General features: G+C 66.1%; 86 protein-coding genes, 2 tRNA genes and 1 pseudogene (1 of these 89 cut by a window edge). 41 read left to right on the plus strand and 48 right to left on the minus strand.

Annotated features, from left to right (window positions below; genetic code table 11):
• The 6 genes in view from flhB to flgB are tightly spaced (at most 55 nt apart) and all read right to left on the minus strand, a layout consistent with a single transcriptional unit that may run on beyond the window.
• Positions 1–696 carry the 5' portion of a flagellar biosynthesis protein FlhB gene (gene flhB, locus EJ903_RS00275; protein WP_126611039.1) on the minus strand. 384 nt of this gene lie to the left of the window's left edge, so only the first 696 of its 1,080 coding nucleotides appear in the window; its start codon is at positions 694–696; its stop codon lies beyond the left edge, outside the window.
• 29 nt (positions 697–725) lie between these two features.
• Positions 726–1,451 (minus strand): flagellar biosynthetic protein FliR, encoded by a 726-nt coding sequence (locus EJ903_RS00280; protein ID WP_246015018.1) that lies wholly within the window; start codon positions 1,449–1,451, stop codon positions 726–728.
• Positions 1,452–1,492: 41 nt separating this feature from the next.
• Positions 1,493–1,840: a flagellar biosynthetic protein FliQ gene (locus EJ903_RS00285; protein ID WP_126611043.1), complete on the minus strand. Its 348-nt coding sequence runs from the start codon at positions 1,838–1,840 to the stop codon at positions 1,493–1,495.
• Positions 1,841–1,881: 41 nt separating this feature from the next.
• The gene (fliE, locus tag EJ903_RS00290) at positions 1,882–2,181 is read right to left on the minus strand and encodes a flagellar hook-basal body complex protein FliE (protein ID WP_126611045.1); all 300 of its coding nucleotides are present in this window, start codon (positions 2,179–2,181) and stop codon (positions 1,882–1,884) included.
• Positions 2,182–2,234: 53 nt separating this feature from the next.
• Positions 2,235–2,645: a flagellar basal body rod protein FlgC gene (gene flgC, locus EJ903_RS00295; RefSeq protein WP_126611047.1), complete on the minus strand. Its 411-nt coding sequence runs from the start codon at positions 2,643–2,645 to the stop codon at positions 2,235–2,237.
• 55 nt (positions 2,646–2,700) lie between these two features.
• On the minus strand, positions 2,701–3,105 hold the full coding sequence (flgB, locus tag EJ903_RS00300) for a flagellar basal body rod protein FlgB (RefSeq protein ID WP_126611049.1): 405 nt from the start codon (positions 3,103–3,105) through the stop codon (positions 2,701–2,703).
• Positions 3,106–3,374: 269 nt separating this feature from the next.
• On the opposite strand from flgB, the gene EJ903_RS00305 reads away from it, so the two are divergent.
• The 5 genes from EJ903_RS00305 (at position 3,375) to EJ903_RS00325 (ending at position 7,443) form a co-directional block, all read left to right on the plus strand.
• Positions 3,375–3,743, plus strand: coding sequence for an EscU/YscU/HrcU family type III secretion system export apparatus switch protein (locus EJ903_RS00305; RefSeq protein ID WP_246015020.1), 369 nt, complete (start codon positions 3,375–3,377; stop codon positions 3,741–3,743).
• Positions 3,740–4,195: a hypothetical protein gene (locus tag EJ903_RS00310; protein ID WP_126611053.1), complete on the plus strand. Its 456-nt coding sequence runs from the start codon at positions 3,740–3,742 to the stop codon at positions 4,193–4,195. The genes EJ903_RS00305 and EJ903_RS00310 overlap by 4 nt, the downstream gene beginning before the upstream one ends.
• Before the next feature lie 3 nt (positions 4,196–4,198).
• The gene (locus EJ903_RS00315; protein WP_126611055.1) at positions 4,199–4,567 is read left to right on the plus strand and encodes a FliO/MopB family protein; all 369 of its coding nucleotides are present in this window, start codon (positions 4,199–4,201) and stop codon (positions 4,565–4,567) included.
• Entirely contained in the window at positions 4,564–5,340 is a 777-nt protein-coding gene (gene fliP / locus EJ903_RS00320) for a flagellar type III secretion system pore protein FliP (protein WP_126611057.1), read from the plus strand. The genes EJ903_RS00315 and fliP overlap by 4 nt, the downstream gene beginning before the upstream one ends.
• Positions 5,341–5,517: 177 nt before the next feature.
• Complete coding sequence (locus tag EJ903_RS00325; RefSeq protein ID WP_126611059.1) at positions 5,518–7,443, plus strand: potassium transporter Kup; 1,926 nt, start codon at positions 5,518–5,520, stop codon at positions 7,441–7,443.
• Between the two features lie 66 nt (positions 7,444–7,509).
• Here the strand turns inward: EJ903_RS00325 and EJ903_RS00330 are convergent, their stop codons facing one another.
• The 4 genes from EJ903_RS00330 to EJ903_RS00345 are packed head-to-tail and all read right to left on the minus strand — an operon-like array spanning position 7,510 to position 13,165.
• Complete coding sequence (locus EJ903_RS00330) at positions 7,510–10,947, minus strand: tetratricopeptide repeat protein (protein WP_246015022.1); 3,438 nt, start codon at positions 10,945–10,947, stop codon at positions 7,510–7,512.
• Position 10,948: 1 nt separating this feature from the next.
• Positions 10,949–11,722, minus strand: a complete 774-nt coding sequence (locus EJ903_RS00335; protein WP_126611061.1) for an OmpA/MotB family protein — start codon at positions 11,720–11,722, stop codon at positions 10,949–10,951.
• Positions 11,719–12,450, minus strand: coding sequence for a hypothetical protein (locus EJ903_RS00340; RefSeq protein ID WP_246015024.1), 732 nt, complete (start codon positions 12,448–12,450; stop codon positions 11,719–11,721). Before EJ903_RS00340 ends, EJ903_RS00335 begins: the two co-directional genes overlap by 4 nt.
• A 4-nt stretch (positions 12,451–12,454) precedes the next feature.
• Positions 12,455–13,165, minus strand: coding sequence for a protein phosphatase CheZ (locus EJ903_RS00345; protein ID WP_126611063.1), 711 nt, complete (start codon positions 13,163–13,165; stop codon positions 12,455–12,457).
• A gap of 605 nt (positions 13,166–13,770) precedes the next feature.
• Between EJ903_RS00345 and EJ903_RS00350 the strand changes: the two genes are divergently transcribed.
• Complete coding sequence (locus EJ903_RS00350) at positions 13,771–14,712, plus strand: patatin-like phospholipase family protein (protein WP_126611065.1); 942 nt, start codon at positions 13,771–13,773, stop codon at positions 14,710–14,712.
• 12 nt (positions 14,713–14,724) lie between these two features.
• Here the strand turns inward: EJ903_RS00350 and EJ903_RS00355 are convergent, their stop codons facing one another.
• Positions 14,725–15,672, minus strand: a complete 948-nt coding sequence (locus EJ903_RS00355) for an SAM-dependent methyltransferase (protein ID WP_126611067.1) — start codon at positions 15,670–15,672, stop codon at positions 14,725–14,727.
• 259 nt (positions 15,673–15,931) lie between these two features.
• Between EJ903_RS00355 and EJ903_RS00360 the strand changes: the two genes are divergently transcribed.
• Entirely contained in the window at positions 15,932–16,162 is a 231-nt protein-coding gene (locus tag EJ903_RS00360; protein ID WP_126611069.1) for a (2Fe-2S)-binding protein, read from the plus strand.
• 459 nt (positions 16,163–16,621) lie between these two features.
• Positions 16,622–16,942 (plus strand): hypothetical protein, encoded by a 321-nt coding sequence (locus EJ903_RS00365; protein WP_126611071.1) that lies wholly within the window; start codon positions 16,622–16,624, stop codon positions 16,940–16,942.
• Positions 16,943–17,064: 122 nt separating this feature from the next.
• On the opposite strand, the gene EJ903_RS00370 is transcribed toward EJ903_RS00365, so the two are convergent.
• The 4 genes from EJ903_RS00370 to EJ903_RS00385 are packed head-to-tail and all read right to left on the minus strand — an operon-like array spanning position 17,065 to position 20,405.
• A complete protein-coding gene (locus tag EJ903_RS00370) occupies positions 17,065–18,165 on the minus strand; it encodes a MotE family protein (RefSeq protein ID WP_246015026.1) in 1,101 nt (366 codons plus the stop codon).
• Positions 18,162–18,770 (minus strand): DUF6468 domain-containing protein, encoded by a 609-nt coding sequence (locus EJ903_RS00375; RefSeq protein WP_126611073.1) that lies wholly within the window; start codon positions 18,768–18,770, stop codon positions 18,162–18,164. The genes EJ903_RS00370 and EJ903_RS00375 overlap by 4 nt, the downstream gene beginning before the upstream one ends.
• Positions 18,767–19,846 carry a flagellar motor switch protein FliM gene (fliM, locus tag EJ903_RS00380; protein WP_126611075.1) on the minus strand — a complete coding sequence of 360 codons (1,080 nt, stop codon included), beginning with the start codon at positions 19,844–19,846 and terminating at the stop codon, positions 18,767–18,769. Before fliM ends, EJ903_RS00375 begins: the two co-directional genes overlap by 4 nt.
• Positions 19,847–19,877: 31 nt before the next feature.
• The gene (locus tag EJ903_RS00385; RefSeq protein WP_126611077.1) at positions 19,878–20,405 is read right to left on the minus strand and encodes a flagellar basal body-associated FliL family protein; all 528 of its coding nucleotides are present in this window, start codon (positions 20,403–20,405) and stop codon (positions 19,878–19,880) included.
• Positions 20,406–20,940: 535 nt separating this feature from the next.
• On the opposite strand from EJ903_RS00385, the gene flgF reads away from it, so the two are divergent.
• The 4 genes from flgF to flgH are packed head-to-tail and all read left to right on the plus strand — an operon-like array spanning position 20,941 to position 24,034.
• Positions 20,941–21,663 carry a flagellar basal-body rod protein FlgF gene (gene flgF, locus EJ903_RS00390; RefSeq protein WP_126611079.1) on the plus strand — a complete coding sequence of 241 codons (723 nt, stop codon included), beginning with the start codon at positions 20,941–20,943 and terminating at the stop codon, positions 21,661–21,663.
• A gap of 31 nt (positions 21,664–21,694) precedes the next feature.
• Positions 21,695–22,480: a flagellar basal-body rod protein FlgG gene (gene flgG, locus EJ903_RS00395; protein WP_126611081.1), complete on the plus strand. Its 786-nt coding sequence runs from the start codon at positions 21,695–21,697 to the stop codon at positions 22,478–22,480.
• A gap of 39 nt (positions 22,481–22,519) precedes the next feature.
• Positions 22,520–23,260, plus strand: coding sequence for a flagellar basal body P-ring formation chaperone FlgA (gene flgA, locus EJ903_RS00400; protein ID WP_126611083.1), 741 nt, complete (start codon positions 22,520–22,522; stop codon positions 23,258–23,260).
• Between the two features lie 15 nt (positions 23,261–23,275).
• The gene (gene flgH, locus EJ903_RS00405; RefSeq protein WP_126611085.1) at positions 23,276–24,034 is read left to right on the plus strand and encodes a flagellar basal body L-ring protein FlgH; all 759 of its coding nucleotides are present in this window, start codon (positions 23,276–23,278) and stop codon (positions 24,032–24,034) included.
• 133 nt (positions 24,035–24,167) lie between these two features.
• Here the strand turns inward: flgH and EJ903_RS00410 are convergent, their stop codons facing one another.
• Positions 24,168–25,022 (minus strand): NgoMIV family type II restriction endonuclease, encoded by an 855-nt coding sequence (locus EJ903_RS00410; protein ID WP_126611087.1) that lies wholly within the window; start codon positions 25,020–25,022, stop codon positions 24,168–24,170.
• Positions 25,019–25,978 (minus strand): DNA cytosine methyltransferase, encoded by a 960-nt coding sequence (locus EJ903_RS00415; protein WP_126611089.1) that lies wholly within the window; start codon positions 25,976–25,978, stop codon positions 25,019–25,021. Before EJ903_RS00415 ends, EJ903_RS00410 begins: the two co-directional genes overlap by 4 nt.
• A gap of 169 nt (positions 25,979–26,147) precedes the next feature.
• Between EJ903_RS00415 and EJ903_RS00420 the strand changes: the two genes are divergently transcribed.
• Positions 26,148–26,936 (plus strand): C1 family peptidase, encoded by a 789-nt coding sequence (locus EJ903_RS00420; protein ID WP_126611091.1) that lies wholly within the window; start codon positions 26,148–26,150, stop codon positions 26,934–26,936.
• A gap of 153 nt (positions 26,937–27,089) precedes the next feature.
• On the opposite strand, the gene dksA is transcribed toward EJ903_RS00420, so the two are convergent.
• Entirely contained in the window at positions 27,090–27,509 is a 420-nt protein-coding gene (gene dksA, locus EJ903_RS00425; protein WP_126611093.1) for an RNA polymerase-binding protein DksA, read from the minus strand.
• Between the two features lie 243 nt (positions 27,510–27,752).
• Positions 27,753–28,181 (minus strand): flagellar assembly protein FliX, encoded by a 429-nt coding sequence (locus EJ903_RS00430; RefSeq protein WP_126611095.1) that lies wholly within the window; start codon positions 28,179–28,181, stop codon positions 27,753–27,755.
• Between the two features lie 233 nt (positions 28,182–28,414).
• On the opposite strand from EJ903_RS00430, the gene EJ903_RS00435 reads away from it, so the two are divergent.
• The 8 genes from EJ903_RS00435 (at position 28,415) to sciP (ending at position 37,708) form a co-directional block, all read left to right on the plus strand.
• A complete protein-coding gene (locus tag EJ903_RS00435) occupies positions 28,415–29,557 on the plus strand; it encodes a flagellar basal body P-ring protein FlgI (RefSeq protein WP_126611097.1) in 1,143 nt (380 codons plus the stop codon).
• Positions 29,554–29,934 (plus strand): rod-binding protein, encoded by a 381-nt coding sequence (locus tag EJ903_RS00440; RefSeq protein ID WP_246015028.1) that lies wholly within the window; start codon positions 29,554–29,556, stop codon positions 29,932–29,934. Before EJ903_RS00435 ends, EJ903_RS00440 begins: the two co-directional genes overlap by 4 nt.
• Positions 29,927–30,439 carry a flagellar basal-body protein gene (locus EJ903_RS00445; protein ID WP_126611099.1) on the plus strand — a complete coding sequence of 171 codons (513 nt, stop codon included), beginning with the start codon at positions 29,927–29,929 and terminating at the stop codon, positions 30,437–30,439. The genes EJ903_RS00440 and EJ903_RS00445 overlap by 8 nt, the downstream gene beginning before the upstream one ends.
• A gap of 414 nt (positions 30,440–30,853) precedes the next feature.
• Positions 30,854–32,638: a flagellar hook-length control protein FliK gene (locus EJ903_RS00450; RefSeq protein ID WP_126611101.1), complete on the plus strand. Its 1,785-nt coding sequence runs from the start codon at positions 30,854–30,856 to the stop codon at positions 32,636–32,638.
• 78 nt (positions 32,639–32,716) lie between these two features.
• Positions 32,717–33,448 carry a flagellar hook assembly protein FlgD gene (locus EJ903_RS00455; RefSeq protein ID WP_126611103.1) on the plus strand — a complete coding sequence of 244 codons (732 nt, stop codon included), beginning with the start codon at positions 32,717–32,719 and terminating at the stop codon, positions 33,446–33,448.
• A gap of 579 nt (positions 33,449–34,027) precedes the next feature.
• Positions 34,028–35,803, plus strand: a complete 1,776-nt coding sequence (locus EJ903_RS00460; protein WP_126611105.1) for an ABC transporter permease — start codon at positions 34,028–34,030, stop codon at positions 35,801–35,803.
• Between the two features lie 15 nt (positions 35,804–35,818).
• Entirely contained in the window at positions 35,819–37,138 is a 1,320-nt protein-coding gene (locus EJ903_RS00465; protein ID WP_126611107.1) for an ABC transporter ATP-binding protein, read from the plus strand.
• 216 nt (positions 37,139–37,354) lie between these two features.
• On the plus strand, positions 37,355–37,708 hold the full coding sequence (gene sciP / locus EJ903_RS00470) for a CtrA inhibitor SciP (RefSeq protein WP_281274730.1): 354 nt from the start codon (positions 37,355–37,357) through the stop codon (positions 37,706–37,708).
• A gap of 58 nt (positions 37,709–37,766) precedes the next feature.
• On the opposite strand, the gene EJ903_RS00475 is transcribed toward sciP, so the two are convergent.
• On the minus strand, positions 37,767–38,369 hold the full coding sequence (locus EJ903_RS00475; RefSeq protein ID WP_126611109.1) for a TetR/AcrR family transcriptional regulator: 603 nt from the start codon (positions 38,367–38,369) through the stop codon (positions 37,767–37,769).
• 145 nt (positions 38,370–38,514) lie between these two features.
• Here EJ903_RS00475 and EJ903_RS00480 point away from each other — a divergent pair, with 145 nt between their 5' ends.
• On the plus strand, positions 38,515–38,973 hold the full coding sequence (locus EJ903_RS00480) for a MaoC family dehydratase (protein ID WP_126611111.1): 459 nt from the start codon (positions 38,515–38,517) through the stop codon (positions 38,971–38,973).
• 209 nt (positions 38,974–39,182) lie between these two features.
• On the opposite strand, the gene mepK is transcribed toward EJ903_RS00480, so the two are convergent.
• A complete protein-coding gene (gene mepK, locus EJ903_RS00485; protein WP_126611113.1) occupies positions 39,183–39,791 on the minus strand; it encodes a peptidoglycan L,D-endopeptidase MepK in 609 nt (202 codons plus the stop codon).
• 334 nt (positions 39,792–40,125) lie between these two features.
• On the opposite strand from mepK, the gene EJ903_RS00490 reads away from it, so the two are divergent.
• The gene (locus tag EJ903_RS00490; RefSeq protein WP_246015029.1) at positions 40,126–41,436 is read left to right on the plus strand and encodes a pentapeptide repeat-containing protein; all 1,311 of its coding nucleotides are present in this window, start codon (positions 40,126–40,128) and stop codon (positions 41,434–41,436) included.
• Positions 41,437–41,551: 115 nt separating this feature from the next.
• Here the strand turns inward: EJ903_RS00490 and EJ903_RS00495 are convergent, their stop codons facing one another.
• The 3 genes from EJ903_RS00495 to EJ903_RS00505 form a co-directional block, all read right to left on the minus strand.
• On the minus strand, positions 41,552–43,261 hold the full coding sequence (locus EJ903_RS00495; protein WP_246015031.1) for a sensor histidine kinase: 1,710 nt from the start codon (positions 43,259–43,261) through the stop codon (positions 41,552–41,554).
• 71 nt (positions 43,262–43,332) lie between these two features.
• Positions 43,333–43,929 (minus strand): response regulator transcription factor, encoded by a 597-nt coding sequence (locus EJ903_RS00500; RefSeq protein ID WP_126611117.1) that lies wholly within the window; start codon positions 43,927–43,929, stop codon positions 43,333–43,335.
• On the minus strand, positions 43,926–45,908 hold the full coding sequence (locus EJ903_RS00505) for a two-component system sensor histidine kinase NtrB (RefSeq protein ID WP_126611119.1): 1,983 nt from the start codon (positions 45,906–45,908) through the stop codon (positions 43,926–43,928). The genes EJ903_RS00500 and EJ903_RS00505 overlap by 4 nt, the downstream gene beginning before the upstream one ends.
• 273 nt (positions 45,909–46,181) lie before the next feature.
• Here EJ903_RS00505 and EJ903_RS00510 point away from each other — a divergent pair, with 273 nt between their 5' ends.
• The 6 genes from EJ903_RS00510 to EJ903_RS00535 all read left to right on the plus strand — a co-directional run bounded on the left by EJ903_RS00510 (position 46,182) and on the right by EJ903_RS00535 (position 54,353).
• Entirely contained in the window at positions 46,182–47,192 is a 1,011-nt protein-coding gene (locus EJ903_RS00510; protein WP_126611120.1) for a TRAP transporter substrate-binding protein, read from the plus strand.
• Between the two features lie 206 nt (positions 47,193–47,398).
• Positions 47,399–47,968, plus strand: coding sequence for a TRAP transporter small permease (locus EJ903_RS00515; RefSeq protein WP_126611122.1), 570 nt, complete (start codon positions 47,399–47,401; stop codon positions 47,966–47,968).
• Positions 47,965–49,263, plus strand: a complete 1,299-nt coding sequence (locus tag EJ903_RS00520; protein ID WP_126611124.1) for a TRAP transporter large permease — start codon at positions 47,965–47,967, stop codon at positions 49,261–49,263. The genes EJ903_RS00515 and EJ903_RS00520 overlap by 4 nt, the downstream gene beginning before the upstream one ends.
• A 231-nt stretch (positions 49,264–49,494) precedes the next feature.
• Positions 49,495–51,024, plus strand: a complete 1,530-nt coding sequence (locus EJ903_RS27955) for an FkbM family methyltransferase (RefSeq protein ID WP_126611126.1) — start codon at positions 49,495–49,497, stop codon at positions 51,022–51,024.
• A gap of 66 nt (positions 51,025–51,090) precedes the next feature.
• Positions 51,091–53,145: a molybdopterin oxidoreductase family protein gene (locus EJ903_RS00530; protein WP_126611128.1), complete on the plus strand. Its 2,055-nt coding sequence runs from the start codon at positions 51,091–51,093 to the stop codon at positions 53,143–53,145.
• A 107-nt stretch (positions 53,146–53,252) separates the two neighbouring features.
• Positions 53,253–54,353 carry an NAD(P)H-dependent flavin oxidoreductase gene (locus EJ903_RS00535; RefSeq protein ID WP_126611130.1) on the plus strand — a complete coding sequence of 367 codons (1,101 nt, stop codon included), beginning with the start codon at positions 53,253–53,255 and terminating at the stop codon, positions 54,351–54,353.
• 25 nt (positions 54,354–54,378) lie between these two features.
• On the opposite strand, the gene EJ903_RS00540 is transcribed toward EJ903_RS00535, so the two are convergent.
• The 5 genes from EJ903_RS00540 to EJ903_RS00560 all read right to left on the minus strand — a co-directional run bounded on the left by EJ903_RS00540 (position 54,379) and on the right by EJ903_RS00560 (position 60,441).
• Complete coding sequence (locus tag EJ903_RS00540) at positions 54,379–55,359, minus strand: GGDEF domain-containing protein (RefSeq protein WP_246015033.1); 981 nt, start codon at positions 55,357–55,359, stop codon at positions 54,379–54,381.
• 218 nt (positions 55,360–55,577) lie between these two features.
• Positions 55,578–56,264, minus strand: coding sequence for an orotate phosphoribosyltransferase (locus EJ903_RS00545; protein WP_126611134.1), 687 nt, complete (start codon positions 56,262–56,264; stop codon positions 55,578–55,580).
• A gap of 177 nt (positions 56,265–56,441) precedes the next feature.
• Positions 56,442–57,494 carry an ABC transporter ATP-binding protein gene (locus EJ903_RS00550; protein ID WP_126611136.1) on the minus strand — a complete coding sequence of 351 codons (1,053 nt, stop codon included), beginning with the start codon at positions 57,492–57,494 and terminating at the stop codon, positions 56,442–56,444.
• Positions 57,487–59,154 carry an ABC transporter permease gene (locus EJ903_RS00555; protein ID WP_126611138.1) on the minus strand — a complete coding sequence of 556 codons (1,668 nt, stop codon included), beginning with the start codon at positions 59,152–59,154 and terminating at the stop codon, positions 57,487–57,489. The genes EJ903_RS00550 and EJ903_RS00555 overlap by 8 nt, the downstream gene beginning before the upstream one ends.
• Positions 59,155–59,322: 168 nt before the next feature.
• Positions 59,323–60,441, minus strand: a complete 1,119-nt coding sequence (locus EJ903_RS00560) for an ABC transporter substrate-binding protein (RefSeq protein WP_126611140.1) — start codon at positions 60,439–60,441, stop codon at positions 59,323–59,325.
• A 200-nt stretch (positions 60,442–60,641) separates the two neighbouring features.
• On the opposite strand from EJ903_RS00560, the gene EJ903_RS00565 reads away from it, so the two are divergent.
• Complete coding sequence (locus tag EJ903_RS00565; RefSeq protein ID WP_126611142.1) at positions 60,642–61,310, plus strand: response regulator; 669 nt, start codon at positions 60,642–60,644, stop codon at positions 61,308–61,310.
• Positions 61,307–62,755: a sensor histidine kinase gene (locus EJ903_RS00570; RefSeq protein WP_126611144.1), complete on the plus strand. Its 1,449-nt coding sequence runs from the start codon at positions 61,307–61,309 to the stop codon at positions 62,753–62,755. The genes EJ903_RS00565 and EJ903_RS00570 overlap by 4 nt, the downstream gene beginning before the upstream one ends.
• On the opposite strand, the gene EJ903_RS00575 is transcribed toward EJ903_RS00570, so the two are convergent.
• From EJ903_RS00575 to EJ903_RS00585, 3 genes are all read right to left on the minus strand, one after another.
• Positions 62,752–63,942: an acetate/propionate family kinase gene (locus EJ903_RS00575; protein WP_126611146.1), complete on the minus strand. Its 1,191-nt coding sequence runs from the start codon at positions 63,940–63,942 to the stop codon at positions 62,752–62,754. The genes EJ903_RS00570 and EJ903_RS00575 overlap by 4 nt on opposite strands.
• Positions 63,943–63,959: 17 nt before the next feature.
• Positions 63,960–65,348, minus strand: a complete 1,389-nt coding sequence (locus tag EJ903_RS00580) for a bifunctional enoyl-CoA hydratase/phosphate acetyltransferase (protein WP_126611782.1) — start codon at positions 65,346–65,348, stop codon at positions 63,960–63,962.
• A 301-nt stretch (positions 65,349–65,649) separates the two neighbouring features.
• The gene (locus tag EJ903_RS00585; RefSeq protein WP_158627853.1) at positions 65,650–67,725 is read right to left on the minus strand and encodes a glycosyltransferase 61 family protein; all 2,076 of its coding nucleotides are present in this window, start codon (positions 67,723–67,725) and stop codon (positions 65,650–65,652) included.
• A 521-nt stretch (positions 67,726–68,246) separates the two neighbouring features.
• Between EJ903_RS00585 and EJ903_RS00590 the strand changes: the two genes are divergently transcribed.
• The 3 genes from EJ903_RS00590 to EJ903_RS00600 all read left to right on the plus strand — a co-directional run bounded on the left by EJ903_RS00590 (position 68,247) and on the right by EJ903_RS00600 (position 71,321).
• Positions 68,247–69,731, plus strand: coding sequence for a sensor histidine kinase (locus EJ903_RS00590; protein WP_246015035.1), 1,485 nt, complete (start codon positions 68,247–68,249; stop codon positions 69,729–69,731).
• A 139-nt stretch (positions 69,732–69,870) separates the two neighbouring features.
• Positions 69,871–70,413 (plus strand): MmcB family DNA repair protein, encoded by a 543-nt coding sequence (locus EJ903_RS00595; RefSeq protein WP_126611152.1) that lies wholly within the window; start codon positions 69,871–69,873, stop codon positions 70,411–70,413.
• Positions 70,414–70,529: 116 nt separating this feature from the next.
• The gene (locus EJ903_RS00600; RefSeq protein ID WP_126611154.1) at positions 70,530–71,321 is read left to right on the plus strand and encodes a response regulator; all 792 of its coding nucleotides are present in this window, start codon (positions 70,530–70,532) and stop codon (positions 71,319–71,321) included.
• A gap of 10 nt (positions 71,322–71,331) precedes the next feature.
• On the opposite strand, the gene EJ903_RS00605 is transcribed toward EJ903_RS00600, so the two are convergent.
• A complete protein-coding gene (locus tag EJ903_RS00605) occupies positions 71,332–72,672 on the minus strand; it encodes a D-alanyl-D-alanine carboxypeptidase (RefSeq protein ID WP_126611156.1) in 1,341 nt (446 codons plus the stop codon).
• 308 nt (positions 72,673–72,980) lie between these two features.
• Here EJ903_RS00605 and EJ903_RS00610 point away from each other — a divergent pair, with 308 nt between their 5' ends.
• The gene (locus EJ903_RS00610) at positions 72,981–73,778 is read left to right on the plus strand and encodes a hypothetical protein (RefSeq protein ID WP_126611158.1); all 798 of its coding nucleotides are present in this window, start codon (positions 72,981–72,983) and stop codon (positions 73,776–73,778) included.
• A 19-nt stretch (positions 73,779–73,797) separates the two neighbouring features.
• Here the strand turns inward: EJ903_RS00610 and EJ903_RS00615 are convergent, their stop codons facing one another.
• Entirely contained in the window at positions 73,798–74,553 is a 756-nt protein-coding gene (locus EJ903_RS00615) for a proteasome-type protease (protein ID WP_126611161.1), read from the minus strand.
• Positions 74,554–75,021: 468 nt separating this feature from the next.
• On the opposite strand from EJ903_RS00615, the gene EJ903_RS00620 reads away from it, so the two are divergent.
• Complete coding sequence (locus EJ903_RS00620) at positions 75,022–75,534, plus strand: phasin family protein (RefSeq protein WP_126611163.1); 513 nt, start codon at positions 75,022–75,024, stop codon at positions 75,532–75,534.
• Positions 75,535–75,854: 320 nt separating this feature from the next.
• Entirely contained in the window at positions 75,855–76,331 is a 477-nt protein-coding gene (locus EJ903_RS00625) for a phasin family protein (protein ID WP_126611165.1), read from the plus strand.
• 71 nt (positions 76,332–76,402) lie between these two features.
• On the opposite strand, the gene EJ903_RS00630 is transcribed toward EJ903_RS00625, so the two are convergent.
• From EJ903_RS00630 to EJ903_RS00655, 6 genes are all read right to left on the minus strand, one after another.
• Positions 76,403–77,569, minus strand: a complete 1,167-nt coding sequence (locus tag EJ903_RS00630; protein ID WP_126611166.1) for a glutathionylspermidine synthase family protein — start codon at positions 77,567–77,569, stop codon at positions 76,403–76,405.
• Positions 77,570–77,813: 244 nt separating this feature from the next.
• Positions 77,814–77,889, minus strand: a tRNA-Ala gene (locus tag EJ903_RS00635).
• A gap of 3 nt (positions 77,890–77,892) precedes the next feature.
• Positions 77,893–77,979: transfer RNA gene (locus tag EJ903_RS00640), tRNA-Leu, on the minus strand.
• A gap of 196 nt (positions 77,980–78,175) precedes the next feature.
• Positions 78,176–79,102, minus strand: coding sequence for a methyltransferase domain-containing protein (locus EJ903_RS00645; RefSeq protein ID WP_246015037.1), 927 nt, complete (start codon positions 79,100–79,102; stop codon positions 78,176–78,178).
• A 174-nt stretch (positions 79,103–79,276) separates the two neighbouring features.
• The gene (mepA, locus tag EJ903_RS00650) at positions 79,277–80,236 is read right to left on the minus strand and encodes a penicillin-insensitive murein endopeptidase (protein ID WP_126611170.1); all 960 of its coding nucleotides are present in this window, start codon (positions 80,234–80,236) and stop codon (positions 79,277–79,279) included.
• Between the two features lie 111 nt (positions 80,237–80,347).
• Entirely contained in the window at positions 80,348–81,481 is a 1,134-nt protein-coding gene (locus EJ903_RS00655) for an ABC transporter permease (protein ID WP_126611784.1), read from the minus strand.
• A gap of 158 nt (positions 81,482–81,639) precedes the next feature.
• On the opposite strand from EJ903_RS00655, the gene EJ903_RS00660 reads away from it, so the two are divergent.
• Positions 81,640–82,008, plus strand: coding sequence for a hypothetical protein (locus tag EJ903_RS00660; RefSeq protein WP_246015039.1), 369 nt, complete (start codon positions 81,640–81,642; stop codon positions 82,006–82,008).
• 65 nt (positions 82,009–82,073) lie between these two features.
• On the opposite strand, the gene EJ903_RS00665 is transcribed toward EJ903_RS00660, so the two are convergent.
• From EJ903_RS00665 to EJ903_RS00675, 3 genes are read right to left on the minus strand one after another with little or no spacing between them, the layout of a single operon-like run.
• Positions 82,074–83,045: an ABC transporter ATP-binding protein gene (locus EJ903_RS00665; RefSeq protein WP_126611172.1), complete on the minus strand. Its 972-nt coding sequence runs from the start codon at positions 83,043–83,045 to the stop codon at positions 82,074–82,076.
• Positions 83,042–83,998: an HlyD family secretion protein gene (locus tag EJ903_RS00670; RefSeq protein WP_126611174.1), complete on the minus strand. Its 957-nt coding sequence runs from the start codon at positions 83,996–83,998 to the stop codon at positions 83,042–83,044. The genes EJ903_RS00665 and EJ903_RS00670 overlap by 4 nt, the downstream gene beginning before the upstream one ends.
• On the minus strand, positions 83,995–84,639 hold the full coding sequence (locus tag EJ903_RS00675; RefSeq protein ID WP_126611176.1) for a TetR/AcrR family transcriptional regulator: 645 nt from the start codon (positions 84,637–84,639) through the stop codon (positions 83,995–83,997). The genes EJ903_RS00670 and EJ903_RS00675 overlap by 4 nt, the downstream gene beginning before the upstream one ends.
• Before the next feature lie 155 nt (positions 84,640–84,794).
• Between EJ903_RS00675 and EJ903_RS00680 the strand changes: the two genes are divergently transcribed.
• A complete protein-coding gene (locus tag EJ903_RS00680) occupies positions 84,795–85,688 on the plus strand; it encodes an adenylate/guanylate cyclase domain-containing protein (protein ID WP_246015040.1) in 894 nt (297 codons plus the stop codon).
• Positions 85,689–85,697: 9 nt separating this feature from the next.
• Here EJ903_RS00680 and EJ903_RS00685 read toward each other — a convergent pair whose 3' ends face one another.
• The 3 genes from EJ903_RS00685 to EJ903_RS00695 all read right to left on the minus strand — a co-directional run bounded on the left by EJ903_RS00685 (position 85,698) and on the right by EJ903_RS00695 (position 88,031).
• Positions 85,698–86,387, minus strand: a complete 690-nt coding sequence (locus EJ903_RS00685; protein ID WP_126611180.1) for a glutathione S-transferase family protein — start codon at positions 86,385–86,387, stop codon at positions 85,698–85,700.
• 119 nt (positions 86,388–86,506) lie between these two features.
• Positions 86,507–87,127 carry an FMN-dependent NADH-azoreductase gene (locus tag EJ903_RS00690; protein WP_126611182.1) on the minus strand — a complete coding sequence of 207 codons (621 nt, stop codon included), beginning with the start codon at positions 87,125–87,127 and terminating at the stop codon, positions 86,507–86,509.
• A 133-nt stretch (positions 87,128–87,260) separates the two neighbouring features.
• On the minus strand, positions 87,261–88,031 hold the full coding sequence (locus EJ903_RS00695) for a class II glutamine amidotransferase (RefSeq protein WP_126611184.1): 771 nt from the start codon (positions 88,029–88,031) through the stop codon (positions 87,261–87,263).
• A gap of 236 nt (positions 88,032–88,267) precedes the next feature.
• On the opposite strand from EJ903_RS00695, the gene EJ903_RS00700 reads away from it, so the two are divergent.
• Positions 88,268–89,161: a peptidoglycan-binding protein gene (locus tag EJ903_RS00700; RefSeq protein WP_158627854.1), complete on the plus strand. Its 894-nt coding sequence runs from the start codon at positions 88,268–88,270 to the stop codon at positions 89,159–89,161.
• A 106-nt stretch (positions 89,162–89,267) separates the two neighbouring features.
• Positions 89,268–90,653, plus strand: a complete 1,386-nt coding sequence (locus EJ903_RS00705; protein WP_210211355.1) for a hypothetical protein — start codon at positions 89,268–89,270, stop codon at positions 90,651–90,653.
• Positions 90,654–90,789: 136 nt separating this feature from the next.
• Here the strand turns inward: EJ903_RS00705 and EJ903_RS00710 are convergent.
• A pseudogene (locus EJ903_RS00710) lies at positions 90,790–90,996 on the minus strand (IS701 family transposase); the annotation flags it as partial.
• A gap of 19 nt (positions 90,997–91,015) precedes the next feature.
• On the minus strand, positions 91,016–91,176 hold a 161-nt coding region (locus tag EJ903_RS00715), incomplete at its 5' end, for a transposase domain-containing protein (protein WP_148105273.1).

Genomic DNA, 91,176 nt, shown 5'->3' on the forward strand with positions numbered 1-91,176 from the left:
CTCGTCCTTCACCTCCTGCTTGGTCATCTTCATGTTCTTGTCGAACTGCATCTTCTGCCAGATGAAATCGCCCCCGGCGATGAAGGTCAGAACAACCAGAACACCGATCAGCAGACGATAGGCCAGCGCGTCCACCTGCTTGATGAGCGCCCCCATGTCGATGCCGATGAAATTCTCGATCCCCCGGAACATCGGCTGAAGCGCCATGTAGGACACGATCCCCACCACCGCCAGCTTGGCGACGCTCTTCAACAGCTCAACCCCCTGGTTGCCGAGCTTGAACATGTTCATCAAGCCGGTGACGGGGTTGAGCTTCTCAAATTTCGGCGAAATCAGCTCCCACGACACATGGAAGCCGGTTTGCCCGATGGTGGACATCACACCGGCAAAGACAAACAGCAGGATCGGCAACCACAAGGCCCAGATCGAATCCATCATCACCCGGAACAGCAGCGCCCCCACGCCCGCCCGGTCCATCGGAAGCTGATCCATGTTCTCAAAATAAAAATTGAGCCGGATGACCATCCCCTTGAGCGTACCCGGCAGAATCGAAACCAGCACAATCAGCATGGCCGCAACCATCAGCCAGTTGGCAACCTCGCGCGTCATCGCGTAGTTGCCCTGTTTGTGCGCTTCGTCGAGCTTTTTCTGCGTAGGGTCTTCTGTTTTTGAGGACTCGTCCGCGTCTTCCGACACCGGAAACTCCTATGGCTGCGAACGGAGGGTCAGAAGGGTTTGAGGAACTCGACGAAGGTCGCTTCGAACCGGCTGAGCCAGAACATCATCATCGCCGCCAACGTCAACGCAAACATAAACAGCCCCAACAACACCTGGATCGAGGTGAAAAGCTGAAACACCTGGACCTGCGGAGCCAACTTGTTCAGCAACCCCAGCGCCAACGCGAACATCAAACCGGTGATGAGGAAAGGCGCCGCCATCTGCACGCCCAGCAGGAAGGTCTTGGACACCAGTTGCCCGATGACGTTGGCCATGTCGTCGATCGGGATCGGCGCGCCCGGCACAAAGGTGGCATAGCTGTCCACCACCGCCATGATGAGCAGATGGTGCATGTCGGTGATGAACAGCAGCAGCAAGCCCAGCCACCCCATCAACGCGCCGGGCAAGGAACCGGAGGTCGCCATCGCGGGATTGAAGATCTGGGCGTTTGACAAACCGGTTTCCAGGGCAACGATGGTTCCGGCCACCTCCAGCACCCCCATCAACAGCCGCCCGACGGAGCCGAGGAAGATGCCCACCGTCATTTCACCCACAATCAACACGGTCAGTTGAAAGATGTTGCCCGGCATCGGCGGCAATTGAGGCCGCAGGACCGGAGCCACCACCACGCTGACCGCGAGCGCCAGCAGCAACCGGGTGCGCGCCGACACGAACGCATCGCCCACGGTCGGCATCACGCTGAAAGCCGTTCCGACCCGGACAAACACAATCATCCAGACAAAAACCTGCTCACCCAGCAGGGTTTGCAGAACATTCATTGAGCGGTCGGGGCAGCACCCGGATTGACACCGCTGCCGGGGGTGAAGGGAGCGCCGCCGTTCTGCGTTGCCCCAACACCAATCGCAACGATGCGGTCGGCGACCTCATGCTGAAAAAAGGACGTCAGTTCGCTCAACATGAAGGGCATCAGCAGGATCGACAAACCGAAGACCAGCATGACCTTCGGAACCATCGCCAACGTCTGCTCGCTGATTTGCGTCACCGCCTGAAACACCGAAATCACGGTGCCAAGCACCATCATGATGATCAGAATCGGACCACAGACAATCACCAGCGTGATGATCGACGTGCGGCAAATCTCGATGACTTCGGTTTCGTTCATGACACGGTCTGACGCGTTTGGGCCGAACGGGCAGATTGCCGTCACATCGGCATGCGCAGAATTTCCTGATAGGCACTCAGCACCTTGTCACGCACCGCCGTAACGGTTTGCAGGGTCACTTCGGCGTTGGTCACGGCCTGGACCACATCGTTGAGATCGGCCTTGCCCACCGCCGAGAGCGCCGACAGATCTTCGCTTTTGCGCATGGTCCCGATGGTCTGCTTGGCGGCCTGCTCCAGCACGTCACCAAAGGATGGGCCGGTCGCGGCCCCCTCGCCGGGGTTGACCGCGCGGGCGGCGGTGTTGGCATAAGCCGCAGCGGCGTTGACGGGATTGATCATGGCGGGACGTCCGTAAAGAAGCTGACGGTTTGGGCGGAAGGGTTAGCCTGTCATCAACCGCGCAGGATGTCGATGGTGCGGGTCAACATCTGCCGCGCGGTGTCGATGGCCGACAGGTTGGCTTCATAGCTGCGCTGGGCCTCGCGCATGTCCATCGCCTCCACCACCGAATTGACGTTGGGCAGCAGGACATAGCCATCCGCGTCCGCCGATGGGTGGGACGGGTCGAATCGGCGCTGAAACTCTTTTTTGTCCACATCAATCTTGCCGACCTTGACCTTGTCGACGTCCATCTGGCGATCCAGGACGTTCTGAAAGGTCACGACCTTGCGGCGGTAGGGCAGATCGCCCGGCGTTTCCGCCGTTGTGTTGGCGTTGGCGAGGTTTTCCGAGATGACCTTCAAGCGCGTGCCTTGCGCCTTCATGCCCGACGCCGAGACCGCCATCGACTTGTAGAGATCCATAACACCACCTCCCTCATCCCAACCGGCCAAGACCACGCGTCAGACAGACAACCAATCAACCGCCCGAGCGGATCGACGACTTGATCATCGCAACCTGCTTTTTGTACAGGTTGGTGATGGTTTGGTAGTCCATCGAATTTTCGCTCATCCGCATCATCTGGTCTTCCAACACCACATTGTTGCCGTTGGGCGCGGTTTCAAACGGATCGCGAATGCGCTGCTCCTTGGCGGTCCCACCCGATCCGGCCGTTCCGGGCAGATGGGAAGCGCTGGTCGCGGTGGGGGCCAAGCGCCGGTTGTCGCTCAGGGCGTCACGAAAGGTGAAGGGCTTCAGATCCTTGCCCTTGTAATCAGGGGTGTCGGCGTTGGCGATGTTCTGCGAGATGACTTCCTGACGCTGGGTCAGCCAGTCCATCTTGCGCGACATCAGCTTGAAGAGGCCGATATTTCCCAGATCCATGGCCCACGTCCTGCCCATGCCCGAACCGATGCGCCAAGCCATCCACCCGCAACGGGACAGACGCCAGACCACCATAGAATGCTCGTCTTTCGGCCTTAATGAAAGATGAATCCAGCGGTGAGGAACCGCCCGCACCAACCGACGCAAAAGGATCACAGACGGTCATGCGCTGTGGGGTCTTGGTGACTTTACACTTCGTTAAGCCTGACAGTCCAGGATGCAAGGGTCCCTCCGCCGCTCCCCCACCGTCTGATCCGGCAGGAAACCGCGTGCCCGCGCCCCCCCGCACCCCCGCCCGCCCGCCCACCAAGCCCGCCGCGAAGCGTCCGGTTGCGGTGGCGTTGAAGTACGAGCGGGGCACCCAATCGCTGCCGCGCATCGTCGCCACCGGCAAGGGAACGGTGGCCGAACAGATCCTGGAACTGGCTTTTGCCAACGGGGTTAAGGTGCGCGAGGACGCCGATCTGGTGGAAATCCTGTCGGTGATGGAGGTCGACAGCGACATTCCGGTCGAGGCCATCGCGGCGGTGGCGGAAATCCTCGCGTATGTTTACCGTGCCAACGGCACCATCCCGACGGATCCGCCCGACGAATCCGGGGATGATGCAACCGACAACAGCCACGGCCCACAGGGATGACCGGCGTTCCGCCCGCCGCCGACAGCGGCCCTGATCTGGATTTGCCCCAGGCGCTTGCCCGCCTGACCGCCGACCTTGCCCACGCGCAGCGGTGGGCGGAGGATGGTGACGCCATTGACCTGTCCGGGCTGGAGACGCGGGTCTCCAATCTCTGCGCCACCATCCTCGCCCGCCCACGCGAAACCGTCCGCACGCTGTTGGAACCGCTGGCGGAACTTGTCGCCGCGCTGGATCCGTTGGTCGCCGCCATCAACGCCCAGCACACCCGTTTCCGCGACACCATCGCCACGGACGGGCGCAGCGACCCGCACACCGCCCGCCACCGCGCCGCCGCCGCCTATGGCCGGGGGCCGACCCGGCAGCCGAGCACCCTGCCCGACGACAGCACGGGCAACGACAGCACGGGCCACGACAGCACGGCCTTCCCTCTTGCGCCCGACGAGCCGACCTGACCCATGGACCTTGATCAATACATCCGCTTCGTCGTTGCCCTTCTCTTCGTCATCGCATTGATCGTCGCGGTGGCGTGGCTGATGCGGCGGATCGGGCTGGGCGGCGTCGCCACCGGTGCCGTCCGTCACCGCCGCCTGAGCGTGGTGGAGGTGATGGCGATCGACGCCAAACGCCGCCTTGTGCTGATCCGCAAGGACGACCGGGAGCATTTGATCCTGTTGAGCAGCTCCGGCGATCAAGTGGTGGAGAGCACAGCGGCCCAGGATTTCCACGCCGCTCTGCACGCCCATCACAGCGGCGAGTCTCACAGCGCCGCACACCTGGAAACCGGGAACGCGGCGGGCGAACGGAAGGACACCCACACGTCATGAGACCGGCCGTTTCCCTGTCGCGCGGCCCGCTGGTCGCCGCCCTGATCCTGGCCGTTGCCTGCGGCCTTGCGGTTGGCCTGTCCGCCGGGCCAGCGCTGGCGCAAAGCATGACCTTTGATCTGGGCGACGCGGGCGGGACCGCGACCGGGCGCATCGTTCAGATGATCGCGCTCATCACGGTGCTGTCGCTCGCCCCGTCGATCCTCATCATGATGACCGCCTTCACCCGGATCGTCATCGTGCTGTCGTTCCTGCGCTCCGCCCTTGGCGTGCAGCAGGTGCCGCCGACCACGGTGATGATGTCGCTGGCGATGTTCCTGACCTTCTTCGTCATGGCACCGGTGTTCGAGCGTTGTTACACCCAGGGCATCCAGCCGCTCATCAACCAGGAGATCGACGAGGTGGAGGCGTTCAAACGCACCGCCGCCCCCTTGCGCGATTTCATGCTGCACCACACCGGGGAAAAGGACCTGCGCCTGTTTCTGGACATGGCGCGGATTCAGACCGTGCAACAACCATCCGACACTCCGTTGCACGTTCTGGTCCCCGCCTTCATGATTTCAGAGATCAAGCGCGGATTCGAGATCGGGTTTCTGCTGTTCCTGCCCTTCCTGATCATCGACATGGTGGTGTCATCGATCCTGATGTCGATGGGCATGATGATGCTGCCGCCGACCATGGTGGCGATTCCGTTCAAGATCATCTTCTTCGTGCTGGTGGACGGCTGGTATCTGATCGCCGGATCGCTGGCGCGCAGCTTCGGCACCTTGTAGGGCGCGCACTTCGTCGCAGCCCGCGCGCGGGAGGACGGCGTTGCAAGGCGACGCTGGCATCACGCGGCGGAAACGCGTATGACGGGAATCGTGGCCCCGCTTTGCCCGGTGGGCCGCGCCGGTGCCGGTCTTCCCGCTTGAGGCTTCGCTGTCCCACTCACGGACCACACTCCACGCATGTCAGACACAACATTGAAAGCCGCCCAGACCGATCACGGCAAGCTGGCGGCGCTCACGCTCGGTGCGCTTGGCGTCGTGTACGGCGACATCGGCACCAGCCCGCTCTACACCCTGCGCGAATGCTTCGGCGGTGAACACGCGTTGCCGCTGACCCCCACCAACGTCATGGGCATCATGTCCCTGGTGTTCTGGGCGCTGGTCATCGTCGTCACCGTCAAATACGTGCTGTTCGTGATGCGGGCGGACAACAAGGGCGAGGGCGGCATCCTGTCCCTGCTGGCGCTGGCCACCCACGCCTCGCAATCCGCCAGCGGCGGATCGTCGGGGGCGGTGTCCACCGGCAAGCTGACGCTGCTGACGGCGTTGGGGCTGTGCGGGGCCTCGCTGTTCTACGGCGACGGCATGATCACCCCGGCCATGTCGGTGCTGTCGGCGGTGGAGGGGTTGGAGGTGGCCGAACCGGCGCTGGAATCGGTGGTGGTTCCGGTGACGGTCGTCATCCTGATCCTGCTGTTCGCCATCCAAAGCCACGGCACCTCGCGGGTGGGCGCGCTGTTCGGCCCGATCATGATCACCTGGTTCCTGACCATCGGCGGCTTGGGGCTGATCCAGGTCGCGCAGCAACCGGGCGTGCTGGCGGCGTTTGATCCGCGCTACGCCATCGCGTTTTTCCAGACCAACGGCTGGATCGGCTTCCTGGTGCTGGGGGCCGTGGTGCTGGCCGTGACCGGCGGCGAAGCACTCTACGCCGACATGGGCCATTTCGGGCGCTTCCCCATCCAACTGGCGTGGCTGGGGGTGGTGCTGCCCGCCCTGCTGCTGAATTACCTGGGGCAATGCGCGTTGCTGCTGAGCGACCCGACCGCCGTGCGCAGCCCCTTCTATCTGCTCGCCCCGGAATGGGGCCTGTACCCGCTGATCGCCCTGTCCACCATGGCCACCGTCATCGCCAGCCAGGCGGTGATCTCCGGCGTTTTCTCGCTGACCCGTCAGGCGGTGCAGTTGGGCCTGTGCCCGCGCCTGCACATCCGCCACACCTCCAGCGAGGAGGAGGGGCAGATTTACATCCCCCGCGCCAATTGGGGCCTGTTGATCGCCATCATCGGGCTGGTCGTGGTGTTCCAATCGTCCAGCCGGCTGGCATCGGCCTATGGCATCGCCGTGACCGGCGACATGATCATCACCACCATGCTGGCCCTGGTGGTGGCGCACCGCCGTTGGAACTGGCCGGTTCCGGTCTGTCTGGCCCTGGGGGCCGGGTTCCTGGCGGTCGATCTCTCCTTCTTCGCCGCCAACGCGGTGAAGATCCCGCATGGCGGCTGGGTCCCGCTGGTCATCGCCGCGATCACCGTGGGCCTGATGGCGACGTGGCGGCGCGGCCGCGCGGTGTTGAGCCGCCGTCTGGCCGAAGAATCCCTGCCGCTCGACGCCTTCATCCGCCGTCAGGCCAAATCGACCGACATCCACCGGGTGAAGGGAACGGCGGTCTTCATGACCTCCAGTTCCAACACCGTGCCGATCGCCCTGCTGCACAATCTGAAGCACAATCAGGTGCTGCACGAGCGGGTGGTCTTCGTCACCGTGCTGGTGGACGACGTGCCGCGCGTGCCCGCCAAGGACCGCGTGCTGGTGGAAGGGCTGGCGGAGGGCTTCTACCGCATCACCGTGCGCTACGGCTTCTCGCAGGAACCGAACATCCCGAAGGCGTTGCGTCTGTGCAAAGCGTTCGGGTTGGAATTCGACGTGATGGCGACCTCCTTCTTCCTGGGTCGCGAGACGCTGATTCCGCAGATGAATTCGCAAATGGCGCTGTGGCGGGAAAAGCTGTTCGTGCTGATGGCCCGCACCTCGGTCAGCGCGACCGACTTCTTCAAGCTGCCGCCCAACCGGGTGGTGGAGCTGGGAACGCAGGTGCAACTGTAGCCGGTTCGCCGGTCCGGTCGCCGTGGGGGACGGCCACGCGTCGTCCCCCGACGGCAACCACGGTCCTCAACTCGTCGGCTTGGCGGGTGCCTTGCCCCGGTAGTTCTTCAGGAATTTCTGGAACAGCTCGACCTCGGCCACGCGGGACCGGATGGTGCTGACGTCAACCAGCCCCAGCGCCTGTTCGGGCCGGGTCAGCACGCGGAAGGCGTCCTCGTTCGGGCCGCCCTTCATCGCCGCTTCGAAATCCTTGCGCAGCAGGTTGAGGCCGGTCCCATCCCCGGCCAGCGCCAGCGCCACCGCCCGGTTGAGCACCAGTTGCGACACGGCGGGATCCAGCGCCTTGCCCGGCAGTGGCGGCGGGCCGATGATCTTGTTGAGCGCCAGCGCCGCCGCTTCCCATTTCTGGCCACGCCACGCGATGTCAACGCGCAGCAGGTTGGCGTTGGCACCGTCGTCGTCGGCCAGCAACAGCAGGGCATCATCGCCCTTGTTCAGTTCGGACAGCGCTTTGGCCTGCATCAACCGCCGTTCCGCCGCCAGATCGGCGGGGATGCCGGGAACGTTCGACATCTCCAGCGCCTGAAGCGCCTGTTCCGGCTTGTTGTCGAGCAGGCGGACCGACGCCAGACGGGTGCCGATCCGTGCCTTGTCCAACCCTGACAGGCGGAACTCCACCTGATGTTGCAACAGGTCGGCGGCGCGGTTCAGCAGATCGATGGAAATCAGCCGTTCGGCCAGTTGCCGGATGATCTCGTCGCCCGCCTCGCCCACCGGGGTCAGCTCGCGGAACTGGTCGTAGAGCTTCAGCGCCTCCAACGTCGGCAGGCGGGCAGCCCCATCCTTGTACAGATCGGCGAAAATGCGCGACATGTCCTTGGTGATGGCCTCGGCGCGCGGGGTATCGGCGACCAGAGCCGCCGTTTCCTTCATCGTGTTGAAGCCTTCGGGGTATTTGCCGCCGGCAATCAGCACCTCGCCCATCCGGGAGCGGATCTGCATTTCCAGATCGTCGCCCCGCCAGGTGAAGGTCAGACCGGCCAACTGCTCCGCCGCCGCCGTGGCCGACATCTTGCCTTCGGCCAAATCCAGGTTGGTCAACGCCAACCCGGCCTTGGCGTGGTAAAGTCGGTCATAGCTGTCGAACGCCGCCTTCAACTGCTCGCGCGCGCGGTCGGTCTCACCGGTGCGGGCGTAATAGAGACCGCGCAGATATTGCAGATCGGGCCGGTCTTCCGAATCCGGGCCACCGCGCTCGATGATCCGGTCGAGAATGCGTTTGGCGTTGTTGGTGTCGCCGGTTTCCAGCGCCGCTTCCGCCGCCCGCAAACCCAGCTTGCCGATCATCGGATCGGGGTAGGAGCTGAGGATCGCCGACGCCGCCTTGAACCCGTTGATCGCCGTCGGCCAATCACGTTTGTCCGCCGCAATGGCGGACCGCCACAGCGCCGCTTCCGGGTTGGTGGCAAGGCTGGGGACGGTGAGGTCGGCCTCCGCCCCGGCCAGATCACCGGTCAGCACCCGCGCGGCCCCGCGCAGGGCGCGAAATTCCGGCCACCCTTCCAAATCCGGTTGATTCTGCTGAAGCACGTCGAGCATCCCCAACGTCTCCTGCCCGAAACCGTTGGCGAAATAGAACCGGGCCAGATCAAGCTGCGCCTTCGCCCGTTCCGATTCCGGGGCGTTGACCACGGCCAGCTGCAGGTCCTGCCGCGCCTCCGTGTAATGATCCAAATCGCCATGCTTCCAGGCGGGCAGATTGAACAGGCGACGCCCCTGGAGCGGGGCGGTCTTCGGACCGTCCATCGCCAACCCCGCCGGGGGGCCGGGCGGGGCCGCCATCTGGGCGGGGACCGGCTGGGGGGCCGCCGGTTGGCTGGGCGATGAGGCCGCCTGAGCGATGGCCGGGTTGCCCGCATCGGCGGCGGGCGACATGTGCAGCCCCCCCGCCGAGGTCACTTCCACCCCCTCTTTGACCGGGCGCACCGTCACATTGTCGGAGATCGGGCGGATGACCACCCCCTGGAAGGACGGCATCACCTCCAGATCGGGATAACGGCGCGACTCGGCCACCGCCAAGCCGGGACTGGGCAAGGGGATCACCTGGACCCGGTCGCCGACATCCGGGTCGGACAGTTGCACCACCGTCGCCGCGTCGGGCGCACGGACCAGCAGGCGCGCGCCCAGCAGGAAATCAGGCTCGGCGTCGATCCGCAAATCATTGACGCTCGACATGTTGGGCGGACGGCCAGAGGACGCGATGGTCCAGGTGGTCCCCTTGCGCTCCACCGCTGGCCACACCATCGGGCCGATCTTGGTGCGGAAGGCGCTGCCGCCGGTGGCCGGAACCGGTTCGACGTTGCCCATCAGCTCCGCGCCCGGCCCGGTGACTTTGCCCGCCCCGATCGGCATCGGACGGTCGAAGACGATGTAAAGCTGCCCCGCGCGCGGATAGACGGCGATGGAGGACGGCCCCCCGGTCTCAAAGGTCAACACCGGGCCTTTCGGCCCCGGCGGCGGGGTGGGTTTGGCCTCCGCCCCAGCCGCGTCGGGCGCTGGTTTCACCTCGGCCGATGCGGCAGTGGGTGCGGCGGCGGGGGTGGTCGGAGCCGGTGCCGTCGCCGCCGGGGTGGTCGGGGCCTGAGTTGGCGTTGCGGGTTTGGCGGCAGCGGGCGGTGTGGCGGGCGCGGGCGGCGTGGCCCCGGGCTTGGCGGTGCTGTCCGCGCCCTTGCGCGTTCCGGCGTTCATCACGTCCAGCGTGACCGTCTTGCCGTTCTTGCTCTCCTTGATCTCCGCATCCTGCGGCGCGGCAAAGGTCACAGCCAGCGCCCCGTTCGGCTGACGGAAGGATTCCAGATTTCGGACGTTCCGCAGGGTCGCCCGCGCCGCCTGGGCCAGATCGGGCGTGCCCCCCTTGTCGAACGTCAGCGTCACCGCCGCGCCGTCGCGCGTCATCGTGTAATCGACCGGCCCCGGCCATTCAAAGGTCACACGGGTGGCGTCGGGTTGATCGGCGGCGCGCACCGCCACCCGCCCGGCTTGCGGCACCGGCTTGTCCGCCGCCGGTGCGGGGGAACCGGGTGATGCGGCGGGCGTTGCGGGTGCCGGTGCGGTCGCCGCCGGAGCCAGATCAATGGCCACGGAGGATTTGCCGCTGCGGAAGCTCTTCAGCGTGACCGGGCGCTTCAGATCAAAGGAAACGGTTTTGCCATCGCTCTCCACCCGCCCCGCCGACAGGTAGTCGGGCAAGGCGGCCACCGCCCGGTCCAGCGGGGCGTCGATGGGTTGGGTGAAGGCAATGACCAGTCGGTTGCCGTCGATGCGCGCGGTGAAATCGACCGAAGAGGGCCAATCAAACACCATCCGCCCGAAATCCGGATGGGCGGAGGCGCGCACCGGCACGGTGGCCGCGCGCAGCGACACCGACGGGGCCGCCATCAGCGCCACCGCCGCCACCACGCCGCACAGCCTGCGCCGCCGACCTGTTCCCAACCGCCCCGTCACCTCAATCCGCCCCTTCCTCGCGCACCACAATGTCCACCCGTATCCGACCGGCCGCGTTCACCGGCGTGACCACGGCAGCCGTCACCCCTGGGACCACCGGCCCCGGCCTGGGCGACTCCTCCACCGCCATCACCGCACGGGCCACCAACTCGCGCCGATAGCCGGTTTCGCGCAGCGCGGCCGACACCGCCACCGCGCGGGTCAAGGCCCGCTCCCACGCCGCACCACCGGTTGGATCCTCGCGTTCGGCGTGGCCGACCACCTCGATCCGGTTGCCGATGCGCCCGACCACAGCGCCCAACAGAAAGATGATGCGTCGGCCATCGTTGGTGAAGGCCGCCCCCGTCGGATCGAACATACGATCCCCCGGCAGGCCGATCACCACCCGGTCATCTTCCCCCCGCACCTCCACCCCCGCCAACTCGGCGTTGGCGGCGGTCTGGCCGCGCAGCAGAGCGCCCAGATAATTCACATCCACCGCCGCCGCGCGCGGTTCCACCGCCTGGGCGTTGAAGGCCGCGCGCGGGTCGGCGGGCCGGTCCGACGGCGTGGTGGCGGTGGACCGCGCGGCGGGGATCGTCTCCGCCAAGCCACGGGCCAACCGGGTCCAGCGCTGCGACTCCGGCTCGCTCATCGAATACATCAGAACGAAGAAGGCAAGCAGCAAGGAAATCAGGTCGGTGAAGCTGATGAGCCACATCGTCTTGCGATGGCCGCCCGGATCATGGCCACCCCCACCCTGCCCCGGTTGACCGCGCCCTGGAATGCGGATCATCGCCGCTCCCCCCGCCCAACGGCGCGACGCGGCGACGGCTCGTCGGCCAACCGCAAGGTGAAGAGCAGCCGCACCCCGCCCGGCACGCCGCGTTCGATGCCAATCGTCACCGCGCGGGTGGGTGCGCCATCACCAATCAACGCGCGCGCCAGCGCTCCGGCGCGCGCGACCGGCCCCGGGGCCTGGCTGGGGCCAGCGGTGGGGCCGATACCCAGCAGGGCTTCCAGTTCCAGCCGCTCGCCCTGGCGCGAGTCCCGCAACGCGTCCACCACCCGGTCCAACAGCCCTTGGCGGTCAGGCCGCAACGCCACCGAATCGGGCAGGAACAGATCGTCGGCGGGCAGCCGGACCTCCAGCAGGCGGCCCGGTGTCACCATCTCCACCTGGGCCACGGCGATGGCGGTGGCGAACAGGCTGCCCACGCCGTCCAACCGCTGCACGGCAAACACCGTGCCCGCGCGGGAGGCGACCACATCGGTGCCATCGCGCAGGCGCGGGTCGATCACGAAATTGGGAAAGCTTTTTTCCAGCGAGGCCGCCGCCGCCTTCACCTTTTGCACCGTCTGCACCGACTGGGCGTTCAGAACGATGAAAAACACCAGCAGCAACAGGAACAACGACAACAACAGAACGATCGTGCCGTTGTTCGGGTTGTGCGGCACGACCGCCCGGACCGTGCGCGTAGCGGCTGAACCGGACGCGCCGGGGCTGGGTTTGTCGGCCAGCATAACGTCAATCGAAACTCGCCAGCAGGCGGTCGATCTCGTCCTGGTCCATGGCGTTGCCGGGCATCTGCGGCCCGTGGAGAAGCTGCTTGTCGGCTTCCTCCTCGCTCATCGGAACCACCGGCGGCGGGGCGTTCGCCGCGTCCTCCGCCGCCAGCTTGGCCAAGCGGGGGGCGTGGTTCTTGCGGACCTCGCTGCCGAAGGCGGCGACGATCATGTCGACCTTGCTCTCGATGTGCTTGAGCGTGCGGACCACCTTGGTGATGCGCTGGCCGGTGATGTCCTGGAAGTTGCAGGCCTCAAAGATCTTGGTGATCTGGTCGTTCAGCTTGGCGCTGGTGTCGGCGTCCGTCGTTCCGGCCACTGCGCTGATGGCGTCGCAGGCGTCGAAAATGGCGAAGGTCGCCTTTTCGGTCGCCCCGACCACGGCGTCCAACTCGTCCGTGGCGCTGCGGATGTGTTCGTCCCGGATCTCTTCGGGCTGGAGGGACGCCAGTTCCTGCTTGGCGTTCTCGATGTATTTCGCGAGATCGACGACCTCCTTGTACAGGCGCAGGTCGGTCGCGGAAATGTCGCCGTCCATGCTGCCCAGGATCGACCGGACGATCTCCGTCACCTCGTCGCGCGAGAGGGGTTGAGCGGCCTCGGCAAAGGCGACATCAAGGCGCTGTCTCAGGAGCTTCTGCTCCGTCACGGAGGATTGGGCGGAAAAGGTCATGGGCGTGTCCGGCGAGAGGGCGTTGCGACGGCGATCACCGTGTCGGAAACCGTACCCCTGACCGCCCTTTGCCCCACGGGCGACCGGAACCATCCGCGTTCCAGCCGCAACGCGGCGCTCACTGCCGTCAAGGATCCGTTCAAGCTGTCTTAACCTAAATTGGGAGGGTTAAGAGCCAGTAAAGAAACGCTCGGTCGGCCAACCGATGCCGGTCAACGCATCAGAGAACCGCAACCGAAACGGGCACTCCCAACAGAAAGGCGACCAACGCCAGCGCGGTCAGGGCGCAGGCCTTTTCCGCTGGCGACCATCGGTCCCAGTCGCGGCGGAAGCTGCGCAATCCCGACGACACCATTCCTGGTGCCGGTTGACCGACCGAAGTCTGATCTGATGAAGCATGGGTGGCCATCGCCCCCTCCCCCTGCGCGTCTCTGGTTTTGATGGTACGGCAAATTGCACGCGGCGGATCCTGTGGAATCACGCGGATTCCAGCCCCCCGCATCCTTTCCGCCACATGATGCAGAATTGCATCACCTTCCCCACACGCGTTCGCGCTCCCACATAACCGAAGCGGGCATGACCGCAACCGCAACGGGGATAGGGGCATGGGCATCAAGGTCGGCGTGGCGTTGGGCAGTGGCGCGGCGCGCGGCTGGGCGCACATCGGCGTCCTGCGCGCGTTGCAGGAGATGGGCGTGAAGCCGGACATCCTGTGCGGCACCTCCATCGGCGCGGCGGTGGGGGCAGCGCACCTCACCGACCAGTTGGACGCGCTTCAGGACTGGGCGCAGCGCATGGGCTGGTTGGGGATGCTGGGGATCATCGACCTCACCTTTCGCCGGGGCGGGCTGGTCGCGGTGGAAAAGGCGATCGACCCCTTTCTGAACGAACGCACCGATGTGCGGATCGAGGATCTGCCGATTCCCTTCGCCGCCGCCGCCACCGATCTGTCCACCGGGCGGGAGGTGTGGTTGCGCGACGGTCCCCTGCTGCCCGCCGTTCTCGCCTCCGCCGCCATGCCCGGCCTGTTCCCCGCCGTGCCGCGCGATGGGCAATGGTTGGTCGATGGCGCTCTGGTCAATCCGGTTCCGGTGTCGTTGTGCCGGGCGTTGGGGGCGGACGTGGTCATCGCCGTCAACCTGAACAGCGAACGCACGTGGCTTGGCCGTCGGCCAGAGGGCAAAGCGTCCCCCGCCAGCAGCGTGGCGGAGGCGCTGCCACCCGCCATCACGCAACTGACCGATCAGGTCGCCGGATGGCTGGGGCGCAAGCCCAACCAGCGCACCCGCTTTCTGGCCGAACAGCTTGATCAGTCGCACGGCCCAACCCCCAACGCGCTGGAGGTGATGGCCGGGTCCATCGACATCATGCAGGACCGGATCACCCGGTCGCGTCTGGCCGGGGAACCGCCCGACGCGCTGATCGCGCCGCGCCTCGGGCACATCGGCATTCTGGACTTCGACCGGGCTGCCGAAGCGGTGGAGCTTGGCCGGGCCGCCACGCTGCTGCTGCGCCCCCACATCGAGCAGGCGCTCGCCGGGGCGTGAGGGTGCCCGCCGTCAGCGGGCGGGCCACATCCAGGTCAGTTCATGCTTGTTCTGGCTGAGATGCAGCACACGCCCGCCCGGGATGGCGGCAAAGGCACGCGCGGTCTCATGGTCGGTCGCCGCCTGGAATTTCAGGGTGCAGATGAAGCGTTTGGCAAGACCGCTGTCCATCCAGTCCCGCACCAGCCGCAACAGCCGGGTCGGGTAACAGATCACGTCGCAGCACAGCCAATCGACCGGACCGACATCCTGCGGCTTCAGGCCAAAGGCGCTTTCCTGGCGAATCTCGACGCGCGGCAAGCGGGCGATGGCGGGATCGAGCGGGGCCTTGTCCACGCTGACCACCGACGCCCCCAACTCGTGCAGCACCCAGGTCCACCCCCCCGGACAGGCCCCCAGATCCAGGCAGCGGTCGCCCGGCCCCGGCTGCTCCCCGAACAGGGTCAACGCCTCCCACAGCTTCAGATAAGCGCGGTTGGGCGGCGCGGTGCGGTTTTCGATGAAGGGGATTTCACCGTGACGGTAGGGGCTGGAGCAGCGCGCCGCCGCCACGATGGTCGATTCGTCCAGCAGCGTCCAGGACCCCAGGGGAGCCGTCGGCAACGCGGATGGAAACTCCACCGGCTTGGACGAGACGTGCGGCAGATTTTCTTGAATCAGCGAGGCGCGGCGGTGGTGCCGCTGCGACCACAGCGCCCAATTGCGTTGAATCCCGCGCAACGCCTTTGCTCCGCCCTTGATCGACGGGATTTCAATTTTCACCGGGTCGAACCAGATGTTTTGCGCCCAGGCGGCGGGCCGGGCCGGGCCATCGGCAAAGACCAGACGGCCATCGACCTGCGCAACATCGCCCAACTCGGCAACCAGATCATCAACGAAGCCGTCGGCGGCCAGATAGATGGTCTGCCCCAGCGGAATCGGGGCGGGAGCGGTGGCGGGGGCGTCGGTGAGGTCGTTCATTCCCACGGGCTACCGCCGAGCGCGCCGGAATGCAAGAGCGGGAACGAACGAGCGCTCAGGAAAGCGCGTCCCCCACCCTTTGCCGCCGCCTGCGGCGAAGCGACGCGCACGCTTGATTGTGAGAGCCATTCGCATTTGTTTGGTTGACAACGATTCGCACTCTCACTACATCTGAGGCCAGCCACGCGACAGCGACGCCAACCGCCCGCCGACCACCCGTCGGCCGATTGACGCCACTCCGATTGACGCCGAGGATCCGATGTACGTTTGCATCTGCAACGCGCTGAACGAACGGAAGGTCCAAGCCTCGTTGGACAATGGGGCCACCACCCCGGCGGCGGTGTTCCGCCAGCACGGTTGTCAGGTCCAGTGCGGCAAATGCGTTCCCACCCTGCGGGCGATGACCGCCGAACACCGCGCCACCTGCGCCCGCCGCCGCGCCCAGCCGGACCGCAACGCCCAACCGGCCTACAGCGTCGCGGCGGAATAACCTGCGGGATCGGCTGTGCTGTGACGCGGCATGACGTTTGGCTGCGGCAAAAAACACAGCGCCCTATGAAATAGGTTGGATTGACCAGCCTGCCCGCTTGGTGCACAAAAGCTTAAAGAAAAAACAACCACCGTGACATCATCACGGGGTATCAAGGGGCCGAACCGGATCAACCGGTCGAAGAGGAAACGCACTCAAAACCAAGAACAATCCCTTGCGACACCGGGCTATGGCTGTCCTGTTCGGGTTCTCCCGAATGGGATTTGGTCGGCCCGGTCTGCTTTTTTGAGCGCACGGATCTTCCCGAACAGGGTCGTACACCCGACATGGAAGAGCAAAGCAAAACGCGGCGTGGAATCACACCCGCCGTTCAGCCTTCCTTGCGCTGCGGATCACCCGACCACAGGCGATCCATCCGAAAAGCATCGACAGGGGAGCGACAGGAGAGGACCAACGGGTATGAACCAACAAGAACGAGACGCGTTCGACAGCCGCGCGCGCGTCCAACTCACCACCATCACCAACCAGATGAACGATCTGCGAACCACCGTCGAACGTTTCGACGGCAGGAGCCGCGACATCACCGGGCGCGAACCGCTGGAGCGTGCCCTGGACAGTCTGCGCGGGCTGCGCAACCGCGCCGCCGCCCGCATCGAAGCCGCGCATCAGGCCGATGACGACGCGTGGCCAACCGCCCGCGCCCACGCGGAACGGGCACTGCGCGAGGCGCAAGGCGTCCTGGACGACATGAGCGCCCGCCTGCACGCGCAGGCCGCGTAACCACGCCCGCCCTTCCACCACGATCCGAAACCAACACGGGGCGGAACCCAGCCGGTTCCGCCCCGTCGTCGTTCGTATGGGCCGTCGTTTGTATGGGCCGTCGTTTGTGCCGGCAAAAGCCCCTATTTGGTCGCCGTGACCGGAACCCGCCGTTCGATCAGGGCGGAGGTCACTTCCTTGGCCTTCACCGGATCCATCGCCGCCAGGATCGGGGCGGATTTGGCTTCCTTCATCTTTTGGATCACCCCCAGCAGCACCGGCATTTCCAGCTCTTCGAAAATGCGGGCGGCCTCCTTGGGCTTCATCGTTTCGTAGATCCGCACCAGGCTTTCCAACTGGGTCGATTGCTTTTCATCGCCCTGGTTCATCAGCTTCTGAATGTCGGCGCGGACCTTTTCCATCTCCGCGACCTTCTGGTCGATGCGCTTTTCCGCTGCGGTCAGCAGCGCCTCGCGCTGCTCCAGTTCCTTGGTGCGTCGTTCAATTTCGGCCCGACGTTCGGCAAAATGCTGCAACAGCTCCTGGTCCGTGATCGGACCCAACGGCGCGTTCGCGGCGGCGGGCGCTCCCGGGGCCGGAGCGGCGGGCGGCGGGCCATCCTTCGCCGGGTTCGGCGGGGCGTTGGGTGCGGTCGTCGCCTTGGGCGGGGGGGCCTTGGGGTCGACGGGCGGCTTGCCACCGTTGGGCGGCGGGGGTTGCTGCCCCTGCGCCATGGTGGCGGGAAAATCCGGCAACTGCGCGTCGCGGGTGGCGATCCGCCACACATCGCCCACCCGGACCCCCAGCATCAGCACGGCCACGAAGATCGTCACCGGCAACAGACGGAAGCGGACATCCTTCGTCCAGCCGCGCACCACCTCCATCAGCGGGCGGCGGGGCGCAGCGGCGACGCGCGCCTTGCCACCCTTTCCCTTGCCCGTTTTGCCGCCCTTGGCGGACGGCCGGGTGGCTCCGGCGCGGGCTGGCAGCCCGGCCCGACTTCCCGCAGGCACCACCGCCGGAGCGTTGGGCGTCGGCACCGCCGATGCCTGCGCGGCGGTTTGGGCGGACGCGGACACGCGCACCCCGGTGGGAGCGGCCCCCGCCGGACGGATGACGACCTTTTCCTCCGTCCTGGCCCGGGCGGCAGCGGCGGCGGCGTCCTGCGCCGCTCCCTTTGCGGCCAGACGGGCGGCGAAGTCGGCGATGGTCTTCTGCGCGTCGGTCATTCCATCCCCGCTCATCCCATCCCCTTCCCTGCGTTTTCAATCGCCTGGAGCAGTTCGCGTTCGGCGCGCGACAGGCTTTCACCATCACGGGCCACCGGCTCACGCGGGGCCGGTTCCCGCGATTCCGCAACCAACGGCGGCGGTGCAGTGCGGCGCGGCGGATCCAAACGGGCGGGCGGTGGGGCCGCGTCGTGGTCGTCGTCGTGCATCTCGATCGGCAGTGGGCGCGGAGCCGGGCGACTCGCCAGCGGCGGCTTGACCGGGTTGGTCCGAGCCACAGCCGCACCGCGTCCGCCATCGCGGTCGCCAACCGATCCCAAACGGGTGGCCAGCGCGTCCGCCGCCTCGATCATGAATTCCAGCTCGTCGCGCAGGGTCTGCGCCTTGGTGACGGTGCGTTGCAGATCCTCGCCGGTGTCGGCGGCGGTCTTCTTCAGGTTGCGCACGCCACCTTCGGCCTTGCCCATGGCGTCGTTCAGCCCCTGGATCAATTCGGCCAACTCGCCACGGCTTTCGCGCAGCTTGACGATCTGTTTGTTGAGGATGATGGCGTAGGCGATCGTCGCCGCCAACAGCCCGACCAGCACCAGATCGATGATGAGAGAGATCAGTGGACTCACAGCCGCATGACCTCCTGCTTGGGCAATTCCTTTTCCAGCCGCACGGCGATGTGCCCGCCCTTGCGGCCCATCCGCCCCTGGAACATCGACACGTCGCCGCAGCGCAGCTCGATGGCCCCGTCGGGGGTGGCGTTCAACAGGATGCGGGTGCCGACGCGCCAGTTCAGCACGTCGTGCAGCGTCATCGTCACCTCGTCCAGCACGGCGGACAGATCGACGTCCGTCACCATCAGTTCCGAGGCCAAGTGGGTTTCCCAGATCGAGTCACGGCCGAACTTTTCACCCATGAACATCTGGAGCAGCAGTTCGCGAACCGGCTCCAGCGTGGCGTAGGGGATCATCAGTTCCAGACGCCCGCCGCGATCCTCCATGTCGATGCGCAGCTTGACCAGCACCGCCGCGTTGGCGGGCCGCGCGATGGTGGCGAAACGCGGGTTGGTTTCCAGCCGGTCGAACCGGAAGGTCACGGGCGACAGCGGATCGAAGGCGGCGGACAGGTCGGACAGCACCACATGGACCATGCGTTCCACAAGGTTGCGTTCGATCGTGGTGTAGGGGCGGCCTTCGATGCGCATCGCCGCCGTGCCACGCCGACCGCCCAGCAGCACGTCGACGATGGAATAGATCAGCGCGGAATCGACGACCATCAGGCCGTAATTGTCCCACTCCTCCGCCTTGAAGACGGACAGCATGGCGGGCAGCGGGATCGAGTTCAGGTAATCGCCGAAACGGACCGACGAGATTTGATCCAGGCTGACTTCGACGTTGTCGGAGGTGAAATTGCGCAGGGACGTGGACATCATGCGGACGAGGCGATCGAAGACGATCTCCAACATCGGCAGACGTTCGTAATTGACGAGCGCCGAGTTGACGAGCGCCATGATGCCGGAGTTTTCCCCGTCTCCGGCACCGCCCTGGTCGAAGCCCAGCAGGCTGTCGATCTCGTCCTGGTTCAGAACGCGCGTGGACCCACCGCCGCCGCCGCCCATGTCGCCGACGTCGCCGCTGTCCTCCGCCAGCGCCGCCCATTCGGCGGCAAGGCGTTCTTCCTCGCTCAGTTGTTCGGTGTCGCTCATGACACGCCCCGCTGCACCAACCCCACCGTTCCTATTGGACCAGCATCTCTTTGAACAGCACGTCCTTCACCTTCACCGGATGCGCGGCGGCGGTGATGCGCAACAGCAACTCCTGACGCAGGCGGTACATTCCCGCCGACCCCCGCAAATCTTCCAACCGAAGCTCGCGCAGGTAAACCTGAAAATTATCGATGATGCGCGGCAACACGTGCTCGATCGCCGGAATGTCCTCGCCCTTCGACACCTGGATCGAAATCTTGATCTTCAAAAAAGCCGGACGCTTGCCCGCGCTGTTCAGGTTCACCAGCATGTCGGGCAGGTCGTAAAAGATCGGAGCCGCGTGCGGATCCGGACCGACCGGTTCAGGCGGGTGGGCTTCTTCCGCGTGCTCCTCCTTCTTGCCGAGCAGGCTGTCGAGCAGGCCGGAGAAAAACACCCCCGCGCCTGCGCCAATCAGCAGCACGAGCGGGAGAATGACGAAGAGGACCAGTTTCTTGCCGCTGAATTTCTTGCGCGGCATTCCATCGGTCGCGTTTTCGCCAGCGTCGTGTTCGGCCATGAATTCCTGGGCGTGTCTGGGGCCTGCCTGGGGCGAGGTCGCGCGCGGGGAACCTTCCCGCATGATTCCTCCGACCCTACGTCGGGATAGTTAACAACTCCTTTCGATGCGCCCTCGACCACTGGGGAAGCTGTGGATTCCACAGCGCCTTTCCCGAGTCGGCATGATTTTTGAGTGGGAGGTTCCGGACCTTCGTGCCACCCGGACTCCCGGTGCGCCCCGGTCACGCGTTGCCTGCAACGTCCGACCAGACCGCAACCGCTGGAACTCCGCCACGCCCGGACTCCGCCCACACCCGCACGCCGTCCGGCGTGGAGCGGGAACGGGATGACTTTGCCTGGTCCAACCCGGCAAGAGTCGCCCCCCCCCGGCAGTTTCTGCCCGGCACCCCCTGCCCCACCGGGCCGGAACCCCGTCGCTTTGCCCGGCTTCCCACCGGAAAACAGCGTTGGGGCAAGTTGGCACGCCTCATGCAATACCCTTTTCACCGGTCGGACGGTTCCGCCTGACCCCGTGTGATGAATGAGGCCGCAAGATGGAAAATTCGATTTACGTCGCTCTGTCGCGCCAAATGGCTCTGCAACGGCAGCTCGAAGTGACCTCGAACAACATCGCGAACATGAACACGACGGGGTACAAGAACCAACGGACGCTGTTCACCGAATTCCTGGAACGTCCGGGCATGCATGAGAAGGTCAGCTTCGTCCAGGACCGTGCCGTGGTGCGTGATCTTTCGGTCGGCGCGATGACACAGACCGGAAATCCGATGGATTTGGCCCTGACCGGCCATGGATACTTCGCGGTCGACACCGCCAGCGGCCCGCGTTACACCCGCGCCGGCAATTTCCGCATGAACGACCAGCGCCAGATCGTGGACGGCGGCGGCCTGCCGGTGCTGTCCGACAACGGCCAGCCGATCACCCTGCCCGCCGGGACCTCCGACGTGAAGGTCAGCGGCGACGGCACGGTGTCCACCGAACTCGGCCCGGTCGCGAAACTCCGCATCGTCACCTTCAAGAACGAGCAGTTGATGACGGAGGTCGGTTCCGGCCTCTACGTCTCCGACGAGGAACCCCAGCCCGCCCCCGCCGACACGAAAGTGGCACAGGGATTGCTTGAAGGTTCCAACGTCAAGCCTGTTGTGGAGATGACCCAGATGATCGAAATCCAGCGGAGCTACATGTCGGCGCAGAAGGTCATCGAGAACGAAAACGACCGCATCCGCAACATGATCACGAAACTGGGCCGCAGCGCCTGATCGCCGACCGCAAGAGAAGAGGAACACCACCATGCGCAGCCTCGCCATCGGCGCCACCGGCATGATCGCCCAGCAGCTGAACGTCGAAACCATCTCCAACAACATCGCCAACTCGACGACCACCGGCTTCAAGAAGCAGCGCGCCGAGTTCCAGGACCTGCTGTACCAGAACTTCCGCCGCATCGGCTCCACCTCGTCGGACGCCGGGACCGTGGTCCCGACCGGCGTGCAGGTGGGTGCGGGCGTCCGCGTCGCCGCCGTGGCCCGCGTGCTGGAACAGGGCAACCTGACCATCACCGACAACAAGCTGGACGTCGCCATCAACGGTTCGGGCTACTTCCAGATCACCATGCCCAGCGGCGACACCTCCTACACCCGCGCTGGCAACTTCAAGCTGTCGCCGGAAGGCGTGATCGTCACCGCCGACGGTTATCCGGTGCAGCCGAACATCACCATCCCCACCAACGCCGTGGACGTGGCCATCAACCCGTCGGGCGAGGTGCTGGTGAAGCTGGACGGTCAGACCGCCACGCAGAACGTCGGTCAGCTCCAATTGGCGACCTTCGCCAACGCCGCCGGTCTGGAAGCCATCGGCGACAACCTGTTCCTCGAAACCGCCGCCTCGGGCCAGTCCGTGACCGGCAACCCCGGCGCGCCGGGCTTCGGCCGCCTGACCCAGGGCGCGTTGGAAACCTCCAACGTCAACGTGGTGCAGGAAATCACGACGCTGATCACCGCCCAGCGCGCCTACGAAATGAATTCCAAGGTCATCAAGACCACCGACGAGATGATGCAGCAAGCCGGGCAGATGAAGTAACGCCGCCGCCGCAACGCTCTCACCCCAGGAACCGCCGCCATGACCCGCACCCTCTCCATCCTCCTCCTCGGTGCCGCCCTGCTGACCGCCCCCGGCGTCGTCTCGTCCGCCGCCGCGCTGGAGCCTCCGGCGGTGGTCTATGGGGTCGCCCATGTCGAGGCCGCGCTGTCCGACGCGCTGGCCCGCGTGGTGACGGTGGGGCGGCTGCAGTTGGAACTCGACACCCGCGCCATCGAGCTGCGCGCCCCGCAGGGTGCCGGCGGTCTGGCGGTCGAGAACCTCTACTACAACGCGGTCCAGGGTCGTTTCGCCGCCGAAATCGTGGTCTCCAACACCCGCTCGGTGGTGCGCCTGCCCATCGCGGGCCGCGCCTTCGGCGTGGTCCAGGTGCCGGTTCTGGTGCGCCGCGTGGTTCCCGGCGACATGATCGGCCCGACCGACATCGATTGGCAGGACGTGCGCGCCGACCAGACCAGCAGCGACACCGCCGCCACCGACGCCCAACTCATCGGCATGACGCCCAAGCGCGGCGTGCCCACCAACCAGCCGGTCCGTCTGCGCGATCTGCAATCGCCGCGCATGGTGGACAAGGGCGCGCTCGTCACCATCACGCTGAACACCGGCGTCCTGGCCCTCAGCACCCAGGGCAAGGCGCTGCAGGACGGCGGACGCGGCGACGTGATCCGCGTCGTCAACACCCAATCCAACCGCATCGTCGAAGCGACGGTGGCGGGTCCCAACCTGGTCGCCGTGGCAAAGCCCGGCATCGCCACGAATTGATCGGAGAAAGCTCCCATGTCGACCATCAAGACCGCCCTGCGCTTCGCCCTGATCGCCACCGCCGCCGCGTCGCTGACCGCCTGCAACGCCGCCTCGCGCATCGCTGACATCGGCAAGGCCCCGGAAATGTCGCAAATCCAGGACCCGCAGGCCCGCACCGGCTATCAGCCCGTCAGCCTGCCGATGCCGACCCCGCTGCCGACGGAGCGCAACCCGAATTCGCTGTGGCGCACCGGGGCCAAGGCCTTCTTCAAGGACCAGCGCGCCAACAAGGTGGGCGACATCCTGACCATCAACATCTCCATCGACGATCAGGCCAAGCTGGCCAACGAAAGCAAGCGGTCGCGCGCCAACTCCGACAAGGCCGGGATGCCCAACCTGTTCGGTCTGGAAGGGGCCACGCTGAACCGCGTCCTGCCCGCCGGGGCCTCGGCCTCCAGCCTGGTCGACCTGTCCAGCTCGACCGCCAACGACGGCAAGGGGTCGGTGGACCGCAACGAAAAGATCGCGCTGAAGGTCGCGGCGCTGGTCACGCAAACCCTGCCGAACGGCAATCTGGTCATCCAGGGCCATCAGGAGGTCCGCGTGAACTATGAACTGCGCGACCTGCAGATCACCGGCGTGATCCGCCCCGAAGACATCACCGCCCAGAACACCCTGAGCTACGAAAAGATCGCCGAGGCCCGCATCTCCTACGGCGGGCGCGGCCAGATCACCGACGTGCAGCAGCCGCGCTACGGCCAGCAGCTCTACGACATCATCATGCCGTTCTGATCGGCAGCCTCACCAACCATCCACCCCAAAGGACCGGACGGCGGCAACGCCCTCCGGCCCTTTGCGGTGTCCGGGTCATTCTTGCCGGGCGGCGTCTTCTGCCGGGACGGATTCTGCCGGGGGTGTGGGAAGGTCAAACGGCCAGATCGAGCGGAAGATCGGACAGGTCTTTCAAACGCCGTCCATTGACCATGATCGCCAACATCTCCGCCGCGTCGTCGTACCCCAGGTCAGCGACCGCCGCCTGGAGTTCGTACAAGGCGAAGTGATAGACGCAATCAATGTCCCCGGTCCCCAACGCGATGGAGGCCAACCGGCTGGGCAGCGGCTCGGCGGTTGTCACCACGACGTGCGGCAAGCGCCCCTTGCGGTTGCGGACCAGATTGAGCGCTTCGGAGCGCGCGTTCTGCGCCCGATCGCTGCGGATCGTCCATTTGCACGACACGCTGGCGTGCAGCAGCGGCTTGCCGCCATTGACCGCGCGCAAGCTGGACAGGGTCGCCACCCGATCATCCACCAGACGGTCATGGACGTTGATGGCAGCCTCCGACTCCGGCTCCCGAACCACAACGATGTCCGGGGTGATCGTGTAGTCGCTGCCCAAAGCCGCCGCCAATTCGGGATCCTGGCGCGCGGCGTTATCCAGCGCGATCAAGTGGGCGTATTGTTCGTACTTGGCGATTTCCAATCGGTTGCGCCCGGACACCCGGCGCACGTCCCATTGCCCCGGGCGCAAATGCCCGAGAGTCAGAAACGTGTTGCGCAGGAAGTCGGCGCACAACCCCTCAAACTGGTTGCCGGAGGTCTGCCCAGCGATCCGCTCGCCAACGGTCTGCGCGTCCAACCGCTCCGCGATGCCACGGGCCAACGCTTTGCTGATGGCGCTGTCCTTGTCCGCGTTGCTGACCACGCCCGCCGCGTTGGTGGTGAGGGTGGATTCGCGCAGGGCGGCGTGGAAGGCCCGGCGGGCTTCGGCGAACACCGTCATGACGCCACCCGCAGCGATGACCGCGCCGCCAGCGCCACCCCGATCCGCCGGGCCACCGCTTCGGCCACCGGCGGTGGAAAGGCGTTGCCGATCTGCCGATAGGCCGCCGTTTTGCGGCCGGAAAAGCGCCAATCGTCTGGAAAACCCTGAATCAACGCCGCCATGCGCGGGGTCAGGCGCGGCATGCCAACAAAGTCACGCGGCGGTGCCTCGTCCCACAACCCCATGCCATCGACTCCCAGCAGCGCCCAGGCCCGCTTGGCACGCGTCGGCCCCAGATCCGGGCCGCCATGTTTTTTGGAACCGCCAACCAAGGTCGGCGCAATGCTGCCCGCCTGCTCCCGCCAGCGATCCGCCCCCCGCCACCCGTTGGCCGCCATCAGCGGGTGCAGCAACGCGCCAACCGTCGGAGGCTGGGTTTTCGATGGGTCAGGCCAGGAAAAATGCTCCGCCCGATCCTTGCGAATCCCCACGAACACCACGCGGGGGCGAAGCTGAGACACCCCGAAATCCGATGCGTTCAACAACCGCCACCCGGGCGCGTAACCCAGTTGCCCCAGTTGTTTTTCCACCTTGGTCCGGTAGTCCTCGAACACAGCGTCCAGCAGGCCCCGGACATTTTCAAGCATCACCGCTTGGGGGCGGATTTCATCAACCAGGCGCAGCGCCTCGGGAAACAGATCACGCTCATCATCAGCCCCAAGCTGTTTGCCCGCCTTGGAAAAGGGTGGGCATGGAACCCCACCGGCCAGCAGATCGACCCCCCTGTAGGGCCGCCCGTCGAACGCCCGCAGATCGCCCTCGATGACGTTCCACTGCGGACGGTTCAGACGCAAGGTGGCGCAAGCCGCCGACTCGATCTCCACCAAAGCGGCGTGATCGAAGCCGGCACGCTCCAGCCCCAACGCCTGCCCACCGGCTCCGGCGCAGATTTCCAGCGATGTGAAACGGCTCATCTCATCCTCGGATCGTGTCCGGTTTGATGCCCGATGCCGGTCTGGATGGCAAGCCACGCGGCACGACGCACACACCCTCTTTACAGCCCGGCGAATCGAATCAACCATCAAGGGAGTTTCATCGGCGAATCATTCCCAACACGACGCATCCGCAGAACGGACACCGACCATGCCCGATCAATCGCTTTCCTATGTGCTGAATTGCATTCCCTCCCGCGAGCCACAACGCGATTGGTCCTGGCAGGCGGCGTTGGACGCTGGGACGGTGCAGGCGCTGTCCTCCAGCGCGTTGCCGGACTCGGTGGATCTGCGCAACCCGGATTGGACCGTCAGCAACCAGGGCCAGACCGGGGCCTGCGTCGGCTTTGCCACGGCGGACGGGTTGCTGCGCTACCACTTCACCAAAAAGGGCGCGATCGGATTCGACACCCGGCTGTCGGCGCGCTTCATCTGGATGGCCGACAAGGAAACCGACACGCTGACCAGCTACCCCACCACCTTCATCGAGCAGGAGGGGACCGAGGTCAAACGCGCGCTCGACATCGCCCGGACCTATGGCTGCGCGCTGGAAGACGATCTGCCGCTGCACGGCGCGCTGTGGCAGGGCACGGCGCAGGATTTCTACACCAAGGCGGCGCGCTTCAAGATTCGCAGCTACCACAATCTTGGGGTCAATCTGTCCGTGTGGCGCAAGTGGTTGGCCACCGGTGGGCCGATCATCAGCCGACTCGTCGTCGATTCGACCTGGATGAAAGCCGGGGCACGCGGCGAACTGATTCGGTACAACGCGGACACGGCGGGCGGCGGACACGCGGTGTGCATCGTCGGCTACCGGGCCGATGGGGCCTTCATCATCCGCAACAGCTGGTCGGAGGCATGGGGCGACAAGGGTTTTGTCTACGCCAGCCCCGATTACATGCGCGCCGCGTTCAGCGAGGGGTATGGCATCATCGCCTGAACACCAGCACTGTCGAAGCGCAGCGGCCCATCACAACGCAACAGCGCGCGGGGAAGGTCCTCGCGCGCTGTTGCGTTGTGATGGGCATGCCATAGACAGACACGGCGCGCACGTCCCCGGACGGATGTCCTCCGGAACGAGCGCCGCCGCTGTTCAGTCGTCGCGTTGGGTCCGTTCCATCCGTTCGTGGCGCTCCTGGGCTTCCAGGCTCAGCGTCGCGATCGGGCGGGCGTCGAGGCGGCGCACCGAAATCGGGTCGCCGGTTTCCTCACAATAGCCAAAGCTGCCATCGGCGATCCGGCCCAACGCAGCGTCAATCTTTGAGATCAGCTTGCGTTCGCGGTCGCGGGTGCGCAGTTCCAGGGCACGGTCGGTTTCCGCCGACGCGCGGTCGGCGATATCCGGCTCCTGAATCCCGCCTTCCTGAAGGCTGTTCAATGTTTCAGTGGATTCAGCCAGCAGTTCGGCGCGCCAGCGCACGAGCTTCCGGCGGAAATACTCCACCATCGTCGGGTTCATGAACTCCTCGTCTTCCGACGGGGAGTAGTTCTCTGGCAGCAGCGACGACGTCATCCGAGAGCATCCAACGCGAAAAGGGGTGATCCGGGCGGCGCGGAGTATAGGCAGCCCTTGCCGGGACCGCAACCCTATGGTTTGCCCGGACAACGACCAAACAAGCCGTTGGAATAAAAAAGAATTGTGACTGTGATGATCACGACACCTCACGATCCGGCGATCCAGGATGACCCACACGCGGCGGAGGGACCACAAGGGTCAGGGCGCAGGGCCGCCGATCACACAGACGGCCCCACATGATCAGGAGGTGAGTTTGGCCAACTCAACCTGGGCGCGCAAGTCGATCTCATCCAGGATTTCGGCGAGATCCGGATCATCCACCTGGGCGCGGCGCGACTGGACGACCTTGGCCAACTCCACCAGCTTCTGACTGGAGAGCGTGCCGGAAAGAAGGCCGTGCTGAATTTCCTCCAGCTTGTCCAACATCTCTTCCGCACGCATTTTCCCGCGCGAGGCGCGGGCGGTCGCGTCGTCGGTCGCGTCCACCTCTTGCAAGGCGAGCACACCGGAAACACCGCTCATCGACGCGGTTGCGGTGACGCCATGGGCGGCGGCACCGGTCTCGCCAACCAGTTGCTTGGAGAACGCGGCACCGGCCGTGCTGTCGGCCTTGCCGGTTCGGCGCACCGTACCGCTGGCTCGTGTTTTGCCGGGGCCTTCGACTTTCATGATCCGTGCGACCGTTTGCGTGAGAAGAAGGACGCGGTCAACGCGCGTACCATAGATGATGCAACCTTATCACCCGGTCAAGCCTTGCCGCAATCGGGCAAAAATTGCCGCCCGGATGGGACAAACCCGCACAGCAACAAGCTTTTTTGCGCGACCATGGCGGAATGCAGCGCTCCGGCGCGCTGGCACGGCTTTTGAATATATCCGTTTGCCCGTTCAGGAGTGCCCGCAACATGCTGTCCCGACCCTTCACCGTTCTGCGCCGCACCGTCACCATCATCGCCGCCGCTCTGCTGCTGGCGGTCAGCCTGCCCACAACGCCGGTTGAAGCCGCGTCGGCCCGTATCAAGGACGTCGTCGATGTCGAAGGCGTGCGCGACAACATGCTGATCGGGTATGGTCTGGTCGTCGGCCTGAACGGCACCGGCGACAGCCTGAACAACTCGCCCTTCACCGAACAGAGCCTGACCGGCATGCTGGAACGGATGGGCGTGAACACGCGCGGCACCAACATGCGCACCAAGAATGTGGCGGCGGTGATGGTGACGGCCACGCTCCAGGCCTACGCCGCGCAGGGCACGCGGATTGACGTGTCGGTGTCGGCCATGGGCGACAGCAAGAGCCTGTTGGGCGGGACCCTGCTCGTCACCCCGCTGATGGGTGCCGATGGCGAGGTGTATGCCGTGGCGCAAGGCCCCATCGCGGTGTCCGGCTTTTCCGCCCAAGGTCAGGGGGCGAGCGTGACGCGCGGTGTTCCCACCGCCGGGCGCATCTCCTCCGGGGCGATCGTGGAGCGCGAGATCCAGTTCTCGTTGGCCGAACTGCCGGTGCTGCGCCTCAGCCTGCGCAACCCCGATTTCACCACCGCCCAGCGGGTCGCCACCGCGATCAACATCCAATTGCGCGGCAACCGCGCCCAGGCGACCGATCCGTCGTCGGTGTTGCTCAACGTGCCCGATGCCCGGCGCGGCGACGTCGTCGGCCTCATCACCGAGATCGAGCAGCTCCGCATCACCCCGGATCAGGTGGCCCGCGTCGTGGTCGACGAAAAGTCCGGCGTCATCGTGATGGGCGAGAATGTCCGCATCTCCACCGTCGCCATCGCCCAGGGCAACCTGACCATCCGCATCACCGAGACCCCGCAGGTCAGCCAGCCCGGCCCGTTCAGCCAGGGTCAGACCGCCGTGGTCCCGCGCACCGACATCCAGGTGGACGAGCAATCGAACAATCGGCTGGCGGTGATGAATTCCGGGGTGACTCTGCAAGAGTTGGTACAATCCTTGAATGCTCTGGGTGTGGGACCACGGGACATGATCGCCATCCTTCAGTCGATCAAGGCCGCCGGTGCCCTGCAAGCCGAGATCGAGGTGATATGATGGACCTGACCCCCGCCCTGCCCACCGCCGCAGCGCCCCGCCTGCCGACGTTGATCGAACGGGCCAAGGCCGAGGGGTTCGGCGTCCGCACCGAGGCAAAAACCGCCGATCTGGAAGCCAAGATCGCCCCGGCAAAGGTTGCCCAGCTCCGCAAATCCGCCAACGAGTTCGAAGCCACCTTCGTCAGCCAGATGCTGGGCCACATGTTCGACGGCATCGGCACCGACGAAACCTTTGGCGGCGGGCGCGGCGAGGAAATGTTCAAGCCGATGCTGGTCGAACAGTTCGGCAAGCAAGTCGTCCAACGCGGCGGTCTTGGCATCGCCAATCAGGTCTATCACGAGCTTTTGCGCGCCCAGGAGGCCAGCCATGGATAAGGTCGACGTCCGCTTTCCCCAACCCGCCAAGGCCCCGATCACCAACCTCCCGAAAAACGCGCTGGAACGGGCCACGGCGCTGGTGTCGTTGATGGGACGCATGACCAGCCTGCTGCAGCGGGAAACCGCCGCCGTGAAGGCGCGCCGTCCCGCCAGCGAACTGGCCCAATTCATCAAAGAGAAACAGCCGATGGCCTTGGTGTATGAAGACGTGTCCCGCGCCCTGCGCGTCGATCGCGAGGGCATGCGCAACCTGCCCGACGATCTGAAGGCCGCGCTGAAGGAAGCGGCGGGCGCGCTCTACGCCGCCACGGCGGAGAACGCAGAGACTTTGCAGATGAACAGCGCGGCGCAAAAAATCATCGTGGACACCATGGTCAGTGTCGTCACAAAGGCGCAAAAGGCCCCGACCACCGCCTACGCCGCTCATATGGGCGGCGGGCGCGGCTACAGCCCGCCCCCCCATGGCACGCGGGCGTCCGCCGCCCTCAACACACGGCTGTGATCCGCGTTTTGCGCGTGGCGGCCTCCTGGATTTGACGCAGCGCACACACGTCTTGGGTGTGGTCTTATGGGGGTGATCCGCCAGTTTTGTGGATCCTCTAAGCTGAAACTCCCGAATCCTCTCGGGAAGGCCGCACCGCAAGGAGCGGCCTTCATTTTGTCGGCCCCAGGCCAAACCGCAGGCGACCAGCGCAGCCGACGGTCTGGAACGAACCGGTAGCGGCAAGAAGAGCCGGTTCCGATGGTTGCACCCGGCGATTTTTGCCGGGGTCCGGGCCGGAACTGCCGCATGGCTCATCGCCGTTGAATGGCAAGGCCCCGCCATTGGACAGAATCGCCCGACCATCACACCGCCGCAGTTGGCCCGCCTGTTGCATATGCCTGTCAGCGTCCAGCCGTCTTGAGGGATCCCCCCATGGCCATCCAGTCCACCATCTCCGCCGCCTCCCTCTTCGAAGGTGTGACCTCGCAGCTTCAAGGGTCGCAAACCCAAGGGACCGGGGCGAAAGACGACGCCTTTTCCAAGATGATGGACCGGATGATCGCCGATGCGGCAGACCGCAAGCGCGATCTGACCAAGGACACCGCCCGGCAAGCGCAAGAGGCGCGGGCTGAAGCCCGAACGGAAGCCGCCAAACGGCAACAGGCGGTGCGGGCCGAACGCGCACGCACGGACAATTCCGCCGCGCTGCGCCCGAAGGAGGAAGCCCCTCCCCCCCCGCGCGCTGAAAAAGCCGACACGAAATCCAACGCGCGCGACGACGCGGCGGACAAGGTGCGCGCCAAGGACGACCCTGCCCAACGCAAGGCCACGACGGCAAAGGCCGACAAACCCACGACCAAGGATGCCGCCGCTCCCACCAACAGCGCTGACGCGACCAGCGAAACCGCAAACAGCGGCGACACCATCGCCGCAGCGGATGAGGGCACCACCGGCGGGGCCGACGCCGACGCGGCGGGCGATGGGCAAGCGGGATCCAAAGTCGGCGACGACACGACGGTCGAGCCTGACGCCACTCTGGCGGTGACTGAAACGGTGACAACCGCAATGACACCGACGAGCGACACCCTGCTGGCCAGCTTGTCCATGAACGGGGCCGCAGCCTTGCTGGCCAACGCCAAGACCAACGCGGATCCCAGCGTCACGGACGGATCGCCGCTGGTCAACGGGGCCGCCAAGGGGCTTGACCCTGCCGCCGAACTGGCCGCCAAGATGGCGCAACTCCAAGACGCCCAGAAGGCCCAAGCCGCTGGTGCAGCGGGTGAGGGTACTGCCGGGGCGATCAAGGCGGCAGCCGCCACCAACGGTGACAACGCGGCCAACCCGGCCGATGCGCTCGTCGCCCCCAAGGCCGATGACAGCGCCTCCCAGGCGCTGCCGGATGACGACAGCGCCATCCCCTCCAGCTTTGCCGACCTCATCGCTGCGGCGAAGGCCAAGTTGGGCGACAAGACCGGCGGCAAAGGCACCGGGCAGGACACTGGAAACGGTCGCAGCGATGGCCAGCCGCCACCGAACCTGATGCCGACCGCTGCCCAGACGCCTTCGGGTCTTGACGCGCTGAAAACCACGGCGGACAGCCAGGCCGTGGGCGCGCTCACCGGGGCCGCCACAGCGTCCGCCGCCGCCGCAACCAGCGACACCGGCCACGCCCACGCCGGAACCGCCGCCCAGACTCACGCCGCTCTGGCGGCGATGGAAGCGCCCCGCGCCGCCGGCTCGCTCGACATGACCCAAGCGGCCGCCAGCCTGCGGCCATCGCGTGGCTCCGCCGCCCCACAGGGCGTGCCGGATCAGGTGGCCGTGCACATCAAAAAGAACGTCGCCGACGAGGTCGACCAATTCACCATCAACCTGCACCCGGCGGAGTTGGGCCGCATTGACATCAAGCTGGACATCGGGGCCGATGGCCGCGTCAGCGCCATGGTGGCGGTGGAAAAGGCCCAGACGCTGGAACTGCTGCAACGCGACAGCAAGGGGTTGGAGCGGGCCTTGCAGGACGCCGGCCTGCAAACCGACTCCAACAGCCTGAATTTCAGTCTGCGCGGCGAGGGCAACCAATCCCAGGCCGACGGGTCGGGGAACGGATCGGGCAAGCGCGGGCGCGGCCTGCGCGGCGGTGGGGAGGAGGAGGATCCGGGCCTGACCGCCGCCTACACCGTGTCGGTTGGCGACGGCAGGCTGGACATCAAGGCCTAAGCCTGCGCCTTCTTTTTCCCATTCGGTCGCATTGGGCCGCCAGCGCCCGCACCAATCGAGCCAGCAAGGACATCCGCCATGGGCACCTCCGACTTGACCATCAACCAGTTCGGCACCGCGTCGGGCACGAAGTCCACCGGCTCGAAGACCGTCACCACCAACACCGCGACCACCGACGAAGCCAAGACCGCCAGCGCAACCAAGGGTTTGGGCGACAATTTCCAAACCTTCCTGACCATGCTGACCACGCAGATGAAGAACCAGGATCCGCTGAAGCCGATGGACACGAACGACATGACCAAGCAGTTGGTCGAGTTCGCGAACGTCGAGCAGAACATCGGCACCAACAGCCGCCTGGACAAGCTGCTGAAACTGCAGGGGGCCAGCACGGCCTCCACCAATCTGGCCTACCTCAACCGCACGGTGGCGTTCGAAGGCGATGCGTTCCAATACACCCAGGGGATGACCCAAGCCCCCTTGGCCTATGAGTTGGACACCGCCGCCAAATCCGTGCGCGTGGACATCCTGGACTCCCAGGGCCGCACCGTGCGCTCGATGAAGGGGGACACGGCGGCCGGGACCAAGCATGTCGTGAATTGGGATTTCAAGGACGACAACGGCAACGCGGTGCAGCCGGGGGCTTACCGTCTGAACATCGCCCCGGTCAGCCCGCAAAAGGACGGCACGGTGAAGGCCACGACCTACACCTTCGGCTCCGTGTCGGGCATCGGCAACGACAAGAACGGCGAAACCGCGCTGACCATCAACGGCAACGAAGTGCCGCTGTCCAAAATCACAACGGTCTATTGAGGCCACCCGCGTTTCCCATGGCACCCCTGGTTTGGCGTCGTCGCGGACCTGTTCCGCGACGACGCCGTCGTTTTCCCGTTTCGTGAAATCTTTTTCACCTTGGACAAAGGCCACACGGTCGGCTTGACCGGACCGCATGGTGGGAGTAAAGCGGGTTTCAACGTCACCGCAACACCGGCGGACGTGTGTGGTCGCGAGCATCCGGCTCAAGCACCGGACCCAACCGCACCGTTCCCCGAGAAGGCATGAGATGGACAGCCCAAGCAGCCGACCTACTTCCTCCGCGCCAACGACGCTGATGCTAGGCTGACCTGCCTGTCAGGTTCACCGGCGGATCGGCGTTGTTGCCGAACCGATCACAGGTGAACCGTGGTGATTCTTTCCCTCACCCACCGTTTCGCCGTGCGCCCCTTGCGCGTTCGCATGGGTCTGCGCGGCGTGTCGCGCGAACCGACTCCGCGAAGTCGCTGACCGCCCTCCCCCTGCCCATTTGAACGCGGTTTCACCCTGAAACCGTCAACACCTGTTCTTTGCCCAACGCGCCCGAACCCGACTGGCGCGCGGAAGGGAGTTTTTGCCATGGTCTGGATTCACACGAGCGTGTCGGTCAAGGCGACCGACGCCGCCCCCAACCGCTGGGACGTGGTGGCGCTGCCGCTGGTCATCGGTCTGCTGGCGCTGGTCGCCATCGGTGGCCGCGAAATGACGGCCCCGCTGGACAGCGTCGCCGCCACCCCGGTGGACCTCAACCCCGGCCTGCTGCCGGATTACGCCCTGCGCTCCACCCTGCGGATGCTGGCGGCGATGGTCGCCTCGCTCCTCTTCACCCTCGTCTACGCCACCCTGGCGGCCAAGAGCCGCCGGGCGGCCATGCTGCTGATCCCGGTGCTGGACGTGCTGCAATCGGTGCCGGTGCTGGGCTACATCTCCTTCACCGTCGTGTTCTTCCTCGCGCTGTTTCCCGGCAGCACGCTGGGGGCGGAATGCGCCGCCATCTTCGCCATCTTCACCAGCCAGGCCTGGAACATGGCGTTCAGCGTCTACCAGTCGCTGCGCACCGTGCCGCGCGATCTGGGCGAGGTGGCGCAGGGGTTCGGCTTCAGCGGCTGGCAACGTTTCTGGACGCTGGAGGCCCCCTACGCCCTGCCCGGGCTGGTGTGGAACATGATGATGTCGATGTCGGGCGGCTGGTTCTTCGTCGTCGCGTCGGAAGCCATCACCGTCGGCGACCGGACCATCACCCTGCCCGGCGTCGGGTCCTATCTGGCCGAAGCCATCGCGCAACAGCGGCTGGACGCGGTCGGTTGGGCGGTTCTGGCCATGCTGCTGGTGATCCTGGCCTATGACCAGTTGCTGTTCCGCCCACTGGTCGCCTGGGCGGCCAAATTCCGCGTCGAGTTGACCGGTGGACGGGAAGCCCCGGAATCCTGGCTGCTCGACCTGTTTCAGCGCACCCGCTTTTTCCGCGCCCTGTTTGCCCCGCTTGGGCGGTTGCTGGACAGGGCTTGCTGGTGGCGGCTGTCCTTGACCGGAGTGCGCGACGCAGGCCGCCACCTGTATGCCAACCGCCTCGCCACGACGCTGATGCATGGGATGAAGCAAATTCCCAATCGGACGGTCGATGGCGCATGGTACGCGGTGCTCGCCGTGGCCGGGCTGTGGTGTGGCTGGACGATGGTGGCGTTCATCGCCAGCGGGGCCGGGTGGGACGACGTCGGGACCGCCTTCCTGCTGGGGGGCGCCACGTTGCTGCGGGTGGTGGCGCTGATCGTGACCGCGTCGCTGATCTGGGTCCCGCTGGGAGTCATCATCGGGCTGCGCCCGCGTCTGGCCGAAGCGGTGCAGCCCGCCGCCCAGTTCCTCGCCGCCTTTCCGGCCAATCTGCTGTTTCCGGTCGCGGTGGTCGGCATCGTCCGCTTCGATCTTGACCCCGACCTGTGGCTCAGCCCGCTGATGATCCTGGGAACGCAGTGGTACATCCTGTTCAACGTCATCGCCGGGGCCGCCGCCTTCCCCAACGATCTGAAGGAGGCCGCCGCCAACTTCCACATCCGGGGCTGGCAATGGTGGCGTGACGTGATGCTGCCCGGTGTCTTTCCCTATTACATCACCGGAGCCGTCACCGCGTCGGGCGGATCGTGGAACGCCAGCATCGTGGCCGAGGCCGTGCGCTGGGGCGACACCAGCCTGACCGCCCATGGTTTGGGCGGCTACATCGCCCAGGCCACCGCCGAAGGAGATTACCCGCGCATCGTGTTGGGCATCGCCGTGATGGCCATGCTCGTCATCCTGTTCAACCGGCTTCTGTGGCGTCCGCTCTACGCCTTTGCCGAACGCCGCCTGCGTCTTGCCTGACCGGAGGACACTGTCATGCTGAACACCACCACCTCCACCGTCACCGCCCCGCTGTTCGCCCTGACCAACGTCCGTCAGGCCTACCCCAAGCCGTCGGGGCAGGAGTATGTCGTGCTCGACGGCGTCGACCTGACCCTGACGAACGGGGAAATCGTCGGGCTGCTCGGCCGTTCCGGCTCCGGCAAATCCACCTTGCTGCGCGTCGTCGCCGGGCTGGTCCGTCCGACAGCGGGGGACGTCCGCCACAATGGCGCGCCGGTCGATGGGCCGACCGATGGCATCGCCATGGTCTTCCAGACCTTCGCCCTCTTCCCCTGGATGACGGTGTGGGAAAACGTCATGGCCGGGCTGAAGGCCAAGGGCGTGCCCACCAAGGAAGCAGAGGCCCGGACCGAGGAGGCCATCGACCTGATCGGCCTGTCCGGTTTCGAATCCGCCTATCCGAAGGAGCTGTCGGGCGGCATGCGCCAGCGTGTCGGCTTTGCCCGCGCCCTGGTGGTCCACCCGGAAATCCTGCTGATGGATGAGCCTTTTTCGGCGCTGGACGTGCTGACGGCAGAAACGCTGCGCACCGACCTGCTGGATCTGTGGATGGAACAGCGCCTGCCGATCCAATCGATCCTGATGGTGACGCACAACATCGAGGAAGCGGTGCTGATGTGCGACCGCATCCTGGTCTTTTCCTCCAACCCCGGACGGGTGGCGGCGGAAATCCGTGTCACCCTGCCCCACCCGCGCAACCGGCTGGAGCCGGACTTCCGCGCCCTGGTCGATGACATCTACGCCCTGATGACGGCGCGCAAGCCATTGTCGGCGGCCTCGCCCGACGCCAAGCGGCCCCCGGCCTACGCCGAACCGTTGGCGCATGTGTCCACCAACCTGCTGGCCGGGCTTCTGGAAACGCTGGCCTCGCCCGCCTATCACGGCAAGGCCGACCTGCCGCATCTGGCCGCCGCGCTTCAGCACGAGATCGACGACCTGTTCCCCATCGCCGAGGCGCTGCACCAGTTGGGTTTTGCCGAAATGGAGGAAGGCGATATCCGCCTGACCGAACCGGGCCGCCTGTTCGCCGAATCCGGAGTGGAGGACCGCAAGCGGCTGTTCGCGGAGCATCTGGTGCTGCGCGTGCCGCTGGCCGCCCACATCCACGCGGCGTTGAAGCGGGCGGCCAACCACCGCTTGCCCGCCGGGCCGCTTCACGCCGCGCTGGCCGCGCACATGAGCGACGGCTACGCTGACGAAACGCTGCGCGCCATCACCAGTTGGGCGCGCTACGCCGAGCTGTTCACCTACGACGACGAAAGCGAGAGCTTCGGATTCGAGGATTTGGAGTAGCTCAAGCGGCGGGGGGCGGGTTTGCCCTCCCCCCGGCCCTCCCGTCGCCATTCCCTACCGTACGGTCGTTCGTGCGCGAATTTGTTTCTCCGGTCACGCAAGTCTGTTGCGCGGAACCATTCGTTAACCTTATCGTTTAGGTATTTGTTAAGCGCCTACCCCTAAATTGTCCGTCGGACTTGTGGAACGCACAGTTTTGGGTTGGAGCGTCCGCGCATGACTTTCATCGAACACGCCCCCGGTGATCACATCCTTGACCGTGGTCAGGATGAGCCGGTCGATTCGTCCGTCATCGGCCCCGAAGGTCTTCCCATGACCGAACAGGATTTGCCACCGCCCAACACCAAACGTTGGGTGATGCGCCGTAAGGCAGAGGTGGTCACCGGCGTGCGATCCGGCTTGATCAGCCTGGAGGAGGCCTGCCGCCGTTACACCCTGTCGGTGGAAGAGTTTTTGTCCTGGCAGCGTCTGATCGACAGCCACGGCATGCGTGGTCTGCGGGCCACCCGCTTGCAGGACTACCGCGACGGTGGTCTGCACGACCGTTCCCGCATCGACGCCGCCGAATAAGATCACTCCCGTGTGACTTTTGCTCCCCGCATTCCGGTGCGGCAAGGCTGTTTCGACCTCATTTTGCCTCCAGAGCGTTTTGCCCGCAGGCCGCATCGATCAACGCGGCCGCTGCTGTTGCGACCGCATCGGCGTTGCCATCGATGACCAGAGTGTGCGCCGCCGCGTAAGCACCCTCCATCAACACTTGAAGATGGGTGGCGAGTTGATCGGGGTTGTCCGCCCCTGCCGCTGCCGCCAGCGCCCGCAACCGCTCCCGAACCGCACGCTTTTGCGCCACGGCCAGCGCCCGCGCCGGGCTGTCGGGATCCCGCAACTCGGTGGCCGCGTTGGTGAAGGGGCAGCCGCGAAAGTCGGGATGGGCGATCCAATGGCCAATGGAAACGAACACTCCTTTCAGCAGCGCCTTGGGATTATCCGGGTGACGTTCGGCCATCCGCTGCCACCAGCGGGCATAACCTTGCGCGCTGCGCTCCAGATATGCGCACACCAGATCGTCCTTGGACGCAAAATTGCGATACAGGCTCATCTTGGCGACACCCGAGCGGGCAATCACCGTGTCGATGCCAACCGCGCGGATGCCATCGCGATAAAACAGCTCCGCCGCCGTGTCCAAAATGCGGTCCCGCGCCGGTTTGCGCGGCTCTGTCGCCTGTTTCATGCCCAACCCTCTCCCGCACAGCGCCAACACTGCGTCGCAGACCCACACCGGCCGGTTGACAAAGATACAGACCTGTCTCTATCGTTTGCGGCGAGACAGATCTGTATCCTGTATACCGACAGGCCAGCGCGAAAGGAACCGGTGGATGCGATATTTTGATGATGTGCGCGTGGGTGACCGCTTCACCGGCGGCCCTGTGACCGTCAGCGCCGAGGACATCATTGGCTTTGCCGGTCAGTTCGACCCGCAGCCTTTTCATCTGGACGCTGAGGCGGCCAAGGCCACCCTGTTCGGCGGTCTGGCGGCCAGCGGCTGGCACACCGCCGGTCTGACCATGCGCATGATCGTCGGGAGCGACGCGAAACTGGCGGGTGGCTACATCGGCATGGGGGTGGACGCCGTGACCTGGCCCAAGCCCACCCGTCCCGGCGACACCCTGCGGATCGAGGGGGAGGTTCTGGAGGCCCGCCTCTCGGCCAAGCGCCCCACCAACGGCGTGGCCCGCGTCCGCGTCGTCACGCTGAACCAAACGGACGACATTGTGCAAACCCTGATCGCCAACCTGCTGATTCCGACCCGCGCCAGTCTGGAAGCTCTGGTGTGACCAAGCGCAAAGCCGTTGGACGCAAGGCGCGCCCAACGGCTTCTCATCCAACTCAATCGTTGGTGTCTTTTGGCCGCGTGTTCATCACAGCGCTGCCCCGAAGCCAGTCAAGCCATCTGTGACAGGTTGGCATGAAACAAGCGCCGAACCCGTTGGAAACCGCCGCCCGCAAACCGTCTTTCGTTCTCAACCCCTGACAGCCCACTCGCTCACCAACGGCGCAGCGGACCGACATCCACATGAACAAAACCGCTTTCCGGGTAATACCCGACCCCGCCGCCCCGCAGGCTCAACGCCGCCCGGTGAAGCTGGCGGATCGGCAGACCGGGAACCCGCAGGTCAATGGCCTTGCCCTGCATGTGATAGCTGTTCTGCGCCACCCCGGACCCATCGGCCTCGCGCAGCAGGGCGTTGGATTCCGGTGAGCGGTAGGCCGAGACGATTTGGATCGGACCACGGCTGCCGATTTTGCGACCCAGCGCGTGGACCAGATCCAACAGCTTTGGGTCAATGGGATGAACGGCCCCGGTGCGATGATCGCGCAGGACCCGGTTGATCTCGCGCATGCCGTCGCGCAGGTAGCGGCCCTTTGACCAATATTCGGCGCTGATCCGCTCACCCGTGTGCAGATTGACCAAAGACAATTGCCGGGGCGGGGCGCGCAGCGCGGCCTCCGACTCCTCCGGTGCCATCATGGTGGCGGCGGCGGCGGTCAGGCCCAAGGCGGCCCGCAGCAAGTGGCGGCGATCCAGCGAGCGAGCCACAAGCTCCTCCGAACCAACCGTCGTGGTCGACGGGGCGTCCGCGTTGGTCGTCATCGTGATCCGTATCCCCTGATTTGGGCGACCCCCAGCCCTCCCCGGGCATCGCACCATCGCAATACGGCCCCGCAGGGCAAACCCCTTTTACGGGGAGTAAGCCCCCTGATGTCAAGGCTGCAATCAAGCGAGTTGCGCAGGAAACGCCGCAACTGGCCGAACGGATGCGCCGACGCCGAACTTTGGTTTTGGCAAAACACGCCATAGGCCATAGGTCTCCCGATCCGATATTCCACGAAAGGCAATGGGAGATTGTCTGAGCCATTCAGTCTTCGGTAAGGAATTTGGCGGCATGATCGGGTCAGTGAAACCCCTTGCGTGGCGTCATTCCTCCGTGCCCACGGCCACAGCCCCTTCCCAATCCTCTCCATCCGTCTTCCGGCTTGACCAGCTGGCGGAGGTGCTGGACCGCCACGCCCGCTGGGTCAAAGGTCAGCCGGGAGGTGCCCGCGCCAACCTCGCCATGGCCGATCTTGAAGGGGCGGATCTGTCGCAGCGTGATCTTCGCGGCGCGCGTCTCGTTGGGGCGAAGCTGACGCGGAGTCGCCTGCACGGCACCAATCTGGCCGGAGCCGATCTGTTCGGCGTTGATCTGCGCGACGCCGACATCAGCCGCGCCAACCTGATGCAAACCGACCTGCGCGGCGCGCGTCTGCGATCGGCTGATTTCTCCAACGCCAACCTGAAAGGGGCCGACCTGCGGTCCGGCACGCTCGAGCCTGGAGGAACCGCGCGGCGCGGTTCCGGTCCCGATGCGCAGGACGCGGAAGCCGCGAAGCTGGTCCACAAGGTGGCGCTGGCCCACATCCATGGTGAGGCGTTGATCCCAAGCCAAGGCGTGCCGACCGACCTGACCGGGGCTGTTCTGGTCGGGGCCAACCTGACGGAAGCCGATCTGTCCGGTTCGCTGCTTCAGAACGCCGACCTGACCGGGGCCAATCTGGAGCGCGCCAATCTGACCGGCGCGCGCCTGAACGGGGCGAATTTGTCCGGTGCGTCGCTGGAGGGTGCGCGCTTCGACAACGCCGACCTGATCGGCACGCGCATGGCCGATTGTGACCTGTCGCAAACCACGTTGGGCAGCGCGCAGTCCCCCCGCCCGATGGACAGCATGCGGTCGGAGTTGCAGCGCGTCATCTTCGATCACGAACGCTGGATCGACAGCTTCGGCAAACGCGGTGAACGCGCGGATCTGGACGGAGCCGACCTGTGCCGCGCCGATCTGCGCGATGTCAACCTCAGCGCCGCGTCGATGCGCGGGGCGAATTTGGCTGCGGCGTCGATGACCGGAGCGCGGCTGATGATGGCCGATTTGTCGGGGGCCAATCTGGAAGGGGCCAACCTGATGGGGGCCGACCTGTCCGGGGCCAACCTCAGTTACGCTGTGCTGACGGGAGCCGATCTGACACGGGTGAAACTGGGTCCGGCGGCGATCAAGGATCCGTCGGGCCGATCCACCGGGCGGTCCTGGGCGTCCAACCTGATGGGGGCCGACCTCCGACGGGCGCTCCTGGTCAACACCTGCCTGGCGCAGGCCAACCTGTCCGAGGCCAATCTGGAAAACGCCGAAATGGACGGGGCCGATCTGGACGGGGCGAAACTGCAACGCGCCACCCTGCCCCGCAGCTTGCCGCCGCGCCGCTGAGCCGTTTGGCGCGCTCCACCCAAATCCCATGAGACCGTCCAGGCCACAAATCAGGGCAGGCCACATATCAGGGCGTGACCAAATCAGGGCGTGACCAAATCAGGGCGTGACCAAATCAGGGCGTGACCAAATCCGGCAAGGTGATCCGCACCGTTGTGCCAACGCCTGAAATGCTGTCAACCACCAACGCACCGCCATGGGCTTCGATGAAGCGTCGGGCCAACGGCAAGCCAAGTCCGGTGCCGGATTCAGACTTGGTGAGATAATTTGTCACCTGCCGGAACGGTTCCAGAGCAATCCGCACCTCATCCTCCGACATGCCGATGCCGGAGTCGGTGATCGTGATGATCGCCCCGCCGCCTTGCGGTGCCGCTGCCGCTTCCATCCGAACCGTTCCTCCGCCGGGAGTGAATTTGATGGCGTTGGACAGAATGTTCAGCACGGCCTGACGCAACCGCACTCCGTCGGCCATCACCATCACCGTCGGATCGATGGGCGCCATCGTCACCGAAACGCCCTTGCGCAGCGACAGCGCTTCGACCAATCCCAGACAATCGGTCAGCACCTCACCCAACACCACACGGGACCGGACCAACTCCAACTGACCGGCCTCGATCTTGGCCATGTCCAGCAGTTCGTTCACCAAGCCCAACAGATGGCGGCCCGACTGATGGATCGCCTGGATGTATTCGGTGTGTTTGGCCGATGGCGCGCCGAACACTCCCGACAGGATCGCCTCGGCAAACCCCAGAATGGCGTTCAGCGGTGTGCGCAGCTCATGGCTCATGTTGGCCAGAAACTCACTCTTGGCGCGGCTGGAGGCTTCGGCATGCTCCTTTTCCGCCACCAACCGCCGCCTTTGCTCCATCAGCAAGGCATCACGGGCGCGCCGCATCTCCTGCTCAGCCTTGCGGCGGCGGCGGAAGGAGCGCGACACCAACAGCGCCAGCGACAGCGTCGCCAGACAAGCCAGAACACCACCCCCGACCACCGCCAGCCGCGTCGCCGCCAGCCGCCCCGTGACCAATTCGACCGGCACCCCCAACGCCACCGACCATTGCGTGTCGGCCGATCGATGGACCACCGTGTAAACGTCGCTGCCGTCCTTGGTCTTGGACAGGAACAACCCGCGTTCGTTCGCGGTCAGATAGTTTTCCAGCGACGGCGTGATCCGCTGCCCGAGATAGGCGGCGGCATCGCGTGAACGAGCCGCAATCAACATGGCCGGATCGATGACGGACACCGTCCAATCCCCGGGCAGCTTCCGGGTCTTCAAGACATCGGCCAACCCCTCCAGACCAACGGCCAAGGACATGACGTAACGCACCTGATCGTCCGCAAAAATCGGGCTTCGCAGAACCAGGGACGAGCGCCCCGGCGGTCCACCCGGCGGCAACACCCCACCCACCACCGACCGCCCCGTCACCACCGCCTTGCGGGTCACATGGTCCAGTCGTGGCGGCGGCAAAGGTTGAACCCCCAACGGGTAATGGGTGTGAAACAGGAAGCGGTTGCTTTCCGCTCCGATCAATCCCATGGCCAGCCAACCATTCTGGCTGTGGGAGGCGGCGGTGGCTTGGGAGTACAGCGCGGGAAGATTGTCCACCTCCGCCTGACAAAGCGCGGTCAGCAGCTCCAGCGGACGGATTTGACTGGCCAACTCACGATCAACGCTTGCCGACAGGGATTGCGCCATGCCGCGCAGGTCCGCCTCCAACTCGGCCTGCTGGCGGTCGTCCAGCATCCAGATCATCACAGCCGCAAAAAGCAGCAGCGGTGCCGTCACCGCCAACCCAAGCGCCAGGAAAGAGGTGAGCGGACGCACCCGTTGACGCTCCTGCTGTGAAGGCCCCGCCCGCGTCGTTCCGTGAAACGGTGATCCGATCAAACTATCGCTTACGCTGCCCCGGTCAGCAAGCGCGTCAACTCCACCGCCGTCTTGACCCGCATCTTTTCAAAGACATGGGCGCGGTGCACCTCGACCGTGCGCATGCTGATGCCCAGCTCATCGGCGATCACCTTGTTCAACCGACCGGCCACCACCAGTTCCATCACCTGCCGTTCGCGCTGGGTCAGGGTGGCGATGCGGGCGGCAAGCCCGGCCTGCCCGGCCTCACGGGCGCGCTGGTCGCGGTCGAACGCCAGCGCGTCGATGACCCGATCCACCAGTTCATTGTCGTTGAACGGTTTCTCGACAAAGTCGCGGGCACCCTTCTTCAGCGCCCCCACCGCAATGGGCACATCGCCGTGCCCGGTCAGGAAGATCACCGGCATCCGGCAATTCTGCGCCAGCAGCCGGTCGAACAGTTCCAACCCGCTCATGCCGTCCATGCGGATGTCGAGCAGCAGGCAACCGGACAGATCCGGCGACCACGCATCGAGAAACGCCTGCGCGGATTCCCAGCCGATGACCGGCACGTTGCGCGACTGGAACAACCAGCCCAGCGCGTCCCGGATCGCCTCGTCGTCGTCGACGATGTGCAGGGTGGTCATTGGGCGGTCTCCACAAACGGGGCGGCGGCGGTCAGAACCGGCAGGGTGAAGAGAAAGCGCGTGCCGCCATCAGGGGCCGCTTCGAACCACAAACGGCCATGGTGATGCTCCACGATGGACCGGCAGATGTTCAGGCCCATTCCCATACCTTCGCTCTTGGTCGTGAAAAAGGGGGAAAACAGCCCGTCGGCGATGTCCGGGGCGATGCCGCAGCCGTGGTCGCGGATTTCGGTCAACAGCGCACCGTCGGCCGTGGCGGTGACGGTGGCGATCAGGCGGCGGTCGGCGCGCGGCGTGCGGGCCATCGCCTCGATCCCGTTGCGCATCAGGTTCAACACCACCTGCTGCAACAGGATGCGGTCGCCCGCCACCGGCGGCAGATCGGCGGACGCGGTCATCTCCACCCGCACCCCCAGCCGGGCGGCGTCCGCCCCCATCAGACCGACGCAATCCTCCAGCACCGTCGCCAGCGAACACGGGGCGACGTTCGGCTCGCTTTTGCGCACGAAGTCGTGGACGCGGCGCACGATCAACCCGGCGCGGCGGGCCTGAGCCGCCAGCTTGTCGAGCGCGGCGGCGACCTCCTGCGTGTCGAAGCGGTCGGAGCGCAGACGGTTCAGGCAGCCGGTGCAATAGCTGGCGATGGCCGACAGCGGTTGGTTCAGCTCATGCGCCAGGGTCGAGGCCATTTCGCCCATGGTGATGAGGCGGGAGGTCTGTTGCAGACGCTCCTGCTGCTGGCGCGCCAGATCCTCGGACTTTTTGCGTTCGGTGATGTCGAGGACCGATCCCATCCAACCGGTGTGCCGCCCGTTGGCGTCGATCAGCGGCGCTTCGTAGATCAGCGCGTCGAACCGTTCGCCGTTGGACCGGCGGAACCGCATCTCCAGCCCGCTTTCCGGCGCCCGCCCGGCCAACACCTCGCGGAACGCCGCCTCGGCCCGGTCCAGATCCTCCGGCAGCCAATAGGGCATCGGTGGGCCGCGCCCGACCATCTCTTCGGCCGACCAGCCAACCATCCGGCAAAAGGCCGGATTCACATAGGTGATACGCCCGTCGAGATCGCGGGCGCGCATGCCCACCGTCAGGCTGTCCTCCATCGCCTTGCGGAAGGCGTGCTCCTCCCGCAGCGCCTCTTCCGCCCGCAGCCGTCCGGCGATGTGGCGGCGCAGCGACCACAGGCTCCACAGGGCCGATCCGGTCAGGCCGAAGATCGCCACCACCAGGATCGTGCGGGTCGTGTTGCGGTCGTTGGGATAGGCGGTGATGACCAGCGACACGCCGTGACCGGGAGGATCGAAGGGGATGACGTGGTTGCGCGCCGAATCGGGCGGGCTGTCCGGCGCGGTCGGCCCCAACACCGACAGGCGCGATTTGGCTCCCAACACCGCGCCGCGCGCGTCGGTGATCTCCAACTGGTAACGCTGGGCGAACCACCAGGGCACGTGATGGGTCAGCATCGCTTCCAGCGAGAACACGCCGACCAGCGCCCCGACAAACACCCCGTTGCGGTGCAGCGGGAACACCGCGTCAAAGCCGACATCGTTGGCGTCGATCCGATAGGGGCTGCTGTAGGCGCGCAGGCCGGAGGAGCGGGCGATGCGGAAGGCGTCGCCGCGCGGCGTCTGCGCCAGAAACTCCGGCGTGTCGCCCTCCACCGCCCCGGTTTCCGGCGCGGCTTCGGCAGGCGGATGGACCAGCCGCGCCCGCCCCAGGGAATCGAGCCACAGCACCCGCTCGATGGCCGGGTTGGTGTTGACGATGATCGACGCCATGTCGGCGACCTGGACCTGATTGACCGCGTCGCGCCCCAGCGATTCGGCCAGCCGTTCCAACTTGTCCTCGTCGGAGGTCAGTTGGAACCGCATGTTCTGTTCGATCCACAGCGCGTCCTTGACCAACTCCGCCGCCTGCTCCTCGCGCTCGTTGCGTTGCAGCAGCCACAAAAAGGCCCCGAGCAGCACCACAACCAGCGCCATGGCGATGATCGGGGTGGCGTGACGGATGGCGCGCAGCGGACGCGGCGCAGCGGAATGTCCATGGCCGGACGACCGGTCGCTCCGCGAGAAAAAACGTGTTGCATCAAAGAAGTGTCTGAATCTGTCGCGCACGTCGTCACAGAAATCCGGGGTTGTGGGCGCGGTCTGCGGATTTCCACAATAGCCGCGCCGCACAGACTGTTGAAGAATGCAGCATAAGTTCGGGGTTGGACAATCCACCACACGAATATTCGGAAGAGAAGGGACGCACCCATGAAGCTCGTGACTCTCCTGTGCGCCGCTGCGGTCGGCTGCATGATGTCGGCCCCTGTGGCCTTCGCCCAGGATCAAATCCTCATCAAGTTCAGCCACGTCGTCGCCCAGGACACGCCCAAGGGCAAGGGGGCTGAAAAGTTCAAGGAACTGGCGGAAAAGGCCACCGGCGGCAAGGTGAAGGTCGAGGTCTATCCCAACAGCCAGCTCTACAAGGACAAGGAAGAGCTTGAGGCCCTTCAGCTGGGTGCCGTCCAGATGCTCGCCCCGTCGCTGGCCAAGTTCGGCCCGCTGGGTGCGAAGGAATTCGAGGTCTTCGATCTGCCCTACATCTTCCCGAACAAGACCGTTCTGCGCCGCGTGACCGAGGGTCCGATCGGCAAGCAGCTGTTCCAGAAGCTGGAATCGAAGGGCATCGTCGGGCTGGCCTATTGGGACAACGGCTTCAAGATCATGAGCGCCAACAAGCCGCTCATCAAGCCGGAGGACATGAAGGGCCAGAAGATGCGCATCCAGTCGTCCAAGGTTCTGGACGCCCAGATGCGCACGCTGGGCGCGCTGCCCCAGGTGATGGCCTTCTCCGAAGTCTATCAGGCGCTGCAGACCGGCGTTGTCGATGGCACGGAAAACCCGCCGTCGAACATGTACACCCAGAAAATGCATGAGGTGCAGAAGCACGCCACGATCACCGAGCATGGCTATCTCGGCTACGCGGTCATCGTGAACAAGAAGTTCTGGGACGGCCTGCCCGCCGACATCCGCACCGCGCTGGACGGCGCGATGAAGGAAGCGACCGCCTACGCCAACGACATCGCCCAGAACGAAAACGACGTGGCGATGGCGCAGATGAAGGCGTCGGGCAAGACCCAGTTCCGCGAACAGACCCCGGAAGAACGCGCCGCCTGGATGAAGGCCCTGATGCCGGTCCACAAGGACACTGAGTCCCGCGTCGGCAAGGACCTGATCGAGGCGATCAACAAGGAAGCCGCCGCCGCCGGCGTGAAGATGTAAGACAGCGCGTTCCGCTTCCCCCGTTTGGCCCCCTGTCTGGCCCCACCTTTCAGGGTCGGGCGGGGGCGGCCCGACCGGGCCAAGGGCCGGGGTGAGAGGAAGCGCGGTGCTTCCAGCCTGTCTCACCCCGCACGCCCATCACTGATTTTGCGCACACACCCGCCGATTCGCACACCGGCCTTTCCGCACTCCGGGGGTTTCCCGCCATGATTCTCCGTTTGCTTGATCGCCTGGAGGAAGCGTTGATCGCTTCCCTGATGGCGGTGGCGACGCTGGTGATTTTTGCCGCCGTTCTCCATCGCTACATCTCCGGCATCCCCGTTGTTCAGGATTACGTTCTGCGCTGGGATTTGTCCTGGGCGCAGGAGCTTTGCATTTATCTGTTCGTGTGGATGGCCAAATTCGGGGCCGCCTATGGCGTGCGCACCGGCATCCATGTCGGCGTCGACGTCGTCATCAACCGGATGCCGCCGGACCTGCACAGGAAATTCGTGCTGATCGGGCTGGGCGCTGGCGCGCTGTTCACCGGCATCGTCGGAACGCTGGGGGCCAACTTCGTCTACCACATCGCCCAGACCGAACAGGTCTCCGCCGATCTGGAAGCGCCGATGTGGCTGGTTTATCTGGCGATCCCGCTGGGGTCCTATCTGATGTGCTTCCGCTTCCTTCAGGTGGCCGTGGCCTTCATCCGCACCGGCGAACTGCCCCACCACGATCACGCCCATGTTGATGGCATCGACCCGGTCGAAGCCGCCAAGGAAGGAGGCCCGGCATGAGCGCGGCCATCATCTTCGGTCTTCTGCTGGTCCTGATGCTGACCGGCATGCCGATTTCGATTTCGTTGGGTCTGACCGTTCTGACCTTCCTGTTCACCATGACCGACGTGCCGATCAACGCCGTCGCCCTGAAGCTGTTCACCGGCATCGAGAAGTTCGAGATCATGGCGATCCCGTTCTTCATCCTGGCGGGCAACTTCCTGACGCATGGCGGCGTCGCGCGCCGCATGATCAACTTCGCCACCGCCATGGTCGGCCACTGGCACGGCGGGCTTGGTCTGGCGGGCGTCATGGCTTGCGCCCTGTTCGCGGCGGTGTCGGGGTCCAGCCCGGCCACCGTGGTCGCCATCGGCTCCATCATCCTGCCCGCCATGGTGGCGCAGGGCTTCCCGCGCAACTTCGGCGCGGGCATCATCACCACCTCGGGCGCGCTGGGCATCCTGATCCCGCCGTCCATCGTGATGGTGATGTATTGCGTGGCCACCACCGGCCACCCGCAAGCCCCGTCCATCGGCCAGATGTTCATCGCCGGTGTGGTCCCCGGCCTGATGCTGGCCTTCCTGCTGGGCTTCACCACCTGGTACCGCGCCCGCAAGTTCGGCTACCCCCGCCTGCCCAAGGCGACCGCCGCGCAACGCATCAACGCCCTGCGTGAAAGCTTCTGGGGCCTGCTGCTGATCGTCGTGGTGATGGGCGGCATCTACAGCGGCGTGTTCACCCCGACCGAAGCGGCGGCGATGGCGGCGGTCTACGCCTTCATCGTGGCGGTGTTCGTCTACAAGGATATGCCGCTGTCCAGCGTGCCGAAGGTGCTGCTGTCGTCGGCCAGCATGTCGGCCATGCTGCTCTACATCATCACCAACGCCGTGCTGTTCTCCTTCCTGATGACGTCGGAACAGATCCCGCAGGCGATGGCCGCCTGGATCATGGACCAGAACATGGGCGTCTGGGTGTTCCTGCTGGTCGTGAACATCATTCTGTTGGCCGCCGGCAACTTCATGGAGCCGTCGTCCATCGTCCTCATCATGGCCCCGATCCTGTTCCCGGTCGCCATGAAGCTGGGCATCGATCCGGTGCATTTCGGCATCCTGATCATCGTCAACATGGAAGTCGGCATGTGCCACCCGCCGGTTGGTCTCAACCTCTACGTCGCCAGCGGCATCACCAAGATGGGCATCACCGAACTGACCGTGGCCGTGTGGCCGTGGCTGCTGACGATGCTGCTCTTCCTGGGTGCCGTCACCTACATCCCGGCGATCACCCTGTGGTTCCCGCGTCTGTTGGGCTTCATGTAAGCACCAGCGGCGCGACCGGATCGCATCCGGTCCCAAAAGGTCCAACGCAACGGGCGCGGTCCATTCGACCGCGCCCGTTCGCGTTTGCGCGCCAAAAAAAATGGCACCGGCCGCCTGAAGAGCCGCCACGTCGCATCAACACCCCAACGCATCCTTTGCGTGCGGCGTCCTCCGTTTCTGTTACACTGCCGGGGTCGATGATCGTCCTTCCCCCCAAACCCATGCGGCGCGATGGCCACCCTTGCAGAAGCGCTGTCCATCGCGCTTGATCTTCACCAGGCCGGACGGTTGGACGAGGCGGAGACGCTGTACCGCCGCATTCTGACCGCTGCCCCCGGGCAACCCGACGCCCTGCATCTGTCCGGCGTGCTGGCGGGTCAGCGTGGCCGGACGGATCAGGGGATCGCCTTGATTCAAAAGGCCATCGCCCTCACGCCATCCGCCGCCGATTGCCGGATCAATCTGGCCGATCTGCTCCGCCGCACCGGTCGTCTGGCCCAGGCCGCCGCCCTGTACCGGCAGGCCCTGACCCTGAGACCGGATCGGGACGACGCGCTGGCCGCGCTGGCGCTGACCGCCGCCCGGTTGGGAAGCGGTCAAACCCCCGCCACGCAGGCCGCCAATTGGTATCGGTTGGCGTTGGCGATCCGGCCGGACTTTGTCGATGTCGTCGGCAATCTGATCGGGCTGTGCGAGGCCGATGCGGCGTTGACCCTGCTGTCCCGTCGCATCCGTCTTCGGGCGGACACCGACGCCTTGGCCGCCCGCGCCGCGCGCCGCCACCAGACCCAGGACAGCGCCGGGGCGCAGGCCGATCTGCGCGCCGCGCTGGCCCTGGCACCCGACCGCGCCGATCTGTGGCAGGAGTTGGGCGAAAGCCTGCACGGGGACGAGGCGTTCAGCGACGCCGTCAGCGCCCTGTCCCGCGCGGCGGCGCTGGCCCCCCACCGCTCCCCCGTCCGTCCCCGCCTTGGCCTGCTGCTGCGCACCGTCGGGCGCTTGGCCGAGGCCGCCGACCAGTACCGCCGCGTCCTGGCCGACAACCCCGACCACAGCGCCGTCCGCAGCGCCTTGTGGGAGGTGGAACGCGCGCTTGGCCTTCACGCTGCCTATCACGGGCATGAGGGGCAGGACGCCTTCGTCCATCGGACCTTCTTTCCCGATCGGACCGGCGGCGTCTTTCTCGACATCGGGGCCTATGACGGCGTCACCTGGTCCAACACCCTGTTTTTCGAGCGCGAGTTGGGTTGGACCGGCCTGTGTGTGGAGGCGTCCCCCACCCGCTTCGCCGCGCTCGCCCGCAACCGGCCCGGCCCGAACCTGAACATCGCCCTGGCCAATCGCGAGGGAGAGGCCGAGTTCCTCGACATCCTCGATGGACCGGCGATGATGGGGGGGCTCAGCGAAACCTTTGATCCCGGCCAGCGGGCCTTCGTCGACACCCTCATCCACGACAAACGGCTCATCACCGTGCCGGTGCGGCGGCTGGGCGCGGTGCTGGCCGAGCATGGCATCACCCATGTTCAGTATTGCTCCATCGACACCGAAGGGGCCGAGCGCAGCATCATCGAGTCCATCGACTTTTCCCGCGTCACCATCGACGTGTTTTCCCTGGAAAACCCGCCGGAGGATCCCGGCCTGCGCGCGCTGATGGACGGGCTTGGTTATGAGCGGGTGTGCCGCTTTTTCGGTGGGGACGAGGTGTATGCCCGGCGCGGGCTGCATCGCCACCCGCCAAGCCCTGCGTCTAGCATGGGTTGAAGCGGCGGCGACAACAGCCCTACACTCGCTGCCGCTTCTTTGTGCACGAACCCAGAGGGTCCCGCCGTGACGTCGTCGCCGTTCCTGCCCACCGCCTGCCCGCATGATTGCCCCAGCACCTGCGCCCTGGAGGTGGAACGGCTCGCCCCCGACCGCATCGGCAAGGTGCGCGGGGCGGCGGAGAACAGCTACACGGCGGGCGTGATCTGCGCCAAGGTCAGCCGCTACGCCGAACGGGTCCATTCGCCCGACCGGCTGAAAACCCCGCTGCTGCGCACCGGCCCGAAGGGATCGGGGCAATGGACCGCCATCGGCTGGGACGAGGCGCTGGACCGCATCGCCGACGAATTCCTGAAGGCCGAACGGACCTTTGGCGCGGAATCAGTCTGGCCGCTCTATTACGCCGGAACCATGGGGCTGGTGCAGCGCGGCAGCATCAACCGGCTGCGCCACGTCAAAGGCTATTCGCGCCAGACCAGCACCGTTTGCGACACCCCGGCCAACATGGGCTGGCTGGCGGGCTATGGCGACATCCGGGGGGCCGACCCCCGCGAAATGGCCGACAGCGACCTGATCGTGAATTGGGGCGGCAACCCGGTGGCCACGCAGGTCAACGTGATGACCCACATCAGCCGCGCCCGCAAGGGCCGGGGGGCGAAGCTCGTCACCATCGACCCCTACCGCACCGGCACCGCCGAGGTGTCCGACCTGCATCTGATGCTGCGGCCCGGCACCGATGGCGCGCTGGCCTGCGCGGTGATGCATGTGCTGTTCCGCGAGGGCTACGCCGACCGCGCCTATCTCGCCCGCCTGACCGCCGACGCCGACCGCTTTGAAGCTCATCTGGCCAGCCGCACCCCGGAATGGGCCGCCGCCATCACCGGCCTGACGGTGGAGGCGATTGAGGGATTCGCCCGGCTCTACGGCTCCACCCCGCGCAGCTATCTGCGCCTGGGTTACGGCGTCAGCCGCAGCCACAACGGGGCGGCCCAGATGCACGCGGTGTCCTGCCTGCCCGTCGTCTCCGGATCGTGGCAGCACAAGGGCGGCGGCGCGCTCTATTGCTCGTCGGGCATCTACCACATCGACCGCACCCTGTCGGAAGGGCTGGACCGGCAGGACACGCGGGTGCGCAGCTTCGACCAGTCGCGCATCGGCGCGGTGCTGACCGGCGACCCGCGCGACCTGACCAGTGGCCCGCCGGTCAAGGCCATGCTGATCCAGAACACCAACCCGGCGGCGATCTGCCCGGATTCCAACCGGGTGCGCCAAGGTTTCCTGCGCGAGGATCTGTTCGTCGCGGTGCACGAACAGTTCATGACCGACACCGCGCAACTGGCCGATCTGGTGATCCCGGCCACCACCTTCCTGGAGCATGACGACCTTTATCGCGGCGGCGGGCAGATGCACATCCTGATCGGCCGCAAGCTGATCGAGCCGCAGCACGAGGCGCGCGAAAACCATTGGGTGATCTCCGAAATCGCCCGCCGGGTCGGGGCCGAGCATCCGGGATTCGGCATGACCGCGTTGGAGATCATCGACGCCATGCTGAAAAGCTCCGGCCTGGGCGACGCCGAAACGCTGACCGGGGACCGCTGGATCGACGCCCAGCCGGATTTCGACACCTCCCATTTCCTCAACGGGTTCGCCTGGCCGGATGGCAAGTTCCGCTTCGCCCCCGATTGGGCCGCGCTTGGCCCCTATGGCGGCATGCCGGAACTGCCCGACCACATGCCGCCCGCCCGCGACGCCAACGCCGAACACCCGTTCCGGCTGGTGACGGCCCCGGCCCGCCAGTTCCTGAACACCTCCTTTGGCGAAACCGTCACCTCGCAACGGCGGGAAGGTCGCCCGACCGCGCTGATCCACCCGGAGGACCTGACCGCGCTGGCGTTGACCGACGGCGCGCCGGTGCGGCTGGGCAACACGCAGGGCAGCGTGGTGGTGCACGCCAAGCCCTTCGCCGGGGTGCCGCGCGGTGTGGTCATCGTGGAAGGCATCTGGCCCAACACCGCCTTTGTCGAAGGCATGGGCATCAACAGCCTGACCTCGCCCGAACCGATCCCCCCGGCGGGCGGGGCCGCGTTCCACGACACCGCCGTGTGGATGCGGGCGGCGTGATGGGGCTTCACTGAAAGTGAACGCCACCTTCTGAACAAGTCGTTGGTCGTGATGGCGCGGCGGCGGTAGCATCGCCCCAACCCTTCACGACCGCGACGGAGGCGGCGATGCCCGCGCACAGCGACTCTCTGGCCCGCTTGGGCCTGCCCTCCCCCATCATCCAAGCGCCGATGGCGGGCGGTGGGGACAGCGCCGCGCTGGTCGTGGCGGTGAACGAGGCGGGCGGGTTCGGCTTCGTCGGGGCCGCCTACCTCTCGCCCGCGCAGTTGACCGAGCGCGCGCGCGACATCCGCTCCCGCACCGCCCGGCCCTTTGGCGTCAACCTGTTCGCGCCGCAGCCCGAACCGACCGCGTCCGCTACGCTGACCGGGGCGGCGGTGGAGCGGATCGCCGGATTCTACGCGGAGCTTGGCTTGCCCGCCCCCAGCGCCCCGGCCTATCCCGGCGACGGATTCGCAGCACTGGTCCCGGCCATGCTGGACAGCGGGGCCGCCGTCTTCAGCGTCACCTTTGGCCCGCCCCCGGCGGAGGTGACGGCCGCCGCCAAGGCGCGCGGCATGCGGGTGATGGGAACCGCCACCACCGTGGCCGAAGCGGTGGCGCTGGAACAGGCCGGGGTGGACGCGGTGATCGCCCAGGGGGCCGAAGCGGGCGGCCATCGCGGCGGTTTCATCGGCGACCCGGCCACCAACCTGATCGGCACGATGGCCCTGGTCCCGCAGGTGGTGGACGCGGTGTCGGTGCCGGTCATCGCCTCGGGCGGCATCATGGACGGGCGCGGTGTCGCCGCCGCCCTGGCGCTGGGGGCGACCGCCGTTCAGCTCGGCACCGTCTTCCTGACCTGCGACGAGGCGGGCATTCCCGACGCGCACAAACAGGCGATCCTGTCCGCCACCGAGGACCAGACCCGCTTGACCCGCGCCTTTTCCGGTCGCCCGGCACGCGGCATCCTCAACCGCGTCATGACCACGGTGGAGGCCGCCGACGCCCCCGACGCGGTCCTGCCCTTCCCCCTGCAAAACGCCCTGACCCGCCCGCTGCGCACCGCCGCCGGTCAGCGGGGGCGCGCCGAGTTCCTGTCGCTGTGGGCCGGGCAAGGACTGCGGCTGGCCCGCCCCCGCCCGGCGGCGGAGGTGGTGGCCGCGTTGCTGGATGGCTGCGCGGCGACCGTGGAGCGGTTGGCGGGGGCGCGGCTGGCCGGGCGGTGAGACGGAACGGCGAAACGGGGCGGCGTCACACCGTCTCGTTCGCGTCCTCAACACTGACGCGGTTGCGGCCGTTGCGCTTGGCGCGGTAGAGCGCCTCGTCGGCCCGGCGGACCAGCGACAAGGAGTTTTCACCGGGCCGGAACTGCCCAACCCCGATCGACAGGGCGACGGTGCCGTAATTGGCGTTGCGCGCCTTGTTCACGATCTGCCGCCCGCCGACAAAGCTGCGGATCTGTTCGGCCAACCGGGTGGCGCTGTCCAGATTGGTGCGCGGCAGGATGATGGAAAACTCCTCACCGCCGTAGCGGGCGGCGGTGTCACGTCCCTTGATGCATTCAGTCAGCATCCGCGCCACCAGCTTCAGCACATGGTCGCCGACCAGATGGCCATGGGTGTCGTTGAAGCTCTTGAAATGGTCGATGTCCACCATCAGCAGCGACAGCGGTTGATCGTCGCGCCGGGCCTCCTCCATCGCCTCCAACAACATCAGGTCGAACGCCTTGCGGTTGGCGATGCCGGTCAGGCCGTCGGTCAACGCCTCCCGCCGGGCGCTGTCCAGGCTCACCCGCATTTCGGCCAGTTGGTTGCTGGATTCCTGGATTTGCGTCTGCAAGGCCAATTGGCGATCCACGATCCCCATCGTTTCGGCGGCGATGGCGGCGACCATGGCCCGCAACTCACCAAGGTTGAGCGGCTGCGCCAATTCATCCTGAAAGCCGACCAGGGCGTTGCCGTAGCGCTCCGTCTCCGACCCGACCGCCCCCAACTGCTCCAACACCCGGCCCAGGGCGTAGCGCGCGCGGTCGGAGGTTTCGCGAATCGCCTGCGCCTCGGCCTCCAGCGAAAAGAAGCGCTTGAACAGCTCCTCCGCCAGCGATTGGGACAAAGCGATTCCGTCACGGCTGGCGATGTCCACCGCGCGGGTCAGGTCCGGATTCAACCCGCTGTAATAAACAAACCACAGGGTGAAATTTTCAGGGTTGGGTGGCAAACGATCAGACAACATACGGTCCATAGCCTTCCTGGCTACGGCGATCACCTTGTCAAAATCGTCCGAACTGCCCACGGCCCTTGTCCCTTTGTGCCCGTTTGATTGCAAACGGTACGCGCGACGCATGGTCACGGCAAGGGAGTCTTTTCAATCGTTTGAACACGCCGCAAGTATTCACTCTGTACTCAAATGATCCGGGGCGGCGGAGATGATCCCGCCGCCCCGCACCACACTCAGCTCATGCTCGACTTGCCGCCATGGGCCGCCGACCAGCCGACCGGGTCGTTCAGGAACTTCTCGACCTCGTTCAGGGTGTTTTCGTCGAAATAGCGGTTCTCGCGGGCGACCTTCAGCACATCCCACCAGGTGCACAGCGCGTGCAGACGCACGCCGATGGCGTCCATGTTGACCTTGGACTGCGGGAAGATGCCGTAATGGAAGATGACAAAGGTGTCCGTCACCTGCGCGCCGCCGTTGCGCAGGGCGGTGACGAAGTTTTCCTTGCTCTTGCCATCGGTCGCCAGATCCTCGACCAGCAAAACGCGCTGCCCCTCGGTCAACAGCCCTTCGATCTGGGCGTTCCGGCCAAAGCCCTTGGGCTTCTTGCGGACATACTGCATCGGCAGTTCGAGCTTGTCGGCGATCCAGGCGGCAAAGGGAATGCCCGCCGTTTCACCACCGGCCACCGCGTCGATGGATTCATAGCCGATCTCGCGTTCGATGGTCGCCACGGCGAAGTCCATCAGCGCCTTGCGGGCGCGCGGGAAGGACACGATGCGGCGGCAATCGGTGTAGACCGGGCTGGCCCACCCGGAGGTGAAGATGAAGGGCGTCTCGGCGTTGAAATGCAGCGCCTTGATTTCCAACAAAATCTTGGCAGCGGCGGCGGCGATGGTCGCCGGATCGGACAGGCTGGACATCCTGGGATGGCTCCGAAGGTCGGGGGAATGCGGGTTTGGCCCCCTGTGTAACGGCGCGGCGGGCGATTCGCAACGGACGCCCACAAAAAAGAAGGCTGCGACGCCCACAAGACGCCGCAGCCAAAGGCGAGGGACGTGCCGACACGCACCTCGGGAGGAGATGGGAAACGCGGGTGGTCAGAAGACCCAGAGCTGTTCTGGCGGCAGATGCAGCCAATGCGATCCGGCGGCGAGCGGGCCACCGAAGGTGCGCAGGCTGAGGTCGCCGCAGCGGAAGACATGCTCCCACTGGCTGCCGAGATAGAGGGAGGTTTCCAGCGTCGCCTGGATGCAGTTCTCACCCTCGCCCGCCACAACCGCAACCTGTTCCAGACGGATCACGCCGGTGGCGTCCTCGCCCACCGCCTTGCCGCCGCGATCCTTGCCCCACAGGGCAAAGCCCGACAGCTCGATCTGCGTGTAGCCACCGCGCTTGTCCTGCACGCGGCTCTTGATCTGGTTGTTCGTGCCCATGAATTCGGACGCGAACAGGCTCACCGGCTCGGTGTAGAGCTGCTGCGGCGTGCCCGCCTGCACGATGCGCCCGCCGTCCAGCAGCACGATGCGGTCGGCGATGGCCATCGCCTCGACCTGATCGTGGGTGACGAACACGGCGGTCAGGTTCATCTTTTTGATGAGCGAGCGGATCCAGATCCGCGCCTCTTCACGCAGCTTGGCGTCCAGGTTGGACAGCGGTTCGTCCAGCAGGATGACCGGCGGGTTGTAGACCAGCGCGCGGGCCAGCGCCACGCGCTGCTGCTGGCCACCGGACATCTGGTGCGGGTAACGGTCGCCCAGATGGCCCAGCCCCACCCCTTCCAGCACGGCGGCGACGCGCTGGGTGATCTCGGCGCTGGGCACGTTGCGCAGGCGCAGGCCATAGGCGACGTTTTCGAACACCGTCTTGTGCGGCCACAGCGCGTAGGACTGGAAGACCAGACCCAGGCCGCGCTTTTCCGACGGCACGTTCAGACCGGCGGCCCCATCGAACACCGGAGAGTTGCCGATGGTGATGGTTCCCTTGGACGGCTCCTCCAACCCGGCGATGGAGCGCAGCAGCGTCGTCTTGCCGCTGCCCGACCGCCCCAGCAGGGCGACGATCTCGCCCTGGGCAAAGGTGGCGGAGATGCCCTTCAGGATGTGGTTGCTGCCATAGGACAGGTGCAGATCATCAATGGTGAGCTTAGCCATGGGAGCGTTTCCCGAAGAGCGACATCAGCAGCAGGCCGCAGCCGATCATCGCGATGTTGACGGTGGAGAGCGCGGTCACGAGGTCCACAGCCCCCGATCCCCAGAGCGACACCAGCAGGGAGCCGATGACCTCGGTGCCGGGGCTGAGCAGATAGACGCCGGTGGAGTATTCGCGCATGAAGGTGATGAAGATCAGCAGCCAGCTCGAGATCAGGCCGACCTTGATGAGCGGCAGCGTGAGATCGCGGCTGACCCGGCCCGCCGAGGCACCGACGACGCGGCCCGCCTCTTCCAACTCCGGCCCGATCTGCAACAGGGCACCGCTGACCAACCGCATGCCATAGGCCAACCACACCAGCGTGTAGGCGACCCAGATGGCGATCATGGTCTGGCGCATCGGCGACAGGAAGGGCGTGAACAGGAACACCCAGAAGATCGCCAAACCCGCCACCAAACCCGGCATGGCGCGCGGCAGCAGCACCAGATAATCCATCAGGCGGGTCCAGCCGGATTGCCAGCGGTGGGCGGCCAGATTGAGCACGGTGTAGACACCGACCGACAGCGCGCCGCCGACCGAGGCGATCAAAAGCGTGTTCACGATGCCGCGCACCAGATTGGGGAAGTGCATCAGCTCGCGGAAGTGATCGAGCGTCAGCACCTGCGACAGTTGGACCCCCTCGCCCCAGCTCGACACGAAGGCGCGCAGGATCAGGCCGCTGATGGGAACCACGACGGTGAAGGCCAGCCAGCAGACGATCAGCGCCACCGCCGGCCAGCGCCAGAACCCGATCGTCACCGGCTTTTGCGCCGACGCCTTGCCCTTGACCGAGACATAGCGGTTGGCGGTGCGCAGCAGATGGCGTTGCAGGGCGACCAGCGGCAGGGCGATGCAGATGATCGACACCACGACCACGGCCATCAGCTGATAGGACGGCGTGCCCAGCTTGTTGGTCAGCTTGTAGAGGTAGGTCGCCAGCACCAGGATGCCTTCGGGATCGCCCAGCACCAGCGGCAGGCCGAACAGCTCAAAGCCCAGGAAGAAGACCAGCACGGCGGCGTAGAGGATGTTCGGCATCACCATCGGCAGGCTGACGGTCAGGGCGACGCGCAGCGGCCCGGCCCCGGTCATCCGCGCGGCCTCTTCCACGTCCGATCCCAGGCTGCGCAAGCCGGACGAGGTGTAGAGGAAGACGTGCGGGACGTGCGTCAACCCGGCGATGACGATCAGCATCCATTTGGAATAGAGATACCAGGGGATGGTCCCCAGCCAGCTTTTCACCCACAGCGACACGATGCCCGCCGGGCCGAGGCTGACCACGAAGCCGAAGGCCAGCACCACCGACGACACGAACATCGGGACCAGGATCACCGGCTCGATCCAGCGGCGGCCCGGCAGGTCGGTGCGCACCATCAGAAAGGCCAGGATCGCCCCGACCGGCACGGCGATGGCGGTCATGCCAAAAGCGATGACGGCCGAATTCCACAGGGCGTCAAAGAAATCCTCGTCGTCCAGAACGAAGTCATAGGCCGAGAGGGTGAAGGCGGTTTTCGGTTGGAAGAACGGCCCGTCCAGAAAACTCTGGTAGACCACCAGCCCGATCGGGGCCAGCACGGCGATCGCCATGGCGACGATGACCGCGATGCGCGTGGCGCGGTTCATGGGGATGTTCCTTGGTGCGTGCCCTCAATCCCTCCCCCCGGCGGGGAGAGGGATGGGTGAGGGGGACGCGCGGCGACCGGCGTCCGGCGGATGGTTTTCCCTCTGTCGCCGTTCCTCTCCCCCATGGAGAGAGAGGAACAGGTCATCGGCGGGGGAAAGCGGGCAATCTCACTTGCCTTGCAGCGACTTCTGCCAATCCTTCAGGAACTTCAGGCGCTTGGCCTGGTCCAGATAGGTCAGCAGTTCCGGCCCGACCTGGATCGGGCGCAGCATGGATTCCGGCAGGTCGGCGGTCGGGTTGATGTGGGTCAGATCGGTGCGGATCGATCCCATGTAACGGGCGACCATCGCCTCCTGCCCCTGCTTGGACAGCAGGTAGTCCAGGAACAGCTTGGCGGCGTTCGGGTGACGGGCGGCCTTGGGGATGAAGGCGATGCGCGACATCACGATGGTGTAGTCGTTGGGCAGCACCACGCCGATGGAGGTCGGATCCTTCTTCTGCCGTTCCAGCACATAGGAGCCGATCATGTTGTAACCGATCGTGTGCTCGCCCGAGGTCAGGCGTTCGATCATGGCACCCGAGGAGGTGTAGAGCTTCACCCCGGTCTGGCCCATGGCCTTCACCAGATCCCAGGTGTTGCTGTTCGCCTGCGCGTCCTGGGTGATGTAGAGGAAACCGACGCCGCTGCGCTCGGGGTCATAGGACGTGACCTTGCCCTTGTAGGCGTCGGCCTTGGCGGTCAACAGCTTGGCAAGATCGGCGTGGGTCTTCGGCACGTCGGCTTCGGGAACCAGGCGCTTGTTGTAGGCGAAGACAATGGGTTCGGCGGTGGTCCCGTAGGCCTCGTTCTTCCAGTTCGCCCAGGCGGGCAGCGCCTTGGATTCCTGCGTGGCGTAGGGCTGGGCGTAGCCGTCGTTCACCAGCTTGATCTGGAGGTCCATCGCCGAGGACCACATCAGGTCAGCGGTGCCGGTGTTGGCGGCGGCCTCGCTGATGAAGCGGTTGTACATCTCGGTGGAGTTCTGATCGGCGTATTCCAGCTTGATCTTGGGATAGAGCGCCTCGAAGCCCTTCAGCAGCTCCGACACCGCCGAGGCGTCGGTCGCCGAATAGATGCTGAGGGCACCTTCCTGGTTCGCCGCCTCGATGATCTTGGCATAGGACGGGTCATAACCGGCGGGCACGCTTTGCGCCTGCGCCGTTCCGGCGGTCAGGCCCGGAACGGTGATGGTCAGGCTGACGGCGGTCAGGGCGGTGGCAACCAGAAGGGCGAATTTGCGGCTCATCGTCTTCCTCTCCTCAAAACGCTTGTTGTCCGACGCACCGGGGCGGATCACTGTCCCGTTGCGGGCGGGGTTGGTTGGACTTACAAGCGACTATAGGCGTCCAACCTGTCGCCAATCTGTCGCGGGTAAAAATTGTTTGGCGAACGGACGACCCGGCGCGAAGACCGGAAGGCCCAGATCAAAGGGAGACGGCCAGCGGCATGAGAATCCTGATTGTCGAAGACGACGCCGCGCTGGCGCGCGGGCTGGTCGGCTCGCTGAAGCTGGCCGGATACGCGGTCGATCACGAATCCAACGGCGAAGAGGCCGTGCGGTCCGAACAGGCGGAACCCTATGGGCTGGTCATTCTGGATCTGGGCCTGCCCGGCCTGTCGGGGTTCGAGGTGTTGAGCCGAATCCGGCGGCGTGGCTCCACCGTGCCGGTGATGATCCTGACCGCGCGCGAGGCGGTGGCCGACCGGGTGAAGGGGTTGGATCTGGGGGCCGACGACTACCTGCTGAAGCCCTTCGAACCCGCCGAGTTCGAGGCCCGCGTGCGCGCCCTGATGCGCCGGGGCCAGGGCTTGCCAACCCCCGAACTGGTGTGCGGCGGCCTGCGTTACGACCGCTCCACCGCGCGGGTGTCGGTGAACGGGCGGCTTCTTGATTTGCGCAAACGGGAATTGGCGGTGCTGGAGGGTCTCATCACCCGCGCGGGCAAGGTGGTGCCAAAAGACCGGCTGTCGGGCGAGGTGTTCGGCTTTGACGAACCGGTAGCCCCCAACGCCATCGAGCTGTACATCGCCCGCCTGCGGAAAAAACTGGAGCCGGACGGCCCGCAAATCCGCACGATTCGGGGCTTGGGCTATCTGATGGAACTGCCGGGATGACCGGAGGCGAAACCGCCGCCACCCGCCGCGCCCCTTCCCTGCGTCGCCGCCTGCTCACCCGGCTGCTGGTCCCGTTGGGGGCGCTGGCGGTGGGGTTGGGGGTGGGCGGGGCCGCCCTGATCCATGGCTTCGTCCAATCCACCCATGACCGCGTGCTCGCCGGGTCGGTGCTGGCCATCGCCGAGCGCCTGGCGGTGAACGACGACGACGGCGAGGTGACGGTGGATCTGCCCGCCGTCGCCTTCGGCATGCTGGAGAGTCAGGCGCGCGACAACATCTATTACAACGTGTCCCATCGCGGCGGCATCGTCACCGGCTATCTCGACCTGCCGACGCTGGATCCCGACACGCTGCCGCTGAACAGCACCCGCTTCCGTGACGACCGGTATCACGGCCACCCGGTGCGCATCGCCGCGCAGACCCGGCGTCTCTACGGCCAAAGTCAACCGATCCTCGTGCAGGTCGCGGAAACCACCGAGGGCCGGCGGGCGTTGGAGATCCGGCTGCTGCTGTGGTTGACCGTGCTGGAGTTGGCGCTGGTGGTGGGCAGCGGTGTCCTGGTCTGGGGGGCGGTGGGCCGGGGGCTGGCCCCGCTGCTGCGCCTGCGCCGGGTGATCGATTCGCGATCGGCCAGCGGATCGATGGCTCTGGTCCCGCTGCCGCTCGCGGTCGTCCCGCGCGAGGCGTTGCCGCTGGTCGTCGCCATCAACGGGCTGCTGGAGCGGCTCGACCAATCCATCGGGGCGATGCGCCGTTTCACCGCCGACGCCTCCCACCAGCTGCGCACGCCGCTGGCGGTGCTGCGCACCCATCTGGCGCTGCTGCGGCGGCACGGAACCGACACACCGGAGGGCCGCGCCGCGCTGGAGGATGTGGAGGGGGCCGCCCGGCGGTTGGAACGGCTGCTGACCCAATTGCTCGCCCTGGCCCGCGCCGACGAGGACAGCCCGGTTCCGCCCCCCGTCGAAACCACCGATCTGGTGCAGACCGCCGCCGACATCGCCGCCGAGCAGGTCCCCGCCGCGCTGGCCTGCGGCGTCGATGTGCTGTTCGACGCGCCGCCGGACGACGCCCCCCGGCTGGTCAACGGCAACGCGGTGTTGGTGGGGGAGTTGCTGGCCAACCTGATCGACAACGCCATCCGCTACAACCGCCCCGGCGGCAGCGTGGCCGTGCGGGTGATCGGCCCGGCCGACGCGCCGTCGCTGGAAGTGGAGGACGACGGCCCCGGCATCCCCGCCGACCAGCGGGACCGGGTGTTCGAACGCTTCTTCCGCCTGCCGCAAACGGCGGAGCGGGCGCGCAACGGCAGCGGCCTGGGGCTGGCCATCGTCCGCGCGCTCGCCGACCGGCTGGGGGCCGAGGTCGCCTTGCAGGACCGGACCGACGGCGGGCCGGGCCTGCGGGTGACGGTGCGGTTCCGCCCGGCAGGATCGGCGGCTTAACCCCGCCCGGCCAACGCGTCGCGCGTGTGCAGGGCGATCATCCGTTCCTCGTCGGTCGGGATGACGTAGACCGGGATGCGGCTGTCAGGCGTGGAGATGCGCGTTTCGTTGGCCGTGTTGGCGGCCTCGTCAATGCGCACGCCCAGCCACGCCAGCTTGTCGCCCACCCGCGCCCGCACCGGGGCGGAGCGTTCGCCGATGCCCGCCGTGAAGACAAAGGCGTCGATGCCGCCCAGCGAGGCGGCCAGCGCCCCGGCTTCCTTGGCGATGCGGAAACAGAACAGCTCCACCGCCTCTTGCGCGTGGGGATCGGCGCTGTCCAGCAGGGCGCGCATGTCGTTCGACACGCCCGACACGCCGAGCAGCCCCGACTTGTTGTAGAGCAGCTTTTCAATCGCCCCGGCGTCCAGGCCCTTTTCCCGCATCAGATAGATCAACACGCCGGGATCGATGGCCCCGCAACGGGTTCCCATCGGCAGCCCGTCCAGCGCGGTGAATCCCATGGTGCTGTCCACGCTGCGCCCGCCATGGATGCCGCACATGCTGGCCCCGCTGCCCAGATGGGCGACGACGACGCGCGCGTCGCGCAGGTCCGGCGCGATGTCCGGCAGGCGGCGGGCGATGTACTCGTAACTCAGGCCATGGAAGCCGTAGCGCCGCACCCCCTCGTCGGTCAGCTCGCGCGGAATGGCGAACATCCCCGACTGCCAGGGCTGGCCCCGGTGAAAGGCGGTGTCGAAGCAGGCGACCTGCGGCAAATCCGGGTGCGCGTCGGCCAAGGCCCGGATGGCGGCGAGGTTGTGCGGCTGGTGCAGCGGGGCCAGCGGGACCAGCCCGTCCAGTTCGGCCAGCACCTCCGGCGTCAGCCGCACCGGGGCGGCGTGGCGCACCCCGCCATGGACAACGCGATGCCCGGCGGCGATCAGCGTCGCCCCCTCCAGCCGCTCCTCGATCCAGTCCAGCAGATAGGCCAGCAGCGCCTTGCGGTCGCTGGCCTCCCCCGCCGTCCAGCTTTTGCCCGCCAGCGGCTGGCGCTGGGCGTCCTTGGCCTCGAACACCGGGGCGGTGCCGATGCCGGAGATCTGGCCGTTGATGGTCGCCACCGGATCGCCCTGCCCGCCGTCGCGGAAGACGGAGAATTTCAGGCTGGAAGACCCGGCGTTGATGACCAAAATCGCCTGTGTCATCGCGTCCCCTCCCCGCCTTATTCCGCCGCCAGCGCGGCCGACGCCCGGCGCGACGCCGCGACCAGCACCGCCACCGCGCAGGAGGCCAGACGGGTCCGCACGTTGTCGGCCCGGCTGGTCAGGATGATCGGCACGCGCGCACCCAGCACGATGCCCGCCGCGTCGGCGTGGGCCAGGAAGGACAGCTGCTTGGCCAGCATGTTGCCCGCTTCCAGATCGGGAACCAGCAGGATGTCGGCCTTGCCCGACACGTCGGACGTGATGCCCTTGGTGATGGCGGCCTCGCGGCTGATGGCGTTGTCGAAGGCCAGCGGGCCGTCCAGGATGCCGCCCTTGATCTGGCCCCGGTCGGCCATCTTGCACAGCGCGGCGGCTTCCAGGGTGGAGGCGATCTTCGGGTTGACGGTTTCCACCGCCGACAGGATCGCCACGCGCGGCGTCGCCACGCCCAGAACCTTCGCCAGATCGATGGCGTTCTGGACGATGTGCACCTTGTCTTCCAGGGTCGGGTAGATGTTGATCGCCGCGTCGGTGATGAGCAGCGGGCGCGGGTAGGTCGGCACGTTCATGACGAAAACATGGCTCAGCCGCCGCCCGGTGCGCAGGCCGGTTTCCTTGCGGACCACTTCGCCCATCAACTCGTCGGTGTGCAGGGAGCCTTTCATCACCGCCTCGCACTCGCCGGTGCGGGCCAGACGGACGCCGGTTTCCGCCGACGCGTGGCTGTGCGGCACATCGACCAGACGGAAGCGGGCGATGTCCAGCCCGTTGGCGTCGGCCACCGCGCGGATCTTCGCCTCCGGCCCGACCAGCACCGGATCGATCAAGCCAGCCTCCGCCGCCTCCACGGCGCCACGCAGGGAGCTTTCATCGCAGGGATGGACCACGGCGGTCGGGACCGGCGGCAGCGCCTCGCACTTCTTCAGCATGAGTTCATGGCCATCGTGGCGGATGACCTGAACCTGCGGCAGTTCGGAAGCGGAGCGGCGGACCTTCTCGGTCGGGGCCACCACCTGGGCCACGCCGGTGACAACCGGTTTGCCGTCCTGGTTGGCGGCGAGGCAATCGAAGGTCACGGCGGTGCGGGTCGCGTCCTTGGCGGTCGCGGTCACGGTCACGGTGAGGACGTCGCCCAGCCGCACCGGACGGTGGAACGTCAAATCCTGGCCCAGATACACGGTGCCCGGCCCCGGCAGCAGCGTGCCCAGCACGGCGGAGATCAGCGACGCCGACCACATGCCATGGCCGACCACCCGCCCGTCCGCCGCGTAATCCTCGTCCAGATGCGACGGGTTGAGATCACCCGACACTGTGGCGAACAGTTCGATGTCGGCCATGGTCAGGCGGCGCGACAGGCTGGCCTGCTGGCCGATGTGGATTTCCGCGAAGGTGACGTTTTCGATCATGGTGCTGCCGTTGTTGCCGTTCTGCACGATGCCGCTGCGGCCATAGAGATCGGTCGCGAGGTCGGCGGTGGCGGTGTCCATCTCTAAACTCCTCAAAGGATCGCGACCGATTGCAGGCCGAATCCTCCCAGACCCGGTTTCTGAAAAGCCGACCGGACCCTGTTCTTGGGTCTCCCGTTCACAGAAGACCGTGGGCAAGGCGGCGCGCGCCGCTTCCCAGCCCGAATGAGCGATACCGCAGCGCAGCGCGCTTCCCAATGACCTATATCAATCAAACGGCTAAGGTATTGTTACCAATAGATTACCGATGCGCATCCGAACCATTGAGCGGGCGCAGCATCGCCGCCACCGCGTCCAGCGGCGCGCGGAAATCCCAATCGAACGCCAACACCCCCCGGTTGCGCACGGCGGTCCCGACGATCTGCTGGTAGGGTTGTTTCAGCAGGGCGCAGAGAATGGCGTATTGCGGCAGGACACAGCGTTCGTGCGTCAGTTCGATCACCCTGGTTCCGGGCGGGGCAAACACCACCGCCGCCGTGCCGCCGCCGACCGGGGCGACGATGGCCTCGGCCTCACGGAACACCGCGATCTGCTCGGCCATCGACCGCCCATCAGGGACATAGCGTTCGAATCCGGCCTCGGCGAGCAGGCCCGCCACCTCCGCCTCGTTGACCAAGCCGCGATGCCCGGCCATGGCGCGGCTGAGGAACAGGCGACGCCCACCGCCAGCCACGCCGCCGCGCGACTCGGTGGGCAAACCCAGCCGGTCGCGCAGAAACGCCAGATGCTCCGGGGCCATGTATTGGAATTGATGAGTCAGGGACGGAACCCACAGGCGGCGGCAGGACAGCATCACGCCCGGCTCCACCCGGATCAACCGGTCCGCCGACAGGCCGAGCAGACCGAACAGTTCCACCACCGCCGGGCGCAGGGCGGCGGACACCAGAACCGGCAACCCCGCCAGTTCCGGGAAACGCTCCAGAACACAGAGCTTCGACGCCCAATCCAGCACACCATGGGCGAAATTGCCGTCGCCCCCCAGCAGGATCGCCTCCTCCTCCACCCGCTGGACCGCGTGAGGCAGATCCACAAGCAAACGCTCCCCCAGCCCATCGACCGCTGCCGGGTGGTGATGCACAATGTGGGGCAGCATGGTCAGGCTGCTGCGGGAGTAGGCGTGCAGCCCATCAACCACCAACGCCCCGGCCGCCGCCTCCACCGTGAAATGATGCGGATGAACCCGCCCCTCCTCCACGCGCGTCAGGAAGGTTTCGGGCAGGCGGTAGGTGATCTCGCCCCAGCGCGTCGTTCCGGTGTCCACCGCCATCGCGCGGGCGGGGGCAAGGGTCCGGTGCGCGGCCCCGGTTGCCCGGCTGGACGACTCCACCCGCAGCGCCGCCACCCGCCCGGCCCCGTGCGCTGACCGAGCCAGAGCCACCGCGCGCCGATGCCACCGCGTCGCCCCGGCCTCGTCCTCCCGCGCAAAACATTCCCCACCCAACACGCGCAGGCTGCGCGGGTCGGCGGGCCGCAGAGCCAACGCCACCCGCAACGCCGAGTCGGCGCTGTCGCGCTCCGCGCCATCCGCAAGCCGGGTCAACGCCTCCCCCAGCGCCAGGCGCCCCACCGCATCGTCCGGGCACAGACCAGCCAGACGGCGCAGCACCGCGACACCGGCAACCACGGCATCGGGCCGTCCGTCATCAACCAGCAGCGCCCCCAGCAGGGTCAGGGCCGCCGCCGAATCCGGCTGCACGGCCAGCGCCACCCGGCAGACGGCCAAGGCGGCGTTCCCCCGCCCCTGCGCCCGCAGGGCGTCGCCCAACCCGAGACGGGCGGGCAGCGCTTCCGGTGTCAGTTGGACGGCGGCGGTGAAGCAAACCGCCGCCGCACCAGGATCGCCCAGACTCAGCAACAGATCGCCTTGGCGGCAGTGGGGATCGGGATGGTTGGGCAGCAACCGGGCGGCGTGGCTATAGGCGCGCGCCGCCGGTTGGGGCTGGGCGTCGCTGCCGTCGCTCAGGCTGTTGCCCAGATTGAACCACGCGACGGCAAAGACCGGGTCAAGAGCCAACGCCCGCCGTTGCACGGCCAACGCCCAGCCCATGGCCCCGGCCCGGCGCAGCAGCGATCCGACATTGGCAAAGAACGGGGCGTCGGCCCCAGCGTTGGCGACCGCCCGCGCCAACAGGGTGCGCGCCTCCTCCCGCCCAATCTCACCACCAGCCCGACGCAGGCGCAGGGCGGCCAGCAGGGCCAACGCGTCGGCGTGCTGCGGCACCGCATCGACGATGGCGGCGGCCAACATCTCCGCCGGGGACAAACGCCCCGCGCGCTCATGTTCCAAGGCCAAACGCAACGCCTCGCCAACGGTCAAGTTCCCGTCGGCAGGAGGGACGGGATCCGAGGGAGCGGAAGCGGCGAAGGAGGCGGCGTGTGTCATGCCGTGGCAGTCTAGCCCACACGGGATGCCGCGCACAGCCTGGTGTTGCCCTCCTCTTGCGGTCGCAAAAGTGACCGATGCGCTCAACAGAGCATAGGTTTGGGACAAACCCCAACCGTTCAAACCAGAATTCACCCGTCTTGCGCAGGGGGAGCGCCGACAACGAAAGCGGATTTTGTTAAAGTTTTAGCTGAACCTTTCGCAAATACGCCGATTGTGACGGAATCCGCCAAGAAATCGCCAAAATTTTCCGTCTCATCTTTATGGATTGTTAGGGTTGGGACGCCAATATCCCGTTCATGGACATCAGTGCGCAAGAATGGCTGAAGAAACGACACCCCGATGGTCGGGGCGCTGACGGTCGTGCGCTGCCCCAGACCGGTTCAACCAGCACGCGCCACCTTCCAGAGGGCCTCTCCACCGCCGCGATCGCTTTGCTTCCGGACGCGGTCGGGGTGTTTGCCGCGATCAGCGACGACGCGGGCGTTGTCATCGATTTCGAATGGCTGCTGGCCAACCACGCGGCGGAGACGCTGATCGGGCGTGCGGGGCTGATCGGGCAGCGGTTGCGCGGCGACGGCGGCGACGCGCGCTGCGCCGGGCTGTTCCCCGTGTTGCTGGCTGGTCTTGACGGGCCGGACACCCGCGTGGTGAGCGCCAGTCTGGGCGGCAGCAACCGCACGCGCTGGCGTGTGTCGGCCACTCCCTTCCCTGGCGGGGTGTGCGCCACTCTAATTGATCTCGGCCCCGATGCACCGTCGATGGCCGAAACGCTGGCCGCCGCGCTGGAGCGGAGCGCGGAGAGCTTTGCCCTGTTCGATTCCAGCGACACGTTGGTCCACACCACCGGACGTCTGAAACAGTTCCTGCCGGAGTTGGCTGACCTTCTGCTTCCGGGAACCCCGTTTGAAACGCTCGTCCGCCGTTCCGCCCAGATGGACAGCGGGTTGACGACCGAAACCGACCGGGAGCAGTGGATCGCCACCCGGCTCGCCCACCACCGGCAAACCGACAAGCCTTTCACCCTGCGGGCGCAGGATGGGCGGTGGCTGCTGGTCAGCGAACACGCCGCCGCCGATGACGGCGTGCTGGTGATCTACGCCGACGTCACCCCGATGAAGCGCAACGAGGAGCGCCTGCGCGCGCGGGAAGCCGAAGCCCGCGCCGCCCGCCGCGACGCCGAACGGGCCAACCGCGCCAAGAGCGAATTCCTGGCCCTGATGAGCCACGAGTTGCGCACCCCGCTGAACGCCGTTCTGGGTTTCTCCGAACTGCTGATGTCGGAGGCCTTCGGACCGCTGGGCAGCCCGCGTTACCGCGACTACGCCACCGACATCCGCGACAGCGGCGAGCATCTGCTGGCGCTCATCAACGACATCCTGGATTTGTCCCGCAGCGAATCCGGGCGGATGCCGATGTCCAGTGAAGCCGTGGAGTTGAACACGACGGTCGCCCAGGTGGTCGGCATGATCCGGGAGAAGGCCGAGGAGGCCGGCGTGTCCCTGCAGGCCGACGTTGCCCGCGACCTGCCGATGCTGCTGGGCGATCCGCGCGCCATCCGCCAAATGCTGCTGAACCTGCTGTCCAACGCGGTGAAATTCACCCCCTCGGGCGGCAAGGCCATGCTGACGGCGGCGGTGATGCCCGACGGCGGGATCGGCGTGATGATCGCCGACACGGGCGTTGGCATTCCCGCCGCCGACCTGTTCCGCATCCAGGAGCCGTTCGAACGGGCCGATGTCACCATCGCCCGGCCGACCGAGGGGGCCGGGCTGGGTCTGCCCATCGTCAAGCGGCTGGTGGAGTTGCACGGCGGGCGGCTGGAACTGTCCAGCGAACTGGGGGTCGGCACATCGGCGGTTCTGATTTTCCCCGCCTCCCGCAGTCTGCCGCGCAACCTGTGCCCGCCGTTGCCGGTGCTGCCGTCCGCCGTGCGTTGACCGGGTCGGCGGGGCCGGGGGCCGGCTGGAAGTCGACCGGGAGAGGACAGAACATCGTTCCCGCTTCGTTTTCACTGTTGGCGGATCGCCGCGAATCGGCCACTCTGTGGCTCTGTTCGTCACACGTTCCGCCCGGACCATGACCGAGATTGATCCTTCCCCCACCAGCGCAACAGCCCCCACGCCATCACCGGACGCGTCCTCCACCATTGGTGCGGAGGCGGACGACACGCTGGCTCTGGGTGTCGGCGCACCGCCGATCTTCCGAGGGGTGCGGCGGGCGTTGGCCCTGCGCGGCTTCGTCAGCCTGATGGAATTCCGCCTGGCCTCCGGTCGGCGCGCCGATGTGCTGGCGGTGGACGGCAACGGGACCATCCTCATCATCGAGGTGAAAAGCGGCGTGCCGGATTTCCGGTCCGATCAGAAATGGCACGAATACGCCGAGTGGTGCGATGCCTTCTATTTCGCGGTTGATGAGGCGTTTCCCACCGAACTGATCCCGGAGGACTGCGGCCTGATGATCGCCGACGCCTATGGCGCGGACATCCTGCGCGAGGCACCGGTGCGCAAGCTTGCCCCCGCCCGACGGAAAAGCCTGATGCTGCGCGCCACCCTGACCGGGGCCGGACGGCTGCATCGGATCGAAGACCCAACCTTCCGGCAGGCCCCGCCGATTGTGTGAGACAGCGCCTGCAACCTTTTGGTGATGCGACGTTCCCACCGGTGCACGGGCGGGCACAAACCGCTAAACTGCACCGGCACGATCAACCGCAAGCGTTTCAGGACAGGCCGCGCATCATGGGGTTTCCATCCAGCACACCCGCCTCGCCCTCCCCACATCGCCCCCTCCGTGTCCTGGTGGCCGAGGATGAGGCGGTGAACCGCATGACCGCGCTGGCGCTGTTGCGCCGGGCTGGTCACAGCGTCGTCACGGTGGAAGATGGTCCTTCGGCGGTGGACGCCGCCACCGGCGGAGAGGGCGGCGGCTTCGATGTCCTGTTGATGGATTTGGGTCTGCCCGGCTTCGATGGCGACGAGGCGGTGCGGCGCATCCGCAGCCATCCCAATCACAACCCGCGCCTGCGCATCCTGATGCTGACCGCCAGCGCAACCCCTGACGGCCTGTCCCGCTGCCAATCCTGCGGGGCCGACGGGGTTCTGACCAAACCCCTGCAGTTGGAGGCGCTGGAGGCCGCGTTGGCGGGCGCACCCGCCGTGTCCGACCGCCCAGCCCCGAACGGCCGTCCCATTGACCATGCCGCCATCGCCACCATGCGGGGGCTGCTGCCCGCCGACCGTGTCGCCGCGCTGACCGCCAAGACAGCGGTCACGCTCCGCACCTACCACGCCGATCTGGACAGCGCGTGGAACGAGGGCGACGCGCGACAGGCCGGTGCCATGGCCCACAAAATCGCGGGCGTGTCGGGGCAATACGGTTGCGTGGCCCTGCGCCGAGCGGCGCAGGGGTTGGAAGCCGTTCTGGAAACCCAGGGCCTCGTTGGTGAGGCAACCATCAGCGCCCGGCAGAGCTTCGATGCGGCCTACGGTCCGGCGCTCGCCTATCTCGACGGGGTGGCGGCGGGCGGCTGAAGGTGGTGGCTTACAGCTTTTCGCCCGGCGACACCGCAACACAGCGCAGCCCGTGCCGGTTCAGCTCCGAACAGGCCTTGCGCGCGGTCTTCTCGTCCATTCCGACCATGCGGGCGCGGTAGACGGTGTCCTTGCCATTCTTCGTTTCCAGAACGGCGGTCTTCGCCCCCCGCAGCAGGAAGGGGGCCTGCTTGTTGGCCTGGGTCAACGCCTTCTGCCCCGCCGCGCGGGTGGCAAAGGCCCCGACCTGGATGCCCCACTTTTCAGCGGCCTTGCCCGCCGCCTTCGCGGTCGCCGCCGTGGCGAGGGAGGCCAACTGCACGGTCGCCCGCTTCGGGCCGACCTTGGCGGCGGTGTCGTCCTCTTCGTCCTCGTCGTCGCCTTCCGCGTCCGGCTCTTCCTTTGACAGGCGTTCGGCGCTGGCAACCAGCGCGCCGTCCTCCCGGCCCCGGTTGGGCTTGCCAAAGGCCTGATCGAGCAGAGCCGCCATCCGGTTGTCACGCGACACCGGCGATTTCCCGCCCAGCACCACGCCGACCAGACGCCGCCCGTCACGCACCGCCGAGGCGGCCAGATTGAAGCCCGACGCCACGGTGTAGCCGGTCTTGATGCCGTCCATCCCCTCATAGCGGGACATCAGGCGGTTGTGGTTCGGCAGGGTACGACCGCCATAGACGAAATTGCGGCGGCTGAAATAGGGGTAGTATTTGGCGTGGTCGGACATCAGCGCGCGCGACAGGATGGCGTAGTCGCGGGCGGTTGTGACCTGCTCCATGTTGGGCAGACCGGACGCGTTGCGGTACACGGTGTGGCGCATGCCCAATTCGCGCGCCTTGCGGGTCATCATCTCGGCAAAGCGCGATTCGGTGCCGCCCAGCGCCTCCGCCAGCACCACGGCGGCGTCGTTGGCCGATTTCGTCACCAGCCCAAGGATGGCGTTTTCCACCTTCAGCGACGATCCGGCGCGCAAGCCCAGCTTGGTCGGCGACATGCTTTCCGCCCAGGACGACACCGGCAGGCTTTGGTCCAGCGACAGGCGGCCATCCTCCAGCGCGTCAAAGGTCAGATAGAGCGTCATCATCTTGGTCAGCGACGCTGGATGGGCGATCGCGTCGGCGTCCTGCTCGTGCAGCACTTCGCCGGTGCGGGCGTCCATGATGATCGACGCCGCCTTTGCCGCCTCAGCCTCCGCCGCGCCCAAACCGGCCCCGGCCAGCCCAGCGACAACCAACGCGCCCAACGCGAACAGGGTGCGGGTCAAACGCCACGCGCTCCGCTCCCCCGCCGTTTCCGCCGCTTGAAAAGCGAACGGAAACAGGCCGTTGTGAACGGTGTTGCGCGTTACGGTCATGATGGCCCCGCCAAAGGCTGAAAACAAATGCTCGGCGGGATCGTAAAGTCGTGCCAAATCAGTGTCTAGCAAGAATTCGTTAATTTCTTGCTTTGGCTTTGGCCGCTGCCGTTGCGCCACACCCGCAGACCAAAACAACGAACGAAATGGGAAAATCCGACGCTTCAAGCCACCCACAGCGCGGGGTGATTTGACAGCGCCCGGTCAACCGCCATATCCCATAAAGGCCAAGCGCGCTGCGCAGACCACGGACCGCAGGACTCGGCAGGCCGTTCTCGTACCAGACTCCAAGGACGCAAGGCAAGACCATGATGAGACGCCGCCGCCCCGCCCTTCGCACGCTCGCCCGCCTTGCCCACCGTCCCCTGCGCCGCGCCGCGTTGACCGTCTTGGTCGTGGCGGCCCTGTCGGGCTGTTCGTCCATTGGCCCAACCGACAACCCGGTGGCCCGCAAGCTGATCTGGTTCAGCTATCTGAGCGGGGATGACCTGCGCGCGCGCTGCGGGGTTGAGGACGGCGACCGTTACCGCGTGGTGTTCAACGCCGATTACAACCAGCACATCCGCACCTACGACATCGCGACCGACCCGACGGACGGCGGCAGCGCCTTGGTTGAGGCCCGCGTCATCGAGGCAACCAATCTGGCCCGTCTGACACCGCTCGACCCGCTGTCGGCCGCGCGCGGCCAGACCGGAACCCTGCGTCTGACCGCACCGCAATTCGCCAGCGTGCTGGCCCGGTTGAAGGAGCGGGGGGCGTTCGAACCACCCACGACCACGCTGCGGCTGCCATCCAGCGGCATCTACTGGCTGATCAATGGGTGTCGGGGTGGGCGTTGGTTTTTCGCCGTTCACCCCTATCCGGCCTCGCCCTTCCGGGACGCGGCCTTTCTGGAACCCACGCGGGCGCTGGATCCGCAAACCATCCCTTTTCCGGCCCTGCCCGCCCCCGACACAGCGGCCACCGCCGCGACCGGAAACCGGCATCGGTTGGAAAACGGGGTGTCGTTCGACCTCACGGCGGACCGCGACGGTCTGGTTGGCCCAACCGCGCCCTTCGGGCGTTGGTTGCCCGAAGGAGCGCTGGCGGAGTTGCTCAACCGCTGACTCAACCGGCTGACGCCGATCATTCACCCGCCGGATGGCGGACGCGCAGGCTGTCCGGAACCAGCGTTTCGACCCACGGACCATCGGGCATGCGGCGGGCCAGTTCGGTCAGGTTGCGGTTCCACCACTGACGCTGTTCACCCAGATCGTCATAGTCGTAGTGGGACTGACGCCAGGTTCGCTTTTCGGCGTGGTAGGACACCATGTCGATGGGGAAGCCGACGTCGTTGGTGGAAAAACGGGTGCTGTCGAAGGACAGATAGGCCAGCTTCAGCGCCGTCTGCATGTCGGTCTGATAGGTCAGCGCGCGGTCAAGGATCGGCTTGCCATAGGCGGTGGCACCGATCGAGAGGTAGGGCGTGCGCTCGTCCACCTCGATCCAATTGCCTTCGGGATAGACCAGGAACATGTAGGGTTCGCGGTCTTCCGCCAATTGCCCGCCAATGATGGCGTGCAGGTTGAAATGCAGCTTCGAGGCTTCCAGTGATTCGCGGTCCTCGGCGGCCACCTGACGCAGGCAGGCGGTGAAGGCCGACACCGCGTCCAGCATCGTGGAATAGCTTTCGCTCCGCCGTTTGGCCATGTCGCGGCGCAGATAGGCCAGCGTCTTGTCGCGGACGCTGCGCAGGCCGGAATTCATGATGAAGAACCGGTCGCTGTCGTTCCCGATCATCGTCACCTTGCGGGCGGACGACAATTGCGAGCCGCTGGTGATCCGTCCATCCGACAGACCGATCAGGCCGTCGCGGGTCTTGATGCCAAGGCAATAGGTCATGCGTGAAAGGTCCTGTCTGGGCGGGCCAGTCAATTGTTCGGGCAAAGGTCGGATGCGGCGCTTCGGCACACCGCTTCTTACTTTTGTCTGAAGCGCGCGTGGAGCGGCTTCGCGCTACACTTCTCGCACATCCGGTAAAGCCTTGGTTAAGGAAAAATCCGGGTCTGACCGCAACCCGGGATTCCGTGGAGACGGACCGGGCCTCGGCCAACCGAAGAATGCCGCAGCGCACACAGGATGCTGTTGACTCCCACCCCGGTCTCGCATAGTTTCCTTATATTGCAGCGCAGCATAAGGCCGGGCGACCCAACCAACGCCGGGCCTGAACCCGCAACGTCTCATCGTCACGGAAACCGCTGTCGGCAGGCTTCGCGATCCGCAGTCGCTATCGGCGGGCCGGGGCCACATCTCACGCCCAACGCCATCAAGGCGGGCGGGGCCGGCACCAGCCAGGAAGGAACGCGCGTCATGACCAAGTTTTCGGCCACCTCCCTCGAACTCGTCACCAGCCAGGCCAAGGAACAGTATGAAGGTCTGGTGAAGGCCGGTCAGGAGCAGTCGGTCAAGCAGTTCGAAAAGACCAGCGCCGCCGCCAAGGAACAGTTCGAGAAGACCACCGCCCAGCTTCTGAAGGGCTACGAGGATCTGCAGGCCACCAGCAAGGCCAACGTGGACGCCCTGCTGGAAAGCAGCGCCATCGCCGCCAAGGGGGCCGAGGATCTGGGGCGCGAGGTTGTGGCCTACAGCCAATCCGTTCTCGACCAGTCGATCACCACCGGCAAGGCGCTGCTGACCGCCAAGAGCCTGCAAGAGGTGGTGGAACTGCAAAACAGCTTCCTGAAGTCCAGCTTCGACGCCTTCGTCGCCGAAGCCACCCGCATCCAGGAGCTGTCGGTGAAGGTGACGAACGACGCGCTCGCCCCGCTGAGCGGCCGCGTCAACGCCACGGTCGAAACCCTGTCGAAGCCGCTCGCCGCCTAACGTCCTGGCAGATCATTGGCAGCTTCAACGAGCGGCCGAACGCACGGCCTGGTCATCCGCAAGGGTGGCCGGGCCGTGTGCGTTTGGGGCCATCTCGTCGAACGGACATTCAGGATCGGCAGCTAGGGTCAACCCGTATGCTGCATTGCACAATATGCGTTGACAGCCACCCGCCGGTCGCGGTACATCATGGTTATGTTGCGGTGCAGCATATCCGGATGCCCGCCGGGCGGGATCCGGGGAACTCAACCACACCGCGCCGATTGCTGCGATCGCGGGATCGCGCGGTCGCCTCACCCTGGGGCAGAAGGAGCATAGACATGTCCGACAAGTTCGCCGCCGCCACCAAGTCCATCGAAGACGCCGTCGCCACCGCCAAGCAAAACCTGGAAGGTCTGGTCAAGGCCCAGCAGGAGCAGGTGGAAAAGGCCTCCGCCCAGATCCGCAAGAGCTACGACGACCTGTCGGTTCTGGCGAAGGGCAATGTCGACGCCGTTGTGAAGTCGTCGGCCATCGTCGCCAAGGGCGCGGAAGAGGCTGGCAAGCAGGTCGCCGCCTTCACCCAGTCCTCGCTGGAAAAGAGCGTGTCGAACGGCAAGGCCCTGCTGGCGGTCAAGACCATCCAGGAGCTGATCGAGCTGCAAAACGCCTACGCCAAGGCCAGCTTTGACGCCTTCGTCACCGAGAGCACCAAGCTCCAGGAACTGTCGGTCAAGATCGCCAACGAGGCGCTGGCCCCGCTCAACGAGCGCGTCAACGTCACCGTCGAAACGCTGGGCAAGCCGGTCGCCGCCTGATCGCGCGCCGCACCCATCGCCGACACGAAACGCCCCGCCATCACCGGCGGGGCGTTTTGCGTTTCAGGGCATCAGATCCGGTAGAGGTGCGGCACAAAGGACGCGTCCGGGCCAACGCGCGGATCGGTCGATTCGCGCACCGCCATGCCCAGGCACTTGTCGGCGACGATCCAGGCGTGCAGCACGGCGTGGACGTCGTCGCTGCGGAATCCCGGTGGGGTTTCCAGCCACACCGCGCCGTTGGCGTCCACCTGCGGCCCGTCGTCCAACACCACCGATCCACGCTCGTAAAAGCGCTGGGGAGCGGCGTCCAGGCCGCGCAGCGCCCGCGCCGTGACGGCGTCGCATGGCCCCAGCACGCTGGCGTCGAGCGCCGCCCGGCACAGGTTGGGGTGGCGGGGATAGAGGTGCGACAGCACCGCCAGCAGCCCATGATTGGACCAAAGCCAGCACCACAGGGGCGACAGCAGGCTCATCCCGCCACCCTTCAGACGGAGCAGGAACTCATCCTCCGACAGGTGATCCCAAGGATAGAGCTTGGCCAGCCAGGAGATCGGTTGCCCTTCATCGTCCTTGAAACGGCGACCGTCCCACCGGATGCTGTGCAGCGGCAACAGGCGGGTGTCCAAACCGGCCTCCCCCGCCGTCGCCGCCAGATAGGCAAGCTCGCTCTCGCGCACCGCATCCGGGGTGTCGCAGGTCAGGTGGACACGGGTCCGCCCCGGCACCCCGGCGGCCAACTCCTCCCAACGCTCCACCAACGCTTCATGCAGGCCATTGAACTGGCTGACGTCGGGGGCCATCGCCTCGCGCCAGTTGCGCTGAATGATCGACGCGGCGAACAGCCCTTCCCCGCCGTCGAAATTGCACCCCAGCAGCTTGACGCTGTCGCGCCCGTCATAGGCCAAGGTCAGACGCCCGACCAGACCACCCGCCCGCTCGTTCGGTCGGCCCGCCGCCCAATAATCGGTCCAGGACGCTTCCAGCATCCGCACCGCTTCGCCCCGGATGCCGAGCGACGCAAACATCTTGTTGTCGATGACGTAGCGGACCGCCGCGCCGATCATGGTGTGCAGTTCGTCGGCAACGCTTTCGATCAGGTCAATCTGATGAGCGCTAAACTCATAGCCGACATCCTCGCGCCAGCCGGTGCCGGCGGCCATGGCACGGACGCCAAAGGGGTATTTGCGAAGGCCGGGACGCCAGTCGGCGCGCGGTTTCAAGGGGATGCGACGCATGATCGAACCAGGACCGTCCGTGTCAAATCAACGGGGACGTCGGGCACACCTGGAAACAGCGCTGCCCAACCGCCGTTGCGCGCTGTGTGTAGCGCGGCACACACCATCGCGCCACTGCGGATCATCACCAAATTGGCAGAGAACGTGACTTTTTCAGGCACCAACACAAAAAGCCCCCGCGCGGGCGCGCAGCGGCTGTGCGTCACTCAACAGCTCTGTTGAGGGAAAAACCTCTGTTGAGGAATGGTGGAGCCGAGGGGGATCGAACCCCTGACCTCCGCAATGCCATTGCGGCGCTCTCCCAGCTGAGCTACGGCCCCTTTTGGTGCGCTTGGAGGGAGTCGAACCCCCACGACCTTTCGATCACTAGGACCTGAACCTAGCGCGTCTACCAGTTCCGCCACAAGCGCGTCCGCGTTACTTGGGGTCACGCGGGGCGCTCTATGTACCCAGCAACGGCCGCTGCCGCAAGGGAAAAATGATGCGCGCCCGATTTTTCCCGGAACCGGCTCCTGAAGCAGAAACGGTCGTCAAACGAAAACGGGCGGCGCGGTCCAATGCCGCCCGCCCGCCATAATCCCCCGGCAAACGCTGGGTCGCGCCCAATCACTCCGCCGGTTTGATCGCATAGAAACGGAACACCCGCATCCCCGCCTCGATCGCAGCGACACGGCGCACCCACATCTCGACCTCCTCCATCACCGCCACCTTGGTGCTGGCGTCCATCGTGTGTTTTTCGAGATGCTCGACCAAGCCCTGGATGGCGATGAGGATCAGGTTGCGATGGGTATCGGAAATGTCTTCCGAAATGCGCAGATCCAGATTGCGTTGGGCGAAGGCGTTGGCCATCTGGTCCTTGTTCCACAGATGGGGCTGAAGCGGTTCCTTGTCGCACCAGGATTGGATCGCCTTGGCCCCGATCTTGTCCGGTTCGGCGATGTAATCGGTGATGAGCAGATGGCCGCGCGGCTTCATCGCCAGTTCGATGCCATCGAACATCTGATCCTTGTCGCGAACCGAGAACAGCCCCTCCTTGTAAACAATGGCGTCCACACGCTTGGGGTAATGGAATTTTTCCGGGTCGAAGGTCTCGACCGGAGCCTTCTTCTCCAGCCCCATCTTGAAGGAACGGACCATGCCCTCCTTCGCCATCAGTTCCGACGCCTCCAGCCCCGTCACCCAACAGCCGAACTTGCCCGCCATGGTGCGGCTGGTCCCGCCCAGACCGGCAGCCAGATCCAACACGCTCATCGCCGGGTTCAACCCCAACGGCTTGACCAGATAGGGGATGTGCTCCGCCCCGCCAGGGGTGTTGAAGCCCTCGCCCCACAGTTTTTCCGCCACCTCGATCCGGGTGGCCGTCCACAGCGGCTTGCCCCACCGGTTCATACCGGGGCCGGGCTGCTCCACCGGCGGCGGGGGCGGAGGCGTGTCCTCCTTCTTGCCCTTCGCACCGGAGAGGTCATAGCCTTCCCACCACGCGTGCAGGCGCGATTTCAACGTCGGCCCTGATCCGCCACCCTTGTCCGTCATCGCCGCACCCACCCCTCTGGCCGAATCACACCGCCCCCGACGCCCCCGCATCGGTCGCGCCTTCATTCCCCACAGCACCGGGTGGACCAGACCGATCCCGGCGAACAACCCCCTGCGTATGCAGGCTATTCAGACCGCCCGCCCGCGCAAGCGGAAAATGGTTAAGAAAGCGTTTCAGTTCGTCGGCGTGCCGACGGACGTGCCCAAAGCGGTGGATGGCAACGCCGCCACGCGCGTTCCCGGCGCTTTCAACACGGCTTCGCAGGCGGCGGGCACATTGGCGGTGCGCGGAGTCGGGCGGCTGGCCGGCAACGCCGGACGCTCGAGCGCCGGGACGGGCGGGCGGTTCAGCCAGGACTCCAACTCCTCGCCACAGCCGTCGCCGTCGGGCTGGGGGGCCTGATCCTCGCACTCCGGGCTGCCGGATGGGCAGCTCAGGCGGATGTGCATGTGGCCGTCGTGGCCGAACCAGGGGCGCAGCTTGCCCAGAAACGCACGGTCGCTCCAAGCATGGCCGCACATCGCCTGTTTGATCACCGGGTTGACGAAGATGCGGGCAACGCGCGGGTCGCTCGCCGCGATCTGGATCAAGCGGGCCTGTCGGTCAGACCATCCCTCGTTCACCCGCATCCGGTCGTGATCGACGAATTTGATCTCCTCCAGGCTTTCCCGCCCGCTGCGGGCCATCGGCGGCAGATCCAGCCGCAGCCAGATGTCGGCGTCCAACCCGGTCTGGTGGCTGGCGTGCCCCATCGGCATCGGCCCGCCGCGCGGTTGCCCCATGTCACCGATCAACGCCGTGCCCAGCCCGGCGGCGGCGACCTTGGCACCAAAGCTCTTCACGCTGTCCACCAGTTGCGGATGGCCGAAATTGCGTTGCCGTGACAGGCGGATGACCTGATACCCGGCCCCCTCCGGCGGCAGCGCCTGCGCCCCGGCGATGCAGCCCGCCGCGTAGCCACCGATGGACCGCGCCCCCCCCAGGGACGGGCCGGTCACGGCGGCCCAGGCCACGCTCGACGCGTAAGGCGGAAGCTTGCGCGGTGCCCTCTTGCGCTCCTTCGCGCCCGCATCCCCGACCAGGCTGGTCAGCAGACCGACGCACGCAACCACACCCACCGCAAAACGCAGCATGACGCCCCCGCCAATTCATCCCGGAACTGGTCCTACCACGGCGACTCTTAAGGAATCATGGAAGGCCATGACGGGTTTGAAACACAGCCGACGGCACCCGTCCAGCCATTCTCAGTCCAGGGTCTGACGGTACCGTTTCAGCGCCAGCGCCGTGACCACCGCCAGAAAGGCCACCAGCGGCACCAGCTCCCCGGCGATCTCGGCCAATCCGTTTCCCTTCAACAGAATGCCGCGCACGATGCGCAGGAAATGGGTGAGCGGCAGCACCTCCCCCACCGTCTGCGCCCAACCGGGCATGCCCCGGAACGGGAACATGAAGCCCGACAGCAGCACCGACGGCAGAAAGAAGAAGAAGGACATCTGCATCGCCTGCAGCTGGTTCTTGGCCAGGGTGGAAAAGGTGAAGCCAACCGCCAGATTGGCGGCGATGAACACCACCAGCACCGCCGACAGCAGCCACAGGCTGCCAACGATCGGCACCCCGAACAGCAACCGCGCGGCTGCAACGATCAACACGACCTGGATGTAGCCGACACCGATGAAGGGCACGATCTTGCCCAACATCACCTCGAACGGGCGGACCGGCATGGCCAGCAGATTCTCCATGGTCCCGCGTTCCCGCTCGCGAGTGACGGCCAGGGCCGTCATCATCACCATGGTCATGCTCAACACCACACCCATCAGGCCGGGCACGACGTTGTACTGGGTGATGCCATCAGGGTTGTAGCGGCGGTGAATCCGCAGATCGATGGGGTCGGGGTCGGCGCGCAAACCGGCCAGCGGCCCGACCAGATCCGCGTTCAACGCCTGCCGGGCGATCACCGCCAGCGCCGCCAGGGCGTTGCTGGTGGCGGCCGGATCGGTCGCGTCGGCTTCCACCAGCATCGTCGGGCGTTCACCGCGTTGCAGATCGCGCGAAAACCCGACGGGAATGGTGATGGCGAACTGAACCCGGCCGGTCGCCAGCAGACGGTCGATCTCGGTCGGGTCGGTCGCGCTGTGGCGCAGGTCGAAATAGCCGGAATTGCCCATCGCCGCCGTCAACGACCGGGAAAAGGGACTGGGATCGGCGACCAACAGGGCGGTGGGCAGCCGTTTGGGGTCCGCGTTGATGGCAAAGCCGAACAGGATCAGTTGCAGGATCGGCACGCCGACCATCATGGCAAAGGTCAGACGGTCCCGCCGCATCTGGATGAGTTCCTTCACCATCACCGCGAGCAGACGCCCAAACGAAAAGGATCCCATCATGACACCCTCGCCATTCGGTTGCGCTTCTGTTTCAGCGCCGAAAGAATGCAACTGATTGACGCAGCAATATTTTTTCTCCGGCCGCCCCTTGACAAAGCCCGAGTTCCTATGAAGAAAGTGGATCTGCTGTTTACTCTTTTCTCTGGAGATTCGTCGTGAAGGCTTTTGTTGCCAAGAGCACCGCTTTTGCCGCCGCTCTGTTCCTGATGCACGGCGCCGCTCTGGCCGGGCAGCAGGATTTCACCATCGTCAACAAGACGGGTTATCCGCTGAAGCACATCTATGTCTCCGAAACCAACAACAACAGCTGGGACGAAGACATTCTGGGCCGCGACATCCTGAACGACGGTGAATACTTCAACGTCACCTTTGCCAAGGCCGAGAAGACCTGCAAGTGGGATATGAAGGTTGCCTATGACGACGGCGAAACCGCCGTGTGGGAAGGCCTGGATCTCTGCCAGATCTCCAAGCTGACCCTGAAGTGGAACAAGAGCACCGGCGTCACCAGCGCCATCAAGGAATAACACCGCCGGGGGCGTTGCCATTCGCGCCAACGCCCCCGCGTTGTTTCTGTGTTGTGTTTGCCGCATCATTGGAAATTGTCCGTGCTGCGGTTCATCAGGTGGATGAAGACATCCTCCAGCGTCGGGTCCGCCGCCGTCACCCGGCAATTCCCGCCATCGGCCCAAGGGGCCAGCGCCGCGTCCAACACCGCACCGTCCAAGCCGCTGACGTGCAGGCGACTGCCAAAGACGGCCACCATCTCGACGCCTGCGTGACCGGCCAGCGCCGCTTCGACCCGCGCCAAATCACCCCCCGACACGATGCGGGTGTGCAGACCGGATCCCGCAATCACCCGCTCGACCGGACCATGGGTCATCAACGTGCCATAGGCGATGTAGGCGATCTCGTGGCAGCGTTCCGCCTCGTCCATGTAATGGGTGCTGACCAGAACGGTCAGGCCATCGGCGGCCAGGCGGTGAATTTCGTCCCAGAACTCCCGCCGCGCCTTGGGATCGACGCCCGCCGTCGGTTCGTCCAACAGCAACAACTTGGGTTCATGCAGAATGCAGGCGGCCAGCGCCAGCCGCTGTTTCCATCCGCCCGACAACTCGCCCGCCAACTGCCGCCGCCGGTTCGCCAGCCCCAACCGCTCCAGCGCGTCGTCCACCCGGCGGCGGCGCTGGGTCAGCCCATACATGCGGGCGACGAAATCCAGATTCTCGGCGATGCTCAGATCCTCCCAGAAGCTGAATTTCTGGGTCATGTAGCCGACCTGCCGTTTGATCAACGCGCTGTGGGTGCGGATGTTCAAACCCAGACAGGTCCCCTCCCCCGCGTCGGGAGTCAGCAACCCGCAGAGCAGGCGGATCGTCGTGGTCTTGCCCGATCCGTTGGGGCCGAGAAAGCCATAGATCGCCCCGGTGTCCACCCGGATGGACACGTTGTTGACGACCAGCTTGTCGCCGAACCGTTTGACCAGCCCGCGCACGTCAATGGCTGCGGGAGTGATGGCGGGAGGGGCAATGGTTGGGGCTGCGGAACCGGATGGGACGGTCATGGCAGCGCCTCCACATCCACCGGCAGGCCCGGCGGCAGCGCCACATCCGGGGCCGCCTCCACCCGGAAGACCAGCTTTTCCCGGCTGCCGACGCTGTAGATCACCGGCGGGGTGTATTCCGCCTGGGTGGCGACGTGGGTGACACGCGCCGCGACATCCGCAGGGCAGGAATCGCAACGCACGCGCAGCCGGGTGCCGGGGGGCGTGCGGGCGATCTGGGTTTCCGGCAAGAACAGCACCAGTTTGACCCGCTGGGGCGGCAGCAGCGTCACCACCGGCGCTCCGGCGGGGACCCATTCGCCCACGTTGAACAGCGTGTCCTCCACCCGCGCGCCCGTCGGCGCGTTGGGCGCGAGATCGGCCAGCCGCTGATCGGCCTGCGCCAACGCCGCTTGCGCCTGCACCACCGCCAGTTCGGCGGCGCGCACCTGCTCGGCGCGCGCGCCCAGACCGCCCACGACCACCTGCGCCCGCGTTTCCGCCAGACGGCCCTGGTCGCGCTCAAACGCCGCCCGCGCGCTGTCGAGCTTGTCCTCCGAGGACACCTTGCGCGCCGCCAGCGCGGTTTGCCGCTCCAATTCGGCGGCGGACAGGCGCAGGGCCGCTTCGGCCTGGAGTTGCTGCGCGGCGAGCACGGCCATTTCCTCCGCCCGCTTGCCGGTGGTCAGATCCGCGCGCTGGGCGCGGGCCTGGGCCAGCGCCGCCGCCAGCCGGTCGCGCTCCGCTTGCGCGGTGGCGCGGTCGATGGCGAACAGCGGCGCACCCGCCGCCACGCTCTGCCCACGCGTCACCTCCAACCGCTCCAACCGCCCCGCCGCCGGGGCGGCGATGCGCAGATACTCGCCTTCGACATAGCCATGCGCCAGCGGCGAAACCGCCGCGCCGCCCGCCAAACCCAGCGCCTGGAGCACCCCGAAGACCAGACCCACAACCGTGTCCATCATTCCTGTCATGGCGCATCCTCCGTCACCAGCAACACCCGGCGCAGGTGATCGCGGTGCGTGGCGATCAACGCCGCCACGTCCAACGGAGCCACCGCATCAAAGCTGTTGCGCCACATCGCGCTCATCAGCAGCGGCGCGGCGATCAGCCGCACCGTGTGGTCGATGGGCAGCGGTCGAAACTCGCCACGGGCCATGCCCCGCTCCAACAGCCCGCCCAACAAGCCGAACACCCGCTGAATCACCTCGCGGTGATAGAAGGCGGCCAGTTCGGGGAAATTCCCCGCCTCGGCGATCACCAGCTTGGGAATGATCGCCACCTGCGAGGTGGCGATCATCTCTCCCGCCATCGCCAGAATGCGGTCCAACAGGGCCATGGTTGGCCCCGGTGCCCCTTCGGCCAGTCGTTCAGCCCGTTCCAGATTGGGCAGAATGGCCGCCCGGACCACCGCCTTGAACAGCTCCTCCTTGCTGGCAAAGTAAAGGTAGAGCGTGCCCTTGCTGACACCCGCGCGGTGGGCCACATCGTCCAGCCGCGCGGCGGCGTACCCCCGTTCCGCAAACACGTCCATGGCTGCGGCGACGATTTCCTGCGGGCGGTCGTCCTTTCGGCGTCGCCAACGCGGTTGATCGGTGGAGTCGGAGGGTGGCATCGCCGCATCGTTTATAACTGACTGGTCAGTTATTAACATGAAATCCGCAATGATCCAAGGGTTATCCCCTCCCTGACCGATCCGGTCGCCCCCACAGTCCACCTGTGCTACAGTCCGGTCCGTCGTTGCCCGCCGCCTGTCATGGAATGTCGGCCTTGCCCGCCCTGGAAAAGCCTCTCGCCCTGCTGTTTGTCGACATCGCCGACAGCACCATGCTGTACGAGCGGATCGGCAACGTCACCGCCGCAACCCTGACCCAACGCGTGCTGGCCCATCTGCGGCAGTTGGTGACGGCGCATGGCGGCGCGGTGATCAAGAGCCTGGGCGATGGTCTGCTCGGAGCCTTTCCCGCCGCCGACGACAGCGTGCGCGCGGCGCTGGCAATGATGGCCGCGCAGGAGGATTACGGTCTGCGGTTGCGCATCGGCATCCACCACGGCCCGGTGATCGAGGGAATTGGCGATCTCTACGGCGACGCCTGCAACGTCGCCGCACGGGTGCAGCAGATCGCCCGCCCCGGCGAAATCCTGGCGACGGAGGCGCTGATCGGCGGCCTGGCCCCCGACCTGCTGGCGCTGACCAAACTGTTGAGCAACGTGGCGATGAAGGGAAAAGCCATCCCGATCCGCGTCCACCAGATCCGCACCACGGCGGAGGTGGACGAGGCGCAGGACAGCACGACGCTGGGCTATTCCGCCCACACCGGGGCCAACGCCATGCTGACGCTGCACCTGTCCTATCGCGGTCAGGATATTCTGATGAGCCGCGCCCTGCCCCGCGTCACCATCGGGCGGGAGGAAAGCAGCGGCCTGCGCATCGCCTCGCGCCAGACCTCACGCCAGCACGCGGTGATCGATTTCAGCCGGGAAAGCTTCATCCTGACCGACCATTCGACCAACGGCAGCTTCATCCGCAGCGGCGGGTCGCCCCCGGTGGTGCTGCGCCGCGATTCGACCAAGCTGGTCGGCAGTGGCCTGATCGGCTTCGGTGCCGAAGTGCGCGACGAAGGCCAGGACCACGTCATCGCCTTTCGCGGCGAGTTGGCCTGACCGTCCCCGTTACAGCAGACGGCGGCTGATGACGCTGTCGCGGTTGCGCAGAAAGGTGACGAGCCGTTCGGGATAGTCGGCGGCGATCGCCCCGCGCACCGACGGGCGCTCCGCCAACGCCGCGCGCCACGCCGCCACCTTCGCCCGCCCATCGATCAGACGCAGGTCAGCGGCGGTTTCGAACACGTCGAAATAGCGGAAGATCGGCCCGAACACCGCGTCCACCAACCCGAAGGACGAACCGGCGAAATAGGGGCCGACGAAATAGGGGCCATTGCCCAAGGCCGCCTCCACCCGGTCGAACAGCGCGCCGATTTCCGCGCGCTCCTTGGCGAAGGCCGCCTCGTCCTTGGCCCCGTACAGCCGGGCGATGGCGCTGAGGATGCTGGAGCCGAACTCGATCCAGCCGCGATGACGCGCCCGTTCCAGGGGATCGGCGGGGTGCAGGGCCGGGGCCTGGGTGTCTTCCAGATACTCCAGAATCACCGCCGATTCGAACACCACGCCCTCGGGCTTGCCCGGCTCGGCCACACGCAGCAACGGGACCTTGCCCAGCGGCGACAACGCCTTGAACCACTCCGGCTTGTCGGCCAGATCGATGGTGATGCGGTCGAACGGCACGCCCTTTTCGGTCAGCGCGATGGCCGCGCGCTGGACGTAGGGGCACAGATGATGGCTGACGAGCGTCAAGGTCGGCATGGCAAGCCCCTTTTCCAGAAAAATGGGGCGATGACGCACCCACGCAAGGCCACGCCATCGCCCCAACAGCGATCAATCCATGTCCACACACACCCTGTCCGAGGACAGGGGAGCCGCGATCAGGCGGCGGCCAGCTCCGCGATCACCGCGTCGGCCTTGGCAAAGGCGGCGGTCTTGGCGTCCGGCCCCATCGACACGCCTTCGGCGCGGACAAAGCTGACGTCGGTGATGCCGAAGAAGCCAAACACCGTGCGCAGATAGGCTTCCTGGTGGTCCAGACCGGCCAGCGCCGGGTTGGTCGAATAGACCCCGCCACGGCCCGAGGCGACGATCACGCGCTTGCCACCGGCCAGCCCCTCAGGCCCCTTTTCGGTGTAGCGGAAGGTGCGGCCCGCCTGGGCCAGACGGTCGATCCACGCCTTGAGCTGGGTCGGGACCGAGAAGTTGTACATCGGCGCGCCAACCACGACGACGTCGGCGGCCAGGAACTCCTCCACCAGCTCGTCCGTCAGGGCCAGTTCGGAGCGCTGGCGGTCGTTCAGGCCATCCAGGTTGCGGAACTTCACGACCTGGAGCAGTTCGCCCGAGAGGTGGTCCGGCGGGTTGGCGGCGACGTCGCGGTAGACCAACGCGGCGGCCGGATCGGCCTTGCGCAGCGCCTCAACCACCGAGGCGGTCAACTGGCGGGTGACGGAGGCGGTGCCGAGCGGGCTGGAGTCGATGTGCAGGATCGTGGTCATGGCGGGAAGCCTTCTGGTCGGTGGCGACCGGCGGCGCGCCGGTCAATGTCTGGAACCGACCATGCACCACGAACAATGATCCGAGAAGACAACGGCTTGGCGACAATACGTTGCCAGGGGCACAACAATCATCTCACCGTCCCACCGGTTCCCCAGCGCGGAACACCACCATTTCGCCGGGTTTCATCACCGTCCACGCCTCGTTCACGGTCAACGGCCGGGTGGCGATGACGGTGACAATGTCGTTCGGCGTGGTTTCCTTGGCGAAATCGACGCTCATGTCGGCGTCCAACAGCGTGGCGGCCCCAAAGGGCGCGCGACGGGTCAGCCAGGCGAGGTTGGTGGCGCAGTGGCACCACAGATACCGCCCGTCGGTCAGCAGCATGTTGAACACCCCCAGCGCGCCGAGATCGGCGGCCAGATGACGGATCAACCGCATCAGGCCGGCCATCGTCTTGGGCGGTTCGGGGTACTGCATGCGAATCTGGTCGAGCAGCCAGCAAAAGGCGTGCTCGCTGTCGGTGGAGCCGACCGGTTCGTAGAAGGTCAACAGGCGGTTCTTGATGCCCTTCAACTGGCCATTGTGGGCGAAGGTCCACACCCGCCCCCACAGTTCGCGGGTGAAGGGATGGGTGTTTTCCAGGGCCACCCGCCCCCGATTCGCCCGGCGGATGTGCGAAATCACCGTGCAGGACTTGATCGAATAGCGGCTGACCAACTCGGCGATTTCCGATTCGCAGCTCGGGGCCGGGTCATGAAAGGTCCGGCAGCCCTTGCCCTCGTAAAAGGCGATGCCCCAGCCGTCGCGGTGCGGGCCGGTCTGGCCGCCGCGCCGCATCAGGCCGCGAAAGCTGAAACAGATGTCCGTGGGCACGTTGGCGCTCATGCCCAGGAGTTCGCACATGATCTTGAGTCCCCGTGACCGCTCGTCGTCGAAAATCGTGTCGGACGCCCAACCTACGACAGACACAGCCGCCACGTCACCCCTTTGCGGGCGCAGAACAGACCCTTGCCTGTTTCCAGCATTCCCTTGCCATGGCCCGATTGCGGGTGGAAAAGAGAGAAGATGATCGGCGGACATCGCGTTATGCGGGTTTCCAGCCGACCATCCACCAACCATCCACCACCGGGAAGGGTGCCATGACCAGCATCGCCGCCGTCGTTCAGCAAGTCGCCCCGCGCATCAAGCCGAACTACATGGACGCGTTCCAGCAGTGCGACGCGCTGTTCGCGCAATTCGGCATCACCACCCCGCTGCGCATCGCCCATTTCCTGGCGCAGATGATGCACGAAACCGGTGGCGGCACCGTGCTGTACGAAAGCCTGTATTACACCACCGCCGACCGGCTGCTCGCGATCTTCGGCGTGGGCAACCATTCCGCTGCCATCCGGCCCGAGGAGGTTGACGGCCTGCTGCGCAACGAACAGGCGCTGGCCGAGCGCGTTTATGGCCTGGGCAACCCGCCCAAGGCCAAGGAGTTGGGCAACAGTCGCCCCGGCGATGGCTACCGCTACCGGGGCAGCGGGATGCTGCAGACCACCGGCGGGGCAAATTTCCAGCGGATGGGCGACAAAGCCGGGGTGGATTTCTACAACAACCCCGACCTGATCGTCGCCCCGGAACACGCCCTGAAACCGGCCCTGCACGAATGGGATGAAGGCAACCTGAACGCCGCCGCCGACGCCAACGACATCCGGACCATCACCCGGCGCATCAACGGCGGCTACAACGGCCTGGACGACCGGCAGGCTTGGTTCGACAAGATTTACCCGCTGGTCAACGGCGACGCCTCGGCCCCGGCAGCGGCACCGACCTCCGGCGGCATCGGGGCCGATGACGGGTCGGTCAAATGGCTGCAAACGGCGCTGAACGCCGCCGGGGCCAAGCCGCCCTTGAGCGTGGACGGCGTCAGCGGCTCCGCCACCACCAACGCCGTCCGCACCTTCCAGCAAAGCGCCGGGCTGAGCGTGGACGGCATCGCCGGACCGAAGACGCGCGCGGCGCTGGCCAATCATCCGGCGGTCGCCGCCTGACCGATCCCACCGGACTCCGGTCATCGTCACAAAAATATCCGTTTGAACCGGACGCGGTCCCTCCCCATAGTTGATGGAGTGACTAACGCATCTCGGTGCAGCGGACATGGCGTTCTGGCCGACCAAATACGACACCTCCCAGCAGCGGCGTGGAACCACGCCCGCTGCGCGGAGGGTCGTGGTCCCGTCGCACATCCTGCCCACCCTTCCCACCCCGGCTTCGCCGGATGATGCCGCCGCCAAGCCGCCGCGCGCGATTGACGAGGCGCGGACGATCCTGCGGCTGAACAGCCTGCTGCGCGGGGCCATCACCCCGGTCCGGGCCGACAGCGTGCTCGATCTGCTGGAACCCCATCGGCCACGGTTGACGCCCAAACCAATCAACCCGCTGGCCGGAATGGTCGGGCAACCGCAGGGCCGGATGCTGGAGGCGCTGCTGCGCCCCATCGGCCAAATCGTCACCGACGTGCTGCTGCCGGGCGTGCGCGACCATCTGATCGACCGCTTGGTGCGGAACCAGACCCTGCACGACGCCAGCCTGCCCAGCGCGGTGGATGTGGCCGACGCGATGCGCGCCCTGGTCGAACGGCTGCGCGGCGGCGGCCGAGGCCATCTGGTCGCCGTGGTCCACGCGATGGAGGCCGACGCCCGCGCCACCGCCGACCGCCTGACCCGCGACACCGCCCCCATCGACGAGGGCGGCATCGACCGGTTGGCCCGCGCCCTGCTGCGGTTCGAGGTGCGGCGCATGGTGCTGGATGCGCTGGGCGCCACCACGGCGCTGCATGAGACCACCTATCAGGCCCGCCGCCTCGCCCGCTTTTCCCTGCGCCGCGCCACCGAGGCGCTGGACGGCTTCTCCACCGACCGGGGGCTGCGGGCGCTGCACGCCAGCCTCGCCACGCTGGCCCAGGCCGATGGTCTGGTCGTCATTGCCATGCGCAACCTGGACGACCAGAGCGAGAGCAAGGAGGAAAGCGGCCCCTTTGTCGAACCCGCCGACCGCAAGGCGATGACCGACTGGCTGGGGTCGGTTTGGCGCTTGTCCGACACGCTGTTCGATCTGGTCGGCCGGGCGGCGGCGGGCGGTGAGTTGGACGATCTGCTGTTCGCCGCCATGCTGCGACAGTTGCGCAGCCTGCATCATTTCTGTGCCGATCTGACCCACGACGACCGCCCCCCCACCGTGGACACGCTGAAGGATCGCCTGATCGCCCGCAGCCTGGAGGTGGGCCAGTCTTTGGGCGACCACCTGATCGCGTCCCTGCTCGCCCAGCCACCCGACCGACGCAAGGCCGAACGCCTGCTGACGCGCGGGCGGATGACCGCCCAACTCCTCTACGACATGGAGCAGGATCAGGCGGTGGAACATCTTGCGCTGCGACTGCTGTCGGCGGGCGATGCGCTGGGGCAAAACGGACCGACTGGCGACAGTCTGGCTGTGGGGGCCATCCCTGAACAACCAAACGCCACGCTCGCAGGTAATGAATGAATTCCTCGGATGTCGTTCGTTCTACTGTGTCATGAGTTTATATTTTCTGTGGCAGCACGGACATCGTTCAAGCGTTTGGCCCAGCATTCGCGCGATGGCGATGCGCAGGATGGTGATGGAAGTTGGGACGTGCCGCTCAGGGCGCAGCGGGAGCACCGCGAGGGCGGTAACCTTCAGATAGCGCAGGCGCTTCGAGGCGCCCGGTTCGGGATGAAGCCGAGGGGGGAATCGCGGCCCGCTCACGGACCAGGAAGCCATAGGCGGCGATGCACAACGTGGCATGGTGGTGAAAGCCCCGCCAGCCGCGGCCCTCGCAATGCCCCAGCCCGAGTTCCAACGTAAGCATCCGCCGAGTACCGCAGTCAGGCCGCTTTTTGCTGTTCGCGGATTGCCTTCCATTCCCAGGGCAGGAGTTCGCGCAGACGGGTTTGGGGTATGTCGTTGATGCGTGCCAGCACGTCGGCAAGCCACGCCTGGGGGTCGACGTCGTTGAGCGTGGCCGTGGTGATCAGGCCGTACATGA

Source organism: Azospirillum griseum (assembly GCF_003966125.1).
GTDB classification, from domain to species: domain Bacteria; phylum Pseudomonadota; class Alphaproteobacteria; order Azospirillales; family Azospirillaceae; genus Azospirillum; species Azospirillum griseum.

Bases quoted from the DNA above. Each gene is read 5' to 3' on its own strand.
- EJ903_RS00475 (WP_126611109.1), bottom strand. From the start codon at position 38,369: ATGAAACAGGCGACAGAGCCGCGCAAACCGGCGCGGGACCGCATTTTG.
- EJ903_RS00445 (WP_126611099.1), top strand. From the start codon at position 29,927: ATGGATAAGGTCGACGTCCGCTTTCCCCAACCCGCCAAGGCCCCGATC.
- EJ903_RS00645 (WP_246015037.1), bottom strand. From the start codon at position 79,102: ATGACGGACAAGGGTGGCGGATCAGGGCCGACGTTGAAATCGCGCCTG.
- EJ903_RS00670 (WP_126611174.1), bottom strand. From the start codon at position 83,998: ATGACAGGAATGATGGACACGGTTGTGGGTCTGGTCTTCGGGGTGCTC.
- EJ903_RS00455 (WP_126611103.1), top strand. From the start codon at position 32,717: ATGGGCACCTCCGACTTGACCATCAACCAGTTCGGCACCGCGTCGGGC.
- EJ903_RS00685 (WP_126611180.1), bottom strand. From the start codon at position 86,387: ATGCCGACCTTGACGCTCGTCAGCCATCATCTGTGCCCCTACGTCCAG.
- EJ903_RS00505 (WP_126611119.1), bottom strand. From the start codon at position 45,908: ATGGCGCTGGTTGTGGTGCTGCTCGGGGCCTTTTTGTGGCTGCTGCAA.
- EJ903_RS00555 (WP_126611138.1), bottom strand. From the start codon at position 59,154: ATGAACCGCGCCACGCGCATCGCGGTCATCGTCGCCATGGCGATCGCC.
- EJ903_RS00690 (WP_126611182.1), bottom strand. From the start codon at position 87,127: ATGACCACGATCCTGCACATCGACTCCAGCCCGCTCGGCACCGCCTCC.
- EJ903_RS00560 (WP_126611140.1), bottom strand. From the start codon at position 60,441: ATGAGCCGCAAATTCGCCCTTCTGGTTGCCACCGCCCTGACCGCCGTC.
- flgA (WP_126611083.1), top strand. From the start codon at position 22,520: ATGACCCGCACCCTCTCCATCCTCCTCCTCGGTGCCGCCCTGCTGACC.
- EJ903_RS00665 (WP_126611172.1), bottom strand. From the start codon at position 83,045: ATGACCGTCCCATCCGGTTCCGCAGCCCCAACCATTGCCCCTCCCGCC.
- EJ903_RS00340 (WP_246015024.1), bottom strand. From the start codon at position 12,450: ATGCTGGCCGACAAACCCAGCCCCGGCGCGTCCGGTTCAGCCGCTACG.
- EJ903_RS00435 (WP_126611097.1), top strand. From the start codon at position 28,415: ATGCTGTCCCGACCCTTCACCGTTCTGCGCCGCACCGTCACCATCATC.
- EJ903_RS00575 (WP_126611146.1), bottom strand. From the start codon at position 63,942: ATGACACAGGCGATTTTGGTCATCAACGCCGGGTCTTCCAGCCTGAAA.
- EJ903_RS00350 (WP_126611065.1), top strand. From the start codon at position 13,771: ATGGGCATCAAGGTCGGCGTGGCGTTGGGCAGTGGCGCGGCGCGCGGC.
- EJ903_RS00370 (WP_246015026.1), bottom strand. From the start codon at position 18,165: ATGAGCGGGGATGGAATGACCGACGCGCAGAAGACCATCGCCGACTTC.
- EJ903_RS00655 (WP_126611784.1), bottom strand. From the start codon at position 81,481: ATGGGATCCTTTTCGTTTGGGCGTCTGCTCGCGGTGATGGTGAAGGAA.
- EJ903_RS00695 (WP_126611184.1), bottom strand. From the start codon at position 88,031: ATGTGCGAACTCCTGGGCATGAGCGCCAACGTGCCCACGGACATCTGT.
- flgG (WP_126611081.1), top strand. From the start codon at position 21,695: ATGCGCAGCCTCGCCATCGGCGCCACCGGCATGATCGCCCAGCAGCTG.
- EJ903_RS00550 (WP_126611136.1), bottom strand. From the start codon at position 57,494: ATGGCTAAGCTCACCATTGATGATCTGCACCTGTCCTATGGCAGCAAC.
- EJ903_RS00610 (WP_126611158.1), top strand. From the start codon at position 72,981: ATGATGAGACGCCGCCGCCCCGCCCTTCGCACGCTCGCCCGCCTTGCC.
- EJ903_RS00500 (WP_126611117.1), bottom strand. From the start codon at position 43,929: ATGACCACCCTGCACATCGTCGACGACGACGAGGCGATCCGGGACGCG.
- EJ903_RS00410 (WP_126611087.1), bottom strand. From the start codon at position 25,022: ATGACGGTGTTCGCCGAAGCCCGCCGGGCCTTCCACGCCGCCCTGCGC.
- mepK (WP_126611113.1), bottom strand. From the start codon at position 39,791: ATGACGACCAACGCGGACGCCCCGTCGACCACGACGGTTGGTTCGGAG.
- flgB (WP_126611049.1), bottom strand. From the start codon at position 3,105: ATGGATCTGGGAAATATCGGCCTCTTCAAGCTGATGTCGCGCAAGATG.
- fliM (WP_126611075.1), bottom strand. From the start codon at position 19,846: ATGAGCGACACCGAACAACTGAGCGAGGAAGAACGCCTTGCCGCCGAA.
- flgC (WP_126611047.1), bottom strand. From the start codon at position 2,645: ATGGATCTCTACAAGTCGATGGCGGTCTCGGCGTCGGGCATGAAGGCG.
- EJ903_RS27955 (WP_126611126.1), top strand. From the start codon at position 49,495: ATGGCCACCCTTGCAGAAGCGCTGTCCATCGCGCTTGATCTTCACCAG.
- EJ903_RS00345 (WP_126611063.1), bottom strand. From the start codon at position 13,165: ATGACCTTTTCCGCCCAATCCTCCGTGACGGAGCAGAAGCTCCTGAGA.
- mepA (WP_126611170.1), bottom strand. From the start codon at position 80,236: ATGCTGCGTTTTGCGGTGGGTGTGGTTGCGTGCGTCGGTCTGCTGACC.
- EJ903_RS00285 (WP_126611043.1), bottom strand. From the start codon at position 1,840: ATGAACGAAACCGAAGTCATCGAGATTTGCCGCACGTCGATCATCACG.
- EJ903_RS00415 (WP_126611089.1), bottom strand. From the start codon at position 25,978: ATGAGCCGTTTCACATCGCTGGAAATCTGCGCCGGAGCCGGTGGGCAG.
- EJ903_RS00580 (WP_126611782.1), bottom strand. From the start codon at position 65,348: ATGATCGAAAACGTCACCTTCGCGGAAATCCACATCGGCCAGCAGGCC.
- EJ903_RS00595 (WP_126611152.1), top strand. From the start codon at position 69,871: ATGACCGAGATTGATCCTTCCCCCACCAGCGCAACAGCCCCCACGCCA.
- EJ903_RS00460 (WP_126611105.1), top strand. From the start codon at position 34,028: ATGGTCTGGATTCACACGAGCGTGTCGGTCAAGGCGACCGACGCCGCC.
- EJ903_RS00520 (WP_126611124.1), top strand. From the start codon at position 47,965: ATGAGCGCGGCCATCATCTTCGGTCTTCTGCTGGTCCTGATGCTGACC.
- EJ903_RS00335 (WP_126611061.1), bottom strand. From the start codon at position 11,722: ATGATCCGCATTCCAGGGCGCGGTCAACCGGGGCAGGGTGGGGGTGGC.
- EJ903_RS00615 (WP_126611161.1), bottom strand. From the start codon at position 74,553: ATGACCTATTGCCTTGGCATCAAGACCCGCGACGGCCTGATCGGTCTG.
- EJ903_RS00420 (WP_126611091.1), top strand. From the start codon at position 26,148: ATGCCCGATCAATCGCTTTCCTATGTGCTGAATTGCATTCCCTCCCGC.
- EJ903_RS00315 (WP_126611055.1), top strand. From the start codon at position 4,199: ATGGACCTTGATCAATACATCCGCTTCGTCGTTGCCCTTCTCTTCGTC.
- EJ903_RS00625 (WP_126611165.1), top strand. From the start codon at position 75,855: ATGTCCGACAAGTTCGCCGCCGCCACCAAGTCCATCGAAGACGCCGTC.
- EJ903_RS00540 (WP_246015033.1), bottom strand. From the start codon at position 55,359: ATGTTGTCTGATCGTTTGCCACCCAACCCTGAAAATTTCACCCTGTGG.
- EJ903_RS00465 (WP_126611107.1), top strand. From the start codon at position 35,819: ATGCTGAACACCACCACCTCCACCGTCACCGCCCCGCTGTTCGCCCTG.
- EJ903_RS00565 (WP_126611142.1), top strand. From the start codon at position 60,642: ATGAGAATCCTGATTGTCGAAGACGACGCCGCGCTGGCGCGCGGGCTG.
- EJ903_RS00630 (WP_126611166.1), bottom strand. From the start codon at position 77,569: ATGCGTCGCATCCCCTTGAAACCGCGCGCCGACTGGCGTCCCGGCCTT.
- flgH (WP_126611085.1), top strand. From the start codon at position 23,276: ATGTCGACCATCAAGACCGCCCTGCGCTTCGCCCTGATCGCCACCGCC.
- EJ903_RS00535 (WP_126611130.1), top strand. From the start codon at position 53,253: ATGCCCGCGCACAGCGACTCTCTGGCCCGCTTGGGCCTGCCCTCCCCC.
- EJ903_RS00620 (WP_126611163.1), top strand. From the start codon at position 75,022: ATGACCAAGTTTTCGGCCACCTCCCTCGAACTCGTCACCAGCCAGGCC.
- EJ903_RS00600 (WP_126611154.1), top strand. From the start codon at position 70,530: ATGGGGTTTCCATCCAGCACACCCGCCTCGCCCTCCCCACATCGCCCC.
- EJ903_RS00570 (WP_126611144.1), top strand. From the start codon at position 61,307: ATGACCGGAGGCGAAACCGCCGCCACCCGCCGCGCCCCTTCCCTGCGT.
- EJ903_RS00430 (WP_126611095.1), bottom strand. From the start codon at position 28,181: ATGAAAGTCGAAGGCCCCGGCAAAACACGAGCCAGCGGTACGGTGCGC.
- EJ903_RS00605 (WP_126611156.1), bottom strand. From the start codon at position 72,672: ATGACCGTAACGCGCAACACCGTTCACAACGGCCTGTTTCCGTTCGCT.
- EJ903_RS00480 (WP_126611111.1), top strand. From the start codon at position 38,515: ATGCGATATTTTGATGATGTGCGCGTGGGTGACCGCTTCACCGGCGGC.
- fliE (WP_126611045.1), bottom strand. From the start codon at position 2,181: ATGATCAATCCCGTCAACGCCGCTGCGGCTTATGCCAACACCGCCGCC.
- fliP (WP_126611057.1), top strand. From the start codon at position 4,564: ATGAGACCGGCCGTTTCCCTGTCGCGCGGCCCGCTGGTCGCCGCCCTG.
- sciP (WP_281274730.1), top strand. From the start codon at position 37,355: ATGACTTTCATCGAACACGCCCCCGGTGATCACATCCTTGACCGTGGT.
- EJ903_RS00705 (WP_210211355.1), top strand. From the start codon at position 89,268: ATGGCGTTCTGGCCGACCAAATACGACACCTCCCAGCAGCGGCGTGGA.
- EJ903_RS00545 (WP_126611134.1), bottom strand. From the start codon at position 56,264: ATGTCCAGCCTGTCCGATCCGGCGACCATCGCCGCCGCCGCTGCCAAG.
- EJ903_RS00450 (WP_126611101.1), top strand. From the start codon at position 30,854: ATGGCCATCCAGTCCACCATCTCCGCCGCCTCCCTCTTCGAAGGTGTG.
- EJ903_RS00365 (WP_126611071.1), top strand. From the start codon at position 16,622: ATGAACCAACAAGAACGAGACGCGTTCGACAGCCGCGCGCGCGTCCAA.
- EJ903_RS00675 (WP_126611176.1), bottom strand. From the start codon at position 84,639: ATGCCACCCTCCGACTCCACCGATCAACCGCGTTGGCGACGCCGAAAG.
- EJ903_RS00515 (WP_126611122.1), top strand. From the start codon at position 47,399: ATGATTCTCCGTTTGCTTGATCGCCTGGAGGAAGCGTTGATCGCTTCC.
- EJ903_RS00700 (WP_158627854.1), top strand. From the start codon at position 88,268: ATGACCAGCATCGCCGCCGTCGTTCAGCAAGTCGCCCCGCGCATCAAG.
- flgF (WP_126611079.1), top strand. From the start codon at position 20,941: ATGGAAAATTCGATTTACGTCGCTCTGTCGCGCCAAATGGCTCTGCAA.
- EJ903_RS00355 (WP_126611067.1), bottom strand. From the start codon at position 15,672: ATGAACGACCTCACCGACGCCCCCGCCACCGCTCCCGCCCCGATTCCG.
- EJ903_RS00310 (WP_126611053.1), top strand. From the start codon at position 3,740: ATGACCGGCGTTCCGCCCGCCGCCGACAGCGGCCCTGATCTGGATTTG.
- EJ903_RS00325 (WP_126611059.1), top strand. From the start codon at position 5,518: ATGTCAGACACAACATTGAAAGCCGCCCAGACCGATCACGGCAAGCTG.
- EJ903_RS00510 (WP_126611120.1), top strand. From the start codon at position 46,182: ATGAAGCTCGTGACTCTCCTGTGCGCCGCTGCGGTCGGCTGCATGATG.
- dksA (WP_126611093.1), bottom strand. From the start codon at position 27,509: ATGACGTCGTCGCTGCTGCCAGAGAACTACTCCCCGTCGGAAGACGAG.
- EJ903_RS00440 (WP_246015028.1), top strand. From the start codon at position 29,554: ATGATGGACCTGACCCCCGCCCTGCCCACCGCCGCAGCGCCCCGCCTG.
- EJ903_RS00385 (WP_126611077.1), bottom strand. From the start codon at position 20,405: ATGGCCGAACACGACGCTGGCGAAAACGCGACCGATGGAATGCCGCGC.
- EJ903_RS00280 (WP_246015018.1), bottom strand. From the start codon at position 1,451: ATGATTGTGTTTGTCCGGGTCGGAACGGCTTTCAGCGTGATGCCGACC.
- EJ903_RS00360 (WP_126611069.1), top strand. From the start codon at position 15,932: ATGTACGTTTGCATCTGCAACGCGCTGAACGAACGGAAGGTCCAAGCC.